Annotated in this window: 100 protein-coding genes, 1 tRNA gene and 2 pseudogenes; 53 read left to right on the forward strand and 50 right to left on the reverse strand. The window is 70.1% G+C overall.

Going from position 1 to position 99458, the window contains the following annotated elements; genetic code table 11:
• Positions 1 to 270 (reverse strand): helix-turn-helix domain-containing protein (locus tag EP26_RS13040; RefSeq protein WP_043339055.1); only part of this gene is annotated, 270 nt, incomplete at its 3' end.
• Positions 271 to 434: 164 nt separating this feature from the next.
• On the opposite strand from EP26_RS13040, the gene EP26_RS33085 reads away from it, so the two are divergent.
• Positions 435 to 1106: a trypsin-like serine peptidase gene (locus tag EP26_RS33085; protein ID WP_245624391.1), complete on the forward strand. Its 672-nt coding sequence runs from the start codon at positions 435 to 437 to the stop codon at positions 1104 to 1106.
• Between the two features lie 217 nt (positions 1107 to 1323).
• Here EP26_RS33085 and EP26_RS33090 read toward each other — a convergent pair whose 3' ends face one another.
• The 3 genes and pseudogenes from EP26_RS33090 to EP26_RS38135 all read right to left on the reverse strand — a co-directional run bounded on the left by EP26_RS33090 (position 1324) and on the right by EP26_RS38135 (position 3581).
• Entirely contained in the window at positions 1324 to 2571 is a 1248-nt protein-coding gene (locus tag EP26_RS33090) for a VanZ family protein (RefSeq protein ID WP_084112510.1), read from the reverse strand.
• A 3-nt stretch (positions 2572 to 2574) separates the two neighbouring features.
• Positions 2575 to 2898, reverse strand: a pseudogene (locus EP26_RS38130) (ISAzo13-like element transposase-related protein).
• A 50-nt stretch (positions 2899 to 2948) separates the two neighbouring features.
• Positions 2949 to 3581 carry an ISAzo13-like element transposase-related protein gene (locus EP26_RS38135; RefSeq protein ID WP_084112513.1) on the reverse strand — a complete coding sequence of 211 codons (633 nt, stop codon included), beginning with the start codon at positions 3579 to 3581 and terminating at the stop codon, positions 2949 to 2951.
• Between the two features lie 158 nt (positions 3582 to 3739).
• On the opposite strand from EP26_RS38135, the gene EP26_RS13055 reads away from it, so the two are divergent.
• The 4 genes from EP26_RS13055 (at position 3740) to EP26_RS13060 (ending at position 6250) form a co-directional block, all read left to right on the forward strand.
• The gene (locus EP26_RS13055) at positions 3740 to 4048 is read left to right on the forward strand and encodes a hypothetical protein (RefSeq protein WP_043339057.1); all 309 of its coding nucleotides are present in this window, start codon (positions 3740 to 3742) and stop codon (positions 4046 to 4048) included.
• 150 nt (positions 4049 to 4198) lie between these two features.
• On the forward strand, positions 4199 to 4339 hold the full coding sequence (locus EP26_RS34815) for a hypothetical protein (protein ID WP_157033522.1): 141 nt from the start codon (positions 4199 to 4201) through the stop codon (positions 4337 to 4339).
• 234 nt (positions 4340 to 4573) lie between these two features.
• A complete protein-coding gene (locus EP26_RS33110) occupies positions 4574 to 5419 on the forward strand; it encodes a PEP-CTERM sorting domain-containing protein (protein ID WP_084112514.1) in 846 nt (281 codons plus the stop codon).
• Between the two features lie 210 nt (positions 5420 to 5629).
• Positions 5630 to 6250 carry a peptidoglycan-binding domain-containing protein gene (locus EP26_RS13060; RefSeq protein WP_169747392.1) on the forward strand — a complete coding sequence of 207 codons (621 nt, stop codon included), beginning with the start codon at positions 5630 to 5632 and terminating at the stop codon, positions 6248 to 6250.
• A 136-nt stretch (positions 6251 to 6386) separates the two neighbouring features.
• Here EP26_RS13060 and EP26_RS13065 read toward each other — a convergent pair whose 3' ends face one another.
• The 8 genes from EP26_RS13065 to EP26_RS13100 form a co-directional block, all read right to left on the reverse strand.
• Entirely contained in the window at positions 6387 to 6725 is a 339-nt protein-coding gene (locus tag EP26_RS13065; protein WP_043339059.1) for a hypothetical protein, read from the reverse strand.
• Complete coding sequence (locus EP26_RS13070) at positions 6722 to 6988, reverse strand: hypothetical protein (RefSeq protein WP_157033523.1); 267 nt, start codon at positions 6986 to 6988, stop codon at positions 6722 to 6724. The genes EP26_RS13065 and EP26_RS13070 overlap by 4 nt, the downstream gene beginning before the upstream one ends.
• Positions 6989 to 7614: 626 nt before the next feature.
• Positions 7615 to 7690 (reverse strand) — tRNA-Lys (locus EP26_RS13075).
• Between the two features lie 56 nt (positions 7691 to 7746).
• The gene (gene rodA / locus EP26_RS13080; RefSeq protein WP_043339061.1) at positions 7747 to 8898 is read right to left on the reverse strand and encodes a rod shape-determining protein RodA; all 1152 of its coding nucleotides are present in this window, start codon (positions 8896 to 8898) and stop codon (positions 7747 to 7749) included.
• Positions 8895 to 10745 (reverse strand): penicillin-binding protein 2, encoded by a 1851-nt coding sequence (gene mrdA / locus EP26_RS13085; protein ID WP_043339145.1) that lies wholly within the window; start codon positions 10743 to 10745, stop codon positions 8895 to 8897. Before mrdA ends, rodA begins: the two co-directional genes overlap by 4 nt.
• A 91-nt stretch (positions 10746 to 10836) precedes the next feature.
• Positions 10837 to 11370 carry a hypothetical protein gene (locus tag EP26_RS13090; protein WP_043339062.1) on the reverse strand — a complete coding sequence of 178 codons (534 nt, stop codon included), beginning with the start codon at positions 11368 to 11370 and terminating at the stop codon, positions 10837 to 10839.
• Between the two features lie 6 nt (positions 11371 to 11376).
• Positions 11377 to 12240, reverse strand: coding sequence for a rod shape-determining protein MreC (gene mreC, locus EP26_RS13095; protein ID WP_043339063.1), 864 nt, complete (start codon positions 12238 to 12240; stop codon positions 11377 to 11379).
• Between the two features lie 56 nt (positions 12241 to 12296).
• The gene (locus tag EP26_RS13100) at positions 12297 to 13340 is read right to left on the reverse strand and encodes a rod shape-determining protein (protein WP_043339065.1); all 1044 of its coding nucleotides are present in this window, start codon (positions 13338 to 13340) and stop codon (positions 12297 to 12299) included.
• A gap of 229 nt (positions 13341 to 13569) precedes the next feature.
• Between EP26_RS13100 and EP26_RS13105 the strand changes: the two genes are divergently transcribed.
• On the forward strand, positions 13570 to 13806 hold the full coding sequence (locus tag EP26_RS13105; protein WP_043339066.1) for a hypothetical protein: 237 nt from the start codon (positions 13570 to 13572) through the stop codon (positions 13804 to 13806).
• Positions 13807 to 13926: 120 nt separating this feature from the next.
• Here the strand turns inward: EP26_RS13105 and EP26_RS13110 are convergent, their stop codons facing one another.
• From EP26_RS13110 to EP26_RS13125, 4 genes are all read right to left on the reverse strand, one after another.
• On the reverse strand, positions 13927 to 15765 hold the full coding sequence (locus EP26_RS13110) for an ABC transporter ATP-binding protein/permease (protein WP_043339067.1): 1839 nt from the start codon (positions 15763 to 15765) through the stop codon (positions 13927 to 13929).
• Between the two features lie 2 nt (positions 15766 to 15767).
• Positions 15768 to 16439 carry a hypothetical protein gene (locus tag EP26_RS13115; protein WP_052389128.1) on the reverse strand — a complete coding sequence of 224 codons (672 nt, stop codon included), beginning with the start codon at positions 16437 to 16439 and terminating at the stop codon, positions 15768 to 15770.
• Positions 16436 to 16600, reverse strand: a complete 165-nt coding sequence (locus tag EP26_RS33115; protein ID WP_043339068.1) for a DUF1328 domain-containing protein — start codon at positions 16598 to 16600, stop codon at positions 16436 to 16438. Before EP26_RS33115 ends, EP26_RS13115 begins: the two co-directional genes overlap by 4 nt.
• Before the next feature lie 77 nt (positions 16601 to 16677).
• Positions 16678 to 17424, reverse strand: a complete 747-nt coding sequence (locus EP26_RS13125) for a PhyR family response regulator anti-anti-sigma factor (protein WP_043339147.1) — start codon at positions 17422 to 17424, stop codon at positions 16678 to 16680.
• Positions 17425 to 17493: 69 nt separating this feature from the next.
• Between EP26_RS13125 and EP26_RS13130 the strand changes: the two genes are divergently transcribed.
• The 3 genes from EP26_RS13130 (at position 17494) to EP26_RS13140 (ending at position 18966) form a co-directional block, all read left to right on the forward strand.
• Positions 17494 to 18012 (forward strand): sigma-70 family RNA polymerase sigma factor, encoded by a 519-nt coding sequence (locus EP26_RS13130; protein ID WP_245624385.1) that lies wholly within the window; start codon positions 17494 to 17496, stop codon positions 18010 to 18012.
• 72 nt (positions 18013 to 18084) lie between these two features.
• Positions 18085 to 18693, forward strand: coding sequence for a sigma-70 family RNA polymerase sigma factor (locus tag EP26_RS13135; protein WP_052389129.1), 609 nt, complete (start codon positions 18085 to 18087; stop codon positions 18691 to 18693).
• 72 nt (positions 18694 to 18765) lie between these two features.
• Entirely contained in the window at positions 18766 to 18966 is a 201-nt protein-coding gene (locus EP26_RS13140; RefSeq protein ID WP_157033526.1) for a NepR family anti-sigma factor, read from the forward strand.
• Positions 18967 to 19030: 64 nt separating this feature from the next.
• Here the strand turns inward: EP26_RS13140 and EP26_RS13145 are convergent, their stop codons facing one another.
• Positions 19031 to 20620, reverse strand: coding sequence for a 2-isopropylmalate synthase (locus EP26_RS13145; RefSeq protein ID WP_043339070.1), 1590 nt, complete (start codon positions 20618 to 20620; stop codon positions 19031 to 19033).
• Positions 20621 to 20904: 284 nt separating this feature from the next.
• Here EP26_RS13145 and EP26_RS13150 point away from each other — a divergent pair, with 284 nt between their 5' ends.
• Both EP26_RS13150 and EP26_RS13155 read left to right on the forward strand, forming a co-directional pair.
• A complete protein-coding gene (locus tag EP26_RS13150; RefSeq protein ID WP_043339072.1) occupies positions 20905 to 21873 on the forward strand; it encodes a hydroxyacid dehydrogenase in 969 nt (322 codons plus the stop codon).
• Between the two features lie 10 nt (positions 21874 to 21883).
• Positions 21884 to 22162, forward strand: a complete 279-nt coding sequence (locus tag EP26_RS13155; RefSeq protein WP_052389130.1) for a cupin domain-containing protein — start codon at positions 21884 to 21886, stop codon at positions 22160 to 22162.
• On the opposite strand, the gene EP26_RS13160 is transcribed toward EP26_RS13155, so the two are convergent.
• The 4 genes from EP26_RS13160 to EP26_RS13175 form a co-directional block, all read right to left on the reverse strand.
• Positions 22159 to 23142 (reverse strand): tripartite tricarboxylate transporter substrate-binding protein, encoded by a 984-nt coding sequence (locus tag EP26_RS13160; protein WP_043339073.1) that lies wholly within the window; start codon positions 23140 to 23142, stop codon positions 22159 to 22161. The two genes, EP26_RS13155 and EP26_RS13160, sit on opposite strands and share 4 nt — an antisense overlap.
• Positions 23143 to 23161: 19 nt before the next feature.
• Positions 23162 to 24070, reverse strand: coding sequence for an allantoinase PuuE (gene puuE / locus EP26_RS13165; RefSeq protein ID WP_043339075.1), 909 nt, complete (start codon positions 24068 to 24070; stop codon positions 23162 to 23164).
• Positions 24071 to 24216: 146 nt separating this feature from the next.
• On the reverse strand, positions 24217 to 25047 hold the full coding sequence (locus EP26_RS13170) for a uroporphyrinogen-III synthase (protein WP_043339076.1): 831 nt from the start codon (positions 25045 to 25047) through the stop codon (positions 24217 to 24219).
• On the reverse strand, positions 25044 to 25847 hold the full coding sequence (locus EP26_RS13175; protein ID WP_043339078.1) for a class II glutamine amidotransferase: 804 nt from the start codon (positions 25845 to 25847) through the stop codon (positions 25044 to 25046). The genes EP26_RS13170 and EP26_RS13175 overlap by 4 nt, the downstream gene beginning before the upstream one ends.
• Positions 25848 to 25911: 64 nt before the next feature.
• Here EP26_RS13175 and EP26_RS13180 point away from each other — a divergent pair, with 64 nt between their 5' ends.
• The 4 genes from EP26_RS13180 to EP26_RS13195 are packed head-to-tail and all read left to right on the forward strand — an operon-like array spanning position 25912 to position 28953.
• A complete protein-coding gene (locus EP26_RS13180; RefSeq protein ID WP_043339079.1) occupies positions 25912 to 26775 on the forward strand; it encodes a glycine betaine ABC transporter substrate-binding protein in 864 nt (287 codons plus the stop codon).
• Positions 26775 to 27392 carry an ABC transporter permease gene (locus tag EP26_RS13185; protein ID WP_043339080.1) on the forward strand — a complete coding sequence of 206 codons (618 nt, stop codon included), beginning with the start codon at positions 26775 to 26777 and terminating at the stop codon, positions 27390 to 27392. Before EP26_RS13180 ends, EP26_RS13185 begins: the two co-directional genes overlap by 1 nt.
• Positions 27392 to 28018 carry an ABC transporter permease gene (locus tag EP26_RS13190; RefSeq protein ID WP_043339081.1) on the forward strand — a complete coding sequence of 209 codons (627 nt, stop codon included), beginning with the start codon at positions 27392 to 27394 and terminating at the stop codon, positions 28016 to 28018. Before EP26_RS13185 ends, EP26_RS13190 begins: the two co-directional genes overlap by 1 nt.
• Entirely contained in the window at positions 28015 to 28953 is a 939-nt protein-coding gene (locus tag EP26_RS13195) for an ABC transporter ATP-binding protein (RefSeq protein ID WP_043339082.1), read from the forward strand. Before EP26_RS13190 ends, EP26_RS13195 begins: the two co-directional genes overlap by 4 nt.
• Before the next feature lie 3 nt (positions 28954 to 28956).
• On the opposite strand, the gene katG is transcribed toward EP26_RS13195, so the two are convergent.
• The gene (gene katG / locus EP26_RS13200) at positions 28957 to 31191 is read right to left on the reverse strand and encodes a catalase/peroxidase HPI (protein WP_043339083.1); all 2235 of its coding nucleotides are present in this window, start codon (positions 31189 to 31191) and stop codon (positions 28957 to 28959) included.
• A 215-nt stretch (positions 31192 to 31406) separates the two neighbouring features.
• Between katG and EP26_RS13205 the strand changes: the two genes are divergently transcribed.
• The 7 genes from EP26_RS13205 to EP26_RS13235 all read left to right on the forward strand — a co-directional run bounded on the left by EP26_RS13205 (position 31407) and on the right by EP26_RS13235 (position 37145).
• Complete coding sequence (locus tag EP26_RS13205; protein ID WP_043339084.1) at positions 31407 to 32312, forward strand: hydrogen peroxide-inducible genes activator; 906 nt, start codon at positions 31407 to 31409, stop codon at positions 32310 to 32312.
• A gap of 68 nt (positions 32313 to 32380) precedes the next feature.
• Positions 32381 to 33562, forward strand: a complete 1182-nt coding sequence (locus EP26_RS13210) for an acyl-CoA dehydrogenase family protein (RefSeq protein WP_052389131.1) — start codon at positions 32381 to 32383, stop codon at positions 33560 to 33562.
• Positions 33563 to 33660: 98 nt separating this feature from the next.
• The gene (locus EP26_RS13215) at positions 33661 to 34515 is read left to right on the forward strand and encodes a phosphate/phosphite/phosphonate ABC transporter substrate-binding protein (protein ID WP_043339085.1); all 855 of its coding nucleotides are present in this window, start codon (positions 33661 to 33663) and stop codon (positions 34513 to 34515) included.
• Positions 34512 to 35258 carry a phosphonate ABC transporter, permease protein PhnE gene (gene phnE, locus EP26_RS13220; RefSeq protein WP_052389132.1) on the forward strand — a complete coding sequence of 249 codons (747 nt, stop codon included), beginning with the start codon at positions 34512 to 34514 and terminating at the stop codon, positions 35256 to 35258. Before EP26_RS13215 ends, phnE begins: the two co-directional genes overlap by 4 nt.
• A complete protein-coding gene (locus tag EP26_RS13225; RefSeq protein WP_084112517.1) occupies positions 35258 to 35935 on the forward strand; it encodes a phosphonate ABC transporter ATP-binding protein in 678 nt (225 codons plus the stop codon). Before phnE ends, EP26_RS13225 begins: the two co-directional genes overlap by 1 nt.
• 77 nt (positions 35936 to 36012) lie before the next feature.
• On the forward strand, positions 36013 to 36864 hold the full coding sequence (locus EP26_RS13230) for a metallophosphoesterase family protein (protein ID WP_084112518.1): 852 nt from the start codon (positions 36013 to 36015) through the stop codon (positions 36862 to 36864).
• A complete protein-coding gene (locus EP26_RS13235) occupies positions 36864 to 37145 on the forward strand; it encodes a DUF2934 domain-containing protein (RefSeq protein ID WP_043339086.1) in 282 nt (93 codons plus the stop codon). Before EP26_RS13230 ends, EP26_RS13235 begins: the two co-directional genes overlap by 1 nt.
• Positions 37146 to 37264: 119 nt before the next feature.
• Here the strand turns inward: EP26_RS13235 and EP26_RS13240 are convergent, their stop codons facing one another.
• From EP26_RS13240 to EP26_RS13270, 7 genes are read right to left on the reverse strand one after another with little or no spacing between them, the layout of a single operon-like run.
• The gene (locus EP26_RS13240; protein ID WP_043339088.1) at positions 37265 to 37603 is read right to left on the reverse strand and encodes a hypothetical protein; all 339 of its coding nucleotides are present in this window, start codon (positions 37601 to 37603) and stop codon (positions 37265 to 37267) included.
• Complete coding sequence (mnmA, locus tag EP26_RS13245; RefSeq protein WP_043339089.1) at positions 37600 to 38679, reverse strand: tRNA 2-thiouridine(34) synthase MnmA; 1080 nt, start codon at positions 38677 to 38679, stop codon at positions 37600 to 37602. Before mnmA ends, EP26_RS13240 begins: the two co-directional genes overlap by 4 nt.
• Positions 38679 to 39374: a TenA family protein gene (locus EP26_RS13250; RefSeq protein WP_052389133.1), complete on the reverse strand. Its 696-nt coding sequence runs from the start codon at positions 39372 to 39374 to the stop codon at positions 38679 to 38681. Before EP26_RS13250 ends, mnmA begins: the two co-directional genes overlap by 1 nt.
• Positions 39367 to 39696, reverse strand: a complete 330-nt coding sequence (locus EP26_RS13255; RefSeq protein WP_043339091.1) for a ferredoxin family 2Fe-2S iron-sulfur cluster binding protein — start codon at positions 39694 to 39696, stop codon at positions 39367 to 39369. Before EP26_RS13255 ends, EP26_RS13250 begins: the two co-directional genes overlap by 8 nt.
• Before the next feature lies 1 nt (position 39697).
• Positions 39698 to 40873 carry a cysteine desulfurase family protein gene (locus EP26_RS13260; protein ID WP_043339092.1) on the reverse strand — a complete coding sequence of 392 codons (1176 nt, stop codon included), beginning with the start codon at positions 40871 to 40873 and terminating at the stop codon, positions 39698 to 39700.
• A gap of 17 nt (positions 40874 to 40890) precedes the next feature.
• Positions 40891 to 41967, reverse strand: a complete 1077-nt coding sequence (locus tag EP26_RS13265; RefSeq protein WP_043339094.1) for a cysteine desulfurase family protein — start codon at positions 41965 to 41967, stop codon at positions 40891 to 40893.
• Positions 41964 to 42449 (reverse strand): Rrf2 family transcriptional regulator, encoded by a 486-nt coding sequence (locus tag EP26_RS13270; RefSeq protein WP_043339095.1) that lies wholly within the window; start codon positions 42447 to 42449, stop codon positions 41964 to 41966. Before EP26_RS13270 ends, EP26_RS13265 begins: the two co-directional genes overlap by 4 nt.
• Before the next feature lie 408 nt (positions 42450 to 42857).
• Between EP26_RS13270 and EP26_RS13275 the strand changes: the two genes are divergently transcribed.
• Positions 42858 to 43526, forward strand: a complete 669-nt coding sequence (locus EP26_RS13275) for an alpha/beta hydrolase (RefSeq protein ID WP_043339097.1) — start codon at positions 42858 to 42860, stop codon at positions 43524 to 43526.
• Positions 43527 to 43600: 74 nt separating this feature from the next.
• Positions 43601 to 44554, forward strand: coding sequence for a tripartite tricarboxylate transporter substrate binding protein (locus tag EP26_RS13280; RefSeq protein WP_043339098.1), 954 nt, complete (start codon positions 43601 to 43603; stop codon positions 44552 to 44554).
• A 33-nt stretch (positions 44555 to 44587) separates the two neighbouring features.
• Here the strand turns inward: EP26_RS13280 and EP26_RS36805 are convergent, their stop codons facing one another.
• On the reverse strand, positions 44588 to 46357 hold the full coding sequence (locus EP26_RS36805; protein WP_052389134.1) for a nucleoside hydrolase-like domain-containing protein: 1770 nt from the start codon (positions 46355 to 46357) through the stop codon (positions 44588 to 44590).
• Positions 46358 to 46626: 269 nt separating this feature from the next.
• Between EP26_RS36805 and EP26_RS13290 the strand changes: the two genes are divergently transcribed.
• The 22 genes from EP26_RS13290 (at position 46627) to EP26_RS13395 (ending at position 70058) form a co-directional block, all read left to right on the forward strand.
• Positions 46627 to 47256: a glutathione S-transferase family protein gene (locus EP26_RS13290; RefSeq protein ID WP_043339099.1), complete on the forward strand. Its 630-nt coding sequence runs from the start codon at positions 46627 to 46629 to the stop codon at positions 47254 to 47256.
• A 47-nt stretch (positions 47257 to 47303) separates the two neighbouring features.
• Positions 47304 to 47759, forward strand: a complete 456-nt coding sequence (gene parS / locus EP26_RS13295; protein ID WP_211259438.1) for a type II RES/Xre toxin-antitoxin system antitoxin — start codon at positions 47304 to 47306, stop codon at positions 47757 to 47759.
• A complete protein-coding gene (locus tag EP26_RS13300; RefSeq protein ID WP_043339101.1) occupies positions 47756 to 48232 on the forward strand; it encodes an RES family NAD+ phosphorylase in 477 nt (158 codons plus the stop codon). The genes parS and EP26_RS13300 overlap by 4 nt, the downstream gene beginning before the upstream one ends.
• An 80-nt stretch (positions 48233 to 48312) precedes the next feature.
• On the forward strand, positions 48313 to 48918 hold the full coding sequence (locus tag EP26_RS13305; protein ID WP_043339102.1) for a nucleotide exchange factor GrpE: 606 nt from the start codon (positions 48313 to 48315) through the stop codon (positions 48916 to 48918).
• Between the two features lie 210 nt (positions 48919 to 49128).
• Entirely contained in the window at positions 49129 to 51057 is a 1929-nt protein-coding gene (dnaK, locus tag EP26_RS13310; protein ID WP_043339103.1) for a molecular chaperone DnaK, read from the forward strand.
• 123 nt (positions 51058 to 51180) lie between these two features.
• Positions 51181 to 52332, forward strand: coding sequence for a molecular chaperone DnaJ (gene dnaJ / locus EP26_RS13315; RefSeq protein WP_043339105.1), 1152 nt, complete (start codon positions 51181 to 51183; stop codon positions 52330 to 52332).
• Positions 52333 to 52510: 178 nt separating this feature from the next.
• Positions 52511 to 52909, forward strand: coding sequence for a PRC-barrel domain-containing protein (locus tag EP26_RS13320; protein WP_211259439.1), 399 nt, complete (start codon positions 52511 to 52513; stop codon positions 52907 to 52909).
• 45 nt (positions 52910 to 52954) lie between these two features.
• Positions 52955 to 53695, forward strand: coding sequence for a 4-hydroxy-tetrahydrodipicolinate reductase (gene dapB / locus EP26_RS13325; protein ID WP_043339106.1), 741 nt, complete (start codon positions 52955 to 52957; stop codon positions 53693 to 53695).
• A 146-nt stretch (positions 53696 to 53841) separates the two neighbouring features.
• Positions 53842 to 55032 carry a methionine adenosyltransferase gene (metK, locus tag EP26_RS13330; protein WP_043339107.1) on the forward strand — a complete coding sequence of 397 codons (1191 nt, stop codon included), beginning with the start codon at positions 53842 to 53844 and terminating at the stop codon, positions 55030 to 55032.
• Between the two features lie 69 nt (positions 55033 to 55101).
• Complete coding sequence (gene trmB / locus EP26_RS13335) at positions 55102 to 55815, forward strand: tRNA (guanine(46)-N(7))-methyltransferase TrmB (protein ID WP_043339109.1); 714 nt, start codon at positions 55102 to 55104, stop codon at positions 55813 to 55815.
• On the forward strand, positions 55815 to 56822 hold the full coding sequence (locus EP26_RS13340; protein ID WP_043339110.1) for an SGNH/GDSL hydrolase family protein: 1008 nt from the start codon (positions 55815 to 55817) through the stop codon (positions 56820 to 56822). Before trmB ends, EP26_RS13340 begins: the two co-directional genes overlap by 1 nt.
• Positions 56823 to 56878: 56 nt before the next feature.
• Positions 56879 to 57481 (forward strand): ribosome maturation factor RimP, encoded by a 603-nt coding sequence (gene rimP / locus EP26_RS13345; protein ID WP_043339111.1) that lies wholly within the window; start codon positions 56879 to 56881, stop codon positions 57479 to 57481.
• Between the two features lie 4 nt (positions 57482 to 57485).
• Complete coding sequence (nusA, locus tag EP26_RS13350; RefSeq protein ID WP_043339112.1) at positions 57486 to 59027, forward strand: transcription termination factor NusA; 1542 nt, start codon at positions 57486 to 57488, stop codon at positions 59025 to 59027.
• Positions 59005 to 59667, forward strand: a complete 663-nt coding sequence (locus EP26_RS13355; RefSeq protein WP_043339113.1) for an RNA-binding protein — start codon at positions 59005 to 59007, stop codon at positions 59665 to 59667. The genes nusA and EP26_RS13355 overlap by 23 nt, the downstream gene beginning before the upstream one ends.
• Positions 59668 to 59710: 43 nt before the next feature.
• Positions 59711 to 62506, forward strand: coding sequence for a translation initiation factor IF-2 (infB, locus tag EP26_RS13360; protein ID WP_043339115.1), 2796 nt, complete (start codon positions 59711 to 59713; stop codon positions 62504 to 62506).
• 92 nt (positions 62507 to 62598) lie between these two features.
• The gene (gene rbfA / locus EP26_RS13365; protein WP_043339116.1) at positions 62599 to 63012 is read left to right on the forward strand and encodes a 30S ribosome-binding factor RbfA; all 414 of its coding nucleotides are present in this window, start codon (positions 62599 to 62601) and stop codon (positions 63010 to 63012) included.
• A 44-nt stretch (positions 63013 to 63056) separates the two neighbouring features.
• Entirely contained in the window at positions 63057 to 63386 is a 330-nt protein-coding gene (locus EP26_RS13370; protein WP_084112523.1) for an acyl-CoA thioesterase, read from the forward strand.
• Positions 63387 to 64364, forward strand: coding sequence for a tRNA pseudouridine(55) synthase TruB (gene truB, locus EP26_RS13375; RefSeq protein WP_043339118.1), 978 nt, complete (start codon positions 63387 to 63389; stop codon positions 64362 to 64364).
• Positions 64365 to 64410: 46 nt separating this feature from the next.
• Positions 64411 to 64683, forward strand: a complete 273-nt coding sequence (gene rpsO / locus EP26_RS13380) for a 30S ribosomal protein S15 (RefSeq protein ID WP_043339119.1) — start codon at positions 64411 to 64413, stop codon at positions 64681 to 64683.
• A 408-nt stretch (positions 64684 to 65091) separates the two neighbouring features.
• The gene (gene pnp, locus EP26_RS13385) at positions 65092 to 67296 is read left to right on the forward strand and encodes a polyribonucleotide nucleotidyltransferase (RefSeq protein WP_043339120.1); all 2205 of its coding nucleotides are present in this window, start codon (positions 65092 to 65094) and stop codon (positions 67294 to 67296) included.
• A gap of 88 nt (positions 67297 to 67384) precedes the next feature.
• Complete coding sequence (locus tag EP26_RS13390) at positions 67385 to 68785, forward strand: NAD(P)H-dependent flavin oxidoreductase (RefSeq protein WP_043339121.1); 1401 nt, start codon at positions 67385 to 67387, stop codon at positions 68783 to 68785.
• A gap of 166 nt (positions 68786 to 68951) precedes the next feature.
• Entirely contained in the window at positions 68952 to 70058 is a 1107-nt protein-coding gene (locus tag EP26_RS13395) for an acyltransferase family protein (protein ID WP_211259440.1), read from the forward strand.
• A gap of 450 nt (positions 70059 to 70508) precedes the next feature.
• Here the strand turns inward: EP26_RS13395 and EP26_RS13400 are convergent, their stop codons facing one another.
• Positions 70509 to 71624: an NADH:flavin oxidoreductase/NADH oxidase gene (locus EP26_RS13400; RefSeq protein WP_043339123.1), complete on the reverse strand. Its 1116-nt coding sequence runs from the start codon at positions 71622 to 71624 to the stop codon at positions 70509 to 70511.
• Positions 71621 to 72415, reverse strand: coding sequence for a DUF2272 domain-containing protein (locus EP26_RS33130; protein WP_245624388.1), 795 nt, complete (start codon positions 72413 to 72415; stop codon positions 71621 to 71623). Before EP26_RS33130 ends, EP26_RS13400 begins: the two co-directional genes overlap by 4 nt.
• A gap of 45 nt (positions 72416 to 72460) precedes the next feature.
• On the opposite strand from EP26_RS33130, the gene EP26_RS13410 reads away from it, so the two are divergent.
• A complete protein-coding gene (locus tag EP26_RS13410; protein WP_052389136.1) occupies positions 72461 to 73885 on the forward strand; it encodes an FAD-dependent oxidoreductase in 1425 nt (474 codons plus the stop codon).
• 310 nt (positions 73886 to 74195) lie between these two features.
• Here EP26_RS13410 and EP26_RS13415 read toward each other — a convergent pair whose 3' ends face one another.
• From EP26_RS13415 to EP26_RS31940, 4 genes are read right to left on the reverse strand one after another with little or no spacing between them, the layout of a single operon-like run.
• A complete protein-coding gene (locus EP26_RS13415; protein ID WP_043339124.1) occupies positions 74196 to 77945 on the reverse strand; it encodes a cellulose biosynthesis protein BcsC in 3750 nt (1249 codons plus the stop codon).
• Between the two features lies 1 nt (position 77946).
• A complete protein-coding gene (bcsA, locus tag EP26_RS13420; RefSeq protein WP_043339125.1) occupies positions 77947 to 82416 on the reverse strand; it encodes a UDP-forming cellulose synthase catalytic subunit in 4470 nt (1489 codons plus the stop codon).
• Complete coding sequence (locus EP26_RS13425) at positions 82413 to 83240, reverse strand: cellulose synthase operon protein YhjQ/BcsQ (protein ID WP_052389137.1); 828 nt, start codon at positions 83238 to 83240, stop codon at positions 82413 to 82415. The genes bcsA and EP26_RS13425 overlap by 4 nt, the downstream gene beginning before the upstream one ends.
• A 16-nt stretch (positions 83241 to 83256) precedes the next feature.
• Positions 83257 to 83766: a hypothetical protein gene (locus tag EP26_RS31940; RefSeq protein WP_052389138.1), complete on the reverse strand. Its 510-nt coding sequence runs from the start codon at positions 83764 to 83766 to the stop codon at positions 83257 to 83259.
• Between the two features lie 248 nt (positions 83767 to 84014).
• On the opposite strand from EP26_RS31940, the gene EP26_RS34820 reads away from it, so the two are divergent.
• Both EP26_RS34820 and EP26_RS13435 read left to right on the forward strand, forming a co-directional pair.
• Positions 84015 to 84152, forward strand: coding sequence for a hypothetical protein (locus EP26_RS34820; RefSeq protein ID WP_157033524.1), 138 nt, complete (start codon positions 84015 to 84017; stop codon positions 84150 to 84152).
• 72 nt (positions 84153 to 84224) lie between these two features.
• Positions 84225 to 84860: a TVP38/TMEM64 family protein gene (locus EP26_RS13435; protein WP_245624389.1), complete on the forward strand. Its 636-nt coding sequence runs from the start codon at positions 84225 to 84227 to the stop codon at positions 84858 to 84860.
• Here the strand turns inward: EP26_RS13435 and EP26_RS13440 are convergent.
• The 6 genes from EP26_RS13440 to EP26_RS13465 all read right to left on the reverse strand — a co-directional run bounded on the left by EP26_RS13440 (position 84845) and on the right by EP26_RS13465 (position 90318).
• Positions 84845 to 85621, reverse strand: a complete 777-nt coding sequence (locus EP26_RS13440; RefSeq protein WP_245624390.1) for an SDR family NAD(P)-dependent oxidoreductase — start codon at positions 85619 to 85621, stop codon at positions 84845 to 84847. The genes EP26_RS13435 and EP26_RS13440 overlap by 16 nt on opposite strands.
• Positions 85618 to 86574, reverse strand: coding sequence for an alpha/beta hydrolase (locus tag EP26_RS13445; RefSeq protein ID WP_043339129.1), 957 nt, complete (start codon positions 86572 to 86574; stop codon positions 85618 to 85620). Before EP26_RS13445 ends, EP26_RS13440 begins: the two co-directional genes overlap by 4 nt.
• A 5-nt stretch (positions 86575 to 86579) precedes the next feature.
• The gene (locus tag EP26_RS13450; RefSeq protein ID WP_043339130.1) at positions 86580 to 87362 is read right to left on the reverse strand and encodes an alpha/beta fold hydrolase; all 783 of its coding nucleotides are present in this window, start codon (positions 87360 to 87362) and stop codon (positions 86580 to 86582) included.
• Between the two features lie 9 nt (positions 87363 to 87371).
• Positions 87372 to 88637, reverse strand: a complete 1266-nt coding sequence (locus EP26_RS13455; protein WP_043339131.1) for an LLM class flavin-dependent oxidoreductase — start codon at positions 88635 to 88637, stop codon at positions 87372 to 87374.
• Between the two features lie 110 nt (positions 88638 to 88747).
• Positions 88748 to 89632, reverse strand: a complete 885-nt coding sequence (locus EP26_RS13460) for a CDP-alcohol phosphatidyltransferase family protein (RefSeq protein ID WP_052389139.1) — start codon at positions 89630 to 89632, stop codon at positions 88748 to 88750.
• Positions 89629 to 90318, reverse strand: coding sequence for a phosphatidylserine decarboxylase (locus EP26_RS13465; RefSeq protein WP_043339132.1), 690 nt, complete (start codon positions 90316 to 90318; stop codon positions 89629 to 89631). Before EP26_RS13465 ends, EP26_RS13460 begins: the two co-directional genes overlap by 4 nt.
• 47 nt (positions 90319 to 90365) lie before the next feature.
• Here EP26_RS13465 and EP26_RS13470 point away from each other — a divergent pair, with 47 nt between their 5' ends.
• Complete coding sequence (locus tag EP26_RS13470) at positions 90366 to 90806, forward strand: hypothetical protein (RefSeq protein WP_043339133.1); 441 nt, start codon at positions 90366 to 90368, stop codon at positions 90804 to 90806.
• On the opposite strand, the gene EP26_RS13475 is transcribed toward EP26_RS13470, so the two are convergent.
• On the reverse strand, positions 90749 to 91774 hold the full coding sequence (locus EP26_RS13475; protein ID WP_052389140.1) for a LysM peptidoglycan-binding domain-containing protein: 1026 nt from the start codon (positions 91772 to 91774) through the stop codon (positions 90749 to 90751). The genes EP26_RS13470 and EP26_RS13475 overlap by 58 nt on opposite strands.
• Positions 91775 to 91819: 45 nt before the next feature.
• A complete protein-coding gene (locus EP26_RS13480; protein ID WP_043339134.1) occupies positions 91820 to 92596 on the reverse strand; it encodes a hypothetical protein in 777 nt (258 codons plus the stop codon).
• Positions 92597 to 92661: 65 nt separating this feature from the next.
• Here EP26_RS13480 and EP26_RS13485 point away from each other — a divergent pair, with 65 nt between their 5' ends.
• Positions 92662 to 93327 (forward strand): cytochrome b/b6 domain-containing protein, encoded by a 666-nt coding sequence (locus tag EP26_RS13485; RefSeq protein WP_043339135.1) that lies wholly within the window; start codon positions 92662 to 92664, stop codon positions 93325 to 93327.
• A 147-nt stretch (positions 93328 to 93474) separates the two neighbouring features.
• On the forward strand, positions 93475 to 93993 hold the full coding sequence (locus EP26_RS13490) for a hypothetical protein (protein ID WP_169747389.1): 519 nt from the start codon (positions 93475 to 93477) through the stop codon (positions 93991 to 93993).
• Between the two features lie 6 nt (positions 93994 to 93999).
• Here the strand turns inward: EP26_RS13490 and EP26_RS13495 are convergent, their stop codons facing one another.
• The 6 genes from EP26_RS13495 to EP26_RS13520 all read right to left on the reverse strand — a co-directional run bounded on the left by EP26_RS13495 (position 94000) and on the right by EP26_RS13520 (position 98428).
• Entirely contained in the window at positions 94000 to 94410 is a 411-nt protein-coding gene (locus tag EP26_RS13495; RefSeq protein WP_043339137.1) for a DUF2000 domain-containing protein, read from the reverse strand.
• A 21-nt stretch (positions 94411 to 94431) separates the two neighbouring features.
• The gene (locus EP26_RS13500) at positions 94432 to 95268 is read right to left on the reverse strand and encodes an AraC family transcriptional regulator (RefSeq protein ID WP_043339138.1); all 837 of its coding nucleotides are present in this window, start codon (positions 95266 to 95268) and stop codon (positions 94432 to 94434) included.
• On the reverse strand, positions 95265 to 96152 hold the full coding sequence (locus EP26_RS13505; protein ID WP_043339139.1) for a TauD/TfdA dioxygenase family protein: 888 nt from the start codon (positions 96150 to 96152) through the stop codon (positions 95265 to 95267). The genes EP26_RS13500 and EP26_RS13505 overlap by 4 nt, the downstream gene beginning before the upstream one ends.
• Before the next feature lie 70 nt (positions 96153 to 96222).
• Positions 96223 to 97032 carry an amidohydrolase family protein gene (locus tag EP26_RS13510; protein WP_043339140.1) on the reverse strand — a complete coding sequence of 270 codons (810 nt, stop codon included), beginning with the start codon at positions 97030 to 97032 and terminating at the stop codon, positions 96223 to 96225.
• Positions 97029 to 98009, reverse strand: coding sequence for an aldo/keto reductase (locus EP26_RS13515; RefSeq protein WP_043339141.1), 981 nt, complete (start codon positions 98007 to 98009; stop codon positions 97029 to 97031). Before EP26_RS13515 ends, EP26_RS13510 begins: the two co-directional genes overlap by 4 nt.
• A complete protein-coding gene (locus EP26_RS13520) occupies positions 98006 to 98428 on the reverse strand; it encodes an RbsD/FucU family protein (protein ID WP_043339143.1) in 423 nt (140 codons plus the stop codon). The genes EP26_RS13515 and EP26_RS13520 overlap by 4 nt, the downstream gene beginning before the upstream one ends.
• A gap of 184 nt (positions 98429 to 98612) precedes the next feature.
• Between EP26_RS13520 and EP26_RS13525 the strand changes: the two are divergent.
• Positions 98613 to 99458: pseudogene (locus EP26_RS13525) on the forward strand (glycogen debranching protein GlgX); the annotation flags it as partial.

The raw sequence follows: 99458 nt of genomic DNA on the forward strand, positions 1-99458 counted from the left end.
ATCGCGGCTGTCGCGCTCGCGCTCCTTCATCGCCGCCTCCGCCCCAACCAGGGCACGGTCGCGCCACTCGCTCAGGCGGGCGACGGTGACGTTGAACTCGCGGGCCACGGTCTCCAGCGGCTCACCGCGCAGCAGCCGGGTGACGGCGGCCAGCTTGCGCCGGGCAGAGTTGCGACGCTCTGGCCCGGCACCGCTCGTGGAGGCGCCGGCGTCAGCGTTCTGTGCGCACGCCGGCGCCCCCGCGGGCTCGTCGTTGTGGTTCTGGTCCATCGGTCTGACCTCCGGTTGCGGTGACCTCTACCGCAGTCGGCTGTCTCATCGAACCGTGCCGCACCCCAAAGCAGCGTTGGCATGCTGTCGTCATCGCGGCGGTAGCGATGCTGACCAGCTGTACGGCGCCACCGGGATTAGGACAGAATGATAAGCGCTTGCCAGTGGACGTGACGGCGGCGCCTTGGCGCTCGCTCGGCTTGGTCGTCTCGGAAGTCGGCGGCCAGTGCACCGGTACACTAGTGGGGCCGCGGACGGTGCTTACGGCAGCACATTGCCTTTATAACCCCGCAACTTTGCAGCGCCTTGATGCGCGACGGATACAGTTCTTCCTGGCCCCGACCAAGGGTAGCCATTCGAGACATGCGCGTGTTGTAGCCGTTGTCACAACGCCGGGTTTTTCGGTTTCGCACGACATGCGCCCTGATCCGGCGGCGGCACCGAACGCGGATTGGGCGTTGCTGGTGCTGGAGAGCGAGATCGGCGATGCCGGGCGAGCGTTGTCTCTGGCGTATGGCTATCTACGGCCGGGTACGCTGATCGCTTTAGGCGGCTACCAAGCAGACCGCGGACAGCAGATGGTCGCAGACACGTCCTGCACAATCGTCGCCTACGGCGTTGACACCAGCGGCCGGATTATGATGCGGCATTCCTGCACGGCGACCAGCGGTGGGAGCGGTGGCCCGCTACTGACCAAAACACCAGATGGGAAATGGCTGGTGGTCGGCGTTGCCTCTTTGGCCTTGAATGGTGCCGCAGGTGGCTGGGCTGTGCCAACCGCAGCGATCGCCCAGGCGATGCAGCGGTCAACGCCATCTGTCACGCCGGGTTCATGAGGCCTGCGGCCACCATTCTCGCACTGGAACCGCCGCTCCCGTCGCGATCCTTGGCGCCCATGACCCTGCAATGCAAGCCCTCACCACCTACCGCTTGGCGATGCGTCAGCTGCTGCGAGCGAACTCGGAGGGGCTGCGCTCCACCCAAGCCGGCGGCCGGTTTTAAGCGGTGTACGTACTGGCCGGCATAGGGGTGAAAAGGCTGTCGTCTACATCGTCAGGTCGAGCGAAGGCCGGGGCATGAAGATGGGGCTGACGTCGGTGAGTTTGGCCGCATGGCGCAGAGAATCAGTGCAGCGCTGAGTGCGAGCAGGCCGTCAGTAATCTCGGCAGACCTGGCAAGAAGCCGCGTTTGCATCAAGCTGATGCCGAGAGCTAGACCAACAACCAAGGCCGCCATGAGGACGAAGCGACCCGACAGTCGGACGGCCAGCCAAAGAACGCTGCCATAGAGATAGAACTTCAGCAGCATCGCTTGTAACCCTGCCTCCCACGAACCGCGTATGATTGAGCGGAAGGGGATCCAGCCAAACGGCTGAACAACTTCGGCGAAGCGGAAGGGTGCCGCGCCCTCGGTCACGACGGTGGCAAGCAACAGGAGAAGCAAAGCGCTGTCGGCCAGGCGAAAGCGGCGTAGCAGCAGCCAAGTCGGCATGGCAAGGCCGACAGCAAGCACCTCTGCTGGCGTTAGCACGCGTCCTTGAATTGGAACCGCGGCAAGCAGTGTTCCAAGCATGACGGCTCCGAGGAGCGGCAGCACGAAACGTCCAGGCCATGTAGTCTCGAATAGCCGCGCTGCTAGTAGCCACAGGATGGCCAGACGCAAGGCGCGCCAGAGTTCAATCATGCCCGACTGGAGCAGCGGCCGCACGCTTGCCCGCCACTCACCAAGATCTAGAGTAGGAACAAAAGGGCAGAGGCGGTAACCGAGCCAACAAGCCAACAGGAGCAGGGCGAAAGCATCGGCCGGGCGAAGACGCCACCCGGCACCGACCGGGATCCTGCCATGCACAAGTACCGAAGCACCAACGGCCCCGAGGCCCCCTCCAGCGGTGTTCAGTAACAGGTCCCAACCACTCGCAAACCGGCTGGGAATGTGGAGCTGCAAGAATTCCATAAGAGAGGAGAGTAAAGCGCAGCCGAGCAAGCCGCAGAACAGCGTGGGCATCGGGCGTATCCGGGAGGCAAAGGCCATAGTCAGCGCCACACCGAGAGGAACGTAGAGAGCAAGGTTCGCAACAAGGTCACCGCGGCCGCCGATCGGTTGCGTGTAGGCAGTGCGCACAGCGTCTGCGAGCGAAAGCCCGTCTGGCCAAGAGTGAAACCGGAACGGGTAAAGTGAGCCGTAGACAATGAAGCTGACTATCAACGCCGTTAAAAGAAGAGCAGGAGCGCTGCGTCGTCCAGCGTCGTTTTCGGCATTTAGTAAACGATCGATAACCCTGCCCCTCCTGCGGCACCCCATCTTCTACGGCGAATGCTCCCGCGGGTCATGACAAATGGTTACCGCAAGCCCGAAGGCATCACACAGCTGCTCCTGGATCTGCGCCTTCCAGACCCGGGAGCGACAGCTGTTCGAGCCACCAGCGTCGGCCAGCACCAGCAGGCGGTCTGCCTTGGGAAAGGCTCGCTGGCTATCCTGCCACTACCAGTCGCTGATCGCCTCGACCGCGAAGCGTGGTGTGTCGAAGCAGTCACCGATCACGACGTAGCCATGGTTCCTTGTTGTCTCATAGATGCCGTAGGGGATGGCCTGCCCGACCGCATCCTGCGGCCAGTCGTGCACCAACACCGGATCGGCCTGTCAGCACCAGCGGCGCCCTGGGTTCTTGAAGTTACTGGTCAGCTCTCTTTTTTCGAATCAACGCTGATGACTGGTACGCCAGCAGCCTCGAACCGGCGGCGCTCTTCAGCGATGTGCTCAAACTGCGCATTGCGTTCCGGCACGCTGCGCGTCTCACCGCGTCTGCTATTGGCCTTCGGCGAGTAGCCGAGCTCACGCAGCAGCCGGGCCACTGTTGGTCGGCTTGCTGAGTGGCCAGAGGCGCTCAGCGCTTCGCTGAGTTGCCGCAGCGAGCGGCGCTTGCCTTTGGCGCGCTTGCCCATGGGATCACCGGCTGTCTCGAGCTCAAGCAGATCTGCCAGTGCCGTGGTGAGCCCAGCATCCTGCCTTTCGCGTGCCGGACGCCCAGCACCTCGGCGTCGAATGCGCTCCGTTGTGCGGTCCGCCAGGTCGGAGGACAGTTCGCGCTGGCCACGCGCAATGGTTTGACGGTCCAGCCCCGTGATCTCGGCAAGCCGCTGCACGCCGCCGTGCCCTTGGCGGGTGGCCTCAACGGTGGCAAACCAGCGACGCTGCTGCTCATCAAGGCGGCTGATCAGCAGGTTGATCTGCCGATGCAGCAACTGATCGGGATGGGGCTGGCGTGAGCGACAGGCAGCGCAGCCGCACTGATGCAGAACAGAGGCAGCCATGATCACCTCCGCGCCAAGGTCTTGAGACGTAATGGCGAGTTTAGCGCATGCCCCCGGCAAACCACTGGATAAATTATTGCGTGCCGTGCCCTTAGTCAACTTCACAGCTGACCCGTGGCCAGAGTGACAGAATGGACTGTGGTGACAGTTATCGGCGTATGGATTCACCAACCTCCGACAAGCTTACCAGAGCGGAGCCGACGGACGAGGAACGCCAGCTCTGTGACGCCGATCGCTTGCAGGCAACTTTGGTACGGGTGCTGGTCGGCCAAGCGCTGCATAGTCGCGGCATTACCACCACTGCCGTGATCGGCACCGTGATCGGCATGCCGGCGGCCGAGGCAACAAAGCTGATGACGAGTAAGCAGTGGCGGGCTGGTGACGTGGCGCTGCTGGAGGCGGCTGCGACCAAGTTAGGGTTGGTGGTGAACGCTGAGGGGGAGCGGCAGAAAACGTATACAATCTGAGAAACCAGAATGCGCCTCAGAGGTTGAATAGAGCGAGGCTCGGACCGCCTCACTTTACGACATCAGGCAACACCGCAGGCGCCCGCTCCTCACCATCGAGGGCGGGCGTTCTGTCTGGAAGAGGCCGAATACGCGGCAGCAGTCATGGAAATGGACAAGCTTCCCAACCCGAGCGCCACCATCGACCGGCTCCAGGTCCTGGCGCGATATGCCGTCCGGTACTTCGACCGCGAGCAGCTACGGGAGCTGATGGCTGCGCTGCTTGCCATTCCTCGTGCTGACTATAGCTGAGTAGCCCGACCATCCCTTGCGGCCCGGCATCCCCCAACCTGCCAAGCCGCCATTGCCCGCCTAACGCCTCGCAGCGCAGAGCCTTGGGCTGTCACATTTTTTTACGCAATTTTATTGCGGAACATTCGACAGCTCGTAAACTGCTGAAGTACGGACACTTTTCTGCCTGGCATCACATTTGCAAGATATGCGCCTACGCGTTGTCAAAACGGCAACCGTGATGGGAGCGACATAATGTCTGGAACCTACAAGTTTGCAGTACAGGGCGCGAGTGCGCTGGCCCTTTCCATCGGCCTGCTCGGCGCCCCGGCCCAAGCCGCCATCCTCACCTTCACCACTACAGGAACGATCTCCGACGGTTACGACTATGGTGCCTTCGGACTTGGCACACAGAATAACCCGGTGTCTCTCTACGGCCAGGCCTACACCTTGTCGCAGACCTTCAACACGGACACCGTGACTAGTAGCTATAACTACCAGCCGTATCACGATATTCAGTATGCATATTATGCAGCATCTCAGACTCAAGCAACCGTTAATGGGGTGACAGTAAGTTTTAACACGGATGGCATATATTTATACAACTATAATTACGCTCAAAACAACAGCATTTTCACCCAGGACTATAGATACTCTAGTGGATACACATATTTTTTAGACGGTATAAATACTAGTGGGCAAGTTAATTATGGGTACGATCATTTTTACACACAAGGTTATAATAATACATACAACTACACCTATGACTACAATAGTGGATCCGGTGGCTATTCTTCGTATATTTACCAACATGCTTACCAATACATAACTTCTTACACCAATGATTTTCTTTCAAGTTCCAACCCCAACCAGTCCCTCTCCTACACGCTGCAACCCTCGGATTACGGCTACGCGTATGTGCAGCTTCAGGATAACGCGTACAGCTACACCACGTATTTCAGTGGGACCCCAATTTCAGCCACTGTGAACGCGATCGATGTGCCCGAGCCCGCGTCCCTCGCTCTATTCGGTGCGGGCCTACTCGGCATCGTCGCTGTCCGCCGCAACCGGACACGCGGGCGAGCCACAGCCGCGGCCTAAAACCGCAATGTAGTTGGGAAACACGACAGGGCGGCTCCAGCCGGCGGGGCAACCACGATACCGGACTGGAGCCGCCAGGCTTCTCGCCAGCGGCGCACGCAAGCGCTTCCGGCAGCTACGCCACTTTTTCCTTCGCCCGGTGCAGGTGTTATCGCTGGAGGCGTGCCCGTCATGATGGTGGCAGCCGTTCGGCGGCAAAGGAGATCGGTCGTGAGCGAACCTGCAAACGGTAGTTTGGTCCGGCTTGGCGCTGCACTTTGTTTGATCGGCGCACTAGGGAGCCCAGCACGCGCAGCGGACGCGCAAGGGCAGTTCGCCCTTGAGGGCGGCGGAGGGGCCAAGTGTTCCGCCTTCGTGGAGGCCCACGACAAGCGCTCCCCAGAGGTGCAGCTTTTCCTGGGCTGGATCGATGGCTACGTCACAGCCGCAAACCAGCTGACCCCCGAGACCTTCGACCTGACGCCTTGGCAGACGGGCGCGCTGCTGCTGGATTTTGCCGCGAACTACTGTAGGCGTGAGCCGGAGCATCCATTCGCGCTCGCCGTCAGCCGCGTGCTGGGCTCGCTGGCGCCGGACCGCTTGCGGGCGCCGTCAACCACCGTGGCCCTCCAGAGTGGGACCCGCACTGTCAACCTGTATGAGGAGGTGGTGAGGAGGGCACAACAGGCCCTGTCACGCCGCGGCTACGATGTCGGCACCGTGGACGGAGCATACGGCGCCAAGACACGAGCCGCGGTCGAGAAGTTCCAGACCGAGAACCGCATTGAGGCAAACGGGCTCCTCGACCAGCGGACGCTCTTTGCCCTTCTTCTCCAACGACCGCAGCAGTGATGACGCGGAGAACCAGCGCCACTGCTAGTGCGGAACGCTCGCAAACCGGCCCAACGGGAGCCGTGTAAAGGACCGTCTCCTTCTGCAAGCGATACGACACCTCGAGGCTCCATCCGGGGAGGCCTTACCTTTGCAGTCAGCCCTTCGCCAGCATCGCCCAAGCACGCATCGCCGCCCCGCACATGGATAGCGGCAGGGTCCGCCCCCATTGCCCATGATGGGGGAAGGGCAGCGTGTCAGCGTCGCGGCCGGCACGGCGGCATGGCGCATAGACCCGGCCAGCCGCATAGGTGGCGGTGATCCACTCGAAGCCTAGCGGCAGCAGGGTCCGCGCCGCCTCTGCATCGGTCGTGTAGAACGGCACCGGGCCAGTGCGGCCTGTCGCCTGATGGATGGCCTCGTCCGCAATGCGGCTGCCGGTTTTGATCACAGCCAGCCGGTCAGCAATGCGGATCAGGAGCTCAAAGGAGCTCACCGCCCAGCCTTCGGCACCAGGCGCATGTACCCCGGCAGCCGCTTCTCATCGACCCATAGATCCACCAGCGGCGTGATGGTCCCAGCCGCGCCGAAGCTGTGGCCGTCCAGCGGGTGGCCATCCATGCGCAGGCGGCAAACGTAGCCGCCCTTCAGGCAGTCGATGACGGCGCCACGGTAGGTATAGGATGGGCCACCGCGCGGGCCATCAGCGGCGGTCTCGACGAGTTGGGGAAGCTCGGGCGAGATCAATGGATCACTCATCCGACCAGCTTCCGCCATCGGCGCCGCCTCCTCCAAATCGCCAGCTACTCCCAAACCCGCATCCCCTGCGTCTCCGGCAGCCGCCCGTCATGCCCCCTGGCTTCCGGTGATCGACTACTGGACATGACTTGCAGCGAAATCCGCCGCCCGCATGGCCGGCACCTAAGTCGGGCGGCCAGCGCGCCAACCGTCGCCTCGGCCGAGCCCATGAGCTCGATGGCTGCCTCGACCCCGATTGTCACACTACGGGGGCAGCCCAGGCAGGAGCCGGCAAACCACATGGTCCCGGCAGACGGAAGGTAGCAGCGGAGGTGGACAAAGCCGTCATGGCCAAGGCTATCAGAGGGCATGAGCAAACCTAGCCAATCCAGCGTCGTCAGAACGGCCGCCGCGCCTCAGCCCTTCGCTAGCATCGCCCAAGCCCGCATCGCCGCCCCACACAATGCGACTTTGCCCCACCAGCGGGCGTCCGCGTGTCCGGCGTAGTGGCAGGAGCTACCTGATACCGCAAATTCGTTATCTGATGAGCGAGAGCTAACTGCCGTCTAGCGGGTCCGCACTAGGTCCGCAGAAAACCAGCGCCGTCAACAAGTGGACCAGACTGCCAGCTAAGCCTCTGAACAGAATGGTGGGCGCCATAGGATTCGAACCTATGACCCGCTGATTAAGAGTCAGCTGCTCTACCAACTGAGCTAGGCGCCCCCATCGGGAGGCGCTTTCTAACGCCCGCCGCGGCTTTGTCCAGCCCCTATCGGCACTCAATCGCGTGCCGGACCGAATTCCGCATCCCGATGGACATAGACCGAGAGCAGCAGCCCGAAGCCCAGCATCGTCGTCAGCATGGCCGAGCCACCATGGGAGATGAGCGGCAGCGGCACCCCGCCCACTGGGATCGAGCCCGTCACCATCGCCACGTTGACGAAGACATAGAGGAAGAAATTGGTCCCGAGTCCCACCGCGATCAGCCGCCCGAATTGGTGCCGGCAGCGCAGCGCCACGCCGAAGCAGAAAACCAGCACCAGCGAGAGCAGGCCGAGCACCGTCAGCGCCCCGACCAGGCCGAATTCCTCGGCGATCATGGTGAAGATGAAGTCGGTCTGCTTCTCGGGGAGGAAATTGAGGTGCCCCTGCGTCCCCTGCAGGAAGCCCTTGCCCCACAACCCGCCCGAGCCGAGCGCGATCTTCGACTGGATGATGTTGTACCCCGCGCCCAGCGGGTCGCTCTCCGGGTCGAGGAAGGTGGTGATGCGTGCCCGCTGGTAGTCGTGCAGGTGCTCATAGGCGATGGGTGCCGCCACTGCGACGCCGCCGGCGGCCAGCGCGAATTTCCACCACCGCGTCCCGGCCGCGAAGAACACCGCCGCCCCCACCATTCCGGTGATGAGCGCCGTCCCCAGGTTCGGCTGCTTCAGGATCAGCCCGACCGGCAGCAGCACCGCCAGCGCCGGCGGGATGAGGAAGAGCAGGTTGCCCATCCGCTCCCAACTGGCCCGCTGGAACCAGGCGGCGAGGCCGAGCACCAGCATGATCTTCATCAGCTCCGAGGGCTGGAGCTGCAGGGGCCCGATATCGATCCAGCGCTGCGCCCCCTTCCCCACATTGCCGTGCAGCAGCACCAGCACCAGCAGCGCGATGCCCGTCGCATAGCCCACCCAGGCCAGCCGGGCGATGAAGCGGATGTCGATCATGGCGATCGAGAGCATCAGCACCAGGCCGAAGCCGAAGCGCAGTGCATGCTTCGCCGCATAGGGCTCCGCCGACCCGCCGCCCGCCGAATAGAGCGCCACATAGCCGACAGCCGCGATGGCGCAGAGCAGCAGCACGAAGCTCCAGGGGATCAGCCAAAGCTTCTGCAACAGGCCGAAGCCGCGGTCCCGCGTCAGCAGCCGCCGCTCATAGGTGACGCTCATCGCCCCGCCTCGGCCACGCGCTGGCCGGCGGCCGGCCGCAGCCGGTTGAACACCTCCACCATGGCGTCGCGGGCCAGCGGCGCCGCGGCCCCGGCGCCGCTCATGCCGTGCTCCACCACCACGCTGACGGCGTAGAGCGGGTTGTCATAAGGAGCGAATGCGACGAAGAGCGCATGCGGCCGCCATTCCCGCGGCTGGTTCTCCGCCTTGAAGCCGCGCTCCCGCTGCTCCCGGCTGACGCGCCGCACCTGGACGGAGCCGGTCTTCCCCGCCATCACCCCGAGCGCCGCCGGCAGCCGGGCGCCGAGCGCCGTGCCCCCCGGCTCGTTCACCACCGCCCACATCCCCTCGCGCATGAGCTTCAGGTCCCGCTCCGGGATGCCAAGACTCGGCCAGTCCTCCGCCTTGGCGCCGCGGCCCGGCTTGCCGCCGACCATCCGCGTCAGATGCGGCTGCACCGCCCGCCCCGTCGCCAGCCGCGCCGTCATCGTGGCGAGTTGCAGGGGCGTCAGCTGGTAGAAACCCTGTCCGATGCCATGCACGACGGTATCGCCAAGGTTCCACGGCTTGCCCTGCGCCTGGCGCCAGGCCCGCGTCGGCACCAGCCCCTTCTTCGTCCCCGGCAGCTCGATATCCAGCTCCGTCCCGAGCCCGAACCGGTTGGCCATGGCGGCGATCCGGTCGATGCCGAGGCGCCTGGCGACCTCGTAAAAATAAACATCGCAGGACAGCTTGATAGCGCCCCGCAGGTCGAGCGAGCCATGCCCATGCCGCTGCCAGCAATGGAAGCGCGTATCTCCGAGGTCCATATGCCCGGGACAGAAGACCCGGTCGCCCGGCGCCACCACCCGCGCCTCCAGCCCGGCCAGCCCCACGATCATCTTGAAGGTGGAGCCCGGCGCGTAGAGCCCGTTGGTCGCCTTGTTGATCAGCGGCGTCGCCCGGTTCGACGTCCATTGCCGCCATTGCGCGGCGGAGACGCCGGCATTGAACACATTCGGGTCGAAGGAGGGCTGCGAGGCCATGGCCAGCACCTCGCCGTTCCGCGCATCCATGACGACGACGCTGGTGCCTTCCTCGATCCGGCCGCGCAGCGCCTTCTGCAACCCGGCATCGACCGAGAGCTGCACATCCTGCCCCGGCACGCCCTCCCGCCGGTCCAGCTCGCGGATCACCCGCCCGACGGCGTTGACCTCCAGCTGCACCGCCCCCGCCCGCCCGCGCAGCAGCAGGTCGTGATGGCGCTCGATCCCCGCCCGCCCGACACGGATGCCGGGCAGCTCCAGCAGCGGGTCGCCATCCATGTCCCGCTCGGCCGGCGGCGCCACATAGCCGACGAGATGCGAGAGATGCTCCCCCTCCGGGTAGAGCCGCGTGGTGCCGACATCGATCAGGATGCCCGGCAGGTCCGGCGCATTCACCTCGATCCGCGCCATATCCTCCCAGCTGAGGAATTCCCGCACAGCCACCGGCACGAAGCGCCGCCGCCGCCGCAGCTCGCGCTCGATCCGCGCTCGCTCCTGCTCGGTCAGCGGCACGATGCGGGAGAAGGTGTCGAGCGTCGCCCCCACATCCTGGGTCTGCTCGGCCACCAGCAGGGCCCGCCAATTGAGCTGATTGCCGGCCACCACCTGCCCGTTGCGGTCGAGGATGCGCCCGCGCGGCGGCGGGATCAGCCGGGCGGAGACGCGGTTCTCCTCGGCGAGGGTGGCATAGCGCTCGCCCTCTTCCGACTGCAGCCGGTAGAGCCGGCTGCCGAGGAAGCCGAACAGTCCCAGCTGCCCCGCCCCGAGCAGCAGCGCCCGGCGGGTGAAGACGCCCCGCCGGCGCTCTTCCTCGCGCCGCACGCCCTTGAAGCCGGAGCCGCCCGGCTTGCCGCTGCCGAGCCCCCGCTCCGCCCTGCGCCAGAGCCTCACGGCGCGCTCTCCGCATACAGATTCACGGCGCGCTCTCCGCGCGACTCATCGCCTCATGGATGCGGCTCATCACCCAGGCGACGCCCGGATAGAGCCCTGCGCTCATCATCGCCTGGTAGAGCCCTGGCGCCACCGGCACCACGCGCCAGCCCAGCACCACCTGCAACAGCCATTCCAGCGCCGCCGCCCCCAGCGCCACCCCACAATAAGCCAGCCAAACGGCGAGGAAGGACTGCCTTACCAGGAAGCGCCGCCACCGCGTCACCAGACCCGTCACCACCAGCAGGGTCAGCACGCCGGAGCCGACCGGGGCGAAGCTGAGCAGGTCGCCGAACAGCCCCAGCCCGAACACCGCCAGCGGCGGCAGGGCGGCCGGGCGAAACACCGACCAGAAGACGATGCAAGGCAGCGCCACCGCCGGCACCAGGCCCGGCAGCCCCACCGGCACCGCCGCCAGCACCATCAGCAGGGCGGTCAGACCAGTGGGAAAGGCAGCCCGGGCCACCGCGTCGATCTGGCGCAGCAACCCCATGGCGGGGGCGGGGCGCCCTCTCATGGCGCGCTACCGCCTGGGCCGCGGCTCGGGCCGCGCCACCGCTTCTGGCGGCAGGATGCCGCCCAGCCCGTAATCGAAGAGCCGCACCACATCCAAGCGGTCCAGCCGGGCGAAGAGCTCTACCTCCGGCGCCCCGCCCTCGCTGCGGCGGACGATGCCGACCGGCAGCCCGGCCGGGAAAGCCCCCGCCTCCGCGCTGGTGACGACCCGCTCGCCCTCCTCCGGCGCCGAGCCTTCCGGCCAATGCTGCAACCGCGGCCGGGCGCCATTGGTGCCGACCATCATCGCCCGCGCCCGGCTGCCCTCCAGCACCACCGGGATGCGGCTGTTCATGTCGGTCGCCAGCAGGACGCGCGCGGAGCGCAGCCCCACCTCGGTCACCCGCCCGACCAGCCCGCGCTCGTCGAGGGCGATCTGCCCCTTCCGCACGCCATGATTGGGCCCGATGCCAAGTAGCACGGCGCGGGCATAGATCCCGCCGCCATCGGCTACGACCCGCACGGTCTGGAAGGCCGGCGCCGCCTCGGGCACGAAATGCAGCTGCCGTTGAAACACCGCATTCTCGGCCTCGAGCGCCAGCGCCGCGGCCTGCCAACGCCGCAGCCGCTCATTCTCCTCGCGCAGCCGGGCATTCTCCGCCCGCAGCTTGAGCAGGGATTCCCCTTCCTGCACCGCCTCCCGCACCGTGGCCACCGGCTGCTGCAAAGCCGCCCAGATCGGGGCGAAGGCATCGGTCAGCGCCATCCGCGCCCGCTCCGCCAGCAGCGCATCCGCCTTGCCCAGCAGCATGGTGCCGAAGGCGAGCGCGATCAGCACGGGCAGGGACAAGCGGGACAGGGCCTGCCGAAGCGGAATGCTGAGCCGGATCACGCCGCCTCCTCGATCCCTGGGGTTGAACCTGCCTACTCGCGAAAACTAGTTGGCCCTCAATACATCGAACTCAACACCTGGCGGAGTCTCTTCGTCTCCTCCAACGCCCGCCCGGTGCCGAGGGCGACGCAGGAGAGCGGTTCCTCCGCCACCACGACAGGCAAGCCGGTGGAGGCCCGCAGCACCTCGTCCAGCCGGTGCAGCAAGGCCCCGCCTCCGGTCAGCACGATGCCCTTGTCGACGATGTCGGCGGCCAGCTCCGGCGGCGTGTTCTCCAGCGCCACCTTCACCGCCTCGACGATGGCCGTCACCGGCTCCGCCAAGCTCTCTGCGATCTGCCGCTGCGAGACATAGACCTCGCGCGGCACGCCGTTCATCAGGTCGCGCCCCTTCACCTCGGTGACCGGCCCGTCCTCGCCATGGTCCGGCATGGCCGCGGCGCCGATCTCCATCTTGATCCGCTCGGAGCTGCTCTCGCCGATCAGCAGGTTGAACTGCCGGCGGATGTAGGAAATGATCGCCTCGTCCATCTTGTCGCCGCCGACGCGCACGCTCCGCGCATAGACGATGCCGCCGAGCGAGATGACGGCGACCTCCGTCGTGCCGCCACCGATATCGACGACCATGGAGCCGGAGGGCTCTGTCACCGGCAGCCCGGCCCCGATCGCCGCCGCCATCGGCTCCTCGATCAGCAGCACCTTCCGCGCCCCGGCACTCTCGGCGCTCTCCTGAATCGCCCGCCGCTCCACCGCCGTGCTGCCCGAAGGCACGCAGACGATGATCAGCGGCGAGGCGAAGCTGCGGCGATTGTGCACCTTGCGGATGAAATGCTTGATCATCTCCTCCGCTACCTCGAAATCGGCGATGACGCCGTCGCGCAGCGGCCGGATGGCGGCGATGTTGCCGGGGGTGCGGCCCAGCATCATCTTCGCCTCCTCGCCCACGGCCAGCACCTGCTTGCGGCCGCGGATGTCGGCGATGGCGACGACGCTCGGCTCGTTCAGCACGATGCCCCGACCCTTTACATAGACCAGCGTATTCGCGGTCCCGAGGTCGATGGCCATGTCGGCGGAGAGGAAGCCGAACAGGCGAGAGAACATGGGGAGCCAACCTTCCTGATCGCGCCAGCGGCCTGCCGCGAACCGAGCACCTGGCCCACAGCCGAAATCACCGGTCCGCGAGGTGTAGCGGAGGCCGTGCCCTTAACCTCCTGAAGCCCGCCGCTCAAGCCTCCTCTCCTCGTGACCTCCCAACCCTGGGATGCGCCCAGACCGCAACCCAAGCGGAACGTCAGGCGTTGTGGCGCCGGAAGCACGGGAGACCCAAACCATGCGCAAAGCAACGATCGCTCTTCTGGCCACCCTCGCCCTTGGCGCCTGCGGCTACCGCACGGGCGACCGGGCGGTTTCCGGCGGCCTGCTGGGCGCGGGCGCGGGCGCGGGCGTCGCGGCTCTGACGGGCGGCAGCGTCGGCACCGGCGCCCTGGTCGGCGGCGGCGTCGGCGCGGCGGGCGGCGCGCTCACCAGCGGGCGCAACGTGAATCTCGGCCGGCCGGCCTGGCGCTGATCCGCCACCGCCCCGGGTGAATCCGCCCGGGGCGCCAACCGCGGCCTCGATCAAGGCTCAAGGCGCCCGGGGGCCTCGCTCTCGGGCGTCAGCATTTTGGGCGGGCCTCGGGCCCAAGCCTCAATCCGCTTCTCCCCTCTGGGCGGCCTTGCGGCGGAACAGCCGGCGAATCGGGTTGCGCTGCCGCCTCTGCCGCTGCGGCCGGCGTCGGCCCAGCCGGGCTCCCTCGGCCCCGGGGACCAGCTTCAGCGTCCGGTCGTGATAGGCGTCGAGCCCTGGCCGATGCCCGATCGAGACCAGCGCGCACCCCGCCAGCTCCTCCCCGAACAGCCGCATCATGCTGTCCTGGTTCGCCTCGTCGAGCGCCGCCGTCGCCTCATCCATGAAGACCCAGCCCGGCCGGTGCAGCAGCAGCCGGGCGAAGGCCAGGCGCTGCTGCTCGCCCAGCGAGAGGATGCGGTCCCACCGCTCCTCCTCCTCCAGCCGCGGCACCAGCCCCTCCAGCCCGCACCGTTCCAGCGCCGCCTGCACCGCCTCGGCCGGGAATTCCTCAGCCGAAGCCGGATAGGCCAAGGCCGCATGCAGCGTGCCGAGCGGCAGATAGGGCCGCTGCGGCATGAACATCATCGTCGCCCGGCGGGGAATCCGGATCGTCCCCGATCCCCAGGGCCATAGCCCGGCGATCGCCCGGAACAGGGTCGACTTCCCGCTACCGCTCTCGCCGAGGATCAGCACCTTCTCGCCCGGCGCGATCTCGGCATTCGCCTCCTCGATCACCAGCGCCCCGTCGGACTGGGCGATCTGCAGGTCGCGGAAGGCCAACACCTCGCGCCCATCCTCCCCCGGCCCCTCCTCGATCTCGATGACGGTGTCCGACTCGCTGACATCGGCCCCGTCCAGCGTCTCCTCCAGCTCCACCACCCGCGCCACATGGCTGCGCCAGTCGGCGAGGCGGGGGAAGTTGTCGACGAACCAGTTGAGGCTGGTCGTCACCTGCCCGAAGGCGGAGGAGATCTGCATCAGCACACCGAGCGTGATGGCGCCGGCGAAATACCGCGGGCTGGCGACCAGCACGGGGAAGACCGTCAGCAGCATCCCATAGGCCGAGGTCAGCCACATCAGCCGCCGCTCGCTCCGCATCAGGTCGAGCATGGACTGCGCCACCTGGCCGAAGGCGCGCATCAGCCCCCGCTCCTCATCCGCCTCGCCGCCGATCAGCGCGATGCCCTCGCTGCTCTCGCGCAGCCGCACCAGGGCGAAGCGATGGTCGCTTTCCGCCTCGTTACGCCGGATATTGGCCGCGACCATGGGCCGCCCGATGAACCATGTCAGGGCCGAGCCGACACCCGCATAGAGCAGCGCCGCGAAGACCATGTAGCCCGGGATCTCGAACTCGCTGCCGCCGAGCGCGACATGCAGCGGCCCCGACAAGGTCCACAATATGCCGACGAAGGAGACCAGCATCAGCACCGAGCTGACCAGCCCGACGGCCATGTCCACCGCGATCGCCGTCGCCCAGCGCGTATTCTCGCTGATCCGTTGGTCCGGATTGTCCGCCGCATCGGGCAGGAAGTTGATGCGGTAGTGCCGCCCGCCCTCGAGCCAGCGGTGCTGCAGGCGCTTCACCAGCCATTCCCGCCAATGGAGCTGCAGCATCTGCCGCATGTAGAGCTGGAAGACCGCCGTCACCATGCTGCCGATGGTGAGCGCCATGAACAGCCAGAGCTGGCCGAAGAAGGCGTCGCGGTCGCGCGATTCGAGGGCGTTGAAGAAGTCACGGTTCCAGATGTTGAACCGCACCTGCACGCCGATCTGCAGCAGCGTCAGCCCCAGCACGCCGGCGGTCAGCCACCAGGCTCGCCGCCGCTCCTCGCCCCGGAAATACTGGCCGACGAGCCGCCAGAAGCCGGCCATGAAGCCGGGCGCCGCATCATCCCCCACGCTGTCGCCCCCAGCCATGGTCAGCGCGACGGCCCGGCCAGGGGCCGCAACGCATCAAGCGCCGAGCCGAGCTGCTCGGCGAGCAGCGCGCGGCCATCCGGCCCTTCCCGTCCGGGCCCGGCAGCCGCCAGCGCCTGTCCCGGCCTCAACAATTCCTGCGAAGCTTCGATCGCCGCCGCCGGCACCAGCACGACGCCGCCATCCTCGAGGATGGCGCCCGCCACCTCACCTTGCGGCGTGTAGTAGGGCTGCTTGACCGTGCCGGAGAGCCGGAGCGCCGCACTGCCCTCCTGCGGCACCCGTCCGCCGAGCCGCCAGTAGAAGCGGTCCACCACCACGGGCGTCGCATCCGAGCTCGGCGCGAAGGCGAGCATGGTGATGACCGGCGCCCGCCGCGCCCGGATGCCCCAGATAATGACGGATTTGCCGGTGGGCGCATCGCGCCGCACCGCATCCGCCACATCGGGCGGGAAGACCACCTGCGGGCCTTCCTTGAAGATCAGCCCATCCACCTCGCCGCGCGGATTGGGCAGGTACCGCTCGACGGTGCCGGTGAAGGAGGGAAGCTGCGTCGGGTCGAACCAGAGGTCCGGCTCGCTCCGCCGCCCCGCCGCGGTCTGCGCCCGCGCGCCGCCGCCGGCAGAGGCGGCGACGGCCAGGACCGCGAGCAGGCCGCGCCGCCCGTGCCTCATGCGCCGCGGACGACTCCAAAGATCAGGGAGACGAGGAACAGCACGATGAAGATGGTGAAGAGGATCTTGGCGATGCCGGCGGAGGCCGAGGCGATGCCACCGAAACCGAACAGCCCGGCGACCAGGGCGACGACGAGAAAGATCAGCGTCCAGTAGAGCATGGCATCCTCCGCAGGGTATGCCGCAGAAACGTCGGCATCCCTATTCGGTTGCCTATGCTTAACGAGCCCGTGTCACATCAAACCGGCCGCACGCCCCGCGTCACGGCCTGATAGGTGGCGACGGCCAGCGTCGTCGGATCGAAGGGTTTGGTGATGACGAAAGCCGGCTCCACCGCCTCGCCGGTCAGCAACCGCTCGGGGTAGGCGGTGACGAAGATCACCGGCGCCGTCAGGTCGCGCAGGATGCGCGCGACCGCGCTTGCCCCGTCGCCGCCGGCCCCAAGGTTGATGTCGGCCAGCACCAGCCCCGGCCGCTCCGCCCGGGCGATCTCCACCGCCTCGGTCTCCGTCGCGGCAATGCCGACGACGCTGTGGCCGCAGCGCTCCACCAACTCCTGGATGTCCAGGGCGATGATCGGCTCATCCTCGATGATGAGCACGCGGGCGGTGACGCCGGTGCGCAACCCGTCGCGGGCGATGCGCAGCTCCGCCTCCGCCTCGGCCGCGGAGATTCGGCAGGCGGCCGCCGCCGCGGTCAGCGGCTGCTCCTCCAACGCGGTCAGCAGCAGCAGCATGCGTTGCTGCAAGGTCAGCCCCGCCGGATCGGTGTGCGGCCCGGTACTCGCGGCGCGCACCGCATCGCCGACCGCGCCGTACAATATCGCACGCGGCGTCGTATCCTCGGGGAATTGCTGCGCCATCACCTGCCGCAGCGCATCCGCCACCATGGCGTCGCCCTGGGCCTGGGTTCCGGTCAGCGCGCGGGCATAGCGGCGCGCATAGGGCAGCGCCCTGATCATCCCCGCCCGGTCGATGGCGCTCATGCCTTTCTCATCCTGCACAGGCGATGGATATCCTTATCGCACCCCTACGGCGGTGATATTGAGCATGTCGTGACCGAACAAGCCATGGATCGCGGGTTGCGCACGGCGCTCGCGCAATTGTTGCCCGAACTCCGGGCTTTCGCCCGGTACCTCTCGGGCTCCCGCACCGAGGCAGACGATCTCGTGCAGGAAGCGGTGCTGCGCACCCTACGCTCGCTCGATGGCAAGTCGGAGGGTGTGGACCTCCGTGCCTGGTGCCTCGCCGTCATCCGCAACACCTTCCACGAGCAACTCCGATCGCGCCGCCGCGAACGCCGCCTCGCCGAAACCATGCCGGATGAAGACCAAGGCGCCCCCGCCGAGCAGGAAGTCCCCAGTCGCATGCGCGACCTGACGCGAGCGCTGCGCGAGCTGCCGCCGCTGCTGCGCGAGGCGGTGATCCTGGTAGGGGCCCAAGGCCTGTCGCACCAGGAAGCCGCCGAGATCTGCGCCGTGCCGCTCGGCACCATGAAGGCCCGCGTCTCCCGCGCCCGCCGGTTGCTCGCCGCCGCGCTCGAAAAGCAACCTCCCGATCCTGTGACGCTCTGACGCGCGCGTGATGCATCCATCCGCTCCTGCCGGTCACTCCTCATCAGACGAAGCAAGAGGGACCGGACGACTATGGACGGACACACCGAAACCACCGCGAAGCCCGCTCACGCCGTCAGCACCGCTGCCGAGTTCCATGGCCAGCTGGTTGCCCTGCTGCCGAAGCTGCGGGTCCAGGCCCTGGCGCTGACGCGCAACCGGGCCGCCGCGGAGGATCTGGTGCAGGACGCCGTCGCCAATGCCCTGGCGGCCAAGGACAGCTTCACCCCCGGCACCAATTTCGCCGCCTGGATGCACCGCATCCTGCGCAACCGCTTCATCTCCACGCTCCGCAAGCAGCGCGAGACGACCGACATTGAGGATCTGCCGATGTCCGCCTTCGCCGTCAGCGGCGCGCATGAGGACCGCCTCGTCCTCAAGGAGCTGAGCCGCGCCCTCGGCCGCCTGCCCTCCGACCAGCGCGAGGCGCTGTTCATGGTGGTGCTCCAGGGCCTCTCCTATGAGGAAGTCGCCCAGGCCACCGGCTGTGCCGTCGGCACCGCCAAGAGCCGCGTCTTCCGCGCCCGCCGCCAGCTCCAGGCCTGGCTGATGGGCGAGGACCAGCCGGCTGGTGAGCTGCGCCCCGGCGCGCAGCGCGACCGGACCGAAACGGTCGTTGGCGAAATCCGCTCTGTGGTATAGTGTAATATGACACGGAGTGGGGTGGCGCTGCTGGAACGGCACGCCGCCAGCCCGTCCTTGGCGGCCGGGATGATGGGCAAGACCGAAAAGAAACGTGCGAACACCCCGGCGAAGCCCGGTATCGAGCAGGAGGGCAAGGAGGTGGACCAGGCCTTCGATGTCTGGCTGCGGCGCGGGCTGCACCAGCTCTACGACACCGTGGCGCGCGAGCCGATCCCGGATGAGTTGCTGCGCCTGATCGAGGAGGACCAGTCCTCCTCCGAGAAGAAGTAGCGCGCCCCACTTCGAGGCGCCCCGTGAGGGCCCCGGCCGGATGGCCGGGGCCTTTTTCACGCGCTCAGGCCGAGAGCGCCGGGGCGATGTCGGCCGGCGCCGTCCGCTCGCGCTTCACCAGCAGCTTGTTCAGCGCGTGCACATAGGCCCGCGCCGAGGCGACGATGGTGTCGGTATCGGCGCCCTGGCCATCGACCATCTTGCCCTCCTCCTCCATCCGCACGGTGACGCGCGCCTGTGCATCCGTCCCGCCGGTCACGCTCTGCACCGCATAGAGCTTCAGCGCCACGTCATGCGGGAAGGCATTGCGGATGGCATTGAAGGTCGCATCCACCGCCCCGTCGCCGCTCGCCATGCCGTCGCGATGCTCGCCATCCACCTCGAGGGCCAGCGTCGCCATCGGCTTGGTGCCGAGGCCGGTCGCCACCGTCAGCGCCAGCAGCTTCACCCGGTCGTTGGCACGCACCACCTCATCATCGACAAGGGCCACGACATCCTCGTCGTAAACGACCTTCTTGCGGTCGGCGAGATCCTTGAAGCGGCGGAAGGCGTCGTTCAGCTGGTTGTCGCCGACCGTGTAGCCGAGCGCGGCCAGCTTGTCGCGGAAGGCGGCGCGGCCCGAATGCTTGCCGAGCACCAGGCTGTTCTTCGTCCAGCCGACGCTCTCCGGCGTCATGATCTCGTAGGTCGAGGCATCCTTCAGCACGCCATCCTGATGGATGCCGCTCTCATGCGCGAAGGCGTTGCGGCCAACGATCGCCTTGTTTGGCTGCACGTCGAAGCCGGTGATGGTCGCCAGCAGCTTGCTGGTGCGCAGCAGCTTCTGGCTGACGATGTTGTTGGTGTAGGGCAGCGCGTCGCGCCGCGTCCGCAGCGCCATCGCCACCTCCTCGAGCGAGGCATTGCCGGCCCGCTCGCCGATGCCGTTGATCGTGCTCTCGATCTGCCGCACGCCGGCCTGAATGGCCGCAATGGTATTGGCCACCGCCATGCCGAGGTCGTTGTGGTTGTGCGCCGAGAGGATCACCTTCTCGATCCCCGGCACCCGGTTGCGCAGGTCGCGGAAGATCCGCGCCATATCCTCCGGCATCGAATAGCCGACGGTGTCGGGGATGTTGATCGTCGTCGCCCCGGCCTTGATCGCCGCCTCGACGCAGCGGCAGAGGAAGTCGGGGTCCGAGCGGCTGCCATCCTCCGCCGACCACTCGACGTCGTCGCTGTGCTGACGGCCGAGGCTGACGCTGCTGGTGGTCAGCTCCAGCACCTCTTCCGGCGACATGCGCAGCTTGACGCGCATATGCAGCTCACTCGTCGCCAGCACGATGTGGATGCGCTTGCGCGCCGCCGGCTTCAGCGCCTCGGCGCTGCGCAGGATATCGGCCGGGTTGGCACGGCCGAGGCTGGCGACCACCGGCCCGTCCTTGGCGAATTTCCGCGCAATCGACTGCACGCTCTCGAAATCGCCCGGCGAGGCGATGGCGAAGCCCGCCTCGATGACATCGACGCCGAGCTCGGCCAGCGCCTCCGCCATCCGCAGCTTCTCCTCGAGATTCATCGAGAAGCCGGGCGACTGCTCGCCGTCGCGCAGCGTGGTGTCGAAGAAGATGATGCGGTTTTCGTCCAGCGTGCCGAAGCTGGGATGGGAGATGGCCATGGGTCTGTTTCCTTCGTACTCGCGCAGCCTCTCGCTCAGTCCCCCCTGAGCGATGCCGGCCGTCAGCCGAGCGTCACGCCCAGGGGCGGGTAAGTCGAAGGAGAAGGAGGCCGATAAGCGGGCGCGCGCAGCCAGCAGCGGAACCGCTCGTCAGGCCGAAAAAGGGGGCGCGCAAGGTCATGCAGGCGGCAGGCTAGCCGTGCGCCGCCCCGGCGGCAAGGGGCCTTGGCGCGGGCCGCCAATAGTTTCACCATCCCACCACAATCCCCGGGAGGACCGATCCAATGCCGCACCGCATCCTGCTCTGCCGCGCCCTGCACCCCGCCGGCCAGGCGGTGCTCGCCGAACGAGACGACCTGGACATCGTCACCCTGCAGGACCCGCCGGTCGAGCAATTCCACCAGCACCTCTCCTCGGCCGATGCCGTACTCTGCTGGCTGGAGCGTGTGGACCGCGCCGCACTCGCCGCCGCACCACGGCTGAAGGTCGTCTCCCGCTACGGCGTCGGCTTCGACACGGTCGACATCCCCGCCTGCACCGAGCGCGACATCCCGGTGATGGTGGTGAACGGCGCCAACGACCTCAGCGTCGCCGAGCATGCGATGATGCTGATGCTCGCCGTCGCCCGCCGGGCGCTGGACAACGACCAAATCGTCAAGTCAGGCGGCTGGTGGGCCAAGGACGGTCCCGGCATGGTGGACCTCGCCGGCCGCTCCGTCCTCGTCATCGGTTATGGCCGCATCGGCAGCCGCGTCGCCAACTACTGCCGCGCCTTCCAGATGAAGGTCATGGTGATGGACCCCGGCTTCCACCCGGCCCGCATCGCCGCCGACGGCTTCACCCCCATCCGCGACCTCCAAGCCGGCCTCGCCGAGGCCGATGTGGTCACGCTCCACTGCCCCCTTTCGCCTGCCACCCATCATCTGATGGACACGGCCGCCTTCGCCGCGCTGAAGCCCGGCGCCATCCTGGTCAACACCGCCCGTGGCCCGATCGTGGAGGAAGCCGCGCTGGTCGCCGCGCTGCAATCCGGCCGCCTGCACGGTGCAGGCCTCGACGTGCTGGAGGTGGAACCATCCGACGCCACCAACCCGCTCTATGATCTGCCCAATGTCGTCGTCAGCCCGCATAATGCGGCGAGCACGGAGGAAGGCCTCGCCCGCATGGCCCGCCAGGCAGCGCGCAACATCCTCGACGTGCTGGACGGCAAGCGCGACCCTGCCTTCATGGTAAATGGCGAGATCGCCCGGTAGGAGAGGCCGCATGGACGCCAGGGACTTCGCCGACCTCCTGCGCACGGAGGGCTTCACGGAAACCCTCACCCGCAGCCTCCCGCCCGACCAGGCCGTGCCGGAGCACACCCATGCCTTCGACGCCAAGCTTCTGGTGACGGGTGGCGCCTTCACCCTGACCCGCGACGGCCAGGCCACCACCTATGGCCCCGGCGATGTCTTCAGCGTCCCGGCCGGCCACCGCCATGCCGAGCTGGCCGGGCCGAAGGGCGCCGACTACATCGCCGGCCGCCGCCACAAACCGGCTTAGGTCTCCTCGGGCCGGAACCCGCTCTCGGCGATGATCGGCCCCCATTTCTCGTAATCGGCCCGGAAGCGCCGGGTGAAGTCGGCGATGGAGAGCGGATAGGGCCGCATCTCCAACCGGGCGATCGCCTCGCGGTAATCCGGCATCGCGATCACCTCGACGGCGGCGCGGTGCAGCGCCTCCTGCACCGCCATCGGCGTCCTCGCCGGCAGGAACAGCCCGAACCACTCGCTCCCCGTCAGCTGTGGATAGCCCTGCTCGGCGAAGGTCGGCACATCCGGGAAGCGCGGCAGCCGTTGTTCGGATGAGACGCCGGCCAGCCGCACCGGCCCGCCCGGCGTCGCCGCGTGCGGCGCGAGATCGACCATCGGATGATAGCTCGCCGCCAGCCGCCCGCCGATCAGGTCCTGGATCGCCGGCGCGCTGCCCCGATAGGGGATATGCGTCATGGAAAGCCCTGTGGCCTTCGCCACCTGCACGCCGAGGAAGTGCAGCATGCTCCCCGCCGCCGCGCTGCTGTAGGGAATGTCGGTCTTGCCCGCCCCCCATTCCTTGAAGGCCGCCAGCGTGCCGAGGCTGTTCGCCATCGGCCCAACCCCCATGCCGAAGGTGAATTCCCCCGCCGGCGTCACCGGCATGAGATCGGCGAAGGGGTCGTAGCGCAGCGTCGCAGGCCGGTAGAGATGCGGGAAGATCACCAACATGCTCGCCGCCGTCAGCAGGATGGTGTTGCCATCGGGCTCCGCCGCCTTCACCGCCTCCACCGCCAGCCGCCCCGCGGCGCCGACGCGATTGTCGACGATGACATTCTGCGCATAGGTCCCGCGCAGCCGCTCGGCAATCAGCCGCGCGCTGGTATCGGCGCTGCCGCCGGCCGGGAAGCCGACGACGACCCGGGCGGTGCCCCGCGCCGGCTGGGCGAGCGCGGGCGCAGCGAGGGTGGCTAGCCCCAGGCCAAGGGCGGTACGGCGATGCAGCGTCATGGTCGTTTCCTCTTATGGCTTATTGGGTTGGATGCTGCGCCAGCCAGTGCCGGGCGATCTCCGCACGCCGGCAGACCCAGACATCCCGGTGCCGCACGACATGGTCGAGGAAGCGCTCCAACGCCGCCGCCCGCGCCGGCCGCCCGGCCAGCCGGCAATGCAGCCCGACCGACATCATCCGCCCGCCCTCACGCCGCAGCATGTCGAAGCTGTCGGTCAGATGCTGGGTGAAGCCGTCATTCGCCGAGAAGCCTGGCGGCACCGCGAATTTCATGTCGTTGTTGTCGAGTGTGTAGGGCACCACCAGCAACGGCTTCCCCGCCGCCCGCACATAATAGGGCAGATCGTCGGCGTAAGAGTCGCTGTCGTAGAGGAAGCCGCCATGCTCGGCGACCAGCCGCCGCGTCCGCAGGCTGATCCGCCCGGTATACCAGCCGACCGGCTTGCTGCCCGTGGTCCGCTCGATCACCTCGACGCAGCGGGCGATATGGTCGCGCTCCACATGCTCCGGCACGCGGCGATAGTCGATCCAGCGCCAGCCATGGCTCGCCACCTCATGCCCCGCCTCGGCGAAGGCGCGCCCGGCCTCCGGATGCAGCTCCAGCGCCCGCCCCACCGCATAGATCGTCAGCGGCAGCCCGCGCTCCTTGAACAGCCGCAGGATGCGCCACAGCCCCGCCCGCGCGCCGTAGTCGAACTGGCTCTCGGTCGAGAGGTCCCGCTCCGCCCGCGGCGTGCCTCCCGGCACCTCATGCAGGTAGAGCTCGCTCCCCGTATCGCCGTTGAGCACGGTGTTCTCCGCACCCTCCTCGTAATTCAGCACGAAGGAGAGGGCGAGCCGCGCCCCGCCCGGCCAGCGCGGATCGGGCGGGTTCGGCCCATAGCCGTGGAAGTCGCGCGGATGCTCGGTATCGCCAGCGAGGATCATACCGGGAGTGTGGCCCGCGCTGGCCCCGCCCGGCAACCATGGCTCGTCGGACAAGGCCGGCCGGGTCGGTCCGACGGACCTTTTCGCCCGGGTGAGTCGGCCAGCTTGCCGATGCCACCAGCATCGGCAGCCTCGCCTGACGAGCCTTAGCCGGCGCGCAGCCCCGCGAGGATGGCATTCACCATCGGCTTCATGTGAAAATTCTCCTCCGGCATCACCGACACCTCGCCGCCCGCTGCCCGGACCGCCTCGGCGACCACCGGCCCGACAGCCGCGATCCGCGTCCGCTTCAGCGCCTCGTCCAGCACCGCCCGCTGCCCTGCTTCTTCGGCCAGGCTCACCAGCCGCCGCACCTGCGGCGTGCTGGTGAAGACGACGAGGTCGACCCGCCCCGCCGCCATCTCGCCCACCGCCTCCAGCACCCGCTCATCCTCCGCCCGCGTCGCATAGGCGTAAGGCAGCACCGGGTCCGCCTCCGCCCCGGTTCCCTTGAGGAAGTCGAGCAACGGCGCATTGGGATTATCGGGATAGAGCTGCACCGCCACCCGCCGCCCCTTGAGGTCCAGCCCCTCCATCCCGGCGATGATCCCCGCCGTCGTCGCCGGCTCCGGCGCCAAGTCCGGCCCGAGGCCAATGCTGCGCAGCTTCTGGCTCGGCTTCGGCCCACGGCAGATGCGCCTGACGCCGGCCAGCGCCGCCCGGAACTCCCCCTCGATCCCGGCCCGTTCGGCCAGGCCGAGCAGCCGCCCCAGCCCCTCCCCGGTCAGCAGGATCAGGTCGTCCGGCGGCGTGGCGATGAAGCGCCGCAGCCAAGCTTCCACCGGCGCCGGATCCGCCGCATCGATGATCGCGACCAGCGGGCAGCGAATCGCCTCCGCCCCCTGGCGCTCCAGCATCCGCGCCAGCACCTCCAGCTCCCGCGTCTCCGGCACCACCACCCGGAGCCCGGCCATGCTGCCCGTCATTGCCTCGCTCATGCCGCCTGCTCCAGTTCCGGGACGGCGACGCGCCGGTGCATCCAGCGCTCGCCCTCGCGGAACACCACGAATTGCCCTGGCTCCATCACCGTCCAGGCCTCGTCCTTGGTCAAGGGCCGCGTTGCCACCACCGTCACCACGTCGCGCGGCGTGGTTTCCTTGGCGAAATCGGCGCTGAGGTCCTCGTCGATCAGCGTCGCCGGGCCGAAGGGCGCCCGCCGCGTCAGCCAGGCCATCCGCTTGCCACAGAAGCAATAGAGCCAACGCCCGTCGCTCATCAGCATGTTGAAGACGCCCGTGGCCGCCAGCCGCCGCGACAGCGCCTCGATCGCCGCCCCGAGCCGATGGCCGGGCGGCGAGGCGGGGAAAGCCTCCCGCAGCCGGTCCAGCATCCAGCAGAAGGCATGCTCGCTGTCGGTCGTCCCGACCGGGTGATAGTGCCGCAGCGGCCAGCGCTTCACCCCCGCCAGTTGCCCGTTATGCGCGAAGGTCCAGAGCCGGCCCCAGAGCTCCCGCTGGAAGGGGTGGGTATTCTCCAGCGCCACCCGCCCCCGGTTGGCCCGGCGGATATGGCTAAGTACCGTGCAGCTCTTGATCGGATGGTCCCGCACGAAGCGCGCCACCTCCGAATCCGCCGAAGGCCGTGGGTCATGGAAGGCCCTAGCCCCCTTGCCCTCGTAGAAGGCGATCCCCCAGCCATCCGCATGCGGCCCGGTCTTGCCGCCGCGCTGCATCAATCCGGCGAAGCTGAAGCAGATATCCGTCGGTACATTGGCGCTCATCCCGAGAAGTTCACACATCCCCCCAGCCTAGACCCGGCCGCGAGCGGCTTGCCCAATCGTTCCGCCCGTCTAGGCTGACACGATGCGGAGACGCCTCCTCCTCGGGACGCTACTGACACCCGCCCTCGCCCGGGCGGCCCCGCTGCTGCGCGTCGGGTCGAAGAATTTCACCGAGCAGCTGGTCGTCGCCGAACTCTTCGCCCAGGGCCTGGAACGCGCCGGCGCCACCGTGCAGCGCCGGGTCAACCTGGGCGGCACGGCGATCGCCCACCAGGCCCTGCTCGCCGGCGAGATCGACCTTTACCCGGAATACACCGGCACCGGCCTCGGCGTCGTCCTCAAGCAGCCGCCGGAGGGCGATGCGGCCGAAGTCCTCGCCAAGGTCCGCGCCGGCTATGCCCCGCTCGGCCTCGACTGGCTCGCCCCCTCCGGCATCGACAACGGCAACGCCCTGCTCGTCCTGCCCGCGACGGCACGGCGCCTTGGCCTCGCCACCCTCTCCGACCTCGCCCGTGCCGCCCCCCGGCTCACCCTGGCAGCCGGCAACGAATTCGCCGACCGCGCCGATGGCCTGCCCGGCCTCCGCCGCGTCTACGGCATGGAATTCCGCCGCTTCCGCCAATTCGCCGCCCTCGGCCTGCGCTATGCCGCGCTGAACCACGGCCAGGCCGATGTGGTGAATGCCTATGCGACGGACTGGCAGATCGCCACCTACGGCTTCGCCACCCTCCGCGACGACCGCCGTCTCTGGCCGCCCTACCAGCTCGCCGCCGTAGTACGCCAGGCCGCCTTGCGGGACTTCCCCGCCCTCGCCCCGCCGCTGCTGGCCATCGGCACCAAGCTCGACAACGGCGTCATGCAGGAACTCAACCGCCAGGTCGATCAGGACGGTGAGGAGCCCCGCGAAGTTGCCGCCCGCTTCCTCAAGCGGCAAGGCCTCGCCTGATGCGCTGGACCAGCCGCAATCTCGACAGCATCGCCGTCGCCCTGCTCACTCATGCGGAACTCGTGGCCGCCGCCCTGGCCCTCGCCCTGCTGATCGCCCTCCCCCTCGGCCTCGCAGTCGCCCGCCGCCCCGGCCTGCGCGCCGGCCTGCTCGGCACCGCCTCCGTGCTCTACTCGCTGCCGACCCTCGCCCTCTTCGCCCTGCTCGTCCCGGTGCTCGGCCTCGGCTTTGCCCCAGCGCTGCTCGCCCTCGTCACCTATGCCGTCCCCGTCCTGCTGCGCGCCCTCGTCACCGGCCTCGCCGCCGTCCCGCCCGCCGTGCTCGATGCGGCGGAAGGCATGGGCCTCACCTCCCGCCAGCGTCTCTTCCGCGTGGAGCTACCCCTCGCCCTGCCGGCGCTGCTCGGCGGCCTCCGCATCGCCTCCGTCACCCTCGTCTCCGCCGCGACAGTCGCCGCCTATATCAGCGCCGGCGGCCTCGGCACGCTGATCCTCACCGGCCTCGACCAAGGCCATACCGAGAAGATCCTCGTCGGCGCCGGCCTCGTCACGCTGATGGCGCTGCTGATCGACTGGGGCCTCGGCGCCGTCCAGCGCCGCCTGCCGGCGAGCGGCTGATGGAGTGGCTGCGCACCCATCCCGGCCTCTTCCTCGGCGCGGTCGGCGACCACCTGCTGCTCTCGCTCACCGGCCTCGCCATCGGCATCGCCATCGCGCTGCCCACCGGCATCGCCGTTGCCCACCGCCCGCGCCTGGCCGAAGCGGCCATCATGCTCGCCGGCGCCCTCCGCACCATCCCGAGCCTCGCGGTGCTGGCCGCCCTGCTGCCGCTGCTCGGCGTCGGCTTCACCCCCTCGGTGATCGCCCTCGCCCTGCTCGCCCTGCCGCCGGTGCTGGTCAACACGGTGATCGGCATCCGCACCGCCGACCCCGCCGCGCTCGACGCCGCGCGCGGCCTCGGCATGACCGCCACCCAGCAGGCGATGCGCGTGGAGCTGCCGCTCGCCGCGCCGCTGATCTTCGCCGGCCTGCGCGTCGCCGCCGTGCAGGTGGTCTCGGCCGCGGCGCTTGCCACCTTCATCGGCGGCGGCGGGCTCGGCGATCTGGTCACCCAGGGCCTCGCCCTGCTCGATACCGGGCGAATGCTGGTGGGCGCCATCGCCATCGCCCTGCTCGCCCTTGGGACGGAGGCCGCGCTCGGCATGCTGGAACGCCACCTCGCCGCGCGGGTCCGCGGCGCATGATCGAGATCGAGGGCCTCACCAAGCGCTGGCCCGGCGCCGACCGCGCCTCTGTGGAGGACATCTTCCTCACCGCCCCCGAGGGCACGAGCTGCGCCCTCATCGGCCCCTCCGGCTCCGGCAAGACCACGCTGCTGCGCATGGTCAACCGCCTGGTCGAGCCGAGCGCCGGCACCATCCGCATCGGCGGCGAGGATGCCCGCGCCATGGACGCCACCGCGCTCCGCCGCCGCATCGGCTATGTCATCCAGGAGGTCGGCCTCTTCCCGCACTGGGATGTCGCCGCCAACATCGCCACCGTCCCTACGCTGCTCGGCTGGAACCGCGCCCGCATCCGCGCCCGCGTCGAGGAGGTACTGGCGATGGTCGGCCTCGACCCCGCCCGCTTCGCCGCCCGCCGCCCGCACGAGCTGTCCGGCGGCGAGCGCCAGCGCGTCGGCGTCGCCCGGGCGCTGGCCGGCGACCCACCCGTGCTGCTGATGGACGAGCCCTTCGGCGCCGTCGATCCCGTCCAGCGCGCGAAATTGCAGGAGGAGGTGCTGCGCCTGCTCCGGCAGCTTCGCAAGACCGTGCTGCTGGTGACGCATGACGTGGCGGAAGCCGTCCGCCTCGGCGACGCCGTCGCCCTGCTGCGCGACGGCCGCCTGATCCAGCATGCCCCAGCAGCGGACATGCTGGCGCATCCCGCCGACGCCTTCGCCGCCGAATTCCTTGGCGCCGACCGCATGCTGTTGCGCCTCGCCCTCTTCCCGGTCGCGGCCCTGCCAGTCCATGCGGAGCCATCCCCCGGCCCCGCCTTGGCCGAGGGCGCCACCTTGCGCGACGCCCTCGCCCAGATGCTCTCGGGCGGCACCACCACCGCCCCGCTGCCCGGCGGCGGCTCCATCACCCTCGCCGACCTCCTGGCCTTCGCCGGCGGGGGGATGGGCCGCGCCTGACGATCAGGCGTGCTTCAACGCCTTCTGCACCAGGTCGAACCGGTCGAGGTTCATCACCTTCGTCCAGACCTTCACGAAGTCCTTGAGGAAGGCCGGCTGCGAGTCGTCGCAGGCATAGGCCTCCGCCACCGCACGCAGCTGCGTGTTCGAGCCGAAGATGAGATCGACCCGCGTCGCCGTCCAGCGCGGCTGGCCGGTCGCCCGGTCCCGCCCCTCATAGACGCCGTTCTCCTCCGAAGGCTGCCAAGCCGTGCCCATGTCGAGGACATTGACGAAGAAGTCGTTCGTCAGCGCCTCCGGCCGGTCGGTGAAGACGCCATGCTTCGCCCGCTCATGGTTGATGTTGAGCGCGCGGAGCCCGCCCAGCAGCACCGCCATCTCCGGCGCCGTCAGCATGAGCTGCTGCGCCCGGTCGATCAGCAGCTCCTCCGGCGAGGCCTTGTAGTCGCGCTTGAGATAGTTGCGGAACCCATCCGCCACCGGCTCCAGCACCTCGAAGGACTCCGCATCGGTCTGCTCGGCCGAGGCATCGGTCCGGCCCGGCGTGAAGGGCACCTCCACCTCGGCCCCCGCCTTCCGCGCCGCCGCCTCCACCGCGGCGCAACCGCCGAGGACGATCAGGTCGGCCAGCGAGACCTGCTTGCCGCCGGAAGGCTGTGACGCATTGAACTCCTTCTGGATGCCCTCGAGCTTCGCCAGCACGCCGGCCAGCCGCTGCGGCTCGTTGACCTCCCAGTCCTTCTGCGGCGCGAGGCGGATGCGCGCCCCATTCGCCCCGCCGCGCTTGTCGGAGCCGCGGAAGGTCGAGGCCGATGCCCAAGCCGTCCCGGCCAGGTCGGAGATCGACAGGCCGGAGGCGAGCAGCTTGCCCTTCAACGCCTTGATGTCAGCCTCGTCGATCAGCGGGTGCGTCACCGGCGGGATCGGGTCCTGCCAGAGCAGCACCTCCTTCGGCACGAGAGGGCCGAGATAGCGCGAGACCGGCCCCATGTCGCGGTGCGTCAGCTTGAACCAGGCCCGCGCGAAGGCATCCGCGAGCTGGTCCGGGTTCTGGTGGAAGCGCTTCGAGATCTCGAGATACTTGGGATCGGTGCGCAGCGCGATGTCGGTCGTCGCCATCATCGGCGCATGGCGCTTCTCCGGGTCATGCGCGTCCGGCACCGTGTCCTTCGCGGCCGGGTCGGTCGGCGTCCACTGCCAGGCGCCGGCCGGGCTCTTCGTCAGCTCCCACTCATACTTGAAGAGGTTGTCGAAGTAGCCGTTGTCCCACTGGATCGGGTTGTTGGTCCAGGCGCCCTCGAGGCCGCTGGTGATGGCATGGACGCCGTGGCCCTTGCCGAACCTGCTCTTCCAGCCGAGGCCCATCTCCTCGATATCGGACCCCTCCGGCTCGCGCCCGACATGCGAGGCCTCGCCCGCGCCATGGCACTTGCCGAAGGTATGGCCGCCGGCGATCAGCGCGACCGTCTCCTCGTCGTTCATCGCCATGCGCGCGAAGGTCTCGCGGATGTCGCGCGCCGAGGCCGCCGGGTCCGGCTTGCCGTTCGGCCCCTCCGGGTTGACGTAGATCAGCCCCATCTGCACCGCGGCCAGCGGCGCCTCCAGCTCGCGGTCGCCGGTGTAGCGCTTGTCGCCGAGCCAGGTGTCCTCGTTGCCCCAGTAGATGTCCTGCGGCGGCTCCCACAGGTCGATGCGCCCGCCGGCGAAGCCGAAGGGCTTCAGCCCCATCGACTCGATCGCGCAGGTGCCGGCATAGATGATGAGGTCGGCCCAGGAGATCTTGCGGCCGTACTTCTTCTTGATCGGCCAGAGCAGCCGCACCGCCTTGTCGAGGTTGCCGTTGTCCGGCCAGCTGTTGAGCGGGGCGAAGCGCAGCGTGCCGGCACCGCCGCCGCCGCGGCCGTCGCCGGTGCGGTAGGTGCCCGCGCTGTGCCAGGCCATGCGGATGAAGAGCGGCCCGTAATGCCCGTAATCGGCCGGCCACCAGTCCTGCGAGGTCCGCATCAGCGCGAAGAGGTCCTGCTTCAGCGCCTCGAGGTCGAGCGTCTCGAACTCCTTCGCATAGTCGAAGGCCTCGCCCAGCGGATTGGCGAGGTTCGAGTGCTGGTGCAGGATTCCGACATTCAGCGCATTCGGCCACCAGTCGCGGTTCGACCGGCCGGCGAAGGATGTGTGGCGCGGCGCGGTGCCATGCATCACCGGGCACTGCCCGGTGCCAGGGCTCTGATTACCGTCCATGGTTCTCTCCTCTGCCATGCTCGTTGATCGTTCGAGGCTGCGGGTCGCCGCAACGGCCTGACGCCGGATGCTGCGGTCAGGGAGTTCGGCCCGTCTTGTTCCTCCCTCTAGGTCCCACGGCCCTGTAGCGACGCTAGCCGCCTTGGATGGATAGGGTTAAGCATTAATTTCCAACCGATCTGATAGACCCCGCCTATCGAAGCAGCCCGACGCCGATGAATCTCCGCGATTTCCGATACTTGCTGGCGGTCGCCGAATACGGTCATTTCGGCCGTGCCGCCCAGGCCTGCGGCGTCAGCCAGCCGACGCTCTCCGTGCAGCTCCGCAAGCTGGAGGAGCAGCTCGGCCTCGCGCTGTTCGAACGCGACCGCAAGACGGTGGTCCCGACCAGCGCCTGCGAGCGGCTCATCGGCCATGTCCGCGCCGCGGTGGCGGAGGCCGATGCCATCCTCGCCGCCGCGCGCGACCTCTGCGACCCGCTGGCCGGGACCTTCCGCCTCGGCATCATCCCGACGCTCGCGCCCTACCTGCTCCCGCTGGTCTTCGCGCCGCTGCGCGAGGCTCTGCCGACGCTCCTGCTGGAGCCCTGGGAGGACCAGACGCTCACCCTGCTCGACCGCCTCCGCGCCCATGAGCTGGACGCCGCGCTGCTGGCGACCGAGGTGGACGGCAGCGACTTCACCAGCCAGCCGCTCTTCGACGAGCCCTTCCTCGCCGCCCTGCCGCCCGAGCACCCGCTCGCCGCCCGCGAGGTGGTGGCGGAATCCGATCTCGCGCAGGATATCCTGGTCCTGGCCGACGGCCATTGCCTGCGCGACCAGGCCCTCGCAGCCTGCGGCCAGGGGGGATCACTTGGCGGCGCCCTCGGCGGCACGCTGCGCGCGGCCAGCCTCTCGACCCTGCTCAGCATGGTCGCCGCTGGCTACGGCACGACGCTGATCCCGGGCCTCGCCGCCGGCACCGCGCAGGACATGGGCATCGTCCTGCGCCCCTTGCGCGAGCGCACCGGCCGCACCGTCCGCCTCGTCTGGCGATCGAGCTTCCCCCGCCGCGCCGCGGCCGAGGCCGTCGGCCGGGTGATCGGAGACCGGCTTCGCGGCTTCGCGGCCGGCCCCATCTAGCAGGGGATGGGCACCCCCGCCGCGCGGGTCTAGCCTCCGGCCAAACCAATCTCGCGGGAGAGAAACCCATGGCCCTCACCACCGACGGCATCGCCATTCCGCCCCTCGCCGAGGAGCACCGCATGGTGCGCGACCTCGTCGCCCGCTTCGTCGAGCGCGACCTGATGCCGCTCGAGCCCGCCGTCCTGAAGCGCGAGTCGGAGGGCCAGCGCTACGGCCTGACGCCGGAGGAGGAGGCCCCGCTCCTCGCCAAGGCCAAGGAGCTCGGCCTCTACGGCCTCGACGTGCCGGAGGAGTTCGGCGGCGCCGACCTCCCCGTTACCGCGCTGATGGCGATCGAGGAGGAGATGGGCCGCACCGTCACCCCCTTCATCTTCCCGCCCGACAGCCCGAACCTCCACATGCTGCTCGCCGTCGCCAACCCCGAGCAGCGGATGAAGTATCTCGATCCCTATGCCCGCGGCGAGATGCGCTCCTCCATCGCCATCTCCGAGCCCGGCGCCGGCGGCGACCCGGCGGGCATGACCACCCGCGCGGTGAAGGATGGCGACGACTGGGTTATCAACGGCCGCAAGATCTGGGTGAGCGGCGTCCCCCGCGCCGACTTCATCATCCTCATGGCCCGCACCGGCGAGGGCAAGCGGCAGGAGGGCGTGACCGCCTTCATCGTCGAGCGCGGCACGCCCGGCTTCATCATCGAGCGCGAGATCCCGATGATCGGCGGCCGGCGGACCTACGAGCTGGTCTTCGAGGATTGCCGCGTCCACGAGCGGCAGATCCTCGGCCAGCTCGGCGCCGGCTACGCGCCTATGCAGCTCCGCCTCAACGTCCGCCGCCTGCAGATGGGCGCACGCTGCACCGGCATGGCCCGCCGTGCCCTCGACATGCTCTGCGAGCAGGCGAAGAACCGCAGCACCTTCGGCGTCCGCCTCGCCGACCGCCAGGCCATCCAGTGGTGGATCGCCGAGGCGGCGACCAAGATCCATACCACCCGCCTCATGGTCCGTGACGCCGCCGCCAAGATGGCCGCCGGCGAGGATGTCCGCACCGAGGCCTCGATGCTGAAGGTCTACGCCACCGAGATGGCGCAGGAGGTGCTGGACAACGCCATGCAGACCTTCGGCGCCATGGGCATGACGAAGGAGCTGCCCTTGCAGCTCATGGCCAGCCAGGTCCGCGTCCAGCGCATCTACGAGGGGCCGAGCGAGGTCCACCGCATGGCCATCGCCCGCCGCCTGCTGAAGGGCTGAGCCCCGGCGATGCTGCTTAGGCGACAGGCGGGTTGAATTGCGGCATGGGTGCATCTGCCCGCTGGCCTCCGACGAAGGGCCCATTGGAGGATGACCCCATGCCCCTGACCCGCCGCCTGCTCATCGCCTCGGCGCCGCTCCTGGCGACGCCCGTCCTCGCCCAAGGAAGGCCGCTGCGCTGCGCCGTCGGCCCCTTCCAGCCGACCGCCGGCGACACCCGCCGGGCCTATGAGCCCTTCTTCACCCATTTGGCGAAGGCGGTCGGCCGGCCGCTCGACCTCACCGTCACCACCGACTGGGCCGGCATCGCCGTGGCGCTCGCCAACGAGCAGGTCGATGCCGCCTGGATGGGTCCCTGGGGCTACATCCTCGCCAAGGACCGGGCGAAGGCCGAGGCGCTGGCCGTCGTCCAGTACCAGGGCAAGCCGACCTACCAGGCGATCATCATCGCCCGGCCGGAGCTCGCCATCGCCCGCTTCCCCGAGGATGCGAAGGGGATGTCCATCTCCTTCGCCGATGCCGGCTCCACCAGCGGCTGGCTGATCCCGCATTACTGGTTCAAGACCCAGGGCATCGACCCCCGCAGCTACTTCCGCTACCGCGACGGCGCCTCCCACCCCGCCAACGACCTCGCCGTGGCGACCGGGCAGGTGGACCTCGCCACCGACTACGACCGCAACCTCGCCGCCATGATCGCCGCCGGCCGCCTCCGCGCCGACCAGGTGAAGATCGTCTGGCGCTCCGAGCCCCTGCCGAACGACGCCCTCGCCGTCCGCGACCGCCTCGACCCCGGCCTGAAGTCCGCCTTGCGTGACGCCGCCCTCGGCCTCGACGCAGCGGGCGCCACCCAGGTCATGCCCACCAACTACACCGGCTGGGTCCCCGCCCGGCCCGACAGCTACGCGTTGATCGAGGCCGCCGGCCGCGCCCTCGGCCGCATCGGCGGCGGATGAGGCGAGCCGCCTGGCTGCTGCTGCTGGCCGCCCTCTACGCCGCCTGCATCGCCGTGGTGCAGCCCGACCTGCCCCGCCTCTGGGCCGGGCTGCCGCGCCTCGCCCATTGGCTGGCCGGCGCCTTCCCGCCCGACTTCTCCGGCCTGCCGGACCTGCTGCGCCGGGCGGCCGAGACGGTCGCCATCGCCACCCTCGGCACCAGCCTCGCCGCCCTGCTCGCCCTGCCGCTCGCGCTAATGGCCGCCCGCCCCGTCGCCCCTATCCCCGCCCTCTACCACCCGGCCCGCGCCCTGCTCGATGCGCTGCGGGGGATCGACGGCTTCGTCTTCGCCCTGATCTTCGTCGCCGCCGTCGGCCTCGGCCCCTTCGCCGGCATGCTCGGCGTCGCCCTCCACTCCGCCGGCTCCATCGCCAAGCTCTGGTCCGAGGCGCTGGAGACCGCCGACCCCGCCCCGGTCGAGGCCGCCCTCTCCGCCGGCGGCACCCGCGCCCAGGCCGCCGCCGTGATCCTGCTGCCCGAGACCCTGCCGCAGACCCTCTCCGCCCTGCTCTATGTCTGGGAGTTCAACATCCGCGCCTCCACCGTGCTCGGCTTGGTCGGCGCCGGCGGCCTCGGGCAGGAGTTGAAGAACGCCGTCGACCTGCTCGACTTCGCCCGCGTACTCGCCATCCTGCTTATCGTCATCGCCCTGGTCCTCACCGCCGACCGCCTCTCCGCCGCCCTGCGCCGGAGGCTCGCCTGATGCTGGAGACCCGGCGCGGCCTGGTCATCCAGGGCCTCGGCCTCTCCCTCGGCGGCCAGCCGGTCCTGCACGCCATCTCGCTCGACGTCGCCCCCGGCGAGGTGGTGGCGCTGGAAGGCCCCTCCGGCGCCGGCAAGACCAGCCTGCTCCGCGCCGCCGCCGGCCTGCTGCCTTGCACGGGCACCATACTCGCCGATGGCAGCCGCCCCGCCCTGGTCTTCCAGCAGCACGCCCTCGCCGGCCGGCTTTCCGCACGGGAGAACGTACTGGTCGGCGCCCTCGGCCGCCTCGGCTTCTGGCGCCCGGCCCTCGGCCTCTGGCCTGCGGCGGACATCGCGGCGGCCGAGGGCTGCCTCGCCCGCGTCGGCCTCGACGGCCTCGGCTCCCGCCGCGCCGCGCATCTCTCCGGCGGCCAGCGCCAGCGCGTCGCCATCGCCCGCGCCCTGCTCCAGCGCGCCCGCATCCTCCTGGCCGACGAGCCGGTTGCCAGCCTCGACCCGGAGAATGCCGATGCCATCCTCACCCTGCTGCGCCGCCTGGCGCATGAGGAAGGCCTCGCCATCCTCGTCAGCCTGCACCAGCCCGACCTCGCCCGCCGCTTCGCCGACCGCCGCCTCCGCATCGAGGCCGGCCGACTCCAGCCTGCGATCGCCCTGAGTGGCACACTCAGGGCGTGAATCGCTGGCTCAACAATGACCGATCCCGTATTGGCCTGGCGCCAGTCAGTCAGGCCGATACGGGATCAGGAGACCTGATGGACGCCCCCCTGCTCTGCTTCGGCGGCCCCTATTCCAACCGCCAGGCCCTCGAAGCCCTGCTGGCCGAGGCCGCCCGCCTCGGCATCTCGCCCGCCCGCATGCTCTGCACCGGCGATGTCGTCGCCTATTGCGCCGAGCCGGCGGCGACGCTCGACCTGATGATCGCCGCCGGCATCCCGACCGTGATGGGCAATTGCGAGGAGAGCCTGGCCGGAGGCGCAGCCGATTGCGGCTGCGGCTTCGAGGCGGGCACCGCCTGCGACCTGCTCGCCCGCGGCTGGTTCGCCCATGCCGACCGCCAGGTGACGCCCGCCCACCGCGCCTGGATGGCCGCGCTGCCCCGCCGCATCGACGTCACCTTGGCGGGCCGCCGCCTCGCCGCCATCCATGGCGGAGCGACGAGCATCAACCGCTTCCTCTTCGCCTCCGCCCCCGATGCCGTCTTCGCCGCGGAGATCGCCGGAACCGGCGCCGAGGGCGTCATCGCCGGCCATTGCGGCCTGCCCTTCACCCGGCTGGTCGAAGGCCGCCTCTGGCACAATGCCGGCGCCATCGGCATGCCGGCGCATGACGCCACCCCGCGCGCCTGGTTCTCCCTGCTGACCCCCTCGCCCGAGGGCATCCGACTCGAGCACCGCGCCCTTGCCTATGACCACGCCGCCGCCGCCCGCGCCATGCGCGATGCCGGCTTGGCCGAAGGCTATGCCGCGGCGCTGGAGACCGGCCTCTGGCCCTCCGAGGACGTGCTGCCCCCCGCCGAACGCGCCCGCCGCGGTCAGCCCCTTGCCCCGCCGCCACTCTTCTGGCCTTCACAGGATGGACACAGCTTACCGAGGACGATGACGTGATGCCCGAGGAACAGACCATCCCGGAGGACAATATCCGCCACCGGGCCCATGCGCTCTGGGAAGAAGCCGGCCGCCCCGAGGGCCGCGACGAGGAATTCTGGCACCGCGCCCGCGAGGAACTCACCCTCGCCAGCCGCGCCCCGCAGGAATTCGCCGGCGAGACCGGGGCCGCGCCCCTGCCGGAGCCGGCGGCCCTGGAGCAGAACCAGGAGCCGGCCAAGGCGAAGCCCAAGGCTGCCCGGGCACCCGCCAAGGGCAAGCCGCGCTCGAAGAAAGGCTGAGGGTCTCAGAACATCTATCGAAACCTATCCCCGCCCGATCCTTCCGCGGCATTGCCGCGAAAGGCTGCGCGAGGCCTCGGGCCCTGAGCGAGAAGGCCGCGCAGCGATTTTGTGGGACTTTAAAGCCCCGCCTTCCTGACCGCCCGGCGCAGCAGCCAGCCATGGACGCCCGGCACCTTGCCGATGGCGTCCTTGAGCGCCCGCAGCTCGCCCTCGGCCCGCGCCTTGGCGACCGCCGCCTCGACGGCCTGCCCGCGCGCCACCTGCTGCCCCTCTTCAAGCGCCGCGATCCGCCGCGCCGCATAGGCCTCGACGCCACCCTTCTCGAACGCGCTGAGGCTCGCCTCCGCCCTGGCGAGCTTCGCCTTGGTCTCCGCCAGCTCCGCCTCGAGCTGCGCCACCCGGCGCCCCTGGCCCTTGGCGCCCTTCGGCTTCACGGGACGCGGCGGCCGGCTCATGCCGCCTCCCGCCGGATGAAGCCGCCGCCCAGCACCCGCTCGCCGTCATAGAGCACGCAGGCCTGGCCCGGCGCCGCGATGGCCGGCACCTCCGGGGTGACGCGCAGCACGCCCGCCGCTGCATCCCAGCGCGCCATGGCAGGCTGCGGCACCTCCCGCGCGCGAAGCTTCACCTGGCAGGCGATCGCACCCTCCGGCGGCGCACTCAACCAGTTCACCTCGGCGACGGCGACCTCGGTCTGCGGCAGTGCCGCCCTCGGCCCAACGACGACACGCCGCCGCCCTGCCTCCACCGCCGCGACATAGAGCGGCTGGTCCCCATCCCTTGAGGCCTGCCCGAGCCCACGCCCCTGCCCGACCGTATAGCGCGCGATCCCCGCATGCCGCCCGAGCACCCGCCCGTCGAGATGAACGATCTCGCCCTCCTCCGCCGCATCCGGCCGGAATTTGGCGACAATGTCGGAATACCGTCCCTCCGGCACGAAGCAGATATCCTGGCTGTCCGGCTTCTCGGCGACCGCGAGGCCGAGCCGCGCCGCCTCCGCCCTAACGGCCGCCTTGTCCGGCATCCCGCCGAGCGGGAAGCGGCAGAATTGCAGCTGGGCCCGCGTGGTGGCGAAAAGGAAGTAGCTCTGGTCCCGCGCCGGATCGGCGGCGCGGTGCAGCTCCGCCCCTGCCGCCCCCTCGACCCGCCGCGCGTAATGCCCGGTCGCCAGCGCCTCCGCCCCCAGGTCCCGCGCCAGCCCGACCAGATCCTCGAACTTCACCGTCTGGTTGCAGCGCACGCAGGGGATGGGCGTCTCGCCCCGTGCATAGCTGTCGGCGAAATCGCGCACAACGGCATCACGGAACCGGCTCTCCCGGTCCAGCACGTAATGTGGGATGTCGAGCGCATCCGCCACGCGCCGCGCATCATGGATGTCCTGCCCCGCGCAGCAGGCGCCCTTTCGGCTCGTCGCCGCCCCATGGTCGTAGAGCTGGAGCGTGGCGCCGATGACCTCGTGCCCCTCCGCCTTCAGCAGCCCCGCGACGACGCTGCTGTCGACCCCGCCCGACATGGCGACAAGGATGCGCATCAGGCCGCGTCCAGCCCCTGCTGCCAGAACCGCGCCTCCAGCCGCGCCGCCTCGGCGAAGGTCGCCGAGAGGATGGGGAAACGCGCCCCGCCGCCATGGCTCTCGCCGAGCGCGTCGATGCGCAGCGCCGCCGCCCGCGCCATCGCCTGGTAGTCCGGCGCGGCATAGGCATCGATCCAGCTCTGGTAGGGGTTCCCCTCCCGCCGCCGCTGCGGGTCGGCGAGGATGCGCAGCGCCACCTCCCCATACCCCACCGTGCAGGGTGCCAGCGCCACCTCGAGGTCGAGAATATCCCCCGCCAGTCCGCGATCGATGACGTAGCGCGTGTAGCTCACCGTCTCGGCGCTTTCGGGCGTACCGAGGACCTCGGCCTCCGACAGCCCCCACTCGGCGCAGTAGCCGAGATGCAGCTGCGTCTCCGCGAGGATGGCAGCGATGCCGGCGGTCTTGTCCCGCATCGCCTGGATGCTCTCGGCCTTGAAGACCGCCAGCGCCTTGGCCCGCGCGAAATGGATGAGGAAGAGGTAGTCCTGGATCAGGTAGCGCCTGAACGCCGCCAGCGGCAGCGTCCCATCCGAGATCCCCTGGACGAAGGGATGCCAGGTATAGGCTGTCCAATCGCCCGCGCAGGCCTCCCGCAGCCGCTGGAACAGCCCGCCTTCCGCGCCGAAATCAGCCCAGGGAGTATCAGCCACCGGCGTTCCGCGTGCCGGAGGGCAGCTTCACCACCAGCCCGTCCAGCGCCTCGGTCATGATGATCTGGCAGCCGAGCCGGCTCGTCTCCTGCAGGTCGAAGGCGAGGTCGAGCATGTCCTCCTCGTCCTCAGTCGGCTCGGCGAGCCTCTTGAACCAACCCCCATCGACGATGACATGGCAGGTCGAGCAGGCGAGCGAACCCTCGCAGGCGCCCTCGATATCGACGCCGTGCTTGTGCGCGATCTCCAGCACCGAGAGGCCGAGCGGTGCATCGACCTCCCGCCTGGTGCCGTCCCGCTCGACGAAGGTCATCTTCGGCATTCTACCTGCTCGCTCCCAAAACGGCCGTCCGCCAGCCCGCGGCAAGGGATGCCGCGGCCCGGTCCACATCCGCGGGCGAGGTAAAGCGGCCGATCCCGATCCGCAAGGTGGCGCGTGCCTCATCCTCGGGAATCCCGAGCGCCCGCAGCACATAGGAAGGCTCGACCGCCGCCGAGGAACAGGCCGAGCCGGTCGAGACGCATACTTCCGGCGCCGCCGCCATCAGCGCCTGCGCATCGACCCCGCCGGGGAAGGTGATGTTGAGGTTGCCCGCCACCCGCCGCTCCGGATGCCCGTTCACCCGCACCTCCGGCACCTCCGCCCGCAACGCAGCGAGGAAGCGGTCCCGCTGGCCGGCGATCCGCCCGGCATCCAGCATCGCCTCGATCCCTGCCACCCGCGCCGCCTCGCCGAGCCCGACCACCAGCGGCGCCGGCAGGGTCCCCGAGCGCAGCCCCCGCTCCTGCCCACCACCCGAGAAGAGCGGTGCGAGGCGCACACGCGGCCGCCGCCGCACATAAAGCGCCCCGATACCCTTCGGCCCATAAATCTTGTGCCCGGAGATCGAGAGCAGATCGGCCTGGATATCCGCCACGTCGAGCGGGATGCGCCCCACGCCCTGCGCCGCATCGGTATGGAACAAGGCGCCGGCCGCCTTCACGACGGCCCCGATCGCCTCGAGGTCCTGCACCACCCCGATCTCATTGTTCACCGCCATGACGGAGACGAGCAGCGTCCGCCCATCCACCGCCTCGCGCAGCAGGTCGAGATCGACCAGCCCGTCCGCCCCGACCGGCAGCACCACCGGCTCGAAGCCTTCCTCGGCCAGGTCCCGCACGCTCTCCAGCACGCATTTATGCTCGGTCGCCAGCGTCACGACCCGCCGCCGCTCGTCGCCCTGGCTGCGAGCGAAGCGTGCCGCCCCCTTGATGGCGATGTTGTTTGCCTCCGTTGCCCCGGAGGTCAGCACGATCTCCCGCGCCTCCGCCCCGATCAGCCCGGCGACCTCCGCCCGCGCCGCCTCGACGGCCTCCTCCGCCGCCCGCCCCATGGCGTGCTCGACGCTATGGGGGTTGGCGAAATTCTCCTCCCACCAGGGCCGCATGGCGGCCAGCACCCGCGGGTCGAGCGGCGTGGTGGCATGGTTGTCGAGATAGACGGGGCGGTTCGGCAGCATCCCCTGATGGTGGCCCCTCAGGCCGCGCTTTTGGAGAGGCGCGCACGCATGGCAGCCCATGCCACGAGGAAGCGCTCCGCCGCATCCTCCGGTGCATTCCAGGGCAGCGAGATACGGATGCCGCAGCCCGCCATTGCGCCGAGCCCCATCGCCGCCAGCACCGGGCTCCTTGCCACCTTCCCCGAGGAACAGGCCGCCCCCGCCGAAACCCGGACACCCGCCAGGTCGAGCGCGATCACCTGCGTCTCCGCCGCGACGCCGGGCAGGATGATGCAGCTGGTATTCGGCAGCCTCGGCGCCCCCGCCCCGGCGATCACCGCCTCGCCCGCCACCCCCGCCTCGATCCTGTCCCTGAGCGCCGCCAGCCGCCCGGCCTCGCCGGGGTCCGCCACCGCCGCCGCCATCCCGGCGATGGCCGGCAGCGGCTCCGTCCCGCCGCGTCGGCCGCGCTCCTGCCCGCCGCCCGCGATCAACGCCGGCAGCTCGAGCCCCGCCCGCAGCAGCAGCGCCCCCGCCCCCGGCGGCCCGCCGAGCTTGTGGCCAGAGATCGCCCAGCTATCCACCCCCTCGGGCAGTGGGATGCGCCCCGCCGCCTGCACCGCATCCATGTGCAGCAGCGCCCCATGCACCCGGCAAAGCGCCGCCGCCTCGGCGATGGGATGGATCACCCCCGTCTCGTTGTTCGCCGCCATCAGGCAGACCAGCGCCGGCGGCCCTTCGGCCAGCATCCGCTCCAAAGCACCGAGATCGACGCGCCCGTCGCCGAGCACCGGCACCACCTCCGCCCCCGGCCCGGCCGCCGCCAGCACCGCCGGATGCTCCGTCGCCCCCACCAGCACCCGGCGCCCGCGCCCGAGGCCGTGGATGGCCAGCGCATTCGCCTCCGTCCCACCGCCGGTGAAGACCACATCCCCCGACCGCGCCCCGAACCGCGCCGCGACCGCCTCCCGCGCCTCCTCCAGCCGTCGCCGCGCCGCCCGCCCCATCCCATGCACGGCGGAGGGATTCCCCCCCGCATCCAGCGCCGCGATCACCGCTGCCCGCGCCGCCGGCCGCAAGGGCTCGGTCGCATTCGCATCCAGATAGAGCGTCATTCCGCCGCCGCCTGCAGCCTCGGCGCATTCGCCCGCCCGGCGATCCGCCCGGCGATGATGTCCGCCAGAGTCACATGGGCGAGGAAGAGCCGGATCTGCTCGCCGAGCTCCTGCCACAGGTCATGCGTCAGGCATTTCTGCCCAGCCAGGCAGCCGGGCGAACCTTCGTCACAGCGCGTCGCCCGCAGCGGCTCATCCACCGCATCGACGATGGCCGCGACGGCGATCTCCTCCGGCGGCCGGGCCAGCCGGTATCCACCCCCCGGTCCACGCGCCGACGCAACAAGGCCAGCCCGGCGCAGATGACCGAACAATTGTTCGAGATAAGCCACCGAGAGGAGTTGCGCGGCGGCAATGTCTGCCAACGAGACCGGCCGCGGCGCTGGATTCGCAAGCCTTCCAGTGGCTTCGCACCCTCCTTGTCGGGCCGCGAGCTCGACCATGGCCATCACCGCATAGCGACCACGGGTAGAAAGTCGCATGCCTCAATCCCCTGTTTGCAGGCGCCCAGTCAGGAGATGGTTCCACCTCGTTCCATGAACACGGGGACCATGCCTTGAATTCGTTATGAAAGTCGGGGTCAGGTGCCTATATTCCCGTCACCCCTGGTCCGGGAGACTGCCAGGGGGTTGCCGATCCATGAACTGGAGACATAGCTGCTGCGATGAAACACGTCCCCTCCGGGAGCATCGCATCGATCAGGCTATTTTGTCCGACCAGCCAGGTCAACCAAGGGGCCAGGCGGGACATGGACGGTAACTGGCCTGGTCAGGCCAGCAAGGACTTCCCCACCAAGCGTCCATGCGCGCTTGGCCTGTCGGCGGGTCGGGAAAATCCCCCGTCGGCAGCCCAGACGCGCAGGGCACAACCGGAATTGGACCCACGGGACGATGCCTGAGGTCATGTTCGCCGGCCCAGACGGCCGGCTCGAAGGCCGCTACCACCACTCGAAGCAGCCCAACGCGCCCGTCGCGCTGCTCCTGCACCCGCACCCGCTGCATGGCGGGACGATGAACAACCGGGTGATCTACGCGCTCTACCAGCGCTTCCAGGCCATGGGCTTCTCGACTCTGCGCTTCAACTTCCGCGGGGTCGGCCGCAGCCAGGGCAGGTATGACGGCGGCATCGGCGAGATCTCCGACGCCGCTTCCGCGCTCGACTTCCTCCAGGCGGTGAACCCGAACTCGCACAGCCTCTGGGTCGCCGGCTACTCCTTCGGCGCCTATGTCGGCATGCAGCTGCTGATGCGCCGGCCGGAGATGGGCGGCTTCGTCTCCATAAGCGCGCCCGCCAGCCACTACGACTTCGGCTTCCTCGCCCCCTGCCCGTGCAACGGCCTCATCCTGCACGGCGCGGCGGACGAGCTGGTGCCGGAGTCCTCGGTGAAGAAGCTGGTCGACAAGCTGAACACCCAGCGCGGCATCACCATCGACTACCGCGTGATGCCCGGCGCCGGCCATGTCTTCACCCCCGAGGAGACCGAGCGGGTGGTCGACATGTCGGAAGACCATGTGAACAGCCGGATGAACCGCAGCCGGATGGCGCTCGCCGCCGACTGACCGGCGTATCGACGGTTGCAGGACCGAGGGCCGGCGGGGACACTCGCCGGCCTTCGCCAATTCGGGGAACACCGATGCTGCAACGCCGTCACCTCCTGGCCGCCCCGACCCTGCTCCTCGCCCGCCCGGCCCGGGCCGCCGACTGGCCTGACCGTCCGCTCGCCATGATCGTCGCCTTCGCCCCCGGCGGCGGCACCGATGCCGCGGCCCGCACCATCGCCCGCTTCCTCGAGCGTGACCTCGGCCAGCCCGTCGTCGTCAACAACCGCCCCGGCGCCGGCGGCGAGATCGGCTTCGGCGAGCTGGCGCGGGCGAAGCCGGATGGCCTCACCATCGGCTTCATCAACACCCCCCACATCGTCACCCTGCCGATCGAGCGCCGCACCCGGTTCCGGCTGGAGGACTTCACCCCCATCGCCAACATCGTGGACGACCCGGGCGCCTTCTACGTCCTGACCGACAGCCCCTACCGCAGCCTCGCCGACCTCATCGCCGCCGCCCGCGCCCGGCCCGAGACCATCAGCTACGGCAGCACCGGCATCGGCTCCGACGACCACCTGGCCGTCCTCGCCTTCGAGCGCCAGGCCGGCATCCGCCTGCTCCACATCCCCTATGCCGGCAGCGCCCAGGTGAAGCAGGCGCTGATCGGCAAGACCATCGAGCTCGCCTCGATGAATGTCGCCGAGGGCGTGCAGGAAAGCCGCCAGGGCCTGCTCCGCATGCTGGCCCAGATGGGCGAGCGCCGCACCGAGGTGGCGCCCGAGATCCCGACCTTCCGCGAGGCCGGCTTCGATGTGGTCGAGGGCTCGATGCGCGGCCTCGCCGCCCCCGCCGGCCTGCCGCCCGCCGTGCTGCAGCGCCTGTCCCTCGCGGTGGACCGCGTGGTGCAGGACCCGGAATTCCAGATGAGCGCCATTCAGCAGGCCCTGCCGCTCCGCTTCCTCGGCCCGGAAGCCTACCTCGCCGAACTCACCGCGCTCCGCGCCAGGTACCAGGCCCTCTGGTCCACCCATCCCTGGCGGGAGTAGCGGGGGAGGAGCCGCCCGCCCCTCCCCGCCCGCTCAGGCGAAGAGCAGGTCCGCCATCGCCGCGCTGCCGGTATCGGTGAAGGCGAAATCCGCCGCCCCGTTCCGGTTCAGCAGCGCCGTATCACGGGCCAGCTCGGTGCCGTTGTAGCTGATGCCGTCGACATGCAGGTTGCGGTCGGTCCCCGCGACACCGCCATAGGCATCGTTGAGGAAGGTGACCGTGACCTTGTGCGAGCCGGTGCTCCAGTCGCCCCGCACGGTGATGACGTCATCCTGCCCCGACGCATGGGAGGCGCTCGCGGTCAGCGTGCCGCCGATCTGCTTGCCATCGACCTTGACGGTGTATTGCGCGCTGCCGTTCCAGGCATCCTGGCTGATCTTCAGCACCAGCGCGTCGCTGCCGCTGCCGACGGTCTTCACCATCCCGCCGGACGCCGCGCCGCCGGTATCGGTGAAGGCGAAATCCGCCGCGCCATTCTTGTTGAGGAAGGCCGTCCCCTGGGCGAGCGCCTTGCCGTTGTAGCTGACGCCATCGACATGCAGGTTGCGGTCGGCGCCGGCGCTGCCGCCCCAGGCATCGTTGAGGAAGGTGACGGTGACCTTGTGGTTGCCCGCGCTCCAGTCGCCCTTGATGGTGATGACGTCATCCTGCCCCGACGCATGGGAGGCGCTCGCCGTCATCACGCCGCCGATCTGCTTGCCGTCGACCTTGACGGTGTATTGCGCGCTGCCGTTCCAGGCGTCCTGGCTGATCTTCAGCAGCAGCGCGTCGCTGCCGCTGCCGACGGTCTTCACCACCCCGCCGCCGGGCGCCGGCCCGGGTGTCGGCACCGGCGCCGGCGAAGAGGATGTCAGCCAGTCGAAGCGCTTGGCGAAATCGCTCTGCCAAGCAGCCCGGTCCTCGTAGACCGTCCGCGCCCCGCCGCTCTCGGCGAAGTTGAAGCCCTGGTCGGTGCGGTCCACCCAATACTGGTTGCCGGCCTTGCGGTACTCGCCGCCCCAGCTTTCGGCCGTCGGGTCGTCATTGTTGCTGGCGGTGTCGATCAGGTAGAGGATGGTGGCCGAGTCACCCATCTTCGTCAGGTTCAGGTCGCCCGACGTGCCGCGGATGTCGATCGTGTTCTGGTAGAACAGGTCGCCGAGCGCGCCATGCCCCTTCGCGTTGTTGGCGGCCCAGCTATTGCCGGTCGGATAGCGGTTGTCGGGAAGGGCATAGACCCCGAAATGCGTGCTGGCCTCGTCGATCCACCAGAGATCGCCTTTGCCAGCGAAATTCGTCTTGAGGTACTTGTGCGCGTTCGGCTCCTGTACCTGGCCGGCCACCGAGAGCAGACGGATGTTGTCCGCGATGTCCGGCGCGTCATACAGCGCCCGCGCCACGTCGCCGACCCCGCCCCAGGTGGCGACATAAAGGTCGGTGCCCGCCGCGGCGGCCTCGCGCGCCTCGCGCACGATGGCGCGGGAGGCGTCGGTCTGCGCCACGATGCCGCTCGCGCCCGCGACCGTCTTGGTGCCCTGGTAGGTGATGCCGTGCAGCTCGGCCGCCGTCTTGAAGCCGCTGCCATGCCGCGCGAGCTCGTCCTGGTTGGCGGCGTATTTGTCGATGACGTGGTGGATGAAGGACGCATCGTTCTTGCCGGGCTGCCAGCGCGAGACGCTGGAGGCGATGCCGACGATGTCGAATTTGTCCTGGTACATCAGCGCATGGACGAGGGATTGGACGTCGTCCTTGTCCCCGTCGATGTTGTTGATGCCGGTGATCATCTGCATGTCGGTCGAGATGAACAGCCTCGGGAGAGCCATGGGACACTCTTGCCTTCTGCCTGCCGGCCCGTCCGACCCGGCCGCCATCCGGGTCGGACAGGGACAGGCCGCGGGGCGGCTCATGGAGGTCTGACTTCGCGATCGCGTGAGTCGCATGTCCTGTCTGTCATTCGCGTTAAGCGAATATTAATGGGATAAAATATATTTACGGTTGATAGCACCGACAGGTTGGCACGGCCGCTCCGGCAAGCCCTGCCCATAGGGCCCCGCCTCGTCCAGACTGCGGCTGTCCAACCCGGAGGTCCGCGATGATCCAGGTGCATCACCTGAACAACTCCCGCTCCCAGCGCATCCTCTGGCTGCTGGAGGAGCTTGGCCTGCCCTACGAGGTCATCCGCTACGAGCGGGACCCACAGACCATGCTCGCGCCACCCGAACTCCGCGCCATCCACCCGCTCGGCAAGTCCCCCGTCCTGGTCGAGGACGGCGGGACGCTCGCCGAGACCGGCGCCATCGTCGAATACGTCCTCGAACGCCACGGCGCCGGCCGGCTCGCCCCGCCGCCCGGCACGCCGGCCCATCGACGCCTGCGCTACTGGCTGCATTTCGCCGAGGGCTCGGCGATGACGCCTTTGCTGCTGAAGCTTTACCTGACGCGGGTCGGCGAGGCCGCTGCCCCCGTCCTCAACCGCATCGAGGCTAATATCGCGGCGCTGCTCGATTACCTCGAGGCGGAGGTAGCGAAGGAGGGCTACTTCGCCGGCCCCGACTTCACCGCCGCTGACGTGATGATGAGCTTCCCGCTCGAGGTCGCCACCGCCCGCGGCGGGCTGGACGCCTCCCGCCCCGCGCTCCTCGGCCTCCTCCACAGGCTCCAGGCCCGCCCCGCCTATCGCCGGGCGCTGGAACGCGGCGGCGCTTACGCCTACGCCCCTTGACCTTCCTGCTCCTTTGAGCACTTGATATGCTCAAAGGAGCAGACCTCATGAGCGCCCATGCCATCCCGGCCGGCCTGTCCCACTATCTCCGCCTCTACCAGGCCTCCGCTGTCGAGCGGATCGCGATGATCAAGCTCGGCCTCCCGGCCAGCGAGGCCAAGCGCATCTTCGCCGACCTCGCCATCGGCCAGGGCGCCGCCCTCAAGGCGCTGCGCCTGTCGCCGGCGACGGTCAACAAGAAGGCGAAGCAGGACCAGACCCTCTCCCCCGGCGAGAGCGAGCGCGTGCTCGGCATGGCGAAGCTGGTCGGCCAGCTGGAGGCGATGATCCAGGCCTCCGGCAACCCGGAGGGCTTCGACGCCACCGCCTGGATGTCCCGCTGGCTGCAGGCGCCGCTGCCCGCCCTCGGCGGCCAGCGCCCGATCGACCTGATGGACACGATGGAGGGCCAGGCCCTCGTCTCCACCGCCCTCGCCCAGATGCAGGGCGGGGCCTATGCGTGAGCCTGACCGCCTGGCGCATCGCCACCGACACGCCGGATTACGAGGCCGATGACCTCACCGGCACCGGCGCGAAGCAGACCGGCGGCCGCTGGAACGAGCGCGGCCTTCCCATGCTCTATGCCTCGGAAAGCCGTGCCCTCGCCTGCCTGGAGACGGTCGTCCACCTGAATGCCGGCGGCCTGCCGCTCAACCGCTACCTGGTCGAGCTCGCCATCCCCGAGGCGCTCTGGACCGCCGCGCAGCAGGAGACGCCCGCCACCCTCCCGGTCGGCTGGGACGCGGAACCCGCCGGCCGCGCCAGCATCGCCTTCGGCACGCAATGGCTCCGCGCCGGCCGCTCCGCCCTGCTGATCCTCCCCTCCGTCATCGTGCCGGAGGAGCGGAACATCCTCATCAACCCGCAGCATCCGGCGAGCCGCGGCATCGCCGCCCGCAAGATCCGCCGCTGGCTCTACGACGCCCGCCTCGCCTAAACCGCCCGAACCCGGTTGCCCTCGCCCCTCGCAGCGACTACCTGACGCCCGACGGTTTCCCCCATTTCGTAAAGACAGGCATGAGCGATCCAACCGACCTGCCGCCGGGCACCGCGCCGGCGGATACGCAAGCCACGGCCCAGGCCACCGAAGCCGAGGCCAGCCCCGACCAGTCCCCGCCGAACAGCTTCGCCGAGCGCATCGCCGCGCTGGAGGCTGAGGTCGCCCAGTTCCGCGACCGCTGGATGCGCGCCGAGGCGGAGACGCAGAACCTTCGCGCCCGCACCCAGCGCGAGGTGGCCGACGCCCGCAACTACGCCATCCAGAAATTCGCTGGCGACGTAGTCGAAGCCGCCCAGAACCTCCGCCGCGGCCTCGAGGCGCTCCCCGCCCCGCGCGACGGCGAGGACCCGCTGCTGGCCAAGCTCCGCGAGGGCTTCGAAGGCGTCGAGCGCAGCTTCATCGGCATGCTGGAGCGCCACGGCATCCAGCGCCAGGAAGCGCAGGGCCAGCCCTTCGACCCGGCGCTGCACCAGGCGATGGCCGAGCAGCCGGCGCCCGAGGGTGTCGCCCCCGGCACCGTCATCCAGGCCTGGACCCCGGCCTGGACGCTGAACGGCCGCCTGCTGAAGCCCGCCATGGTCGTCGTCGCGGCAGGCGGCTCCGCCAGCGCCTCGGCCGCCTAAAATTTAGCCAAAGGCCGGCCAGGGGACTTGTTCTGCCTCTGGCCGGGCCATACATCGGGAGCGTCGCCGGAAGCATTCCGGCAATATTCCCATCCGAAGATCGCCCGCGCCCCAGACCTGTGTGTGGGGTTCTCGGGCAGGGTCAGTTCAAGGGGACGGGTGCGGTGCCATGTCAGGGCCGCCCTCGCCCGCCGCAAAGGAGAAGCACGGATGAGCAAGGTTATCGGCATCGACCTCGGGACCACCAATTCCTGCGTCGCCATCATGGAAGGCAAGGAAACGCGGGTCATCGAGAACGCCGAGGGCGCGCGCACGACGCCGTCCATGGTTGCCTTCGCCAAGAACGGTGAGCGGCTGGTCGGCCAGAGCGCCAAGCGCCAGGCGGTGACCAACCCGAACAACACGCTCTACGCGGTGAAGCGCCTGATCGGCCGCCGCTTCGACGACCCGATCGTCAACAAGGACATCAACCTCGTCCCCTACAAGATCGCGCGCGCCGACAACGGCGATGCCTGGGTCGAGGTCGAGGGCCAGAAATACGCGCCGCAGCAGATCAGCGCGAACATTCTCGGCAAGATGAAGGAGACGGCCGAGGCCTATCTCGGCGAGAAGGTGACGCAGGCCGTCATCACCGTCCCCGCCTACTTCAACGACGCCCAGCGGCAGGCCACCAAGGAAGCCGGCGCCATCGCCGGGCTCGAGGTGCTGCGCATCATCAACGAGCCGACGGCGGCCGCGCTCGCCTATGGCATGGACCAGAAGAAGGGCGGCACCATCGCGGTCTACGACCTCGGCGGCGGCACCTTCGACGTCTCCATCCTCGAGATCGGCGACGGCGTCTTCGAGGTGAAGTCCACCAACGGCGACACCTTCCTCGGCGGCGAGGACTTCGATGCCCGCGTCATCGACTACCTGGCCGATGAGTTCCGCAAGGAGCAGGGCATCGACCTGCGCGGCGACAAGCTCGCCCTGCAGCGCCTGAAGGAGGCCGCCGAGAAGGCGAAGATCGAGCTGTCCTCCGCCAAGCAGACCGAGGTGAACCTGCCCTTCATCACCGCCGACGCCTCCGGGCCGAAGCACCTGGTGATGACGCTCACCCGCTCGAAGCTCGAGGCGCTGGTCGATGACCTCATCGCCCGCACCATGGAGCCTTGCAAGCAGGCGCTGAAGGATGCCGGCCTCACCGCCGGCGAGATCGACGAGGTGATCCTGGTCGGCGGCATGACCCGCATGCCCAAGGTCATCGACGCCGTGAAGCAGTTCTTCGGCAAGGAGCCCGCCCGCAACGTCAACCCGGACGAGGTCGTCGCCATCGGCGCCGCCATCCAGGGCGGCGTGCTGAAGGGCGAGGTGAAGGACGTCCTGCTACTCGACGTGACCCCGCTGAGCCTCGGCATCGAGACGCTGGGCGGCGTGTTCACCCGGCTGATCGACCGCAACACCACCATCCCGACCAAGAAGTCCCAGGTCTTCTCGACGGCCGACGACAACCAGACCGCCGTGACGATTAAGGTCTTCCAGGGCGAGCGGGAGATGGCGGCCGACAACAAGCTGCTCGGCAACTTCGACCTGCAGGGCATCCCGCCGGCGCCGCGCGGCGTGCCGCAGATCGAGGTCGCCTTCGACATCGACGCCAACGGCATCGTCTCCGTCAGCGCGAAGGACAAGGCGACCGGCAAGGAGCAGCAGATCAAGATCCAGGCCCGCTCCGGCCTGTCGGACACCGATATCGAGCGGATGGTGAAGGACGCCGAGGCCAATGCCGAAGCCGACAAGAAGCGCCGCGAGGGTGTCGAGGCCCGGAACAACCTGGAAGCCCTGATCCACAGCGCCGACAAGACGCTGAAGGAGAACGGCGACAAGGTCGGCCCGGCCGAGAAGGGCGAGGTCGAGTCCGCGATCGCCACGGCCCGCACCGCCCTCGAGGGCGGCGAGCTGGAGGCCATCCGCTCCGCCTCCGAGGCGCTGTCCCAGGCGACGATGAAGGTCGGCGAGGCGCTCTACAAGGCGCAGCAGGCGGCCGAGCAGCAGCAGGCCGGCGGCGCCCAGCCGGGCGCCGGTGGCCCGGGCGGTGGCCCCGACAAGGTGGTGGATGCCGATTTCGAGGAAGTCGACCCCACCAAGAAGAAGTCCGGCTAAGCCGGACTCGCACCCGGCCCAAAGGGACATCCCTCGGGGCCGGGCCTGTCGGAGTTCGGGCCCGGGGACATGCTCCTCCGGGCCCTTTTCGCTGCACCTTCCTCAGGGGATGTCGCCCCGGCCATGGCGAAGCGGGATTTTTACGAAGTGCTCGGCGTCTCGCGCGAGGCGAGCGAGGACGAGCTCAAGAAGGCCTATCGCAAGCTGGCGATGGCCTATCACCCTGACCGCAATCAGGGTGACAAGGATGCCGAGGCCAAGTTCAAGGAGCTGAACGAGGCCTATGACGTCCTGAAGGATGCCGAGAAGCGCGCGGCCTATGACCGCTTCGGCCATGCCGCCTTCGAGGGCGGCGGCGGCCCGGGCGGCGGCGGGGGCGGGGGCAACCCCTTCGGCGCCGGCTTCGAGGATATCTTCGAGGAGATGTTCGGCCGCTTCGGCGGCGGGGGCGGCCGTGGCCGGCAGCGCCAGGCCTCCGGCCGCGGCGCCGACCTCCGCACCACGGTCGAGATCAGCCTCGAGGAGGCCTTCGCCGGCACCAAGTCCACGGTGCGCGTCCCCAGCAGCATCTCCTGCGAGGCCTGCAACGGGACCGGCGCCGAGGCCGGCTCCACCGCGGCCCAGACCTGCCCCACCTGCCAGGGCGCCGGCAAGGTACGCGCCCAGCAGGGCTTCTTCCTGATCGAGCGCACCTGCCCCACCTGCAGCGGCCAGGGCAAGATCATCAAGAACCCCTGCAAGGTCTGCCAGGGCGCCGGCCGGGTGCAGCGCGACCGCAACCTCAGCGTCTCCATCCCGGCGGGCGTGGAGGACGGCACCCGCATCCGCCTTGCGGGCGAGGGCGAGGCCGGGCTGCGCGGGGCGCCTGCGGGCGACCTCTATGTCGATATCGGCATCCGCCAGCACCCGATTTTCCAGCGGGACGGCGCCAACATCTTCGTCCGCGTGCCCTTGCGGATGACGCAGGCGGCGCTCGGCGGCGCGGTGGAGGTGCCGGTGATCGATGGCGGCCGCGCCCGCGTTACCATCCCGGCCGGCACCCAGGCGGGCGACCAGTTCCGCCTGCGCTCCAAGGGCTTCTCCGTCCTGCGCAGCGCCGCGCGGGGCGACATGTATGTCCAGGTCTCGGTCGAGACGCCGCAGAACCTCAGCAAGCGCCAGCGCGAATTGCTGGAGGAATTCGAGGCCGAGGCCGCCAAGGGCGGCCGCACCAGCCCCGAGAGCGAGGGATTCTTCGCCAAGGTGAAGGATTTCTGGGACGGATTGGCAAGATAACGCTGCCGTGATTGGCGCCTGAAGAATGATTCGGCTGCGGGAACCCGCGCCGATTCGCCACGTTGTACACCCCGACCGCCGCACTTCCCCCCAATCGGCGGTCCAGGCAGGTGGCGGTGCGCACTGGTCCCAGCGCACCGCCGCCCGCCCCCCCCTTTCCCTGAGACAGGAGATGCCGATGGCCACCAGCCCCGTGGCCCCTGGTGTTGCGATCGAAGAGACCGCGCAGCTCATCGCCGCCGCGAAGGTCGGCGGCACCCCGGTCTTCAACCGGCGCGCCGAGCGGCTCGGCACCGTCGAGGACGTGATGCTCGACAAGCGCTCCGGCCGCGTCGCCTATGCGGTGATGGCCTTCGGCGGCTTCCTCGGCATCGGCGAGCGTTACCACCCCCTCCCCTGGTCCATGCTCCGCTACGACGTCGATCTCGGCGGCTATGTGGTCGATCTCGACCGCGACCAGCTGGAAGGCGCCCCGAGCTACGCCGCGACGGACGAGGTCGACTGGGCCGACCGCCAATGGGGCCAGCGCGTTTCCGACTACTACGGCGTCCGCCCCTACTGGGCCGAAATCCCGTGATCTGACCATCTGGACGGGCGCCCGCCGCCCGTCCACAGTCGCCCGATGTCCATCCGTATCGGCATCGCCGGCATCACCGGCCGCATGGGGCGTCTCCTCACCGAGGAAGTCGCCGCCGCCGGCGCCACCCTCTCCGGCGGCCTCCGCCGTGACGAACCCGCCGCGCCGCTCTTCGCCGCCAGCGACGTCGTCATCGACTTCACTAACGCCGCCACCGCGGAGGCCCATGCCGCCGCGGCCGTCGCCGCCGGCGTCCCCCTCGTCCTCGGCTCCTCCGGCCTGTCAACGGCACAGGAAACCGCCCTCGCCGAGGCCGCGCGCAGCATCCCCATCGTCTACGCCGCCAATTTCGCCACCGGGGTGAATCTCGTCCTCGCCATGGCCGAACGCATGGCCGCCGCCCTGCCCGCCGCGCAATACGATGCCGAGATCCTCGAGATGCATCACCGCCAGAAGGTGGACGCCCCCTCCGGCACCGCCATCGCTCTCGGCCGCGCCGTCGCCCGCGGCCGCGGCACCACGCTGGAGGAGGCCGGCACCGAAAGCGGCCGCGACGGCCATTGCGGCGCGCGGGGCACCGGCACCATCGGCTTCGCCGCACTCCGCGGCGGCCAGGTCGTTGGCGAGCACAGCCTGATCTTCGCCGCGGGCGCCGAGCAGATCGTCCTCACCCATCGCAGCTTCGACCGCCGCGCCTATGCCACGGGCGCCGTCCGCGCCGCGCTCTGGCTCAAGGGCCGCGCCCCCGGCCTCTACGACATGAGGCACGTCCTCGGCATGGCCTGAACGGTGTCGAAACAAGCCGTGTTGTGAAACGCGCCCCTTCCGCTTGACCCCCCGCCCCCCGCCTGCGACACACGCGCGCCCCGATCGGGGTCAGCCAGGCCGGGGTCTGCCGGACCGTTACCCGCGACAAGAGGCCGAACCAAGCCATGCGCGACAAGGGCGAATACCTCTTCACCTCCGAATCCGTGTCCGAAGGCCACCCCGACAAGGTTGCCGACCGGATCTCCGACACGGTGCTCGACGCCTTCCTCTCGGCTGACCCCTATGCCCGCGTGGCCTGCGAGACGCTGGTCACCACCAACCGCATCGTCCTCGCCGGCGAGACCCGCGGCCCCGACAGCGTCACCCCGGCCCTGCTCGAGGAGCTGGTCCGCGCCGCGGTGAAGGATATCGGCTACGACCAGGAAGGCTTCTCCTGGCGCAACGCCGCCTTCGAATGCCACCTGCATGCCCAGTCCGCCGACATCGCCGTCGGCGTCGACGCAGCCGGCAACAAGGACGAGGGCGCCGGCGACCAGGGCATCATGTTCGGCTACGCGACGAACGAGACGCCGGAGCTGATGCCCGCCCCGCTCACCTTCGCGCACAACATCCTGCGCAAGATGGCCGAGTACCGCCATGCCGGCGACAAGCGCGCCCGCGGCCTGCAACCGGACGCCAAGTCCCAGGTCACGCTGCGCTACGTCGACAGCAAGCCGGTCGGCGTCACCTGCGTCGTCATCTCGACCCAGCATGACGAGGGCATGGAGCAGGCCGAGATCAAGGAGCTGCTGCGCCCGATCGTGCGTGACGTCCTCCCCGCCGGCTGGGAGGTGCCCGAGGCCGAGTTCTACGTGAACCCAACCGGCAAGTTCGTCATCGGCGGCCCGGACGGCGATGCCGGCCTCACCGGCCGCAAGATCATCGTCGACACCTATGGCGGCGCGGCCCCGCATGGCGGCGGCGCCTTCAGCGGCAAGGACCCGACCAAGGTGGACCGCTCGGCCGCCTATGCAGCCCGCTACGTGGCGAAGAACGTGGTCGCGGCCGGCCTCGCGGATCGCTGCACCATCCAGGTCTCCTACGCCATCGGCGTCTCCAAGCCGCTCTCGGTCTATTTCGACCTACACGGCACCGGGCATGACGTGGACGAGGTGAAGCTGGCGAGCGTGGTGCAGGAGATGGTGAACCTCTCCCCCCGCGGCATCCGCGAGATGCTGCGCCTGAACCGCCCGATCTATGTCCCCAGCAGCGCCTACGGCCATTTCGGCCGCACGCCCAACCAAGCGAAGGACACCTTCACCTGGGAGCGCACGGACATCCTGGCGCCGGAGCTGAAGCGCGCCTTCGGCCGCTGAACCCTCGCCACGGATCGCGACTTGGGGGTGGTGCCACGGCACCACCCCTTTTTCATGCCAGGATCGCCGATGACAGCCGAACGCCCGCCGCTCGCCGAGGGCATCCCCGACCGGCTCTACGGCCGCCGCCGCGGCCACCCGCTCCGCCCCCGCCAGCAGCGCCTGCTGGAGGAAACCCTGCCCCGCCTCCGCCTCTCGCCCGAGCAGGCCGCCGACCCGCGCGCCGCCTTCGGCACGCCCGTCGAGGCCCTCTGGCTCGAGATCGGCTTCGGCGGCGGCGAACACAGCCTGGCCCAGATCAAGGCCAACCCTAGGGTCGGCTACATCGCCTCCGAGGTCTTCGAGAACGGCCTCTGCTCCCTGCTGACCACCCTGGTCCCGGAGGGCGAGGAAGCCACCGCCCCGCTGCCCGGCCATCTCCGCCTCTGGCCGCAGGACGCCCGCCACCTGCTCGGCCTGCTGCCCGAGGGCGCTCTCGATCGCCTCTTCCTGCTCTTCCCCGACCCCTGGCCGAAGGCCCGCCACGCCAAGCGCCGCTTCGTCAACCCGACGCTGCTGCCGCTGGTCGCCCGCGCCCTCCGTCCCGGCGCCGAATGGCGCATCGCCAGCGACGACCCGACCTACCAGGGCTGGGTCGCCGAGGTCATGGCCGAGCAGGCGCTTTTCGACGTCCCCCCGCCCGCCACCGCCCGCCCCGAGGGCTGGCCCGGCACCCGCTACGAGGCCAAGGCTCTCCGCGAGGGCCGCAGCCCGCTCTACTGGAGCCTGACGCGGCGCGGGTGATGCTCCGCCTCCTCGCCCTCGCCTGGCTCGCGACCGTCACCGCCGCCGCGGCCCAGCCGGTGCCCAACCAGGTCTATCCCATCGGCAAGGCGCCGCGCCCTCCGCCCGGCATCGTCTGGCAGGCCGAGGACGAGTCCGGCCGCATCTTGCCGGAAGACAGCCTCCCACCCGGCGGCTGGTACCGCCTGCTCCGCCGCGAGGCGGACGGCACCACCACCCCGCTCGGCGGCCGCTTCGCCATCGGCCTCGTAGTGATCGTCACCGGCCAGTCCCAGGCAAGCTCCCTCTTCGCCACCGCCCCGGCCGCAGCCGGCGCCTTCCCCGCAACGCATGGTGACCCGCCCGCCCCGCCCCTCGCCGCCATGCTCCCCGACGAGGCGACGGGCTGGACCACGGCGATCGCCCCGCTCGGCGCCCGCATCCTGCTCGCCGAGTTGGCCCGCCATTTCGGCCCCGGCATCCCGCTCGGCCTCGTCAACGCCGCCTGGGGCAACAGCAGCGCTGCCATGCTCGCCGACCCCGCCACCCCGGCCGGCGCCCGCCTCCGCCGGATGGCGGCCCTGCCCGCCTCCGCCGCCATCATCCTCGCCCATGGCACGACGGATGCCCTCGCCGGCACCCCGCCCGCCTCCTATGCCGAACGCCTCTCCGCCGTCGTGGCGACGCTCCGCACCGCCTCCCCGGCGATGCCCGTCCTCCTCGCCCCGCTCCCGCCGCTGCTCGGCCGCACCACCCTGCTCGGGAGCGGCCGGCTGGCGATGCTCCTGCCCGGCCTCGCCCGCCGCCAGACCCTCGACCCCGCCCTCGCCCGCCACGCTGAGGCGATCCGCGCTGCCCAGACCGGCCTCGGCCTCCCCTCCGGCGGCGCGATGGAGGCTATCCTGCCCGGCCTCGACGGCATCCACTGGACGGAGACGGGCGTCCGCCAGGCCGCCCGCGAGGCCGCCGCCGCCCTTGCCGCCACCCTGCGCAGCGCCGCTTGCACCCGCGCTGGCGGATGCCTATAATCCCGGCAGTTAACCTCATCCGCTCTCAGGGGGGTGGCCTTCACGGGCCGCCTTTTTTGTTTTTGTCGACCGAACGCCCACAGCACGAAGGCCTCGAGGCCCGCATCGCCGATGCGGTGGCGCCCACCATCGAGCATATGGGCTATGAGCTCGTGCGCGTGCAGGTCAGCGGCAAGGAGCGCCCCGTCGTCCAGATCATGGCCGACCGCGCCGATGGCACCCCCTTCCGCGTCGAGGATTGCGAGGCGATCAGCCATGCCGTCGGCGCCGTGCTCGATGTCGAGGACCCGATCAAGGGCGAATGGTCGCTCGAAGTGTCCTCCGCCGGCATCGACCGCCCGCTGACCCGCACCAAGGATTGGGTCAACTACGCCGGCCACCTCGCCACGATGGAGCTGATGATCCCGCAGGATGGCCGCCGCCGCTTCCGCGGCACCATCCTCGGCGCCGATGCCGAGACCGCCCGCATGCGCCTCGACGAGGGCACCGACATCGCCGTGCCGCGCAGCAACATCCGCCGCGCCAAGCTTGTGCTGACCGATGCCCTGATCGAGGCCACCGCCGCCGCGTCCGGCCTGCCCGACCAGGATCTCCCCGACGAAGACGCGGATGCCGGTGACCCGGCACCCGAAGCCCCCAAGCCCGCCAGGAGGAATTAGCGCCATGGCCGTCGAGATCACCATCGCGCGCCCCGAGCTGCTGCAGGTCGCCGACGCCGTCGCCCGCGAGAAGATGATCGAGCGCGAGGAAGTGCTCGAGGCGATGGAGGAGGCCATCCAGAAGGCCGGCCGCGCCAAGTACGGGCACGAGAAGGACATCCGCGCCGTCATCGACCGCAAGAATGGCGAGGTCCGCCTCTCCCGCTGGACCGAGGTCGTCGACCAGGAGCCGGTCGAGAACGAGGCGACGCAGATCCCGCTCCGCATCGCCCAGAAGATCAAGCCCGGCATCCAGGCCGGCGAGTTCATCATCGACCCGCTGCCGCCGATCGACTTCGGCCGGGTCAACGCCCAGTCCGCCAAGCAGGTCATCGTCCAGCGCGTGCGCGAGGTCGAGCGGCGCAAGCAGTTCGACGAGTACAAGGACCGCGTCGGCGAGATCATCAACGGCACGGTGAAGCGCACCGAGTACGGCAACCTCATGGTCGATCTCGGCCGCGCCGAGGCCCTGCTCCGCCGCGACGAGACCATCCCCCGCGAGGCCTTCAAGAACGGCGACCGCGTGCGGGCCTATATCTACGACGTGCGCGAGGAGCCGCGCGGCCCGCAGATCTTCCTGAGCCGCACCCATCCCGGCTTCCTGGCCAAGCTCTTCGCCCAGGAAGTCCCCGAGATCTACGACGGCATCATCGAAATCCGCGCCGTCGCCCGCGATCCCGGCAGCCGCGCCAAGATGGCCGTCATCAGCCGCGACAGCAGCATCGACCCCGTCGGCGCCTGCGTCGGCATGCGCGGCAGCCGCGTCCAGGCGGTGGTGCAGGAGCTGCAGGGCGAGAAGATCGACATCATCCCCTGGTCCGGCGACAACGCCACCTTCGTCGTCAACGCCCTCGCCCCCGCTGAGGTCACCAAGGTCGTCCTCGACGACGAGGCACGGCGGGTTGAAGTCGTCGTCCCCGATGACCAATTGTCCCTTGCCATCGGGCGTCGTGGCCAGAATGTCCGCCTCGCCTCGCAGCTCACCCGCTGGGACATCGACATCCTGACCGAGGCCGAGGAATCGGAACGCCGGCAGGAGGAATTCCGCAAGCGCTCCGGCCTCTTCGTCGAGGCGCTGGACGTGGACGATGTCATCGCCGGGCTGCTGGTGACCGAGGGTTTCACCTCGGTCGAGGACATCATCTCGGTCGAGGACGAAGAACTGGCGGGCATCGAGGGCTTCGACGAGAGCGTCGCCGCGGAGCTGAAGCGCCGCGCCGAATCCTGGCTCGAGCGCCGTGACGTGGAACTGGACGAGAAGCGCCGCGGGCTCGGTGTCGAGGATGCGGTCGCCGAGATCGGCGGCTTCAACCCGACCCAGCTGGTGGCGCTCGGCGAGAAGGGTGTGAAGACGCTGGACGACCTGGCCGACCTTGCTTCCGACGAGCTGATCGAGATCGTCGGCGCCGACGCCATGGACGAGGAGACGGCCAACGCCGTCATCATGGCGGCGCGCGAACACTGGTTCGCCGAGGACGGCGCGAATGCAGACGGCCCCCCAGCATGAACCGGCGGTAGCCGGTGAGGCGGAAGAGGCCGAGCGTGGCCCACTCCGCCGCTGCATCGTCACGCGGGAGAGCCTGCCGAAGGAGCGGATGATCCGCTTCGTCCTCGGGCCAGATCGCGAATTGGTCCCCGATCTCGCCGGCAAGCTGCCGGGGCGGGGAATGTGGTTGTCGGCCAAGGCCGATGTGTTAGAACGCGCCCTGACGCGCGGCGCCTTCTCCAGGGCGGCTCGCGGCACCGTGAACCCGCCCCCTGACCTTCGCGCGCGGATCGAAGACGGCCTCAGGCGCCGCCTCCGCGATCTCGTCGGTTTCGCCCGTCGTGGCGGCCAGGCCATCTGCGGCCGGGACTCGGTGCGGGAATGGATGCGGTCCGGCAAGGCCGGGCTGTTGGTGGAAGCCTCCGACGGCAGCCCAAGGGAACGGGCCAGGCATGTCGGCGGGTTCGGGCTGCCGGTCGTGGCGCCATTGCCGGCCGATATGCTCGGCGGCATCTTCGGCCGGGACCAGGCCGTCCATGTGGCCATCGCGCCGGGACGGTTGGCCGAGGCCATCGAGGTGGAAGCCGTACGGCTCGCCGGCATCGCCGGCGCCCCGGCGGAACAGGGAATTTCCCGGCGCGAACCCTCGCGTCGGCAGTGAACGGACGGCAATGACGTCAGACGGATCGGGTTCGGATCAGCGCATGAGTGACCAGAACGACCAGGATGCGGCGAAGAGCAGGCTGAGCCTCCGGCCGGCCGGTGGCCGCCTGGAACTGGGCAAGACGGTGGATGCGGGCAGCGTCCGCCAGAGCTTCAGCCATGGCCGCAGCAAGACCGTCCAGGTCGAGGTTGTGAAGAAGCGCGTGGTCACGCCGGGCACCCGCCCGGCCGCCCCCACGCCGCAGGCCAGCCCCGCCGCGCCCGCCGGCAACCGCCCCGCGGGCGGCTCCGGCAACCGCCCGCCCGGCGGCCAGCGTCCCGCCTCCGCCTCCGCCGGCGGCCGCCCCCTCACCCAGGCCGAGCTGGCCACCCGCCAGCGCGTGCTGGAGGAGCAGCGCCGCCTCGAGGCCCAGCGCCAGCGCGAGGAGCGCGAGCGCCAGGCCCTCATGGTCCGCTCCGCCGCCGAGGAGGCCCGCCGCCGCGAGGAGGAGGAGCGCCGCCAGGCCGAGGAAGAGGCCATCCGCGCCGCCGAGGAAGCCCGCCTCCGCGAGGAGGAGGAGCGCCGCCAGGCCGAGGAGGCCCGCAAGGCCGCCATCGCCGCCGCCGTCGCCCCGAAGCAGCCCGCCGTTGAGGACGAGCCCCCGGCCGCTCCGGCGCCCGCCGCCGCCGCGCCCGCCCCGGCTCAGCCGGCCGCCCCCGTGGCGAAGCCCTCGCTGACCCCGGCACAGATCGCCGCTGCCCGTCGCCCCGCCGGCACCGCCCCGGGCGCGCCCGGCGGCGCCGCCTCGCCGGCTGCCAAGCTCTCGCTCCGCGCCCGCACCGCCGAGGAGGAGGACGAGGCGCGCCGCGCCGCCGCCCGCCGCCCGGGCGGCATCGTCGCCCCGGCCAAGAAGCCCGCGCTCGCCGCGGTGAAGAAGAGCCTCGGCGGCGCCGACCGCCGCGGCGGCCGCATCGACGTCCAGGCCGCGATCGAGGGCGAGGACGACCGCAGCCGCTCCATCGCCAGCATGCGCCGCGCCCGCGAGCGGGAGCGCCGCCAGCAGGAGCTCGCCCGCCTCCGCGCCGGCACAGAGCGGGTGGTGCGCGACGTGGTCCTGCCCGAGACCATCACCGTCCAGGAGCTTGCCAACCGCATGGCCGCCCGTGGCGGCGAGGTGGTGAAGGCGCTGTTCCGCATGGGCGTCATGGCGACGCTGACCCAGAGCATCGACGCCGACACCGCCGAGCTGGTGGTGCAGGAGTTCGGCCACCGGGTGAAGCGCGTCAGCGAGAGCGACGTGGAGCTCGGCATCGAGGGCGCGACCGATGTGGATGCGGACCTGCAGCCGCGCCCGCCCGTCGTCACCATCATGGGCCATGTCGACCACGGCAAGACCAGCCTGCTCGACGCGCTCCGCAAGGCCGATGTCGCCGCCCACGAGGCCGGCGGCATCACCCAGCATATCGGCGCCTACCAGGTGACGGTGCCGGACGGCTCCCGCGTCACCTTCATCGACACGCCGGGCCACGCCGCCTTCACCGCCATGCGCTCGCGCGGCGCCTCCGTCACGGACATGGTCGTGCTGGTCGTCGCGGCGGATGACGGCGTGATGCCGCAGACCATCGAGGCGATCAACCACGCCAAGGCGGCGAATGTCCCGATCATCGTCGCCATCAACAAGATCGACAAGCCGGGCGTCCGCCCCGAGCGCGTGCGGCAGGAGCTGCTGCAGCACGAGATCGTGGTGGAGTCCCTCGGCGGCGAGACCCAGGAGATCGAGGTCTCGGCCACGCAGAAGCTGAACCTCGACAAGCTGCTCGAGGCCATCACCCTGCAGGCCGAGCTGCTCGACCTCCGCGCCAACCCGAACCGCGCGGCCGAGGGCACGGTGATCGAAAGCCGCCTCGACCGCGGCCGCGGCCCGGTGGCGACCGTGCTGGTCCAGAAGGGCACGCTGCACACCGGCGACATCGTGGTCGCCGGCTCCGAATGGGGCCGCGTCCGCGCCATGCTCGACGACAAGGCCCGCCAGCTGAAGGAGGCCGGCCCCAGCCTGCCGATTGAGATTCTCGGCCTCGGCGGCGTGCCGACCGCCGGCGAGCCCTTCGTCGCGGTCGAGGACGAGACCAAGGCGCGCGAGATCTCCGAGTTCCGCCAGCGCAAGCTGCGCGAGAAGTCCTCGGCGGCGGCGACGGCCGGGCGCGGCACGCTGGCCGAGATGCTGGCCCGTGTGCAGCTCGGCGAGCAGAAGGAAGTCGCCGTCGTCGTCAAGGCCGATGTCCAGGGCTCGGCGGAGGCGATCGGCGTCACCCTCGGCCGGCTCGGCAACGAGGAGGTGCGCGTCCGCGTGCTGCACTCGGCGGTCGGCCAGATCACCGAGAGCGACATCCAGCTCGCCAAGGCCTCCGGCGCCGTGGTCGTCGCCTTCAACGTCCGCGCCACCACCCAGGCGCGGGAGATGGCGCAGCGCGACGGCGTCGACATCCGCTACTACTCGATCATCTACGAGGTCTCGGACGACATCGAGAAGCTGTACAAGGGCAAGCTGGCCCCGGTGCAGCGCGAGAAGTTCCTCGGCTACGCGCAGATCCTCCAGGTCTTCGAGGTCAAGCGCATCGGCAACGTGGCCGGCTGCCGCGTGACCGAGGGCGTGGTGAAGCGCGGCTGCGGCGTCCGCCTGCTGCGCGACGGCGTCGTCATCCACCAGGGCGAGCTGTCCACGCTCCGCCGCTTCAAGGATGATGTCCGCGAGGTCACCAACGGCTACGAGTGCGGCATGAGCTTCGCCAACTACAACGACATCCGCGTTGGCGACCAGATCGAGTGCTACGAGACGGAGATGGTCGCCGCCACCTAAGGCGCCGCCTCCACCCATTCCGGGGGCGCGGCGCCGCAGGGTGCCGCGCCCCTTCGCTTTTTCAACGGGTTCAAGCCCCTTCGAGGACGCCTATGCCCAAGCATTCCGCCGGCCCCGCCGCCGGCCCCTCCCAGCGCCAGCTGCGCGTCGCGGAGGAGGTTCGCCACGCCCTCTCCACCGTCTTCGCCCGCGCCGAGTTCCGCGACCCGGACCTTGTCGGCCTGCATGTGACGGTGACGGAGGTCCGCGCCTCCCCCGACCTCAAGCACATGACCGCCTTCGTCAGCGGCCTCGGACGCGAGCTGCCGGAGGCGCAGATGCGCGCCCTCCGCCGCGTCGCCCCCTGGCTCCGCACCCAGGTGGCGAAGTCGGTCCGCCTGCGCAGCGCGCCCGACCTGCATTTCCAGCAGGACACTGCGCTCGACTACGCCATGCAGATCGACCGCGCGCTCCGCCAACCCGAGGTCGCCCGCGACCTCGCCCCGAAGCCGGACGACGAGGCGTGAGCGGCACCCTGCCCTCGGGCGAGCCGCGCATCCGCACCATCGCCATGCCGGCCGACACCAACCCGGCCGGCGACATCTTCGGCGGCTGGCTGATGTCGCAGATGGACCTCGCCGCCGGCCGCCGCACCCATGGCCGCTGCGCCACCGTCGCGGTGGAGGCGATGAGCTTCCATGCCCCGGTCCAGGTCGGCGACGAGGTCAGCCTCTATGCCGATGTCATCTCGACCGGCCGCACCTCGCTCCGCATCCAGGTCGAGGCTTGGCGCCGCAGCCAGGTCACGGAAGAGAGCGTCCGCGTCACCTCCGCCGTCTTCACCTTCGTCGCGCTCGATGCCACTGGCCGGCCGCGTCCCGTCCCTCCCGAGGCCCGCTAGATGTCCAACGGCAAGCCCCGCCACCACCGCCACCGCAAGCCGAAGGGCCAGGTGATCGACGGTTGGCTGATCGTCGACAAGCCCTCCGGCATCGGCTCCACCGATGTCGTCGCCAAGGTCAAGCGCGCCTTCGACGCGCAGAAATGCGGCCATGGCGGCACGCTCGACCCGCTGGCCACCGGCGTGCTGCCCATCGCCCTCGGCACCGCGACCAAGACCGTCCCTTATGTGATGGACGGCACCAAGTCCTACCGCTTCACGCTGCGCTTCGGCGACCTGCGCGACACCGACGACGCCGACGGCAAGACGATCGAGACCTCCGACGCCCGCCCGACCGACGAGGCCATCCGCGCCGCCCTCCCGGCCTTCATCGGCGACATCATGCAGATCCCGCCGATCTACTCGGCGATCAAGCTCGGCGGCGAGCGTGCCTACGACCTCGCCCGCGAGGGCCAGATCGTGGAACTCCAGCCCCGCCCCGCCCGGGTGGACCGCTTCGAGCTGGAATCCCGCCCCGACGCCGACACCGCCATCTTCCTCGTCGAGAGCGGCAAGGGCGTCTACATGCGTTCCCTCGCCCGCGACCTGGCGCGCGCCGTCGGCACGGTTGGCCATATCGCGGCGCTCCGGCGCATGCGCGTCGGCCCCTTCCTCGAATCCACTGCAATTCCCCTGGACAAGCTGGGCGGTTCCGGCGATACGCCGCCTCCTTCCCCGGACCTCCTCCTTCCCGTGGCGACCGCGCTGGCCGACATCCCGGCGCTGGCCCTCACCGAGGCGGAGGCCATGCGGCTCATGCAGGGCCAGGCCTTCAGCCTGGTCGATCTCATGGGCCGCATTCCGGGCGCCGCCAACCCCGATGGGGGGCTGGTGCGCGCCATGGCGGGGGAGCGGTTCGTGGGGCTCTGCCGCCTGGACTCCGGCCTGATGAAGGCGGAGCGCCTGGTCTCGCAGGAAGGTCTGCAGCCGGTCGCTTGAACCGCCGAACCTCCGGAAGGGGGCGGCCAATACGGAGAACAACCCGATGTCGGCTATTCCTGCGGAGCGCCGCCAGGCGCTCATCACCCAGTATGCGACCAAGCCCGGCGACACCGGCAGCCCGGAAGTGCAGATCGCCCTGCTCTCGGAGCGGATCAGCGGCCTCACCGAGCACCTCAAGATCCACGCCAAGGACTTCCACAGCCGGCGCGGCCTGCTCGTGCTGGTCGGCCAGCGGCGCGGTCTGCTGGACTACCTGAAGAAGAAGGACCAGGGCCGCTACGAGCGCCTCATCGGCAGCCTCGGCCTCCGCCGCTAAGCACTCCGCACCACATCGCCTCGCGGCGCCGCGAGGCGGTGCCGCGAGCGGTCCGGCTGAAAAAATCCGTAGTAATCCCTGCGCAACCGGGCCATATCACCCCCGTGAGGCCGAAGCCTGCCCCTTGTGGCAGGCATGTCGGCCGACCGCCGCACGCGGCGGGCTGACAGGACAGCCGCCACCCCCCGAGACGATTGGGGCGGCCACGGCGTTTCCGGCCACATGGATCCCCGGCAACGGGGGCGGCCTTCCTCCCCCCTCACCGGCGGAAGTCTCGCACTCCATGCAGCCCGAAGCGCCGAGATTGAACGGCCAGACTGCCACCCACCGCGTCGCACCCCGGACCGCCCCGATGGCGCCTCCGGTCCCCCACCATGCCGGGCCCCGCGTCCGGTCAAGGAACGACGCATGTTCGAAAACTACTACCGCAAGGATATCGCCTGGGGCGGTCAGCTCCTGACGCTGGAGACGGGCAAGATCGCCCGCCAAGCCGATGGCGCCGTCATGGCCCGCCTCGGCGACACCATCGTGCTCTGCACCGTGGTCGGCTCCCGCAACGTGAAGCCGGGCCAGGACTTCTTCCCGCTGACCGTGAACTACCAGGAGAAGGCCTTCGCCGCCGGCAAGATCCCGGGCGGCTTCTTCAAGCGCGAGGGCCGTCCCTCCGAGCACGAGACGCTCGTCTCCCGCCTGATCGACCGGCCGATCCGCCCGCTCTTCCCCGAGGGTTTCCGCAACGAGGTCCAGGTCATCGCGACCGTCCTCAGCCATGACCTCGAGAACGATCCGGACATGGTGGCGATGGTCGGCTGCTCCGCCGCCCTCACCCTCTCCGGCATCCCCTTCTTCGGCCCGGTGGCCGGCGCCCGCGTCGGCTATATCGACGGCCAGTACGTGCTGAACCCGACCGCGGCCCAGCGCCAGCAGTCGAAGCTCGAGCTCGTCGTCGCCGGCACCGCCGAGGGCGTGCTGATGGTCGAGTCCGAGGCGCAGGAGCTCTCAGAAGAGATCATGCTCGGCGCCGTCGAGTTCGGCCACAAGGGCTTCCAGCCAGTCATCCAGGGCATCATCGAGCTGGCCGAGCGCGCCGCGAAGGAGCCCTGGGCCCTTCCCGAGCCCTCCGAGGCCGAGACCACGCTGAAGGCCCGTATCGCCGAGCTCGGCCGCGACGCCATCGCCCTCGCCTACAAGGAGACGCAGAAGCTTCTCCGTCAGGAGAAGGTCGCCGCCGCGAAGAAGGCCGTGGTCGAGCAGCTCGCCGCCGAGGGCCTCGAGGCCGACAAGGCGAAGGGCCTGCTGAAGGAGCTGGAGGCGGACGTCGTCCGCAACACCATCCTTGAGACTGGCCTCCGCATCGACGGCCGCGACACCAAGACCGTGCGCCCGATCGTGGCCGAGGTCGGCGTGCTGCCGCGCAGCCATGGCTCCGCGCTCTTCACCCGTGGCGAGACCCAGGCGCTTTGCGTGGCGACCCTCGGCACCGGCCAGGACGAGCAGATCATCGACGCGCTGCCGGGCGAGTACCGGGAGCACTTCATGCTCCACTACAACTTCCCCCCCTACAGCGTGAACGAGACCGGCCGCATGGGCAGCCCGGGCCGCCGCGAGATCGGCCATGGCAAGCTCGCCTGGCGCGCCCTCCGCCCGCTGCTGCCGGAGAAGGACAAGTTCCCCTACACCCTCCGCGTGGTCTCGGAGATCACCGAGAGCAACGGCTCCTCCTCCATGGCCACCGTCTGCGGCAGCTCGCTGGCGCTGATGGATGCCGGCACGCCGCTGAAGCGCCCCTGCGCCGGCATCGCCATGGGCCTGATCAAGGAGGATCGCGGCTTCGCCGTGCTCTCCGACATCCTGGGCGACGAGGACCATCTCGGCGACATGGACTTCAAGGTGGCCGGGTCGGAGCAGGGCATCACCGCGCTCCAGATGGACATCAAGATCACCTCGATCACCTTCGACATCATGCGCCAGGCCCTGGCCCAGGCGCGTGACGGCCGGATCCACATCCTCGGCGAAATGGCGAAGGGGCTGACCGGCGCCCGCGGCGACGTGGCGGCCAATGCGCCCCGCATCACCGTCATCAACGTGCCGAAGGAGAAGATCCGCGAGGTCATCGGTTCCGGCGGCAAGACGATCCGCGAGATCACCGAGCAGACCGGCTGCAAGATCGACATCGAGGATGACGGCACCATCAAGGTCGCCGCCACCAGCACCGAGCAGGCGCAGCGCGCCATCGACTGGATCCGCGGCCTGACGGCCGAGGCCGAGATCGGCGCCATCTACAACGGAAAGGTCGTGAAGACCGCCGATTTCGGCGCCTTCGTCAACTTCCTCGGCGCCAAGGACGGCCTTGTCCACATCTCCGAGTTGCAGAACGAGCGCGTCAACCGCACCACCGACGTCGTCAACGTGGGCGACGCGGTGAAGGTGAAGGTCATCGGCTTCGACGACCGCGGCAAGGTGAAGCTCTCGATGCGGGTGGTCGACCAGGCCACCGGCGCCGACATCACCGAGCAGGTCGGCGCCCGCCGCCCGCGCGAGGACGGCGAAGGCGGCGGCGACCGCCCCCGCCGCGACCGTCCGCGCCGCGAGCGCAGCGACGCAGCGGAATGACCCCGCACGGCATCGGGAGGGCTCTACCTTCCGATGCCGGCGGTACCATATCGGACGGCTTGAACTGGTATAATTCGAGGGCAGGGGCGTGAAGGCAATCAACGCGATCCGCATGGGCGGAGTCGAGGTTCTGCCATTGGTCGAAGGCGGCAAGGGCGTCGCCGTCTCCAACGGCGCCTCCTGCGGTGCCTGGGCCTCCGGTGGCGGCGTCGGCACTTTCTCGGCCGTCAACGCCGACAGCTACGACGAGAATGGCGAGGTCATCCGCCAGATCTATCACGGCAAGACCCGGCGCGAGCGGCATGAGGAGCTGGTTGCCTACGGCATCCGCGGCGGCATCGCCCAGGCCCAGGAAGCGCATGAGCGCAGCAACGGCCAGGGCCGCATCCACACCAACATCCTGTGGGAGATGGGCGGCGCCGAGCGCGTCGTCCGCGGCATCCTGGAAGGCGCCCGCGGCCTCATCAACGGCATCACCTGCGGCGCCGGCATGCCCTACCGCCTGTCGGAGATCGCCCGCGAGTTCCGCGTCCACTACTACCCGATCGTCTCCTCGGGCCGCGCCTTCGCCGCCCTCTGGAAGCGCAGCTACAACAAGACGCGCGAATGGCTCGGCGGCGTGGTCTATGAGGACCCCTGGCTGGCCGGCGGCCATAACGGCCTGTCCAACTCCGAGGACCCGGCCCGCCCCGAGGACCCCTATCCCCGCGTCCTCAAGCTCCGCCAGCAGATGCGCGAATTCGGTCTGGGCGAGGTGCCCATCATCATGGCCGGCGGCGTCTGGTGGCTGGAGGAGTGGCAGGACTGGATAGACAACCCCGAGCTCGGCCCCATCGCCTTCCAGTTCGGCACCCGCCCCCTCCTCACCCAGGAAAGCCCGATCTCGGACGCCTGGAAGCAGCGCCTGCTGACGCTGAAGGAGGGCGACATCCTCCTCCAGCGCTTCTCCCCGACCGGCTTCTACAGCAGCGCCGTCCGCAACGAGTTCCTCCAGGAGCTCGAGGCCCGCAACGAGCGCCAGGTCGCCTTCACCCAGGAGCCCGTCGGCGACCATGTCGCCGAATACGCCGTTGGCCCCCGCCGCCGCCGCGTCTGGCTGACGCCGCATGACCGCGCCCGCGTCTCCGCCTTCGAGGCGAGCGGCTTCACCGAAGCCATGCGCACGCCGGACAACACGCTCATCTTCGTCACCCCCGAGAAGCAGGCCGAGATCGTCAAGGACCAGATCGACTGCATGGGCTGCCTCTCCTCCTGCCGCTTCTCGAACTGGGACCAACACAGCGCCACCTTCGACAACGGCAAGAAGGCCGACCCGCGCAGCTTCTGCATTCAGAAGACGCTCCAGGACGTGGCCCATGACGGCGCGCTCGAGCACAACCTGATGTTCGCCGGCCACAACGCCTACCGCTTCGGCTCGGACCCATTCTACTCGAACGGCTTCATCCCCACCGCCAAGCAGCTGGTGGAGCGCATCCTGACGGGGCGCTGACCGCCCTCGACAGCCAGCACGGAGAACCGGAAGGGCGGCGCAAGCCGCCCTTCGTCGTTTCCGGCCCCGCCTGCCGATCCTCTCCGGAGGGGGGCCAGGGCGGTGCTGATGACACGCCCATGCCATGCGGTTACACAGCGGCGGGTTTCAGACGGTCGGGCGGGACATGCCGGAACAGGGTCGCGGGCTGCTGCCCGGGTTGCATGGGCTGCGCGCCGTGGCGGCGCTGATGGTGTTCCTCTACCACCTGCATGCGATCCCCGGCCTCCAGGTGCCGGCGGCGCTCCCATGGATCGCCACGCATTTCGGCTTCGGGGTCCACCTCTTCTTCGCGCTCTCGGCCTTCGCGCTGGCCTGGGCCAATCCCCATGCGGCGGAACGGCCCGGCCCCTACCTCGCCAAGCGCTTCTTCCGCATCGCGCCGCTCTATTACGTCGTACTCGCCGCCGTCCTGGTCCTGTCGCGCGCCGGCTGGCCAGGGATGGAGCGCTTCATCGCCGAGGTGACCTTCACCTTCGGCCTAGTCCCGGGCTGGCACCCCGGCCTGGTCCCGGCCGGCTGGACCGTGGGCACCGAGATGCTCTTCTACCTCCTGCTGCCGCTGCTCCTGCGGGTCCGCAGCATCGCCGGCATGGCTGTCGCGGCCGCCCTGACGACGCTCCTCTCCTACGAGGCGCGGCGGCTGCTGACGGCTTGGCTGCCCGGCAGCGACTACAGCCTAGCCTCGCTCCCGAGCAACCTCTCGGTCTTCGTCGCCGCGCTGCTCGCCTTCCGCATCTTCGAGAAGGTGCGCCGCACTGCGTGGGAAGGTCGCGCCGCGGCGCTCGCTGCCGCCTTCACCCTCGGCCTGCTCGGCCTGCTGCTCTCGCCGGCGGGCCAGCTTGTGGAGGGGCCGGGCGACTCCCGGGTGCTGGTCTTCGGCTATGCCTTCGCCGCGGCCTGCCTGTGGCAGGCTCTCCGCCCATCCTGGCTCCTGCGGTCGCGGCCGGCGCTCTGGCTCGGGGAGCGGAGCTACAGCATCTACCTCTCGCACTTCCTCCTGATCCTGACGCTGCGGCCGGCCTATGGCTGGGTCCTGGGGCATCTTGGGCAAGGCGGCGCGGCCTTCCTGGCCTGCACCGCCATCACCCTGCCGCCGCTCTGCGTCGCGGCCGCGCTCGGCTACCGCCTTGTCGAAGTGCCAGGGATCGCATTGGGGCGCCGGTTGATCGGGCGCGGAGGGACGATCCCGGGCCTAGGGCCGCTCGCCGGGCAGGAGCGCACCAGAACGTAGCGGCCGGAGGCGTGGCAAAGGGCGACGGAGCCAGGATTGTCGTTGCCGTCTTAGTGGAATGAGTATATAGGAAAATTAGCCTTGGGGAGAAGTTTGGGGGCTCTGCACCCAAGCCCGGCCGGGAAGGCGGGCGCCTTCCCGAACTCATGCACAAGCTTGGCAATTTGCTCTTCTAGCTCATGGCCAAAGCTACAAGCATGGATTCCGGAAACGCATCCTGCTCACAGGCGGCGAGCAAGGGCTCAACTGCAACCAACTACCCCAATCCGCAGCCGATCTGCACTCGAAGCAGATGCTCGGATCAAGAAGAGCCGTCTGAGTTCAGGCGGTCAGGAGATGCCATTAAAGTCCTAAATTCCTCAAGTTCCGCCCAGACCGGCAGATTTTTCAAAGCTTTACCGCCCCCGCCGCCCTGCAGATTTGAGACGGCTTGAGCCAGTTTGAGCCGCCTTACCCCAGCCCCTTCATCGCCTCTCCCACCGCCTCATCCCGTCCCATCTTCCCCAGCGTCCCCAGCCCCCGCTCATACTGCGGCGCCACGCGCAGCGCCTCCGTCCGCCCCAGCGCCGCCGCGGCGTGGATCGGCCAGTACGGGTCGCGCAGCAGCGCCCGCGCCAGCAGGATCAGGTCGGCCTTCCCCTCGCTGAGGATCGCCTGCGCCTGCTCCGGCTCGGTGATCATCCCGACCGCCGCGACGGCCACCCCGGCCCCCTCGCGCACCGCCGCCGCCCCCGGCACCTGGTAGCCCGGCCCGACGGGAATCGCCTGCCGCGCATCCAGCCCGCCGGAGGTCACGTCGATCATGTCCACCCCCAGCGCCTTCAGTCGCGCCGACAGCGCCACCGTCTCCGCCGTCGTCCAGCCCCCCTCCACCCAGTCGGTGTGGGACAGCCGCACACAGAGCGGCACCTCGTCGGGGATGGCCTCGCGCACCGCCCGCGCGCATTCCTCGGTCAACCGCACCCGCCCGTCGAAATCCCCGCCCCAGCCATCGTTCCGCTGGTTGGCCAGCGGCGAGAGGAACTGATGCAGCAGGTAGCCATGCGCCGCATGCAGCTCGATGAAACGGTACCCCGCCACGATGCTCCGCCGCGCCGCCGCCGCGGTATCGGCCACCACCTGCGCGACCTCCGCATCGCTCAGCGCCCGCGGCACCGCATAGCCCTGGAAGGCAACGGCGCTCGGCCCGACCGGCACCCAGCCCGGCTCCGCAGGCCCGTGCAGCCAGGCCTGCTTCCGGCTCCCCTTCCGCCCCGCATGCGCGATCTGGATCCCCGGCACGGAGCCCATGGCGGCGATGCCCTCCGCCAGCCGCCTGTGGCCAGGAATCTGCCCATTCTCCCAGATGCCCAGATCGGCCGGCGAGATGCGCCCCTCCGGCGTCACCGCCGCCGCCTCGGTGATGGTCAGCCCCGCCCCGCCCACGGCACGGGACAGCAGGTGCTGCAGGTGCCAGTCGGTCGGCTTGCCATCCTCCGAGCAGGAATACTGGCACATGGGCGAGACGCCGATGCGGTTCTTGAGGGTCACGCCCCGGAGGGTCAGCGGCTCGAACAGGTCGGTCATGATAACGGACTCCAGGGGGGGCTCCACGGCGGCAACCGGCCCAGCCGGTTCTGGAATAGCGCGAACCAGGCGGGTTCCCCCGCCGGCCTCGGCAGAAGGTAGCCCATCGCGTCCGTGGGGAAACGGGTCAGCGTCACGCTGTCGCGCACATTCCCGCCGACGACATCGACCACCCCCGCCCCCGCCCGCACGACGATGTCGCAATGCATCGGCAGGAACCGCCCCTGGTCCGCCGCCCTCTGCCGCCAATCGCTGATCGGCACCTCGCTCCGGTCGGCACAGAGCAGATCCCCCGGCCTCGGCGCCACCTCGAACGCCCCTCGCGGCACGAAGGGCGCCGTCGCCGGAAACGCCGCCGCATCCCGAATGAGCGCATCGACGTACTCCGCATGCGCGGCGGAAGGCGGAAACTCCCGCCTATCGACCCCCGCCGCTCCCATGACGAAGGAGATGAAGGCCGCCGACCAATAGGGCTCCCGCCACAACCCCTGGCCCGCCGCCCCGCCGATCGCCTCGGCATAGAGCGCCCGGTTCCGCTCGATGGCACCCTCATCCTTCGGCACCGCTCGCCAGTAGGCGAGCACGCGGGGGAAGTTGGCCGGCTCGCTCTCCGCCCCCGTGGAGGCGCCCGTCTCTCCCGCCTCCACCACCACGCCACCCCAATCCGCCCATTCCGCCAGCGCGATCCGCACGACCCTCTCCCGCGCCGCCGGCGGATAAGGCAACGGCGCGGCAAGGGGCGGCGCCCCCGCACAGGCCCCGAGCAACAGCAGAAGCAGGATCGATCGCATGCTCCCCTCTACCGCAACGAGCTCCCCTTCCATAGGCTCCCCGGGATGAGCGACACCCCCTCCGGCCGCCTCTTCTTCCAGAGCGAGACCTTCCGCGTGGAAGCCTCGAGCGCCCGCACCCGCCACCCCCGCGTCACTGCCCGCCACCTGACCGAGCCGGCGCGCGAGGTGCCGATCCACGCCGAATGCGACGTGCTGGTGGTCGGCGGCGGCCCCGCCGGCACCGCCGCCGCCGTCGCCTCTTCCCGCCTCGGCGCCCGGACGATGCTGCTCGAGCGTCACAACCATCTCGGCGGCCTCTCCACCGGCGGCCTCGTCATCTGGATCGACCGCATGACCGACTGGTCGGGCAAGCTGGTCATCCGCGGCTTCGCCGAGGAGTACCTCGCCCGCCTGCCGAAGGGCGCCATCTCCGGCCCGCCACGCGAGGCCTGGGGCAGCCGCGACGCCGCGACCGCCGCCTGGTGGGCCCTCCGCACCGCCGCCTTCCACGGCACCGTAACCCACTCCCCGACGGCCGACCCCGAATGGATGAAGGCCGTGGCGCTGGAAATGGTGATCGAGGCCGGCGCCGAGCCGCTTTTCCACGCCTGGGGCGCCCAGCCGGTGATGCAGGGCGATGCCGTCCGCGGCGCCATCTTCGAGAGCAAGCAGGGCCGCCGCGCCATCCTGGCGAAGGTGGTGGTGGACGCGACGGGCGATGGCGACCTCTTTCACCGCGCCGGCGCCGCCTGCTCCGACGACATCGAGGAAGCCGACATCCATCACGCGATGAACACCAGCTGGATGTTTGGCGGCGTCGACATGGTGGCCTATCTGCGCTGGCGGGCGGAGCAGCCGGAGCAATTCGCCGCCTTCCTCCAGCGCGGGCGCGAGGCGCATGGCCAGTTCGAGAAGGCCTTCGTTTCCTGGCGGAACGATGTCGCCCTGTTCATGGGCCCGCGCATGACCGGCTTCTCGGCCGTCGCCGTGGATGACCTGACAGAGGTGGAAATCCGCAGCCATCGCCTGATGTTGGCCCATTTGGACTTCTATCGTGCCCATGCCCCCGGCTTCGCCGGCGCCTGGCCGCTGCTGAGCGCCCCGCAGCTCGGCATCCGCCACGCCCGCCGCTTGATCGGCCTGGGCGCCGTCACCCGGGCGATGTGGGACGGCCGCGTGGCCCCGGACGAGATCGGCATCTCGCCGCCGCTCTCGCCCCGCTTCGCCAATGTCTCGGTCCCCTACGGGGCCCTGGTGCCGGCGCGGCTGGACGGGCTGCTCGCCCCCGGCCGCCACCTGTCCTGCGATGCGACAAGCCACTCCTTCATGCGGGAGATTCCGCAATGCTGGCTGACCGGCCATGCCGCCGGCGTCGCCGCCGCGCTGGCCGCCGACCGGGGCGTGGAGCCGCGCGCGGTCCCTGTGCAGGATATTCGGCAGTTTCTGCACGCCCAGGGCGCGCATCTTACGGCCAGCGGCGCCGCCTAAACTCTACATGAAAATTTGTTAATCAAAGGACCATATTCACGTTATCGTGAGTGCGTATACTGTTTCTCGTTCAGGCAGTGGCCTTGGACGTCTCCTCCCAGTGATCTGTGCCGCAACCTGGGGTTGGGCACTTGGTCGCCACTTCGGGCCGGTCGGTCGCGGGTGTCACGCCCGCCACCACCGGCCCGCTTTTTTTGTTTTCCGCACGACAACGCTGCGCGTTGCCGCGGGGGCCCCGGTTTCGTAAAACGCCAAACGCGCGGCATCCCGCCCCGGCAAAGCCGTGGCGGGTTCCGTCAGGTCGAAAGCGTCAGAAGCGGTTGTTCAGCCGCAGCAGGATGCGCGTCTCGTCGAAATTGGCGGCCTTATCGTAGCGCAAGGCGCCGCCCAGGCTGAGGCGGGGCGTCAGCGCATAATCGACATCCGCCCTGAGCCCGCCGATCAGTCCGTTGGTGGACTGGCCCTGATAGCGCGCCAAGACGGTCGGGTCCGTCCGCGACAGCGCCACGGCGCGGGCCTGCATGTCCGGGTTGTTCGGGTAGAGGTCGCTGTCGTTCTCCCGCCAATTGACGTAGCCGATCGTGCCGCCAACGCGGTAGCTGAAGTCGCCGATCTTGCTGCGGTAATCGACGGGGAAGTTGATCGCCGTGTAGCTCTGCGGGCTGTAGTAGCCGCCCTGGCCATAGGTGAAGTGGCGCAGGTTCTTGTCGAAGGCGAAGTAGACTAGGTCGACGCCCGCCGTCAGCTCCGTATCGCCCTCGCGGATGATCGGATAGCCGAGGCCGAGGCCCGCCTCCGTCCGCGTGTTCCGCGCCACCTGGTCGCCCTCGTAGATGGCATAGCCGCCGCCAGCATAGATGTAGCCGCGCCCGACCGGAATCTCGACCTGCGCGCGTCCGCCGGAGCGGGTCACCCCGCCCCAGTACCGCCCCTGGATCGGGTCGCGCACGCCGGACCAGGAGAGCAGGCTGTCGGTGATCGCCCGCCGCTCCGCGGTGACGCGCAGACGGAGATTGTCGGTGATGGCCGGCGCCAGCTCGACGCCGCCGAGCAGGCTCGTCGTGTGGAAGCCGAGCGGCGTCGTGCCGACATCCGCCCGCAGCCAGTCCGACCGCGTATAGCCAATCGAGAAGCCGACGCCCGAGGCGGTGTTCGTCCCCCCACCGGCCGGGTTGCCGCTGATCAGGTTGGTGCCGAAGCGCCGCCGCGTGTTCTCGTCGGTGCCGAGCTTGCCGCTGTCGATGGTGACGGGGCTGATCGTGGCGCTCAGCCGCCCACCAAGCGCGCCCGGCGAGACGGAGGCCGTCACCGCCCCCGAGGCCTCGTTCAGCCGGTCGAGGCCGCGCGAGCCGGAGCGCGCCCGGCCGCCGACCGTGCCCGTCATGCGCGGCGCCGTCTCCTCCTCGATCGCCGCAAGCTGCGTGGCGATGTCCTGCGCCACCGGGTCGTTCGGCAGCGCCACCAACGGCGCCCGCCCCGGCGTGGGGACGAGGCCGCCGCGGGCGAAGGGATTCTCCATGCCGGTGAAGGAGACGGGCGTCGCGCCGCCGCCTTGCGCCATCACCACCGGCCGAGCCACCTCCTGCTGCCGCTGCGCCGCCGCCAGCTCCAGCGCCCGCCGCGCCCGGCTGTCCTGGCCGAAGGCGCGCGCCACGCGGGCCTCGAGCAGCGTCGCCCGCGCATCCTGCGGCGCCAGCGCCCGGCCTTCGGCGACCAGCGCCTCGGCCCGCGACCGGTCGCCGGCGGCGACGGCGGCATCCACCGCGCTCCGCCGGGCGTCGAGGTCGCGCGGGTCGCGCGCCAGCACCTGCTCGGCGAGGCGCATCGCCTCGGCCGGGCGCCGCGCCCCCTGATAGAGCCGGGCGAGGGCCAGGCGCAGCTCCGGGCTTTCGGGATTGGCGGCCAGCGCCGGGCGCAGCCGCTCGAAGGCGCCGGCCTGGTCGCCACTCTCGTTCAGCCGGTCGGCGGCGCGGATGGCGATGCCGGTGCGCAGCGCGGCGAGGTCGCGCCGCTGCTCCGCCGGCAGGCTCGCCCCATCGGCGGCATCGGCGAGCGCCCCTGCCTCCGCTTCGAGCCCGGCGCCCAGCAACGCGCTGGCGATGGCGAGCTGCGCCCGCGCCCCGCCTGCCCGGTTCGCCGTCTGGCCGATCCGCCCTGCCTCGGCCGCGCCGAAGCGGTCATTGACCAAGGCGAAGGCGCGGATCACCGCCGCCGCCGTCGCGCCGGACGGATCGGGCCGCGCTGCCAACATCAGCAGCCGCTGCCGCCCGTCGATATTGCCGGCGCGCAGCATGTCGGCCGCCCGCGCCACCTCGGCCGTTGCCCGCGCCCGCTGCGCCAGCCGCGCCATGTCGGCGCTGCGCCGGCCGGGCGGGATGCGGTTGACCAGCGCCTCCACATCGGCGGCGCGGCCTTCCTCGTCGGCATAGAGGGCAGCGGCCATGACGGCGTCGCTGCTCGCGCCGCGCGCCGCCAGTTCCTCGACCAGCGCACGGCCTTCGCCGGCGCGACCCTCGCGCCGCAGCGTGCGGGCGAGGTCGAGCCGCACCCAGGGATCGTTCGGCACCAGCGCCATGGCGTTGCGCAGCAGGGCGGAGGCCGCGGCCGGGTCGGCCGAGCGTGCGGCCTCCTCGCGGTATTGCGCCGCCTGGGCCTCGTTCGGCGAGAGCACGGGCCGCGGCGTCGCCACGGCAACCATCTCGGAGGTCCGCCCGAGCGCCCGCAGAGCCTGGTTCAGCCCGAGCTGCGCCGGCACGAAGCCGGGCCGCCGGGTCAGGGCCGTGCGGAAGCGCTGCTCCGCCGCCGCCGGGTCGTTGCGCTTGAGCGCCAGCTCGCCGAGCGCAACCTCGGCATCGGTCTTGTCCTCGGCCTCGCGGCGGACGGCGCGACGCAGCACGGTATCCGCCTCGTCCAGCTTGCCGGCGCGCAGCAAGGCGCGGCCCTCGGCGAGTTCCGCGCTGTAGCTGGCCCCATCCAGCGCCTTCTGCCACTGCGCCGCGCGGGCCGGGTCGGCGGCGACGGCGCGCTCCAGCAGGGTGCGCGCCTCGGCCGTCTTGCCCTCGCGCATGCGGACGATGCCGAGGCCGCCGAGGGCATCCGCGTCATTCGGGTTGGCGGCGATGGCGGCCTCGAACTGCCGGGTCGCGTCGCGCAGCCCGCCGGCATCGAGGCGGGTGAAGCCTTCCTGCCGGGCGGCCGCGCCGGGGTCGGGCGGCGGCGCCGCGGCGCGCGCCTGTTCGATGCGGCGGCGAAAATCCTCATCGTCGGGGAAGCGGCGGAGGTAGGCCTCCTGCTGCGGCGCCGCGGCCGGGTCGCCGATGCCCCAGGCCAGGGCCTGCCGCCAGGCCCGCCGCGCTTCCGTCCCGATGCCCGGCTGATCGACCAGCCCGGCCAGCCGCTCGATCCCCTGCGACCGCGTGCCCGGCTGGTAGGTCAGCGTCTGCGCATAGGCGAGGCGAGCGCGCGGATCGGCATTCGGCCGCTCGGCGAGCGCAGCAAGGCCGCGCCTTCCTTCATCCGCCCCGGACGGAGCACCAGCGAGGGTCTGGTAGTATTCGAGGGCGAATTGCTCCGGCGGCCCGGCCTGGCCGAACAGGGCGCGGTAGCGCGCCACCGCCTCGGCCGCCTTGCCGTCGCGGGCCAGTTGCCGCGCCGTCTCGAGCGCGTTGCGGTCGATGGTGGCGCCGCGCACCACATTGTCGACCTGCGCCCGCTGCTCCTCCGTACCGCCCGCCGCGCGCAGCCGGGCGAGATAGGCCGCCGCCGCCGTGCGGTTGTCCCGCGCTGCCTCGATCCGCGCCGCGACGGCCAGCGCCGCGGTGTTGGTCGGATCGGCTTGGAGCGCCCGCTCGATCGAGGAGGCGGCAAGGTCCGCGCGGTCCTGGCTCAGCCAGCGTTCCGCCTGGCGGACCAGCAGGTCGATGCCGGCGCGGCTACTGCCCGAGCTGGGCGCCATGCTCGCCTGTGCAGCGGGCGGGACAACATCCGCCGCCGGCTGAGCGAGGCCAGCGCAGGGCGCCAGCAGCGCCAGCGCCCCAAAGGGAGCAAGCCGGGTCCGCATCTCAATGCGCCTTCTCGACAGGGGTGCGCGCGCGGAGCCGGATCGCCGCCCGGCGCCGCAGCATCCAGTAGAAGCAGCCGCCCATGGCGAGCGCCGCCGTCAGCAACAGCAGCAAGGCCCGCTCCGGGTGATTGCCGAACCAGATCTGCGGCCAGAGCCACCAGCCGGGGTCGCCGACCTCGTAGCGCGGCATGGCGCGGTAGGCGGCGACAGGGCCGCCCGCCATCACCACCACATCGCCCTGGATGCGGCGGGACTGCACCGGGTCGCGCAGCGCGCCCGCCATGGCGGCGACCGAGGCCTGGGTGGCACCGGTGATGGCGACGATGGACTGGCCCGCCTGCAACGGGCTCTCCGCGCCGATGATGGCGCCGAGCCCTTCCTCGGCATCGGCGAAGGCGGCGGCGGCGCGGTTGCGCTCGCCCCGGCCCGCCTCGCCAAGGAAGACGGCCCGCACATCCTGCAAGGCATCCGGTAGGGCGAGCACGAGGCGGTCCCCTTCCAGCCGCACCGGCGTCTCCTTCAGCAGGGAGGCGATGGCGGGCATGCGGCCAAGCGGCCCGATCGCCAGCAGGTCGCGCCCCGCGACGGCGGCGAGGCCGTTGGCATGCACCACCTGCACCCCCGTCGCCGGCAGGCCGACGATGACGGAAAGCTGGCCGATCAGCTCGAGGAAGACCTGCGTCTCCACCGCGGTCGGCCGCTCCGGCAGCACCACCGCGGTGCCGGAGAGATCGGCCATGCGAGTGAAGGGGAAGCCGGCGGAGGCGAAGAAGCCGAGATTGGGCATCCGCGCATAGCGATGGATGCGGCTGAGGTCGATGGTGCTCTCCGGCTCCACCGAGGCGCGCAGGTCCGACGGCGTGGCGACGCATTCGCCCCGTGCCAGCGGCCGCATGTCGAAGCGGAGCTGCAGCTCGTCGCGGCCGAGCAGCAGATAGGGCGGCACGCTGGCGCGGCCCTCGCGGATTTCCGGGCTGCCGAAGATTCGGCGCCAGGCAAGTTCCAGCGGCCACCACAACTCGCCCGGGTTGAGCGGCAGCGAGCGGATATAGGTTTCCGAAACCGAGACATCGAGCCGCGAGGCGGAGATGTCGATCACCGGCCCGGGCGGCGCGCGGAAGCGCAGATCGACCGGGAAGCCGCGGTTGCGCCAGGTGAGGATGTCGGGCGCCGTGCGCAGCGGCACGCGGATCGGTGCCGGCGCGTAGCCCGCGCCTTGCAGATCCGCCTTCTCGACCAAGCTGCCAAGCGTGACCGGCCGGTCGGTGGCCACCCAGCGCGGCGAATCATAGGGCCGGCGTGGGGCGATGGAGGGCGGCGCGACGCGCGCCATCTCGCCCGTGAGCGCCGCCTTGCCGACCGCGAGCACCGAGGCGGCAGCGGCCAGCTCCGCCTCCGTCCGGCCGCCGATGACGAGCAACGTGCCGAAGCTGTCGGAGGGATTGGCGACGAGGGCGATGGTCGGGCCGTCGAAGCGTGGCAGGGCGAGGCCCGGGACGCCATCCGTGCCGAGGGCGAAGACCACCGCGTCGCCCTTCGGCGGCGGGGTGCGCTCCACTGGGAAGCTTGCCCCACGGTAGTCGGCCTGTACTGCGAACCAGGAGGTGGCGATGGCGGCGGCGCGCAGCGTGTTCGGCCCGGCATTCTCGGCGATCACCACCGGCAGGGTCAGCGCCCCGCGCAACACGCGCCGGTCGAAGAGCGGCTCCGGCAGGCGGGCCAGGTCGCGGGTCGACGGCAGACGCTCGATCCGCATGGAAACGGTCGAGAGGTCGGAGACGGTCGCCCACAACAGGCCGGAGAGCGGGTCGTTGCACTCCACCGCATAGCGGCCGGAGAAGCGGAAGTTGAGCCGGTTGATGTCACTGAAGAAAAGCGGGTCGAGTGGGAATTCCATCGGCCCGAAATTCTGCCGCGCCGGATCGACCGGGATGGTGCCGACGAACTGCTCGTTCAGGGTGATGGCGATCTGCGACAGTGAGGCGATAAGCTGCGGCGAGACGCCGCCCGAGACGGAGAGCTTCGCCTCTGTCACCACCTCATCGGCGCGCAGGCCGAATTGCACGCCCTGGAGGTCCGAGACGCCCCGCAGCTGCATCGGCCCGCCGAGGCCGAGCTCGCGCAGCGTCGGGTTGACCTGGCGGACGGCATCGGCCGGCTCGGCGAAGGCAGGCCGGCCGACGGCGGGCGCCGGCGCGAGCGCCGGGAGCTGTTGCGCTGACGCGCCGGGCGCGAAGGTCAGCAGGCCGAGCAGGGCACCGGTGACGGCGGCCGCCACCTGCCGGCGCCGCCGCGGCTCCACCACGTCGGAGACGCGTTCCGGGGCAGCTGGCGCCGGCGCACCGGCCCGCATCGGCTTCTGCACCACCTTCGGGAAGGCGATCCGGTACTTGCGGAACACCGCATCGGCCGTCGCCAGCACGACATTGGCGAGCGAGCGCAGCGGCTTGTCCACGGGCCAGTCATCCCAGTGCAGCCAAGCATCGGGCCGGCCGAAGAAGACGCGAGCGACGGCGGCCTCGTCGGCCAGCGTCTCCACGATGAAGCGGAGGAAGACCTCGTCATCCACCCAGCGCAGCACCTCGGCCTGCACCTCGATCACCTCGCCGCAAGTCTCGAAGGCGATGGTGGCGCGGTCGCCCTCCATGGTGCCGAGCGGACGGGCCAGGGTGATGCGGGCGCCGGAGAGGGAGATGTTGGAGGTCTGCGCCTGGATGCTCTCGCCGCTGGCGAGCCTTAGCGTTGCCGGCACCACCGCATCGGTACGGGCGCGGACGCGCATCTGCTCCCGCTCGCGGCCCACAGCCACGGCGGCCGAGGCGGGGATGACGCAGAGCGCCGCCCAGATGGTGTTCAGCAGATAGGCGCGGTATTGCAGGGTGGAACTGTCGGTGGTGATGATGCCGATGATACCGATGACGAGGCCGACCAGCAGCAGCGCGGTCAGCACTACCATCGCCATGACGGTCGGTAGGTCGAGATAGCCCTCCTCCACCATACCGCCCTTGTCGGTGACGTTGAACTTGCCCTTGGTCGGGTCCCACAGCGTCTTGAAGGTCACCGGGATGAGCTGCCAGGCGAGCGAGGCCTCATAGATTTCCGACCAGAAGGAGTGACGGTGCTTGCCGTTCAGCCGCGCCGTGGTGGCTACCGCGTGGAACATGTGTGACCCCGCATAGGCGATGATGCCGAGCGGACTCGCCGCGATCACGCTCTCGCCGAAGAAGAGGAAGGCGAGCGGCGAGGTGAGGAAGATCAGGCGCGGAATGGCGAAGAGGAAGCCGAAGCCGCCCATGAAGTAGCAGAGCCGCTGCCACCAGCCGAGCCCCTCGGCGACGATGGTCTTCTCCAGCCGCATGATCTGCATCATGCCGCGCGCCCAGCGCATCCGCTGGCCGACATGCAGCGAAAGGCGCTCCGTCGCCAGGCCCGAGGCCAGCGGCAAGCGGATATAAGCAGTGTGCCAGCCGCGCTTCTGCATCAGCAGGGAGCAGTGGCAGTCCTCGGTGACGGTGATATGCGGCACGCCGCCCACTTCCTCGAGCGCGGTGCGGCGGATGACGGCGCAGGAGCCGCAGAAAAAGGCGGCGTTCCACAGGTCGTTGCCCGGCTGGATGGCGCCGTAGAAGAGCAGCCCTTCATTCGGCACCGGCCGCTTGCGGGCGAGGTTCCGCTCGAACGGGTCGGGCGAGTAGAAGTAGTGCGGCGTCTGCACCATGGCGATCCGCGCATCCCGCACCAGCCAGCCCAGGGTGAGCTGGAGGAAGGAACGCGTCGGCGCGTGGTCGCAGTCGAAGATGGCGATGAACTCGCCCTTGGTGTGGCGCAGCGCGTGGTTGATGTTGCCCGCCTTGGCGCCCTTGTTGTCCGGGCGGATGACGTAGCCGCAGCCGCTCTCCTCGGCGAATTTGCGGAACTCCGGCCGGCGGCCGTCATCGAGGATGTAGACGTTCAGCTTGTCCCGCGGCCAGTCCATGTTCATCGCCGCGAGCACGGTCGGCCGCACCAGGTCGAGCGATTCGTTGTAGGAGGGGACGTAGACGTCGACGGTCGGCCAGAGATCCGGGTTGGCCGGCAGCGGCACTGGCTTGCGGTCGAGCGGCCAGGAGGTCTGCAGGTAGGAGAGCGCCATCAGCAGCCCGGCATAGAGCTCCGCCAGGAAGAGCAGCACGCCGAGGATGATCTGCGGCCAGGTCTCGAATTCCAGCGTATCCGTCGCCCGCCAGTAGAGGTAGCGGAAGGTGATGGTGATCGACATCACCACCAGCACCAGCCCGATGCGGCGCGAGGTGAAGCGGTTGAGGAAGAGGAAGGCGATGATGCCGCCGGTGGTCAGCACTGCCTGCTGCTCCGCCTCCATCGGCAGGGTGATGTAGACGAAGCAGCCGAGCAGGCCGAGCGTGACGAGCACCGCGCGCAGCACCCGATATTGCAGCTTCGGCGGGGCCGGGAAGGCGGCGGCGCTCATCGCAGGCCCCAGTCGCTGAGGGCGGAGAAGCTTCCGCGCCGCTTGGCCTGGCTTCCGGGCGGCGCCAGCCGCAACCGGGCGGCCATTGCATCAGCGACCGCGCGCAGATCCTCGGCCGCCGGCCCATCGTGCGGATCGAGCAGCAAGCGCTTGTCGGCCAGCGCCTCGGCCACCGCCTCGTCGCGGCAGACGGCGCCGATCAGCCGCGTGCCGAGCGCCTCCGCCGCGCCGTCGAAGACCGCGCTGCCGAGCGGCGCGTCGAGATCGACCTGGTTCAGCACCACCACGGCCTTGTCCCCGGCCCGCGCCGCCAGCCTGCCGCGGCCGAGCCAGCGGTTGGAGGCGACAACCGGGATCTGCGCCGCGCTCGCCGCATCGGCCAGCAGCACGATGACCAGCAGGTCGGCCAGCGGCAGGATGGCGCCCGTGGCCGGCGTCGGCCCCGGCGGGCTGTCCACGACGACGACCAGGTCCGGGTCGGCCAGCATCTCCCGCACCGGCCCGGCCAGCAGCTCCGGCTCGGCATGCAGCGCCTGCGTGGTCTCCAGCGCCGTCAACGGATCGACCGTGCCATAGGGCAGCACGCGGACGCCGTGGCCGGTCTCGACCGTGGCCTGGCGCCAGAGCGGGCGATGCACGATCTCGCCGAGGAAGCCCATCTCCTCCCGTAGCGGCAGGCCGAATTGCAGGCGCAGCGCATTCTGCGGGTCGAGGTCGATGGCAAGCACGCGATGCCCGCGCTGGGCGAGCAGCGCCGCGACATGGGCGGCGAGGGTCGTCTTGCCGACGCCCCCCTTGGGTGAGGCGAATGCGATGAGCGGCATGGCGACAGGGCTGCCTTCAGCCTGGCCAGGCGCGTCGCGGCGTCGTGCCGCGCGGCCTGGGCGAAATGGGGGCGGGCGATGGTGGGCGCGCGGCCGCGCCGCCAGGAAGCGCCGGCATGGCGGGACGCGGCGCAGACCGAGCCGCGGGGCGGGGCGACGGAGCGATGGCCGGCTCCGGCGCAGGGGTGAGTTCTTCCAGCATGCGGTAGCGCCGGCTGGCGGGCGGCGGGGCGGCGTGCGGCGGCTCGGCCGGCGGCCGGACGAGGCGGATGGGCACCACCTCCGGCATGTGCTCGACCGGGGGCGGAGGCGGCGCGAGGACGGCCGGCTCGGGCGCCATCGCGGGCTCCGGAATGACGAGCGGCGGGCTCTCGGCCAGCGGTGCCGTCTCGGCCTGGGCTGCCTCGAATTCGGGTTCCGCCTCCGGCGCGATTGGGATCGGGTCGAATTCGACGGCAGGGAACGGGATATAGCGGAAGGCCCTGAGATCGCAGGCTGCAGCCACCTTGGCGACTTCACGCTCCACGGTCGAATTGTCCTCTGCAAATTATCGACATGATGTAGGGCCGAGCCGATTGCTGCAACCTTACGACGAACGGCATTTACACCTTCTTAGCGAAAACGCACCGAGAAACCGGAGGCGAGACCCAATCAGGAGGGGGAAATTTTATGGCTCGATACAGCCATAGGTAATATAGGTGGCCATGCTCGCCAGCCAGGGTGGCTGTCGGCCGATTCCAGCCTAATCTCCACATTCCCCGAAGGGTCTCTCCGATGCTCATCGAGCCCATCCGCACCACCACCCGCTACGGCGAGAGCGGCAAGACCAGCACGCTGCACTACACCATCGGCAGCCTGACGGTGATCGCGGTGCTGTTCGGCCTCTTCCTCCTCGCCGGGCTGGAGCTCTAGGCCATCGGCTGGCTGCGCGATCGCCGGCTCTGGCTGGCGCTGTTCGCGGTCGCGCTCATCCTCGGGCTACGGTTGTCGGGCCTCGGCGAGCTACTCTCGATCGAGACGCTGCGCAGCCACCGGGCGGAGCTCACCGGCTGGGTCGCGGCGCATCAGGTCGGCGCAGCGCTCGCCTATATCGGGCTGTATACCGCGGCGGTCGCCTTCTCCATCCCCGGCGCCGTCATCCTGACGCTGGCGGGCGGCTTCCTCTTCGGCGCCGTAGCAGGCACGTTGCTGGCGGCCACGGGCGCGACGGCGGGGGCGGTGCTGGTCTTCCTCTTCGCCCGGGCGATCTTCGGCGAGAAGGCGCTGGACCGCTTCGGCGAGCGGGGGCGGAAGCTGGCCGAGGGCATCCGCCGCAATGCCTGGTCCTACCTGCTGGTGCTGCGGCTGGTGCCGCTCTTTCCCTTCTTCCTCGTCAACCTGGTGCCGGCCTTCGTCGGGGTGCGGCTGCCGGTCTATGCGGCGACGACCTGCCTCGGCATCCTGCCGGCGACGGCGGTCTTCGCGCTATCAGGGGCGGGGCTCGGCTCGGTGCTGGATTCGGGCGGGCCGCTCGAACTGCGCTCCATCCTGACGCCGCAGGTGCTCGGCGCGCTCTGCGGCTTGGCGGCACTGTCACTCGCCGCCATCCCGCTGAAGAACCGCTTTCAGAGGGCGGAGTAGCCCCCGTCCACCGTCCAGTTTGAGCCGGTGACGAAGCTCGCCCGCTCCGAGCAGAGCCAGACCACCGCCTCGGCGATCTCCTCCGGCACGCCGAAGCGGCCGAGCGCGGTGCGGGCGACGATCCGGTCGCCGCGGCGGCGCTTCGATTCCTCGGTCATCGGCGTCTCGATATAGCCGGGGCAGACGGCGTTGATGCGGATGTTCTCCGCCGCATGATCGACGGCCGCCGCCTTGGTCAGCCCGACCACGCCATGCTTGCCGACGACATAGCCCGCTGCTCCCGGCAGCCCGACCAGCCCGGCGACGGAAGCGGTGTTGACAATGGCGCCGCCGCCCTGCTTGCGCATCTGCGCCACCTCGTGCCGCAGGCAGCGCCAGACGCCGGTGAGGTTCACGTCCAGCAGCCGCTGCCAGGAGGCCTCGGCCAGGTCGGCGGCCAGCACGCCCGTCGCGTTGACCTGATGCGGCGCGATGCCGGCATTGTTGAAAGCGCAGTCGAGCCCGCCGAAGGCCGCGACAGCCGCCGCCACCATGGCCTGCACCTGCTCCTCATCCGTCACGTCGCAGGCGATGGCGACCGCCTGCCCGCCCTGCGCCTCGATGGCGGCAACGGTCTTCTGCGCCGCCTCCAGCGTCTGGTCGGCAGCAGCCACCCAGGCGCCCTCGCGGGCGAAGGCGAGCGCCGTCGCCCGGCCGATGCCGGAGCCCGCCCCCGTCACCAGCGCCGACTTGCCGGCGAGCATCCCCTTCGTCCCGCTCACAGCGCTGTCTCCTCGGCCCAGTGATGCGCCAGCGAGAGCGCAGCCTGCCGCAGCACCAGCGCCGAGGCCGGGATGAACTTGCCCATGGTGAGGAAGGCATGGATCTGGTCGGCGACATGCAGGTAGGTGACGCGTACGCCATCCTCCTCCAGCCGCCGCGCATAGGCCGCGCCCTCATCGACCAGCGGGTCGTAGCCCGCGGTCATGACAAAGGCGGGCGGCGTGCCGGCCAGGCTGTTGGCGCGCAGCGGCGAGGCCTGCCACTCGAAACGCCGCTCCGGCTCCGGCACGTAATGGCCGATGAACCAGCGCATGGTCTCGCTGGTGAGGATCAGGCCCTCGGTGAAGCGTTCATAGGCCGGGCGATGCGCCGCCATGTCGGTCGCCGGGTAGAGCAGCATCTGGTAGCCGACCGCCGGCACCGTGCCGTCCCGCCCCATGATCGCCAGCACGGCAGCGAGGTTGCCGCCGGCGCTGTCGCCGCCGACGGCGAGCTTCGTCGGGTCGATGCGGAGCGGCCCGGCATTCTCCACCACCCAGCGCAACGCCGCCGCGCTGTCATCGACCGCCGCCGGATAGGGGTGCTCGGGCCCCATCCGGTAGTCGACGGCGATGACGCAGCAGCGCGCCGCATTGGCCAGCAGCCGGCAGGGCTGGTCGTGGCTGTCGAGGTCGCCGATCACCCAGCCGCCGCCGTGGAGGAAGAGCAGGCAGGGCAGCGCCTCTCCGGCCTCGGTACCGGCGGCGCGGTAGCGGCGCAGCTTGATGGGGCCGGCCGGGCCGGGGCAGGTGAGGTCCTCGACCTCCGACACCGCCTCCCCCTCGGGCTGCAGCACGCTGCGAGACCTAGCCGAGGCGGCGCGGGCCTCCTCTGGGTTGAGCGTATGGATGGGCGGGCGACCCATCTCGCGGATCAGGTCGAGGACGCGCTGCGCGCCGGGATCGATGGGCATGGGGTTCAGCCTGTCCAGGAAAGGATTGCGGAAGCGACCTCGTCCGGCCGGTCGAGTTCGGCGAGATGCCCCGCGCCGGGGATCATGCGTATCTCGTGGGGGCCTGCAAGCCGGGCGGCGATGCGCCCGGCATAGCTTGGCGGCATGATGCGGTCCTGCTCGCCCCAAAGGATGAGCGTCGGCGCCGTGACCAGCGGCAGGCGCCGCTCCAGCCGCATATTGCCAAGCGGCCAGAAGATGCGCGCCGCCGCCTCCGTGGCGCGGGTCTGCTCGATCGGCCATTCGACCGAATGGGCGCCCTCCGGCATCGCCTTCAGCGCAGCCCAGCGCTCCGGATCGGCACACATCAGCCCCCCAACCCGGTCGGCACGCTGCGCCCAGGGGTCGGTCGGCGGGTCGCCCTCATCGAACAGGCCGAAGGGGGCCGAGAGCACCAGCCGGCGGACTGACGTCGGCCAGATCGCCGCCATCTCCGCCGCGAAGGAGGCGCCGACCGAGCTGCCGGCGAGATCCGCCCCGTCCAGCCCGGCGGCCAGCAGCGTCTGCCGCACCGCCAGCACCCAGTCGAGATGGCTGTCGAGCACGCTATGGCCGCGGTCACCGCCCGGAAAGCCCGGCAGCGAGGGCACGATGACGGTGCGGTGCTCCGCCAGCCGATCAAGGAAGGGAACCCAACGCGGCAGCCCGCCGAAGCCGGCCAGGAAGCCGAGCGGCGCGCCGCTGCCCTTGCGCCAGATGCGCGTCGGAAAGCCGTTAATGTCGACGGTCGAAACCTCGGGCCCGCTCATACCGCGGCCCTACTCGGCCGCCTGGCGAAAGGCGGGAATGGTCGCCCGCTCGGCTTCGGCCATCGGCTTCGGCCACCAGCGGTCCTCCCACTCGGCGAAGCGCGTCCGCATGCGCGGCATGACCTTCTCGGCAAACAGCCGCGTGTTGTACTGGGTCAGCTCCTTGCCCATGCTGCCGAACTGCATGAGCAGCATGAGATGGCCGACATTCAGGTCGTCGGCCAGCGCGTTGAGCTGCTCCACCACCTCGTCCGGCGAGCCGATCACGACATAGCCGCGGTCCACGAAGTCGGCCATGGTCATGCCGCGGTTCGTCTTGTCGCCCATGATGAGCGACTGCGCGTTCGCCGCCTTCTTCACCATGCTCTCGAGCCCGGCGCGCTGCGTCGCCTCCGTGCTGTAGCCGGCGGGCGAGGCGAAGCGCGGATCGACATGGAGGCAGCGGTTGAAGAAATACTCGGCTGGCTCGGTATAGAGGTCGATCGCCTGCTGGCGGCTCTCGGCCACGGCAACCACCTGGGCGAAACCGGCGCGATAAGGGTTCCGGTCCTTGCCGAGACGGTCCATCTCCGCCCAGAACCCGTCCATCGTCGCCTTGCCGGCCTTGTAGCCGTAATAGGACAGGTAGCAGTACACGTAGTCCATCTCGGCGCACCATTGCCAAGTCTCGACCGAGCCGCCGCCTGGAATCCAGATCGGCGGATGCGGCTGCTGCACCGGGCGCGGCCAGATGTTCACGTAACGCTGCTGGTTGAAGCGGCCGTTGAAAGCGAAGGTGTCCTGCTCCGTCCAGGCCTTGATGACGAGGTCATGCGCCTCGAGGTAACGCTCGCGCAGCATTGACGGGTTCTGGCCATAGGCGAAGCAGGTGTCCATCGGCGTCCCCACCGGGAAGCCGGCGATCAGCCGCCCGCCGCTGATGACGTCGAGCATGGCGAATTCCTCGGCCACGCGGGGCGGCGGGTTGTAGAGGGCGAGGCTGTTGCCCATCACGCAGATCGGCACCTGGCTGGTGCGCCGCGCCAGCGCCGAGGCGATGAGGTTGGGGCTCGGCATCAGTCCGTAGCCGTTCGAGTGGTGCTCGTTGACGCAGATCGCGTCGTAGCCGCAATCGGCGGCGTATTCGAGCTCATCCATGAAGTCGTTGTACATGCGGTGGGCGCGCTTCGGGTCGAAGAGCGAGGAGTGGATATCGACCCAGACCGAGGGATGCCGCTCCCGGAAGTCCTCCGGCAGCTCGGTATAGGGCATCAGGTGGAACCACATGAGCTTCATGGCAGGCCTCCTCCGGGCGCCGGGCGGATCGAGCCGCCTTCTGTGCCGAAAAGCCTAGCCTGCTACCGGAGAAGCTGGAAAGGGAGGATGCGGGACCGCCGGCGGAACGGTCAGGCCCGCTCCTCGCTCCCACTCACCACCACCGGCTCCAGCATCGCCTCCGCCTCCCGCTTCAGCTGCCGGTAGCTGCGGGCGGAGAAGGGCAGCATCCCGCCATAGATCAGCCCGCCCGCCGCCAGCGCCGCCCAGGGCTCGGTCAGCAGCACCGCCACATAGGCGCCGATGCCGAGCAGCAGCGGCAGCACGTAATCCGCCGGCACCTTGAAATTTTTGAAGCTCCAGGTCGGCAGGGTCGAGACCATCAGCCCGCCGACCACCACCAGCAGCAGGCCGGAGAAGGCCGGGTGCCGCACCGCTCCCGCCAGCCCGGCCCAGCCCCAATCCTGGAAGAGCAGCGCGGCGAATAGCGGGAAGAGTGCCAGCCCGGCGCCTGCCGGCGCCGGCACGCCGGTGAAGAAATTCTGCGAATAGGCCGGCTTCGGCGGCGGCCCGGCCAGCGGCAATGCCGGCGCATCCTCGATCGCGGCATTGAAGCGCGCCAGCCGCAGCGCCGAGCAGACGGCAAACAGCAGGCAGGGCGTGAAGCCGAGCCCCCGCGCGTCGTGCAGCGTCCAGAGGAAGAGAATTAGCGCCGGCGCCACGCCGAAGCAGAGGAAGTCGGAGAGGCTGTCAAACTCCGCGCCGAACCGGCTGGTCGCCTTCAGCAGCCGGGCGAGGCGCCCGTCCAGCGCGTCGATGGTGGCGCAGACGACGATCAGCGCCGCCGCCTTCTCCCATTGCGCGTCGAAGGCGAAGCGGATGGCGGTCAGCCCGGCGCAAAGGCCGAGCATCGTCATGATGTTCGGGATCAGCCGATTGAAGGAGGGGCCCTTGTAGCGCGGCCTGGTGCGGGGCCGGAGGCGCCGCAGCCGCCCTCGCAGGCGCGTCCCGCTCACAGCGGCAGCCTCGCAGGCATCAGGTCGGCGATCACCGTCTCGCCGCCGATCATCGTCTGCCCGACCGTGACCAGGGGCCGCACGCCTTCCGGCAGGTAGAGATCCGTCCGGCTGCCGAACCGGATGATGCCGAAGCGCTCGCCGGCATCAAGGCTATCCCCTTCCCGCACGTCGCAGAGGATGCGCCGCGCGACCAGCCCGGCGATCTGGACCACGGCGACATCCCGCCCATCCGGCAGGCGCAGCGCGAGGGCGTTCCGCTCATTGTCCTCGCTCGCCTTGTCGAGATTGGCGCTGACGAATTTCCCCGGCCGGTAGGCGATGCGCGTCACCCGGCCCGCCACCGGCGAGCGGTTCACATGCACATCCATCACCGAGAGGAAGATCGCCACCCGCCAGCGCGGCGCCGGGCCGAGGCCGAGTTCCGCCGGCGGCACGGCCGGCATGACGCTCACCACATGCCCGTCCGCCGGAGCGATGGCCAGCCCCTCGCGATCCGGGGGCACGCGGCGTGGGTCACGGAAGAAGTAGAGACAGAAGAGAGTGAAGATCAGCCCCAGCCAGAACAGCCAGCTGCCGAGCAGCAGCCCGCCAATGACAGCGACGGCAAGGCCGATCGCGATGAAAGGGTAGCCGGCCCTGTGGGGCGGGGCCAGCACGAGCCGCAAACTTTGTCCGAGCGCCATGGCGCGGGTTTATGGTGCGTTCATCTTCGGGCGGCAAGCTGTACCGCATGGCAAACCGCATCACCTCCGGCCTCACCTTGGGCCCCTTCGCCGTCGATCGCGATGGAACGTTGCAGCCTCGGGCGCCGGGCCTCCGCCCCGCCATGCGCTTCGCCTGGCGCGGCCGGCGCTGCGAGGCGGCCCTGACACAGGAGGAGGTGCATCTGGCCGCCTTCGCCGCCCGGGTTCCCTCCACGGCCGAGGCGGGGACGGACAGGCCAGGCGCCTTCGAGGCCATCGCCGCCCTCCCCGGCAGCCTGCCGCCGGGCTGGAAGGCGCGATTGCTGCCGGACCATCGGGTAGTGCTGGAAGCCTCGGCGCCATTGTCAGAGCCGCCGACGGCCACCGAGCTGGTCGCCGCCATGGTCCGCTTCGCCCTCGACCTCGACCCCTATCTGGACCGGCTGGACTCAGCGCTCGTGCCGCTCTCCGGCACCGCGAACAACTGACCGGGGTAGATCCGGTGCGGGTCGCGGATCTGCTCGCGGTTGGCGGCGTAGATCACCGTGTAGCGCGGCCCGCGGCCATAGACCCGGCGGGCGATGCGCCAGAGGCTGTAGCCGGGCTGGACGATCACCCGGCCCTCGCGCAGCATGTCATCGGGGATGGCCTCGCGCTGGAAGGGCAGCTCGATCCGCGCCGCGACGGAGCCGGCGGCCGCCAGCTGGTCCACCCGCAACATGTGCCGGCCAATGGCGGGCTGCTGCTCCGGGGTCAGGCTCCAGCGCCCGGCTCCATCCGCCACCGCATCCCCGGCATGGTCGCGGCCGACATAGAGGCGCAGCTTCACCCCGGGCGGGGCGCTGCCGGCGAAGCGCATGCCGCCCTGCTCGTCGTAATCGACCACATCGAGGCCGAGGCGCTGCCGCTCCGGAGCCGCCTCGGCCGGGGCCTGCAGCATGCGCGGCTGGGCGGCAGCATTGCCGGGCGCCGGCAGCAGCATCGCCATGGCGGCCTGCGGCTGCGCCGGCTCGGGCACCAGCAGCAGCAGGGAATCCTCGGAGGAGAGCGGCTCGCCGCCGGCCAGCCGGGCGGACAAGGAGAGTTCCCGCATGCCGGGCGGCAGCGGCTCGGCTAGCACGATGACCCATTCGCCGCGGCCATCGGCCCTGGCGCGTCCGAGTTCCCGGCCGCCATCGAACAACACCACCTCCGCCCCCGCCGCAGCGCGGCCGGCGGAAACCAGTATGCCCCGGGCACCGATGCGGGCGACGTCGAAGCTCGGGCGGATCGGGGCTGGTGCGGCCGGGAGTGCCGGCGGGGCTGGAGCAACCACCGCCGGCAGGGCCTGAGCAACGGGGCGAGCGGCCGGCAGCGGCGCTTCGGGCAGCAACAAGATGCCGCCCACCAGCGCCGCGAGCGCCAGCCCGATCAGGCTCAGCCACTTCATGCCCTGCGCCATGATTGCATCGGTCAATACCCGGTCTTCGGATGCTACCATATTCTAGGCGGACGCCCAGGGTCAGTAGCTGCGATGCAGAAGCCAAACGAAAATCAGCGGAAGCAGCCCAGCCATCGCCCAGCCGACCGGCTCCCCGGCGCGGCCGCCGATCCGCCCACCGAGCGCCGGGCCGAGCCAGAGCGCGGCGAATGGCGCCGCCGCCACCAGCCAGTCCGAGGTGCCGCCACGCGCCAGCACCGGCCCGGCCGCCAGTGCGGCGAGGCCGATCGCCACCGGCAGGGCCGCCGCCGCGCCCCATCCGCCGGCCGGCAGGGCGCCGACCGCCGCTGCCACGCCAGCCAGCGCCAGCAGGAACCAGGGCCCAGGCGGGCCGAAGAGCCAGAGCCCGGCCGCCAGCAGCGCCATCGCCGCAGCCGCTCCGATCGGTCCCCGCAGCGCCAGCAGCCCCGCCGCGCCGAGCGCCAGGAGCGCCAGCAGGACCACCATCGTCCGGCGCAAGTCGGGCAGGGTCAGCGGCCCGCCCGCCAGCCACCAAGCCGCACCGGCCAGGGCGAGCGTCGCCAGCACCACGGCCACCGCCCCTCGCCGTGCCGCCACCGCCAGCACGAAGCCCGCCAGCGCACCGCCGATGACCAGGGCCGGCAGCCGCTCCGGCAGTTGACGCGGCGTGCCGGTGAGGAGGCCGAGCGCCAGCACCCAGCCCACCGCCAGCCCGATCCCGGCGCCGAGCCCCGCCAGATCGCTTCGCCGCAACAGCCGGAACAGCCCGGCCCAGGCCAGGGACGCCACGAGCGCCGCCGCGACGCCGCGCCAGGGTAGAAAAAGGTCGATGCTCATCCGGCCCATCCTGCCCGAGCGCCGGTCCCGCTGCTAGGATGGCGTGATCAGCATGGAGAGGCCGGATGGGCGAGGCGCCGATGCGGGAGGTGAAGGTCTGGGATGGCTGGATCAGGCTGGTCCACTGGTCGATCGTCCTGCTGATCGGCCTGTCCTATGCCAGCATCCAGAACGGTTGGATGAAGACCCATTACTGGTCCGGCTATGCCGTGCTGACGCTGGTGCTGTTCCGCCTCGCCTGGGGGTTCGTCGGCTCGGACACGGCGCGGTTCTTCCGCTTTTTGAAGTCGCCCCTCGCTGCCTTCCACCACCTGCGCGAATTCCCGAAGCCGGAGCCGGATCGGGAGATCGGCCACAATGCCGCCGGCGGCTGGATGGTGCTGGTGCTGCTGGCGCTGCTGCTGGCGCAGCCGGTGACGGGCCTCTTCGCCGACAGCGGTTATGGCGATTACGGACCGCTCGCCAAATCCGTCACCTCAGAGACGAGCGACTGGCTGACCGGGCTCCACCACCGCATCTTCAACCTGATCCTTATCGCCGCCTCGCTGCATGTGCTGGCGGTCGGCGCCTATGCCCTGCTGAAGGGGCACGACCTAGTGCGGCCGATGGTCACCGGGCGCAAGACCTTGCCGGCGGATGCGGTGCCGCCTCGGCTCGGCTCGCCGTTGCTGGCCGCCGCCCTCCTCGGCGCGGCGGCCCTCCTCGTCTTCGGTATCAGCCGCTTCGGCTAGAGGATGTTGAAAAGGTAAAGCAGGATGAGGATGGGGATGGGAATTCCGAGAAGCCAAAGCAGGATGCCGCGCATGGTTGCACTCCGTAGCGTTTCAACGGCACCGGAACGCTTGCATCGCCGTGGCGCTGCGCGGGCTCCGCGCCTCGTGATGCTCACGGTGCTGCTGGCGCTCGCCGGCTGCGCCGATGATCCGAGCGCCAATTATCTCGGCGGCTTCGGCGACCCGGTGCGCGGTGCGGCGCTCTACGCCCCGCGCAACCTCGGCGATACGGGCCGCTGGGCCGGCCAGCCGGCCAAGGCGGCGGTGGCAGCGGAGCAGCTCGAATTCCTGACGAACGAGCTTGCCACCAATCCGCGCTACGCACCGGAGATCAACCCCGCCGTGCTGCAAAGCCTGCAGACGGCGCGCAGGGAGATGCGCGGCTATCTCGGCATCGCGCCCGATGCCGATCCGGGCGTGGTAATCGCCGCCCTCCGCCGTGCCGGCGAGGCACTGCGGGCGGGCAGCCGCGCCAGTGCCGAGGCCGCGCTCGCCACTGTCGCCTTCACCGCCGGGCCGGGCGGCACTTTGCAGCGCCTTGCGACCATGCCTCGCCTGCCCCGCACCGCCGAGGCAGCCGGCATGGTCGCCTCGGAATTCGACCGGCTCGAACGGCGGCGCTGAACCGCCTCAGGGATGGAGCGTCGCGCCCTTCGTTGCCTTGTCCACATCCCGCTTCGGCCCGCGGAGCGCGAGGCCGACCAGGTCGGGGGCATCGGCTGGCTCGGCGCGGAAGACCTCACGGTTCGCCGCGTCATGCCCGGTCGAGAACATCGCCCGTACATAGGCCGCCCGCGTCAGCCCGCGCTCGATGCCCTGTTGCCAGGCCCGTTGCAGCAGTTCTGGCGTGGCCGCGAAGACCAGCATCGGCTGGCCGAGCAGCCTTGCATGCTGGCGCCCTGCCGCATCCTCGTAGGGCTCACCCATCGCATCCGGCGCCGCGCCGGCGATGCCTGTCGCGAGGAAGGCCGTGACGTTGAGCTTCTGCCAGACCGCCAGCCCGTCCAGCACCAGGATGGCCACCTTCGTATCGAACACCATGCCGCTCTCCTCTGCGGCATCTCAGCCGGGGCGGCGGCCTGCGTCTGGAACATCCGTGCAGAGGGCGCGGTAGGCGGCGGGCGTCAGCCCATAGGCCCTGCGGAAGCGGCGGCCGAGATGGCTCTGGTCGGCGAAGCCGCATTCCGCCGCCGCCAGCGCCGGCGGCATCCCCGTGGCCAGGAGCCGCCGTGCCCGCACCAGCCGGACCTGGATCAGATAGGCATGGGGCGAGGTGCCGTATGCGGCGCGGAAGGCGCGGGCGAGCTGGAACCGGTCCGCCGCCCCGGCCTCCCGCGCCAGGGCATCGGCGCCGGGATCGGTCGTCGGGTCGTCCCGCAGCCGGTCCCGCGCGCGCCGGGCCAGGCGGTCGTCCCGCCGCGCCGGCGCCGCCCGCTCCGGCCGGCTGAGATGCGGCCGCAGCCGCCGTACCAGCGCATCCAGCGCCGCATCGCGCAGCAGCCGCTCGCCCGGGCGGGAGAGGGCGATGCAGGCCGCCCGGATGGCGCCGCCCAGCAGCGGGTCGTCCTGCAGCGTCGCCGCGAAGCCCGGCTCGCTCCCCGCCCCCTCGCCGAGCGCCGCGCGCAGCCAGGGCCGGGGCAGGTAGAGCATGCGGTAGGAGAAGCCGCCATCGGCCCCCGCCTCGCCGTCATGCGCCTCCTCCGGCTCGATCAGGATGACGCGGCCGAAGGTGCTCCGCTGCCGCCGCCCGCGGCAGAGGAAGTCCTGCACCCCATGCTCGGTGACGCCGACCAGCCACTCGTCATGCCGGTGCAGGTCATAGGCATGGGCGGCGAAGCGGGCCTCGATCGCCTCGATCCCGGTCGCCGCATCGTGCCGCAGCGAGATGCGGTCGCTCAAGCCGCCATCTGCTGCTCGAGCGTCGGCGCAACATCCGTCAGCGTGACGCGGCGCATGTCACGCGGATAGGTGTGGTCCTCATAGGGCCGCGCGCGGTGCATGGTGCTGCGGTTGTCCCAGACCACCAGGTCCCATTGCCGCCAGTGATGGGCATAGACGAACTGCCGCTGCGTCGCATGCTCGAGGAGCTGGCGGATCAGCGCCATCGCCTCCGGCACCGGCCAGCCGACGATCCGGCCGATATGCGAGGAGAGATAGATCGAGTGCCGCTGCGAGCCCGGATGCCAGCGCACCAGCCGCTGCGGCACCGGGGCGAAGTCCCGCCGCTCCTGCTCGGTATACTCGGTGAAGCCGAGCTGGCCGCGCGAGAAGATCAGGCTGTGCTCCGTCACCATGTCGCGGATCTTCGCCTGCATCTTCGCCGGCAGCGCATCCCAGGCGGCGCGCATGTCGGCGAATTCGGTGTCGCCGCCCTCGGGCGGAATCACCCGCGCATGCAGCATGGAATACTTGGCCGGCGTCGCCTTGAAGCTGCTGTCGCTATGCCAGAGCTGGTTGCCGAGGTTGAACATCCGCCGCCGGTCATCGGCGCCGAGCAGCTTGCCGTCGAGGTCGATGTTGGAGATATCCGCCATCTGCTGGTGCTTGAGCCGCTGCTTGTGGACATCGACCACGCCCCGCGTCTGCTCCAGCGGCCCGAGCGCCGCGCCGAAGGCCATCTGCTGGTCGTCGTCGAGCTGCTGGTCGCGGAAGACGAGGACGGCGTAGCGGTCCATCGCCCGGTGGATCTCATCGCAGAGGGCGGGCCCCGGGGTCTGCCGCAGGTCGATGCCCGAGACCTCGGCGGCGAAGAGCGGATGGAGCGGCGTGAGCTGCACGGTCATTGGCTGATCCTCCCTACCGGCAGGTTAGGCCCATCCGGGCGAGGCTGTGAACACCGCCCGTCGCGCAGGGCTACAGCCGGTAGACCTCCGCCGCCGTGCCGCCGAGGATGCGCACCGCACCCGCTTCCGGCAGCCCTTCCAGCAGGGCGAGGCTCGCCTGGCGCCAGGCCGCGTAGCCGCCGGCGAGGTCCACCACCGGCCAGTCGCTGCCCCACATCACCCGCTCGGCGCCGAAGGCATGCAGCAGATGCGCCGCATAGGGGCGCAGGTCGTCCGCCTGCCAGCCCGGCGCCGCCTCCGTCACCAGGCCGGAGAGCTTGCAGGTGACGTTGGGGCAGCGCGCCAGGGCGGCGACCTCGCCGGCCCAGGGCTCCATGCGCCGCGCCGCGATCTCCGGCTTGCCGCCATGGTCGAGCACGATGCGCAGGCGCGGGTGCCGCGCCGCCAACGCCCGGATGAAGGGCAGATGGACCGGCCGCACCAGCGCATCGAAGACGAGATTGCGCGCCGCCATCTCCTCCAGCGCCGGCCCCAGTTCGGGGCACAGGATCCAGTCCGGCTCCGGCAGGTCATGCAGCATGGGGCGGAGGCCGCGCAGTAATGGCTCCGCGGCCAGGGCGGCGACGCGCTCCGGCTCCTCGAGCGGCACCCAACCGACCACGCCGCGCACCAGTCCCGCCGAATCCCGCGCCACCTCCAGCATGAAGCGCGTCTCCGCCTCGGTCGGCGCCGCCTGAACCAGCACGGTCGCGGTAATGTCGCCGAGCAGCGGGCGAAGGTCGCCGAGGCCATAGTCGCGGCAAATCGGGCTCTCCGGCCGCAGCCAGCCATAGTCGCCGCGGGCGACGCGCCAGACATGGTGATGGGCGTCGACCCTCATCCGCCGGGTACCGCCGCCCCGGGCGGGATCAGCCCGGCCTCGCGCAGCGCCACCCAGAAGCCGGGCGGAACCGGATGCGCCATCAGCCGCGCATTCTCCTCCACCTCCGCCGGCGAGCGCCCGCCGGGGATGACGGCCGCCACCACCTCGGGCGCGGCGCAGAACTGCAGCGCCGCCGCCTTCAACGGCACGCCCTGCCCCGCGCAGAATGCGGCGAGCCGGTCCCGCCGCGCCAGCAGATCGGCCGGGGCCGGGGCGTAGTTGAAGGTCTTCCCGCCCGCGAGAAGCCCGGAGTTGTAGGGACCGCCGATGATGAGGCTGGCCCCCCGCGCCGCACAAGCCGGGATCAGCCGCTCCAGCGCGCCGTGATCAAGCAGCGTGTAGCGCCCGGCGATGAGGAAGAGGTCCGGGTCGGCCTGCTCCAGCGCCAGCAGGCAAGGCTCCACGCAGTTCACGCCGAGGCCCCAGGCGCGGATCACCCCCTCCTCCCGCAGCCGGGTCAGCGCCGGCGCGGCGCCGGCCATCGCCTCTGCAAAGCGCTCCGGCCAAGCCGGGCCGTGCGGGTCCTCCGCCGCGTCATGGATCAGCACGATGTCGAGGCGGGCGAGGCCGAGCCGCGCCAGGCTGTGCTCGATGGAACGCAGCGTCGCATCCGCCGAGTAGTCGTAGCGTACGCGGAAGGGCAGGCCGCCGAGGAAGCCGTGCTGCTCATGGGGCGCCGCCGGGTCGGCCTCCAGCAGCCGTCCGACCTTGGTGCAGAGGGTGAACTCGTCCCGCGGTTTCCGCCGCAGCACCCGCCCCATGCGGTGCTCGGAGAGGCCGAGGCCGTAGAGCGGCGCCGTGTCGAAGAGGCGGATGCCCGCATCCCAGGCCGCCTCGATCGCCGCCTCCGCCACCGCCTCCTCGATCGGCGCGAAAAGGTTGCCGAGCGGCGCCCCGCCCAGGCCGAGCGGGCCCTGCGGCCGCCAGCGGCTCATCGGACAACACCCTTGGTGATGAGGATGTTGCCATAGAGCCGCCGCTCCCCCGTCGCCACCACGGCGAAGGCCTCGCGGGCGAGGGCGTAGAAATCCTGCCGCGGCACGGCCCTCGGCGGCCCGGCGCCGGCGCCCCGCAGCAGGCGGGTCAAGTCGGCCACCGCCTCCGGCATGGCGGCAGGATCGTCGACCACCTCCATCACCAGGGCCGGGTCCGGCTCGAAATCATCGACCGGCAGCAGGGAGAGGATGGCCCGCAGCGCTGCCACAGAATCGGTGCCGGACAGGTGGATCAGCCGGCGAGCATTCGCGGCGGCCGGGAAATTGGCATCGACGATGGCGATACGGTCGCCATGCCCGGCGCTCGCCAGGGCATGCAGCAGGTCGGGGGTGAGCAAGGGGTCGAGGCCCAGCAACATCGCGGCGCACCTGGCAATGAAGCCGGAGGGTGGCGCCGGGCCCCGGCCGCCGGCAAGGCCCCTCGCCCGAGGCTCACGCGCGCGTGCATCGGCCTCCACGCGCCCGCGGCGAAAGCGATCACTGCGCGGGAACGAAAGGATCGCCTCCATGTTGTGCTGCGGCGATGAGGAAGGGGTTGGGTGCATGAGTAACCGGGTCGAGACGCCGGCGCCGCAGGTGGTTCGGAAGTCGCGTGTCAGCGAAGGCATGCCATTCCCGCTGGGCGCGACCTGGGACGGCCTGGGCGTGAACTTCGCCATCTTCTCGGCCCATGCGACCAAGGTCGAGCTCTGCCTCTTCGACGATGCCGGCGAGACGGAGATCGAGCGGATCGAGCTGCCCGAATACACGGACGAGGTCTGGCACGGCTACCTGTCCGATGCGCGGCCAGGCACGATCTACGGCTTCCGCGTCCACGGCCCCTACGAGCCGGAGGCCGGCCATCGCTTCAACCCCAACAAGCTGCTGCTCGATCCCTACGCGCGGACCATCGTCGGCGAGTTGCAGTGGGGTCCTGAGATCTTCGGCTACCAGCTTGAATCGGAGGACGACCGAACCTTCGACGAACGCGACAGCGCTGCACTCATGCCGAAATGCCGCGTCATCGATCAGGCCTTCACCTGGGGCCGCGAGCGCAGCCCGGCCGTCCCCTGGGACCGCACCATTTTCTACGAAACCCATGTGAAGGGCTTCACCAAGCTCCGCACCGACCTGCCGGAGGAGATGCGCGGCACCTATGCCGGCCTCGCCGCGCCGGAAGTCGTCGCCTATCTGCGTGGCCTCGGCGTCACCTCGGTCGAGCTGCTGCCCGTCCACACCTTCGTCAATGACGGGCCGCTGGTGGACAAGGGGCTCACCAATTACTGGGGCTACAACACCATCAGCTTCTTCTCGCCGGCGCGGCGCTATGCCCGCAACCCGGCCTTCGCCTTCTCCGAGTTCAAGGAGATGGTTGCCCGGCTGCACGACGCCAATCTCGAGGTCATCCTC

The sequence above is a fragment of the Belnapia moabensis DSM 16746 genome (assembly GCF_000745835.1).
Lineage (GTDB): Bacteria > Pseudomonadota > Alphaproteobacteria > Acetobacterales > Acetobacteraceae > Belnapia > Belnapia moabensis.

Excerpts from the sequence above, each read along its gene's own strand:
- EP26_RS13265 (WP_043339094.1), bottom strand. The coding sequence starts at position 41,967 with ATGACGCTCTATCTGGATGCGAATGCGACCGAGCCCTTGCGGCCGGCG.
- EP26_RS34820 (WP_157033524.1), top strand. The coding sequence starts at position 84,015 with ATGCTCATCGAGCCCATCCGCACCACCACCCGCTACGGCGAGAGCGGC.
- EP26_RS13230 (WP_084112518.1), top strand. The coding sequence starts at position 36,013 with ATGGACGCCCCCCTGCTCTGCTTCGGCGGCCCCTATTCCAACCGCCAG.
- rpsO (WP_043339119.1), top strand. The coding sequence starts at position 64,411 with ATGTCGGCTATTCCTGCGGAGCGCCGCCAGGCGCTCATCACCCAGTAT.
- rodA (WP_043339061.1), bottom strand. The coding sequence starts at position 8,898 with ATGAGCGTCACCTATGAGCGGCGGCTGCTGACGCGGGACCGCGGCTTC.
- dnaK (WP_043339103.1), top strand. The coding sequence starts at position 49,129 with ATGAGCAAGGTTATCGGCATCGACCTCGGGACCACCAATTCCTGCGTC.
- EP26_RS13455 (WP_043339131.1), bottom strand. The coding sequence starts at position 88,637 with ATGAAGCTCATGTGGTTCCACCTGATGCCCTATACCGAGCTGCCGGAG.
- EP26_RS13510 (WP_043339140.1), bottom strand. The coding sequence starts at position 97,032 with ATGAGGGTCGACGCCCATCACCATGTCTGGCGCGTCGCCCGCGGCGAC.
- puuE (WP_043339075.1), bottom strand. The coding sequence starts at position 24,070 with ATGATCCTCGCTGGCGATACCGAGCATCCGCGCGACTTCCACGGCTAT.
- EP26_RS13450 (WP_043339130.1), bottom strand. The coding sequence starts at position 87,362 with ATGAGCGGGCCCGAGGTTTCGACCGTCGACATTAACGGCTTTCCGACG.
- EP26_RS13425 (WP_052389137.1), bottom strand. The coding sequence starts at position 83,240 with ATGCCGCTCATCGCATTCGCCTCACCCAAGGGGGGCGTCGGCAAGACG.
- EP26_RS34815 (WP_157033522.1), top strand. The coding sequence starts at position 4,199 with ATGGACAAGCTTCCCAACCCGAGCGCCACCATCGACCGGCTCCAGGTC.
- EP26_RS13505 (WP_043339139.1), bottom strand. The coding sequence starts at position 96,152 with ATGACCGTGCAGCTCACGCCGCTCCATCCGCTCTTCGCCGCCGAGGTC.
- EP26_RS13185 (WP_043339080.1), top strand. The coding sequence starts at position 26,775 with ATGCGCTGGACCAGCCGCAATCTCGACAGCATCGCCGTCGCCCTGCTC.
- EP26_RS13190 (WP_043339081.1), top strand. The coding sequence starts at position 27,392 with ATGGAGTGGCTGCGCACCCATCCCGGCCTCTTCCTCGGCGCGGTCGGC.
- EP26_RS13340 (WP_043339110.1), top strand. The coding sequence starts at position 55,815 with ATGCTCCGCCTCCTCGCCCTCGCCTGGCTCGCGACCGTCACCGCCGCC.
- EP26_RS13235 (WP_043339086.1), top strand. The coding sequence starts at position 36,864 with ATGCCCGAGGAACAGACCATCCCGGAGGACAATATCCGCCACCGGGCC.
- EP26_RS13485 (WP_043339135.1), top strand. The coding sequence starts at position 92,662 with ATGGGCGAGGCGCCGATGCGGGAGGTGAAGGTCTGGGATGGCTGGATC.
- EP26_RS13115 (WP_052389128.1), bottom strand. The coding sequence starts at position 16,439 with ATGAGGCACGGGCGGCGCGGCCTGCTCGCGGTCCTGGCCGTCGCCGCC.
- pnp (WP_043339120.1), top strand. The coding sequence starts at position 65,092 with ATGTTCGAAAACTACTACCGCAAGGATATCGCCTGGGGCGGTCAGCTC.
- mnmA (WP_043339089.1), bottom strand. The coding sequence starts at position 38,679 with ATGCGCATCCTTGTCGCCATGTCGGGCGGGGTCGACAGCAGCGTCGTC.
- EP26_RS13280 (WP_043339098.1), top strand. The coding sequence starts at position 43,601 with ATGCTGCAACGCCGTCACCTCCTGGCCGCCCCGACCCTGCTCCTCGCC.
- EP26_RS13465 (WP_043339132.1), bottom strand. The coding sequence starts at position 90,318 with ATGGCGCTCGGACAAAGTTTGCGGCTCGTGCTGGCCCCGCCCCACAGG.
- nusA (WP_043339112.1), top strand. The coding sequence starts at position 57,486 with ATGGCCGTCGAGATCACCATCGCGCGCCCCGAGCTGCTGCAGGTCGCC.
- EP26_RS13175 (WP_043339078.1), bottom strand. The coding sequence starts at position 25,847 with ATGTGTGAACTTCTCGGGATGAGCGCCAATGTACCGACGGATATCTGC.
- EP26_RS13410 (WP_052389136.1), top strand. The coding sequence starts at position 72,461 with ATGAGCGACACCCCCTCCGGCCGCCTCTTCTTCCAGAGCGAGACCTTC.
- EP26_RS13105 (WP_043339066.1), top strand. The coding sequence starts at position 13,570 with ATGCGCAAAGCAACGATCGCTCTTCTGGCCACCCTCGCCCTTGGCGCC.
- EP26_RS13270 (WP_043339095.1), bottom strand. The coding sequence starts at position 42,449 with ATGCGACTTTCTACCCGTGGTCGCTATGCGGTGATGGCCATGGTCGAG.
- EP26_RS13305 (WP_043339102.1), top strand. The coding sequence starts at position 48,313 with ATGAGCGATCCAACCGACCTGCCGCCGGGCACCGCGCCGGCGGATACG.
- EP26_RS13055 (WP_043339057.1), top strand. The coding sequence starts at position 3,740 with ATGGATTCACCAACCTCCGACAAGCTTACCAGAGCGGAGCCGACGGAC.
- EP26_RS13135 (WP_052389129.1), top strand. The coding sequence starts at position 18,085 with ATGGACGGACACACCGAAACCACCGCGAAGCCCGCTCACGCCGTCAGC.
- EP26_RS13160 (WP_043339073.1), bottom strand. The coding sequence starts at position 23,142 with ATGACGCTGCATCGCCGTACCGCCCTTGGCCTGGGGCTAGCCACCCTC.
- EP26_RS13515 (WP_043339141.1), bottom strand. The coding sequence starts at position 98,009 with ATGAGCCGCTGGCGGCCGCAGGGCCCGCTCGGCCTGGGCGGGGCGCCG.
- EP26_RS13445 (WP_043339129.1), bottom strand. The coding sequence starts at position 86,574 with ATGCCCATCGATCCCGGCGCGCAGCGCGTCCTCGACCTGATCCGCGAG.
- EP26_RS33110 (WP_084112514.1), top strand. The coding sequence starts at position 4,574 with ATGTCTGGAACCTACAAGTTTGCAGTACAGGGCGCGAGTGCGCTGGCC.
- EP26_RS13370 (WP_084112523.1), top strand. The coding sequence starts at position 63,057 with ATGCCGGCCGACACCAACCCGGCCGGCGACATCTTCGGCGGCTGGCTG.
- EP26_RS13180 (WP_043339079.1), top strand. The coding sequence starts at position 25,912 with ATGCGGAGACGCCTCCTCCTCGGGACGCTACTGACACCCGCCCTCGCC.
- trmB (WP_043339109.1), top strand. The coding sequence starts at position 55,102 with ATGACAGCCGAACGCCCGCCGCTCGCCGAGGGCATCCCCGACCGGCTC.
- katG (WP_043339083.1), bottom strand. The coding sequence starts at position 31,191 with ATGGACGGTAATCAGAGCCCTGGCACCGGGCAGTGCCCGGTGATGCAT.
- truB (WP_043339118.1), top strand. The coding sequence starts at position 63,387 with ATGTCCAACGGCAAGCCCCGCCACCACCGCCACCGCAAGCCGAAGGGC.
- EP26_RS13170 (WP_043339076.1), bottom strand. The coding sequence starts at position 25,047 with ATGAGCGAGGCAATGACGGGCAGCATGGCCGGGCTCCGGGTGGTGGTG.
- EP26_RS13495 (WP_043339137.1), bottom strand. The coding sequence starts at position 94,410 with ATGGTGTTCGATACGAAGGTGGCCATCCTGGTGCTGGACGGGCTGGCG.
- rbfA (WP_043339116.1), top strand. The coding sequence starts at position 62,599 with ATGCCCAAGCATTCCGCCGGCCCCGCCGCCGGCCCCTCCCAGCGCCAG.
- EP26_RS13145 (WP_043339070.1), bottom strand. The coding sequence starts at position 20,620 with ATGGCCATCTCCCATCCCAGCTTCGGCACGCTGGACGAAAACCGCATC.
- EP26_RS33130 (WP_245624388.1), bottom strand. The coding sequence starts at position 72,415 with ATGCGATCGATCCTGCTTCTGCTGTTGCTCGGGGCCTGTGCGGGGGCG.
- EP26_RS13355 (WP_043339113.1), top strand. The coding sequence starts at position 59,005 with ATGCAGACGGCCCCCCAGCATGAACCGGCGGTAGCCGGTGAGGCGGAA.
- EP26_RS33090 (WP_084112510.1), bottom strand. The coding sequence starts at position 2,571 with ATGGGGTGCCGCAGGAGGGGCAGGGTTATCGATCGTTTACTAAATGCC.
- EP26_RS13070 (WP_157033523.1), bottom strand. The coding sequence starts at position 6,988 with ATGAGTGATCCATTGATCTCGCCCGAGCTTCCCCAACTCGTCGAGACC.
- EP26_RS13150 (WP_043339072.1), top strand. The coding sequence starts at position 20,905 with ATGCCGCACCGCATCCTGCTCTGCCGCGCCCTGCACCCCGCCGGCCAG.
- parS (WP_211259438.1), top strand. The coding sequence starts at position 47,304 with ATGAGCGCCCATGCCATCCCGGCCGGCCTGTCCCACTATCTCCGCCTC.
- EP26_RS13400 (WP_043339123.1), bottom strand. The coding sequence starts at position 71,624 with ATGACCGACCTGTTCGAGCCGCTGACCCTCCGGGGCGTGACCCTCAAG.
- EP26_RS13275 (WP_043339097.1), top strand. The coding sequence starts at position 42,858 with ATGCCTGAGGTCATGTTCGCCGGCCCAGACGGCCGGCTCGAAGGCCGC.
- EP26_RS13100 (WP_043339065.1), bottom strand. The coding sequence starts at position 13,340 with ATGTTCTCTCGCCTGTTCGGCTTCCTCTCCGCCGACATGGCCATCGAC.
- dnaJ (WP_043339105.1), top strand. The coding sequence starts at position 51,181 with ATGGCGAAGCGGGATTTTTACGAAGTGCTCGGCGTCTCGCGCGAGGCG.
- bcsA (WP_043339125.1), bottom strand. The coding sequence starts at position 82,416 with ATGAGCGCCGCCGCCTTCCCGGCCCCGCCGAAGCTGCAATATCGGGTG.
- EP26_RS13155 (WP_052389130.1), top strand. The coding sequence starts at position 21,884 with ATGGACGCCAGGGACTTCGCCGACCTCCTGCGCACGGAGGGCTTCACG.
- EP26_RS13140 (WP_157033526.1), top strand. The coding sequence starts at position 18,766 with ATGGGCAAGACCGAAAAGAAACGTGCGAACACCCCGGCGAAGCCCGGT.
- phnE (WP_052389132.1), top strand. The coding sequence starts at position 34,512 with ATGAGGCGAGCCGCCTGGCTGCTGCTGCTGGCCGCCCTCTACGCCGCC.
- EP26_RS36805 (WP_052389134.1), bottom strand. The coding sequence starts at position 46,357 with ATGGCTCTCCCGAGGCTGTTCATCTCGACCGACATGCAGATGATCACC.
- EP26_RS13415 (WP_043339124.1), bottom strand. The coding sequence starts at position 77,945 with ATGCGGACCCGGCTTGCTCCCTTTGGGGCGCTGGCGCTGCTGGCGCCC.
- EP26_RS13260 (WP_043339092.1), bottom strand. The coding sequence starts at position 40,873 with ATGCTGCCGAACCGCCCCGTCTATCTCGACAACCATGCCACCACGCCG.
- metK (WP_043339107.1), top strand. The coding sequence starts at position 53,842 with ATGCGCGACAAGGGCGAATACCTCTTCACCTCCGAATCCGTGTCCGAA.
- EP26_RS13215 (WP_043339085.1), top strand. The coding sequence starts at position 33,661 with ATGCCCCTGACCCGCCGCCTGCTCATCGCCTCGGCGCCGCTCCTGGCG.
- EP26_RS33115 (WP_043339068.1), bottom strand. The coding sequence starts at position 16,600 with ATGCTCTACTGGACGCTGATCTTTCTCGTCGTCGCCCTGGTCGCCGGG.
- EP26_RS13125 (WP_043339147.1), bottom strand. The coding sequence starts at position 17,424 with ATGAGCGCCATCGACCGGGCGGGGATGATCAGGGCGCTGCCCTATGCG.
- EP26_RS13395 (WP_211259440.1), top strand. The coding sequence starts at position 68,952 with ATGCCGGAACAGGGTCGCGGGCTGCTGCCCGGGTTGCATGGGCTGCGC.
- infB (WP_043339115.1), top strand. The coding sequence starts at position 59,711 with ATGAGTGACCAGAACGACCAGGATGCGGCGAAGAGCAGGCTGAGCCTC.
- EP26_RS13520 (WP_043339143.1), bottom strand. The coding sequence starts at position 98,428 with ATGTTGCTGGGCCTCGACCCCTTGCTCACCCCCGACCTGCTGCATGCC.
- EP26_RS13255 (WP_043339091.1), bottom strand. The coding sequence starts at position 39,696 with ATGCCGAAGATGACCTTCGTCGAGCGGGACGGCACCAGGCGGGAGGTC.
- EP26_RS13470 (WP_043339133.1), top strand. The coding sequence starts at position 90,366 with ATGGCAAACCGCATCACCTCCGGCCTCACCTTGGGCCCCTTCGCCGTC.
- EP26_RS13205 (WP_043339084.1), top strand. The coding sequence starts at position 31,407 with ATGAATCTCCGCGATTTCCGATACTTGCTGGCGGTCGCCGAATACGGT.
- EP26_RS13110 (WP_043339067.1), bottom strand. The coding sequence starts at position 15,765 with ATGGCTGGGGGCGACAGCGTGGGGGATGATGCGGCGCCCGGCTTCATG.
- EP26_RS13195 (WP_043339082.1), top strand. The coding sequence starts at position 28,015 with ATGATCGAGATCGAGGGCCTCACCAAGCGCTGGCCCGGCGCCGACCGC.
- EP26_RS13240 (WP_043339088.1), bottom strand. The coding sequence starts at position 37,603 with ATGAGCCGGCCGCCGCGTCCCGTGAAGCCGAAGGGCGCCAAGGGCCAG.
- EP26_RS13225 (WP_084112517.1), top strand. The coding sequence starts at position 35,258 with ATGCTGGAGACCCGGCGCGGCCTGGTCATCCAGGGCCTCGGCCTCTCC.
- EP26_RS13320 (WP_211259439.1), top strand. The coding sequence starts at position 52,511 with ATGGCCACCAGCCCCGTGGCCCCTGGTGTTGCGATCGAAGAGACCGCG.
- EP26_RS38135 (WP_084112513.1), bottom strand. The coding sequence starts at position 3,581 with ATGGCTGCCTCTGTTCTGCATCAGTGCGGCTGCGCTGCCTGTCGCTCA.
- EP26_RS13210 (WP_052389131.1), top strand. The coding sequence starts at position 32,381 with ATGGCCCTCACCACCGACGGCATCGCCATTCCGCCCCTCGCCGAGGAG.
- dapB (WP_043339106.1), top strand. The coding sequence starts at position 52,955 with ATGTCCATCCGTATCGGCATCGCCGGCATCACCGGCCGCATGGGGCGT.
- EP26_RS13290 (WP_043339099.1), top strand. The coding sequence starts at position 46,627 with ATGATCCAGGTGCATCACCTGAACAACTCCCGCTCCCAGCGCATCCTC.
- EP26_RS13090 (WP_043339062.1), bottom strand. The coding sequence starts at position 11,370 with ATGAGAGGGCGCCCCGCCCCCGCCATGGGGTTGCTGCGCCAGATCGAC.
- EP26_RS13480 (WP_043339134.1), bottom strand. The coding sequence starts at position 92,596 with ATGAGCATCGACCTTTTTCTACCCTGGCGCGGCGTCGCGGCGGCGCTC.